This is a genomic window from Streptomyces sp. NPDC002671 (genome assembly GCF_053592475.1).
Window position 1 is genome coordinate 342,049 of record NZ_JBSFVU010000001.1, and the last position, 115,343, is coordinate 457,391.

At 70.8% G+C, this 115,343-nt stretch carries 93 protein-coding genes, 3 pseudogenes and 1 riboswitch (2 of these 97 only partly in view); of the genes and pseudogenes, 40 read left to right on the forward strand and 56 right to left on the reverse strand.

Going from position 1 to position 115,343, the window contains the following annotated elements; all coding sequences use genetic code 11:
* On the reverse strand, positions 1-319 hold the 5' end (the start) of the coding sequence (locus ACWD35_RS01450) for a galactose oxidase-like domain-containing protein (RefSeq protein WP_451349072.1). It extends 1,577 nt beyond the left edge of the window; only the first 319 of its 1,896 coding nucleotides appear in the window; it begins with the start codon at positions 317-319; the stop codon falls past the left edge of the window.
* Positions 320-569: 250 nt separating this feature from the next.
* Here ACWD35_RS01450 and ACWD35_RS01455 point away from each other — a divergent pair, with 250 nt between their 5' ends.
* The gene (locus tag ACWD35_RS01455; RefSeq protein WP_451349073.1) at positions 570-974 is read left to right on the forward strand and encodes a hypothetical protein; all 405 of its coding nucleotides are present in this window, start codon (positions 570-572) and stop codon (positions 972-974) included.
* A gap of 108 nt (positions 975-1,082) precedes the next feature.
* Here the strand turns inward: ACWD35_RS01455 and ACWD35_RS01460 are convergent, their stop codons facing one another.
* From ACWD35_RS01460 to ACWD35_RS01470, 3 genes are all read right to left on the reverse strand, one after another.
* On the reverse strand, positions 1,083-1,508 hold the full coding sequence (locus tag ACWD35_RS01460) for a DUF6299 family protein (RefSeq protein ID WP_451349074.1): 426 nt from the start codon (positions 1,506-1,508) through the stop codon (positions 1,083-1,085).
* Between the two features lie 94 nt (positions 1,509-1,602).
* A complete protein-coding gene (locus ACWD35_RS01465; protein ID WP_451349075.1) occupies positions 1,603-2,001 on the reverse strand; it encodes a RidA family protein in 399 nt (132 codons plus the stop codon).
* Positions 1,998-3,131 carry an acyl-CoA dehydrogenase family protein gene (locus ACWD35_RS01470; protein WP_451349076.1) on the reverse strand — a complete coding sequence of 378 codons (1,134 nt, stop codon included), beginning with the start codon at positions 3,129-3,131 and terminating at the stop codon, positions 1,998-2,000. Before ACWD35_RS01470 ends, ACWD35_RS01465 begins: the two co-directional genes overlap by 4 nt.
* Positions 3,132-3,344: 213 nt before the next feature.
* Between ACWD35_RS01470 and ACWD35_RS01475 the strand changes: the two genes are divergently transcribed.
* Positions 3,345-4,937 carry an AMP-binding protein gene (locus ACWD35_RS01475; protein ID WP_451349317.1) on the forward strand — a complete coding sequence of 531 codons (1,593 nt, stop codon included), beginning with the start codon at positions 3,345-3,347 and terminating at the stop codon, positions 4,935-4,937.
* Between the two features lie 15 nt (positions 4,938-4,952).
* Positions 4,953-5,765: a PaaX family transcriptional regulator gene (locus ACWD35_RS01480; RefSeq protein WP_451349077.1), complete on the forward strand. Its 813-nt coding sequence runs from the start codon at positions 4,953-4,955 to the stop codon at positions 5,763-5,765.
* A 34-nt stretch (positions 5,766-5,799) separates the two neighbouring features.
* Here the strand turns inward: ACWD35_RS01480 and ACWD35_RS01485 are convergent, their stop codons facing one another.
* Positions 5,800-8,067: a bifunctional salicylyl-CoA 5-hydroxylase/oxidoreductase gene (locus tag ACWD35_RS01485; protein WP_451349078.1), complete on the reverse strand. Its 2,268-nt coding sequence runs from the start codon at positions 8,065-8,067 to the stop codon at positions 5,800-5,802.
* Between the two features lies 1 nt (position 8,068).
* Positions 8,069-8,896, reverse strand: a complete 828-nt coding sequence (locus ACWD35_RS01490) for an enoyl-CoA hydratase family protein (RefSeq protein ID WP_451349079.1) — start codon at positions 8,894-8,896, stop codon at positions 8,069-8,071.
* A 239-nt stretch (positions 8,897-9,135) separates the two neighbouring features.
* On the opposite strand from ACWD35_RS01490, the gene ACWD35_RS01495 reads away from it, so the two are divergent.
* Positions 9,136-9,588: an ATP-binding protein gene (locus tag ACWD35_RS01495; RefSeq protein WP_451349080.1), complete on the forward strand. Its 453-nt coding sequence runs from the start codon at positions 9,136-9,138 to the stop codon at positions 9,586-9,588.
* On the opposite strand, the gene ACWD35_RS01500 is transcribed toward ACWD35_RS01495, so the two are convergent.
* The 5 genes from ACWD35_RS01500 to ACWD35_RS01520 form a co-directional block, all read right to left on the reverse strand.
* Positions 9,548-11,002, reverse strand: coding sequence for an amino acid permease (locus ACWD35_RS01500; protein ID WP_451349081.1), 1,455 nt, complete (start codon positions 11,000-11,002; stop codon positions 9,548-9,550). The genes ACWD35_RS01495 and ACWD35_RS01500 overlap by 41 nt on opposite strands.
* A gap of 109 nt (positions 11,003-11,111) precedes the next feature.
* Positions 11,112-12,140 (reverse strand): ornithine carbamoyltransferase, encoded by a 1,029-nt coding sequence (argF, locus tag ACWD35_RS01505; protein WP_451349082.1) that lies wholly within the window; start codon positions 12,138-12,140, stop codon positions 11,112-11,114.
* 118 nt (positions 12,141-12,258) lie between these two features.
* Positions 12,259-13,482: an arginine deiminase gene (locus tag ACWD35_RS01510; protein WP_451349083.1), complete on the reverse strand. Its 1,224-nt coding sequence runs from the start codon at positions 13,480-13,482 to the stop codon at positions 12,259-12,261.
* 101 nt (positions 13,483-13,583) lie between these two features.
* Complete coding sequence (locus ACWD35_RS01515) at positions 13,584-16,148, reverse strand: polynucleotide kinase-phosphatase (RefSeq protein ID WP_451349084.1); 2,565 nt, start codon at positions 16,146-16,148, stop codon at positions 13,584-13,586.
* On the reverse strand, positions 16,145-17,653 hold the full coding sequence (locus ACWD35_RS01520; RefSeq protein ID WP_451349085.1) for a 3' terminal RNA ribose 2'-O-methyltransferase Hen1: 1,509 nt from the start codon (positions 17,651-17,653) through the stop codon (positions 16,145-16,147). Before ACWD35_RS01520 ends, ACWD35_RS01515 begins: the two co-directional genes overlap by 4 nt.
* Positions 17,654-17,960: 307 nt before the next feature.
* Here ACWD35_RS01520 and ACWD35_RS01525 point away from each other — a divergent pair, with 307 nt between their 5' ends.
* Positions 17,961-18,509: a GNAT family N-acetyltransferase gene (locus tag ACWD35_RS01525; protein ID WP_451349086.1), complete on the forward strand. Its 549-nt coding sequence runs from the start codon at positions 17,961-17,963 to the stop codon at positions 18,507-18,509.
* A gap of 64 nt (positions 18,510-18,573) precedes the next feature.
* A pseudogene (locus tag ACWD35_RS01530) lies at positions 18,574-18,934 on the forward strand (IS982 family transposase); the annotation flags it as partial.
* A gap of 61 nt (positions 18,935-18,995) precedes the next feature.
* On the opposite strand, the gene ACWD35_RS01535 reads toward ACWD35_RS01530, so the two are convergent.
* The 3 genes from ACWD35_RS01535 to ACWD35_RS01545 all read right to left on the reverse strand — a co-directional run bounded on the left by ACWD35_RS01535 (position 18,996) and on the right by ACWD35_RS01545 (position 21,287).
* Positions 18,996-19,562 (reverse strand): hypothetical protein, encoded by a 567-nt coding sequence (locus ACWD35_RS01535; RefSeq protein ID WP_451349087.1) that lies wholly within the window; start codon positions 19,560-19,562, stop codon positions 18,996-18,998.
* Positions 19,563-19,664: 102 nt separating this feature from the next.
* Entirely contained in the window at positions 19,665-20,516 is an 852-nt protein-coding gene (locus ACWD35_RS01540) for a helix-turn-helix domain-containing protein (protein WP_451349088.1), read from the reverse strand.
* Positions 20,517-20,534: 18 nt separating this feature from the next.
* Positions 20,535-21,287 carry a DUF6879 family protein gene (locus ACWD35_RS01545; protein WP_451349089.1) on the reverse strand — a complete coding sequence of 251 codons (753 nt, stop codon included), beginning with the start codon at positions 21,285-21,287 and terminating at the stop codon, positions 20,535-20,537.
* Between the two features lie 177 nt (positions 21,288-21,464).
* On the opposite strand from ACWD35_RS01545, the gene ACWD35_RS01550 reads away from it, so the two are divergent.
* The 3 genes from ACWD35_RS01550 to ACWD35_RS01560 are packed head-to-tail and all read left to right on the forward strand — an operon-like array spanning position 21,465 to position 22,056.
* A complete protein-coding gene (locus ACWD35_RS01550; protein ID WP_451349090.1) occupies positions 21,465-21,668 on the forward strand; it encodes a hypothetical protein in 204 nt (67 codons plus the stop codon).
* Entirely contained in the window at positions 21,665-21,850 is a 186-nt protein-coding gene (locus ACWD35_RS01555; RefSeq protein ID WP_451349091.1) for a hypothetical protein, read from the forward strand. The genes ACWD35_RS01550 and ACWD35_RS01555 overlap by 4 nt, the downstream gene beginning before the upstream one ends.
* Positions 21,847-22,056, forward strand: coding sequence for a hypothetical protein (locus ACWD35_RS01560; protein ID WP_451349092.1), 210 nt, complete (start codon positions 21,847-21,849; stop codon positions 22,054-22,056). The genes ACWD35_RS01555 and ACWD35_RS01560 overlap by 4 nt, the downstream gene beginning before the upstream one ends.
* A gap of 53 nt (positions 22,057-22,109) precedes the next feature.
* Here the strand turns inward: ACWD35_RS01560 and ACWD35_RS01565 are convergent, their stop codons facing one another.
* The 4 genes from ACWD35_RS01565 to ACWD35_RS01580 all read right to left on the reverse strand — a co-directional run bounded on the left by ACWD35_RS01565 (position 22,110) and on the right by ACWD35_RS01580 (position 23,659).
* Positions 22,110-22,322 carry a hypothetical protein gene (locus ACWD35_RS01565; protein ID WP_451349093.1) on the reverse strand — a complete coding sequence of 71 codons (213 nt, stop codon included), beginning with the start codon at positions 22,320-22,322 and terminating at the stop codon, positions 22,110-22,112.
* Positions 22,252-22,551: a hypothetical protein gene (locus tag ACWD35_RS01570; RefSeq protein ID WP_451349327.1), complete on the reverse strand. Its 300-nt coding sequence runs from the start codon at positions 22,549-22,551 to the stop codon at positions 22,252-22,254. Before ACWD35_RS01570 ends, ACWD35_RS01565 begins: the two co-directional genes overlap by 71 nt.
* Positions 22,552-22,659: 108 nt before the next feature.
* A complete protein-coding gene (locus ACWD35_RS01575) occupies positions 22,660-23,130 on the reverse strand; it encodes a DUF6099 family protein (RefSeq protein WP_451349094.1) in 471 nt (156 codons plus the stop codon).
* 178 nt (positions 23,131-23,308) lie between these two features.
* A complete protein-coding gene (locus ACWD35_RS01580; protein WP_451349095.1) occupies positions 23,309-23,659 on the reverse strand; it encodes a nucleotide pyrophosphohydrolase in 351 nt (116 codons plus the stop codon).
* A gap of 75 nt (positions 23,660-23,734) precedes the next feature.
* On the opposite strand from ACWD35_RS01580, the gene ACWD35_RS01585 reads away from it, so the two are divergent.
* The gene (locus ACWD35_RS01585; RefSeq protein ID WP_451349096.1) at positions 23,735-24,310 is read left to right on the forward strand and encodes an IS607 family transposase; all 576 of its coding nucleotides are present in this window, start codon (positions 23,735-23,737) and stop codon (positions 24,308-24,310) included.
* A complete protein-coding gene (locus ACWD35_RS01590) occupies positions 24,303-25,931 on the forward strand; it encodes an IS200/IS605 family accessory protein TnpB-related protein (protein ID WP_451349097.1) in 1,629 nt (542 codons plus the stop codon). The genes ACWD35_RS01585 and ACWD35_RS01590 overlap by 8 nt, the downstream gene beginning before the upstream one ends.
* Here the strand turns inward: ACWD35_RS01590 and ACWD35_RS01595 are convergent.
* Together ACWD35_RS01595 and ACWD35_RS01600 are read right to left on the reverse strand one after the other, a co-directional pair.
* The gene (locus ACWD35_RS01595; protein ID WP_451349098.1) at positions 25,921-27,234 is read right to left on the reverse strand and encodes an AAA family ATPase; all 1,314 of its coding nucleotides are present in this window, start codon (positions 27,232-27,234) and stop codon (positions 25,921-25,923) included. The genes ACWD35_RS01590 and ACWD35_RS01595 overlap by 11 nt on opposite strands.
* A 122-nt stretch (positions 27,235-27,356) precedes the next feature.
* On the reverse strand, positions 27,357-27,743 hold the full coding sequence (locus ACWD35_RS01600; RefSeq protein ID WP_451349099.1) for a cell division protein SepF: 387 nt from the start codon (positions 27,741-27,743) through the stop codon (positions 27,357-27,359).
* 225 nt (positions 27,744-27,968) lie between these two features.
* On the opposite strand from ACWD35_RS01600, the gene ACWD35_RS01605 reads away from it, so the two are divergent.
* The 4 genes from ACWD35_RS01605 to meaB all read left to right on the forward strand — a co-directional run bounded on the left by ACWD35_RS01605 (position 27,969) and on the right by meaB (position 34,911).
* On the forward strand, positions 27,969-29,726 hold the full coding sequence (locus tag ACWD35_RS01605) for a hypothetical protein (protein WP_451349100.1): 1,758 nt from the start codon (positions 27,969-27,971) through the stop codon (positions 29,724-29,726).
* A gap of 196 nt (positions 29,727-29,922) precedes the next feature.
* Entirely contained in the window at positions 29,923-31,728 is a 1,806-nt protein-coding gene (locus tag ACWD35_RS01610; RefSeq protein WP_451349101.1) for a methylmalonyl-CoA mutase family protein, read from the forward strand.
* Positions 31,728-33,911, forward strand: coding sequence for a methylmalonyl-CoA mutase (scpA, locus tag ACWD35_RS01615; RefSeq protein WP_451349102.1), 2,184 nt, complete (start codon positions 31,728-31,730; stop codon positions 33,909-33,911). Before ACWD35_RS01610 ends, scpA begins: the two co-directional genes overlap by 1 nt.
* Positions 33,912-33,918: 7 nt before the next feature.
* Positions 33,919-34,911 carry a methylmalonyl Co-A mutase-associated GTPase MeaB gene (gene meaB, locus ACWD35_RS01620; protein WP_451349103.1) on the forward strand — a complete coding sequence of 331 codons (993 nt, stop codon included), beginning with the start codon at positions 33,919-33,921 and terminating at the stop codon, positions 34,909-34,911.
* 74 nt (positions 34,912-34,985) lie between these two features.
* Here the strand turns inward: meaB and ACWD35_RS01625 are convergent, their stop codons facing one another.
* The 6 genes from ACWD35_RS01625 to ACWD35_RS01650 all read right to left on the reverse strand — a co-directional run bounded on the left by ACWD35_RS01625 (position 34,986) and on the right by ACWD35_RS01650 (position 41,869).
* Positions 34,986-35,657, reverse strand: coding sequence for an FmdE family protein (locus ACWD35_RS01625; RefSeq protein WP_451349104.1), 672 nt, complete (start codon positions 35,655-35,657; stop codon positions 34,986-34,988).
* 20 nt (positions 35,658-35,677) lie between these two features.
* Positions 35,678-36,253, reverse strand: coding sequence for a hypothetical protein (locus tag ACWD35_RS01630; protein WP_451349105.1), 576 nt, complete (start codon positions 36,251-36,253; stop codon positions 35,678-35,680).
* A gap of 3 nt (positions 36,254-36,256) precedes the next feature.
* Positions 36,257-37,699, reverse strand: a complete 1,443-nt coding sequence (locus tag ACWD35_RS01635) for a class-II fumarase/aspartase family protein (protein ID WP_451349106.1) — start codon at positions 37,697-37,699, stop codon at positions 36,257-36,259.
* Positions 37,696-38,916, reverse strand: coding sequence for a Glu/Leu/Phe/Val dehydrogenase dimerization domain-containing protein (locus tag ACWD35_RS01640; RefSeq protein ID WP_451349107.1), 1,221 nt, complete (start codon positions 38,914-38,916; stop codon positions 37,696-37,698). The genes ACWD35_RS01635 and ACWD35_RS01640 overlap by 4 nt, the downstream gene beginning before the upstream one ends.
* Before the next feature lie 428 nt (positions 38,917-39,344).
* Positions 39,345-40,769, reverse strand: a complete 1,425-nt coding sequence (locus tag ACWD35_RS01645; protein ID WP_451349108.1) for an aldehyde dehydrogenase family protein — start codon at positions 40,767-40,769, stop codon at positions 39,345-39,347.
* Complete coding sequence (locus ACWD35_RS01650) at positions 40,769-41,869, reverse strand: phenazine biosynthesis protein (protein WP_451349109.1); 1,101 nt, start codon at positions 41,867-41,869, stop codon at positions 40,769-40,771. The genes ACWD35_RS01645 and ACWD35_RS01650 overlap by 1 nt, the downstream gene beginning before the upstream one ends.
* A gap of 148 nt (positions 41,870-42,017) precedes the next feature.
* Here ACWD35_RS01650 and ACWD35_RS01655 point away from each other — a divergent pair, with 148 nt between their 5' ends.
* Complete coding sequence (locus tag ACWD35_RS01655) at positions 42,018-42,494, forward strand: MarR family winged helix-turn-helix transcriptional regulator (RefSeq protein WP_451349110.1); 477 nt, start codon at positions 42,018-42,020, stop codon at positions 42,492-42,494.
* On the opposite strand, the gene ACWD35_RS01660 is transcribed toward ACWD35_RS01655, so the two are convergent.
* Genes ACWD35_RS01660 through ACWD35_RS01670 form a run of 3 tightly spaced genes read right to left on the reverse strand, consistent with a single transcriptional unit; the run spans position 42,480 to position 45,171 of the window.
* Positions 42,480-43,334, reverse strand: coding sequence for an energy-coupling factor ABC transporter ATP-binding protein (locus tag ACWD35_RS01660; protein WP_451349111.1), 855 nt, complete (start codon positions 43,332-43,334; stop codon positions 42,480-42,482). The genes ACWD35_RS01655 and ACWD35_RS01660 overlap by 15 nt on opposite strands.
* Entirely contained in the window at positions 43,322-44,083 is a 762-nt protein-coding gene (cbiQ, locus tag ACWD35_RS01665) for a cobalt ECF transporter T component CbiQ (RefSeq protein ID WP_451349112.1), read from the reverse strand. The genes ACWD35_RS01660 and cbiQ overlap by 13 nt, the downstream gene beginning before the upstream one ends.
* A 2-nt stretch (positions 44,084-44,085) precedes the next feature.
* On the reverse strand, positions 44,086-45,171 hold the full coding sequence (locus tag ACWD35_RS01670) for an energy-coupling factor ABC transporter permease (RefSeq protein ID WP_451349113.1): 1,086 nt from the start codon (positions 45,169-45,171) through the stop codon (positions 44,086-44,088).
* 451 nt (positions 45,172-45,622) lie between these two features.
* Between ACWD35_RS01670 and ACWD35_RS01675 the strand changes: the two genes are divergently transcribed.
* Entirely contained in the window at positions 45,623-46,660 is a 1,038-nt protein-coding gene (locus ACWD35_RS01675) for a 3-oxoacyl-[acyl-carrier-protein] synthase III C-terminal domain-containing protein (RefSeq protein ID WP_451349114.1), read from the forward strand.
* 123 nt (positions 46,661-46,783) lie between these two features.
* On the opposite strand, the gene ACWD35_RS01680 is transcribed toward ACWD35_RS01675, so the two are convergent.
* Positions 46,784-47,758 carry an FAD-dependent oxidoreductase gene (locus tag ACWD35_RS01680; RefSeq protein WP_451349115.1) on the reverse strand — a complete coding sequence of 325 codons (975 nt, stop codon included), beginning with the start codon at positions 47,756-47,758 and terminating at the stop codon, positions 46,784-46,786.
* Between the two features lie 173 nt (positions 47,759-47,931).
* Here ACWD35_RS01680 and tsaA point away from each other — a divergent pair, with 173 nt between their 5' ends.
* Positions 47,932-48,405: a tRNA (N6-threonylcarbamoyladenosine(37)-N6)-methyltransferase TrmO gene (tsaA, locus tag ACWD35_RS01685; protein ID WP_451349116.1), complete on the forward strand. Its 474-nt coding sequence runs from the start codon at positions 47,932-47,934 to the stop codon at positions 48,403-48,405.
* Between the two features lie 10 nt (positions 48,406-48,415).
* Here the strand turns inward: tsaA and ACWD35_RS01690 are convergent, their stop codons facing one another.
* A complete protein-coding gene (locus ACWD35_RS01690) occupies positions 48,416-48,892 on the reverse strand; it encodes a MarR family winged helix-turn-helix transcriptional regulator (RefSeq protein WP_451349117.1) in 477 nt (158 codons plus the stop codon).
* A 194-nt stretch (positions 48,893-49,086) separates the two neighbouring features.
* Between ACWD35_RS01690 and ACWD35_RS01695 the strand changes: the two genes are divergently transcribed.
* From ACWD35_RS01695 to ACWD35_RS01705, 3 genes are all read left to right on the forward strand, one after another.
* Positions 49,087-49,812 (forward strand): SDR family NAD(P)-dependent oxidoreductase, encoded by a 726-nt coding sequence (locus ACWD35_RS01695; RefSeq protein WP_451349118.1) that lies wholly within the window; start codon positions 49,087-49,089, stop codon positions 49,810-49,812.
* A gap of 143 nt (positions 49,813-49,955) precedes the next feature.
* Positions 49,956-50,747, forward strand: coding sequence for a helix-turn-helix transcriptional regulator (locus ACWD35_RS01700; protein ID WP_451349119.1), 792 nt, complete (start codon positions 49,956-49,958; stop codon positions 50,745-50,747).
* 76 nt (positions 50,748-50,823) lie between these two features.
* Entirely contained in the window at positions 50,824-51,405 is a 582-nt protein-coding gene (locus tag ACWD35_RS01705; protein WP_451349120.1) for a histidine phosphatase family protein, read from the forward strand.
* On the opposite strand, the gene ACWD35_RS01710 is transcribed toward ACWD35_RS01705, so the two are convergent.
* The 6 genes from ACWD35_RS01710 to ACWD35_RS01735 form a co-directional block, all read right to left on the reverse strand.
* On the reverse strand, positions 51,399-52,148 hold the full coding sequence (locus ACWD35_RS01710) for a CbtA family protein (protein ID WP_451349121.1): 750 nt from the start codon (positions 52,146-52,148) through the stop codon (positions 51,399-51,401). The genes ACWD35_RS01705 and ACWD35_RS01710 overlap by 7 nt on opposite strands.
* A gap of 20 nt (positions 52,149-52,168) precedes the next feature.
* The gene (locus ACWD35_RS01715; protein ID WP_451349122.1) at positions 52,169-52,390 is read right to left on the reverse strand and encodes a CbtB domain-containing protein; all 222 of its coding nucleotides are present in this window, start codon (positions 52,388-52,390) and stop codon (positions 52,169-52,171) included.
* Positions 52,391-52,426: 36 nt separating this feature from the next.
* A riboswitch (cobalamin riboswitch) is annotated at positions 52,427-52,548 on the reverse strand.
* 93 nt (positions 52,549-52,641) lie between these two features.
* Positions 52,642-53,364 carry a hypothetical protein gene (locus tag ACWD35_RS01720; RefSeq protein ID WP_451349123.1) on the reverse strand — a complete coding sequence of 241 codons (723 nt, stop codon included), beginning with the start codon at positions 53,362-53,364 and terminating at the stop codon, positions 52,642-52,644.
* Between the two features lies 1 nt (position 53,365).
* Complete coding sequence (locus tag ACWD35_RS01725) at positions 53,366-60,034, reverse strand: RHS repeat-associated core domain-containing protein (RefSeq protein ID WP_451349124.1); 6,669 nt, start codon at positions 60,032-60,034, stop codon at positions 53,366-53,368.
* A gap of 376 nt (positions 60,035-60,410) precedes the next feature.
* Complete coding sequence (locus tag ACWD35_RS01730; RefSeq protein WP_451349125.1) at positions 60,411-60,830, reverse strand: hypothetical protein; 420 nt, start codon at positions 60,828-60,830, stop codon at positions 60,411-60,413.
* Positions 60,824-67,456, reverse strand: coding sequence for an RHS repeat-associated core domain-containing protein (locus ACWD35_RS01735; RefSeq protein ID WP_451349126.1), 6,633 nt, complete (start codon positions 67,454-67,456; stop codon positions 60,824-60,826). The genes ACWD35_RS01730 and ACWD35_RS01735 overlap by 7 nt, the downstream gene beginning before the upstream one ends.
* Before the next feature lie 416 nt (positions 67,457-67,872).
* Between ACWD35_RS01735 and ACWD35_RS01740 the strand changes: the two genes are divergently transcribed.
* Entirely contained in the window at positions 67,873-74,037 is a 6,165-nt protein-coding gene (locus ACWD35_RS01740) for a LamG-like jellyroll fold domain-containing protein (RefSeq protein ID WP_451349127.1), read from the forward strand.
* Positions 74,038-74,095: 58 nt separating this feature from the next.
* Here the strand turns inward: ACWD35_RS01740 and ACWD35_RS01745 are convergent, their stop codons facing one another.
* Complete coding sequence (locus ACWD35_RS01745) at positions 74,096-74,611, reverse strand: ATP-binding protein (RefSeq protein ID WP_451349128.1); 516 nt, start codon at positions 74,609-74,611, stop codon at positions 74,096-74,098.
* Positions 74,612-74,789: 178 nt separating this feature from the next.
* Between ACWD35_RS01745 and ACWD35_RS01750 the strand changes: the two genes are divergently transcribed.
* Positions 74,790-75,635: a helix-turn-helix domain-containing protein gene (locus ACWD35_RS01750; protein ID WP_451349318.1), complete on the forward strand. Its 846-nt coding sequence runs from the start codon at positions 74,790-74,792 to the stop codon at positions 75,633-75,635.
* A complete protein-coding gene (locus ACWD35_RS01755) occupies positions 75,632-75,829 on the forward strand; it encodes a DUF397 domain-containing protein (RefSeq protein ID WP_451349129.1) in 198 nt (65 codons plus the stop codon). The genes ACWD35_RS01750 and ACWD35_RS01755 overlap by 4 nt, the downstream gene beginning before the upstream one ends.
* Positions 75,830-76,165: 336 nt before the next feature.
* Here the strand turns inward: ACWD35_RS01755 and ACWD35_RS01760 are convergent, their stop codons facing one another.
* From ACWD35_RS01760 to ACWD35_RS01775, 4 genes and pseudogenes are all read right to left on the reverse strand, one after another.
* Positions 76,166-77,011 (reverse strand): hypothetical protein, encoded by an 846-nt coding sequence (locus tag ACWD35_RS01760; protein WP_451349130.1) that lies wholly within the window; start codon positions 77,009-77,011, stop codon positions 76,166-76,168.
* Positions 77,008-77,328: a PadR family transcriptional regulator gene (locus ACWD35_RS01765; protein WP_359262929.1), complete on the reverse strand. Its 321-nt coding sequence runs from the start codon at positions 77,326-77,328 to the stop codon at positions 77,008-77,010. The genes ACWD35_RS01760 and ACWD35_RS01765 overlap by 4 nt, the downstream gene beginning before the upstream one ends.
* Before the next feature lie 60 nt (positions 77,329-77,388).
* Positions 77,389-77,586 (reverse strand): hypothetical protein, encoded by a 198-nt coding sequence (locus ACWD35_RS01770; RefSeq protein ID WP_451349328.1) that lies wholly within the window; start codon positions 77,584-77,586, stop codon positions 77,389-77,391.
* Positions 77,567-77,686 (reverse strand): annotated as a pseudogene (locus ACWD35_RS01775) (D-2-hydroxyacid dehydrogenase family protein); the annotation flags it as partial. The pseudogene ACWD35_RS01775 and the gene ACWD35_RS01770, both read right to left, overlap by 20 nt.
* Before the next feature lie 402 nt (positions 77,687-78,088).
* Between ACWD35_RS01775 and ACWD35_RS01780 the strand changes: the two are divergent.
* Positions 78,089-78,586 carry a transglycosylase SLT domain-containing protein gene (locus ACWD35_RS01780; RefSeq protein WP_451349131.1) on the forward strand — a complete coding sequence of 166 codons (498 nt, stop codon included), beginning with the start codon at positions 78,089-78,091 and terminating at the stop codon, positions 78,584-78,586.
* Positions 78,587-78,721: 135 nt separating this feature from the next.
* On the opposite strand, the gene ACWD35_RS01785 is transcribed toward ACWD35_RS01780, so the two are convergent.
* Positions 78,722-79,177 (reverse strand): tellurite resistance TerB family protein, encoded by a 456-nt coding sequence (locus ACWD35_RS01785; RefSeq protein ID WP_451349132.1) that lies wholly within the window; start codon positions 79,175-79,177, stop codon positions 78,722-78,724.
* 406 nt (positions 79,178-79,583) lie between these two features.
* Here ACWD35_RS01785 and ACWD35_RS01790 point away from each other — a divergent pair, with 406 nt between their 5' ends.
* Complete coding sequence (locus ACWD35_RS01790) at positions 79,584-80,861, forward strand: phosphatase PAP2 family protein (protein WP_451349133.1); 1,278 nt, start codon at positions 79,584-79,586, stop codon at positions 80,859-80,861.
* Positions 80,862-80,894: 33 nt separating this feature from the next.
* On the opposite strand, the gene ACWD35_RS01795 is transcribed toward ACWD35_RS01790, so the two are convergent.
* The 5 genes from ACWD35_RS01795 to ACWD35_RS01815 are packed head-to-tail and all read right to left on the reverse strand — an operon-like array spanning position 80,895 to position 86,167.
* A complete protein-coding gene (locus ACWD35_RS01795) occupies positions 80,895-81,701 on the reverse strand; it encodes an ABC transporter ATP-binding protein (RefSeq protein ID WP_451349134.1) in 807 nt (268 codons plus the stop codon).
* Positions 81,698-82,684 carry an ABC transporter ATP-binding protein gene (locus ACWD35_RS01800; protein WP_451349135.1) on the reverse strand — a complete coding sequence of 329 codons (987 nt, stop codon included), beginning with the start codon at positions 82,682-82,684 and terminating at the stop codon, positions 81,698-81,700. The genes ACWD35_RS01795 and ACWD35_RS01800 overlap by 4 nt, the downstream gene beginning before the upstream one ends.
* A gap of 5 nt (positions 82,685-82,689) precedes the next feature.
* Complete coding sequence (locus ACWD35_RS01805) at positions 82,690-83,589, reverse strand: ABC transporter permease (protein WP_451349136.1); 900 nt, start codon at positions 83,587-83,589, stop codon at positions 82,690-82,692.
* Entirely contained in the window at positions 83,586-84,539 is a 954-nt protein-coding gene (locus ACWD35_RS01810) for an ABC transporter permease (RefSeq protein WP_451349137.1), read from the reverse strand. Before ACWD35_RS01810 ends, ACWD35_RS01805 begins: the two co-directional genes overlap by 4 nt.
* Positions 84,536-86,167: an ABC transporter substrate-binding protein gene (locus ACWD35_RS01815; protein ID WP_451349138.1), complete on the reverse strand. Its 1,632-nt coding sequence runs from the start codon at positions 86,165-86,167 to the stop codon at positions 84,536-84,538. Before ACWD35_RS01815 ends, ACWD35_RS01810 begins: the two co-directional genes overlap by 4 nt.
* Positions 86,168-86,297: 130 nt before the next feature.
* Here ACWD35_RS01815 and ACWD35_RS01820 point away from each other — a divergent pair, with 130 nt between their 5' ends.
* On the forward strand, positions 86,298-87,410 hold the full coding sequence (locus ACWD35_RS01820) for a LacI family DNA-binding transcriptional regulator (protein WP_451349139.1): 1,113 nt from the start codon (positions 86,298-86,300) through the stop codon (positions 87,408-87,410).
* On the opposite strand, the gene ACWD35_RS01825 is transcribed toward ACWD35_RS01820, so the two are convergent.
* Positions 87,377-89,011, reverse strand: coding sequence for an amidohydrolase (locus ACWD35_RS01825; RefSeq protein WP_451349140.1), 1,635 nt, complete (start codon positions 89,009-89,011; stop codon positions 87,377-87,379). The genes ACWD35_RS01820 and ACWD35_RS01825 overlap by 34 nt on opposite strands.
* 94 nt (positions 89,012-89,105) lie before the next feature.
* On the opposite strand from ACWD35_RS01825, the gene ACWD35_RS01830 reads away from it, so the two are divergent.
* The gene (locus ACWD35_RS01830; RefSeq protein ID WP_451349141.1) at positions 89,106-89,816 is read left to right on the forward strand and encodes a TetR/AcrR family transcriptional regulator; all 711 of its coding nucleotides are present in this window, start codon (positions 89,106-89,108) and stop codon (positions 89,814-89,816) included.
* Positions 89,817-89,845: 29 nt separating this feature from the next.
* Here the strand turns inward: ACWD35_RS01830 and ACWD35_RS01835 are convergent, their stop codons facing one another.
* A complete protein-coding gene (locus ACWD35_RS01835; RefSeq protein ID WP_451349319.1) occupies positions 89,846-91,534 on the reverse strand; it encodes an IclR family transcriptional regulator domain-containing protein in 1,689 nt (562 codons plus the stop codon).
* 160 nt (positions 91,535-91,694) lie between these two features.
* Here ACWD35_RS01835 and ACWD35_RS01840 point away from each other — a divergent pair, with 160 nt between their 5' ends.
* From ACWD35_RS01840 to ACWD35_RS01870, 7 genes are read left to right on the forward strand one after another with little or no spacing between them, the layout of a single operon-like run.
* Positions 91,695-92,453, forward strand: coding sequence for a CoA transferase subunit A (locus ACWD35_RS01840; RefSeq protein WP_451349142.1), 759 nt, complete (start codon positions 91,695-91,697; stop codon positions 92,451-92,453).
* Positions 92,450-93,091, forward strand: coding sequence for a CoA transferase subunit B (locus ACWD35_RS01845; RefSeq protein ID WP_451349143.1), 642 nt, complete (start codon positions 92,450-92,452; stop codon positions 93,089-93,091). The genes ACWD35_RS01840 and ACWD35_RS01845 overlap by 4 nt, the downstream gene beginning before the upstream one ends.
* The gene (pcaH, locus tag ACWD35_RS01850; RefSeq protein ID WP_451349144.1) at positions 93,088-93,840 is read left to right on the forward strand and encodes a protocatechuate 3,4-dioxygenase subunit beta; all 753 of its coding nucleotides are present in this window, start codon (positions 93,088-93,090) and stop codon (positions 93,838-93,840) included. The genes ACWD35_RS01845 and pcaH overlap by 4 nt, the downstream gene beginning before the upstream one ends.
* Positions 93,837-94,454, forward strand: coding sequence for a protocatechuate 3,4-dioxygenase subunit alpha (gene pcaG / locus ACWD35_RS01855; RefSeq protein WP_451349145.1), 618 nt, complete (start codon positions 93,837-93,839; stop codon positions 94,452-94,454). Before pcaH ends, pcaG begins: the two co-directional genes overlap by 4 nt.
* Positions 94,441-95,838, forward strand: coding sequence for a 3-carboxy-cis,cis-muconate cycloisomerase (pcaB, locus tag ACWD35_RS01860; protein ID WP_451349146.1), 1,398 nt, complete (start codon positions 94,441-94,443; stop codon positions 95,836-95,838). The genes pcaG and pcaB overlap by 14 nt, the downstream gene beginning before the upstream one ends.
* Positions 95,835-97,010, forward strand: a complete 1,176-nt coding sequence (gene pcaDC / locus ACWD35_RS01865) for a bifunctional 3-oxoadipate enol-lactonase/4-carboxymuconolactone decarboxylase PcaDC (RefSeq protein WP_451349147.1) — start codon at positions 95,835-95,837, stop codon at positions 97,008-97,010. The genes pcaB and pcaDC overlap by 4 nt, the downstream gene beginning before the upstream one ends.
* A 35-nt stretch (positions 97,011-97,045) precedes the next feature.
* Complete coding sequence (locus ACWD35_RS01870; RefSeq protein WP_451349148.1) at positions 97,046-98,224, forward strand: 4-hydroxybenzoate 3-monooxygenase; 1,179 nt, start codon at positions 97,046-97,048, stop codon at positions 98,222-98,224.
* 75 nt (positions 98,225-98,299) lie between these two features.
* On the opposite strand, the gene ACWD35_RS01875 is transcribed toward ACWD35_RS01870, so the two are convergent.
* The 4 genes from ACWD35_RS01875 to ACWD35_RS01890 are packed head-to-tail and all read right to left on the reverse strand — an operon-like array spanning position 98,300 to position 102,143.
* Positions 98,300-98,755 carry a MaoC family dehydratase gene (locus ACWD35_RS01875; protein WP_451349149.1) on the reverse strand — a complete coding sequence of 152 codons (456 nt, stop codon included), beginning with the start codon at positions 98,753-98,755 and terminating at the stop codon, positions 98,300-98,302.
* A gap of 37 nt (positions 98,756-98,792) precedes the next feature.
* Positions 98,793-100,337, reverse strand: coding sequence for an acyl-CoA synthetase (locus ACWD35_RS01880; protein ID WP_451349150.1), 1,545 nt, complete (start codon positions 100,335-100,337; stop codon positions 98,793-98,795).
* A 10-nt stretch (positions 100,338-100,347) separates the two neighbouring features.
* The gene (locus tag ACWD35_RS01885) at positions 100,348-101,235 is read right to left on the reverse strand and encodes an amidohydrolase family protein (protein WP_451349151.1); all 888 of its coding nucleotides are present in this window, start codon (positions 101,233-101,235) and stop codon (positions 100,348-100,350) included.
* Entirely contained in the window at positions 101,232-102,143 is a 912-nt protein-coding gene (locus ACWD35_RS01890; RefSeq protein WP_451349152.1) for an SDR family NAD(P)-dependent oxidoreductase, read from the reverse strand. Before ACWD35_RS01890 ends, ACWD35_RS01885 begins: the two co-directional genes overlap by 4 nt.
* Positions 102,144-102,298: 155 nt before the next feature.
* Between ACWD35_RS01890 and ACWD35_RS01895 the strand changes: the two genes are divergently transcribed.
* The 3 genes from ACWD35_RS01895 to ACWD35_RS01905 all read left to right on the forward strand — a co-directional run bounded on the left by ACWD35_RS01895 (position 102,299) and on the right by ACWD35_RS01905 (position 107,877).
* A complete protein-coding gene (locus ACWD35_RS01895) occupies positions 102,299-103,156 on the forward strand; it encodes a PaaX family transcriptional regulator (RefSeq protein WP_451349153.1) in 858 nt (285 codons plus the stop codon).
* Between the two features lie 438 nt (positions 103,157-103,594).
* Complete coding sequence (locus ACWD35_RS01900; RefSeq protein WP_451349154.1) at positions 103,595-104,008, forward strand: effector-associated constant component EACC1; 414 nt, start codon at positions 103,595-103,597, stop codon at positions 104,006-104,008.
* Entirely contained in the window at positions 104,005-107,877 is a 3,873-nt protein-coding gene (locus tag ACWD35_RS01905) for a caspase, EACC1-associated type (protein ID WP_451349155.1), read from the forward strand. Before ACWD35_RS01900 ends, ACWD35_RS01905 begins: the two co-directional genes overlap by 4 nt.
* 181 nt (positions 107,878-108,058) lie before the next feature.
* On the opposite strand, the gene ACWD35_RS01910 is transcribed toward ACWD35_RS01905, so the two are convergent.
* The gene (locus ACWD35_RS01910; protein WP_451349320.1) at positions 108,059-108,442 is read right to left on the reverse strand and encodes a VOC family protein; all 384 of its coding nucleotides are present in this window, start codon (positions 108,440-108,442) and stop codon (positions 108,059-108,061) included.
* 506 nt (positions 108,443-108,948) lie between these two features.
* Here ACWD35_RS01910 and ACWD35_RS01915 point away from each other — a divergent pair.
* Positions 108,949-109,269, forward strand: coding sequence for a hypothetical protein (locus ACWD35_RS01915; RefSeq protein ID WP_451349321.1), 321 nt, complete (start codon positions 108,949-108,951; stop codon positions 109,267-109,269).
* A 5-nt stretch (positions 109,270-109,274) separates the two neighbouring features.
* A pseudogene (locus ACWD35_RS01920) lies at positions 109,275-109,682 on the forward strand (nucleotidyl transferase AbiEii/AbiGii toxin family protein); the annotation flags it as partial.
* An 876-nt stretch (positions 109,683-110,558) separates the two neighbouring features.
* Here the strand turns inward: ACWD35_RS01920 and ACWD35_RS01925 are convergent.
* Positions 110,559-115,343: the 3' portion of a hypothetical protein gene (locus ACWD35_RS01925; protein ID WP_451349156.1), read on the reverse strand. It continues 330 nt past the right edge of the window; the window shows 4,785 of its 5,115 coding nt (coding positions 331-5,115); the start codon falls outside the window, past its right edge; the stop codon is at positions 110,559-110,561.

Sequence of the window (115,343 nt, forward strand, 5' to 3'; positions counted from 1 at the left end):
TCTGCGAGTCGGTGTGCTCCTTCAGGCTGCGGTTGCGCATCGGCTGCGGGTAGCCCCGGTCGACGGCGGCTAGGCCGATGCGGTCCCGGGCCAGCTCCTCGGCACGGTGTCGACCGAGGGCCTTGACCTCCTCGGGGCGGACCTCCTTCTTGATCTGGTCCTGGGTGATCCGCACGCCGCCGCCCGGGCGGGGGTCGAACTGGTGCGGGGCGGACGGGGTCGAGCCGAGCGCCGCGGGAGCAGTGACGGACAGAACGATGGCGGCGCAGCCTGCCGCGAACGTCCACCTGCCTCTGCGGGGGATCCCTCTGCGGGACATGGGACTCCTCGTGGGATGAGCACGGGGCGCCGCAAACAACACGGAGGCGGCATGAGGCGACCACGTAGAGTGACGAGATACGCGCAGTCAATCACACACCGTAACGATTCATGGCGGTCATCTCGAAAGATTGACCGTTTTACCCCGATGAGCGGTAACGCTGCGTGTCCGGCCCGGCAGGCGGCACGACGGCGGGCTCCAATGGTGCCCGTCTCCCCCCTTCCCGATCCCGATCCCGAGGAGCCTCACCATGCCGGGAACACGCATGCCGCTCGCCGCCGCGGGCGCCCTGGCCCTGCTGTGCTTCGTCGCCGCACCGGCCGCCGCGGACCCGCCGGAACCCCCGATGGAGGTCGGCGGCACACTCATCCACGCCGGTGCCGACGGCAGCCCGCGCGAGGTGTTCTGCCCCGCGATGCAGCACGTCTTCGGCGGCGGGTTCGCACTCACCGCGTCGAACGGCAACCGGCTCTCCAAGGAGCCGGCCGACCTCATCGAGAGCCGCCCGAACGACCACGCCACCGGCTGGATCGTCGCCGTGCGCAAGACACAGCTGACGAACCAGCTCCCCGTCATCGGCCACAACGCGGGCCCGGCCGACCTGACGATCCACCTGGTGTGCTCGGACGAGTCGACGATGCTGCATGGCGCCTGACAGGTGCCGTACACGCCGGGCGGCCCGGCACCCTGAGGGTCCGGGCCGCCCGGCGGACTCCCGCCGTTTCACTTCCTGGGCATCGCTCTCGGGTGTCACCCCTGGGCATCACCCCTGAGTGAGCGCGATGTCCTGCTCCTGGACGGTGTGGAAGGCGGGCAGCGGCACGATGCCCGCGGGGCGCAGCTCCATCAGCGTGGCCTCGACATGGGCGGCACCCGCCTTGAGGCTCTGTGGCGAGACCTGGCCGGAGTTCTCCCAGCGGTGCTCGGCACCGTCGCACTGGGCGGTGGTGCCGCCGATGCCGTGCTTGAGGCGCTTGTCGCCCTGGCTGACCGAGGAGCTGACGAACACCGGTCCCGTGCCGCCGGTGCAGCGGTAGGTGCCGGAGAGGGTGACGGTGCCGTCCGGGGCGATGCGGCCGGTGGGGTCGACGGTGACGGTCTCCGACGGATCGGCGGCGACCGGGCCTGCGGCGGCGCACAGCAGGGCCGCGGTGCCGAGGGCCGCGGCGAGGACGGGACGTACGGGCATGGGGTGTCTCCCGGTTTCGTGGGGTGGGGGCCTCCACTGGTACCGGTCGGGCACACCGGGGAGCGTGATCGTCACTCCATCGGTGGCGCGTCGGTCAGGGCAGCACCGCGAACCCGTCCAGCTCCACCAGGGCCTGTTCGTCCCACAGTCGTACGACTTCCACGACCGCCATCGCCGGATAGTCCCGGCCCGCCGACTCCCGCCAGATGCGGCCCAGTTCGGGGGCGTGGTCGCGATAGGCGGCGACGTCCGTGGCGTACACGGTGACGCGGGCGAGGTCGGCGGGGGTGCCGCCGGCCTCGCGCAGGGCGGTCAGGAGGTTGCCGAGGGCCCGCTCGAACTGCTCGGGGAGCGTGTCGCCGGTGATCTTGCCGTCGGTGTCGAGGGCGGTCTGGCCGGCCAGGAACACCAGGCGGGAGCCGGCCGCGACGACGGCATGGGAGAAGCCGGTGGGCCGGGAGAGGGTGGGCGGGTTGATGCGCTCGGTGGTCACCGGGCCTCCCGGTCGGGTGTCGTGGCGTACAACTCCTTGGCAATGATGCCTCGTTGGATCTCGCTCGCGCCTTCATAGATGCGCGGGGCGCGCACCTCGCGGTAGAGGTGTTCGAGGAGGTGGCCGCGCTGCAGGGCGCGGGCGCCGTGCAGCTGGACGGCGGCATCGACCACGTACTGCGCGGTCTCGGTGGCCAGCAGCTTGGCCATCGCCGCGCGCCCGGGGACACCGGGGGCGCCCGTGTCGTAGGCGGTGGCCGCCGCGTACACCATCAGCCGGGCCGCCTCCGTGCGCAGCGCCATCTCGGCGACCTGGTGGGAGACGGCCTGGAGGTCCATCAACGGGCCGCCGAACGCCTGGCGTCGGCGGGTGTGCGCGATCGTCGCGTCCAGGGCGGCCTGGGCCATGCCGACCGCGAAGGCACCGACGCTGGGCCTGAAGAGGTTGAGGGTGCCCATGGCGACGGCGAAGCCGCGGTCGGCCTCGCCGAGCATGTCGTCGGCGGTGACCGGGACGGCGTCGAAGTCGAGGGCGCCGATGGGGTGCGGGGAGAGCATCTCCAGCGCGGTTCCGGTGAGTCCGGGCCGGTCGGCGGGGACGAGGAAGGCGGTCACGCCGCGGGCGCCGGCGCCGGGCGTGGTGCGCGCGAAGACGGTGTAGAAGTCGGCCTCGGGGGCGTTGGAGATCCACCGCTTGGCGCCGGTGAGCCGCCAGCCGGTCCCGTCCGGCTCGGCCGCTAGGGCCAGCGCCGCCGCGTCCGAGCCGGCGTCCGGTTCGCTCAGCGCGAAGGCGGCGACCGCGCTGCCGTCGGCGACCCGGGGCAGCCAGCGCTCCCGCTGGGCGGCGCTGCCGTGGGCGTGCACCGGATGGGCGCCGAGGCCCTGCAGGGCGAGGGCCGTCTCGGCCTCGGTGCAGCCCTGCGCGAGGGACTCCCGCATCAGGCACAGGTCAAGCGCGCCAGAGGTGAACAGCCGTGCCGGCAGGCCGAGTCGGCCGAGTTCGGCGAGGAGGGCGCGGTTGACGCGGCCCGGTTCGCCCTTGTCGGCGAGCGGGCGCAGCCGTTCGGCGGCCAGGGTGCGCAGCTCGGCACACCAGGCGGTCTGTTCCGGTTCGAGCGAGAATGCGGGCACGGCCGGTCCTCCCTCCGGGGCGGGTCACCGTGACTCCTCCCCGTCACCCAACGACGTTATCGCGCACAGTTGACTGCCGTCACCAACACGATACGCTCGAACGGCGAGCCTACAAGGATGCCCGAGCCCGCCAGGACTCCCGTGCTCACCAGGGCGCCCGTGCTCACCAGGACGCCCGACTCGACGCTTGTCACGGCAAGGGGGCGAACCGCCATGCACGTCTCGGCCCACGTCGACACCTTCGCGCGCGACCATCTCCCGCCGCCGGACGAGTGGCCCGAGCTGCGCTTCGACCTGCCGGAACTGCAGTACCCCGACCGGCTGAACTGTGCCGCGGAACTCCTGGGCCACGCCGATCCGGACCGCCCCGTCTTCCGCACCCCCGCCGGGCCGGTGTGGACGTACGGCGAGCTGCGCGGGCACGTCGACCGGATCGCGCACGTCCTCACCGGCGCCCTGGGCGTCGTCCCCGGCAACCGGGTCCTGCTGCGCGGCCCCACCGGCCCGTGGCTGGCCGCCTGCTGGCTGGCCGTGCTGAAGGCGGGCGCGGTCGCGGTCACCGTGCTGGCCCAGCAGCGCCCGCACGAGCTGGCGACGATCTGCGAGATGGCCCAGGTGCGGCACGCGCTGTGCGACGTCCGGGTGGTGGACGACCTGGCGAAGGCGCAGGTCCCGGGGCTGCGCATCACGACCTACGGCGGTGAGAGCCTGGACGACCTGCTGCACCGCCCGGCACCCGGCACGCCCTTCCCGGCCGTCGGCACCGCCGACGACGACGTCGCCCTGATCGCGTTCACCTCGGGCACCACGGGTCGCCCGAAAGGGTGCATGCACTTCCACCGGGATGTGCTGGCGATAGCGGACACCTTCTCCAGACATGTGCTGCGCCCCCATGTGGACGACGTCTTCGCCGGCAGTCCCCCGCTCGGCTTCACCTTCGGCCTCGGCGGGCTGGTGATCTTCCCAATGCGGGCCGGCGCCAGCGCCCTGCTCCTCGAACAGGCCGGTCCCCGGCAGCTGCTGCCTGCGATCGCCGAGCACCGCGTCTCCGTGCTGTTCACGGCGCCGACCGCCTACCGCACGATGCTGGACGAGCTGGACGCGTACGACGTCTCGTCCCTGCGGCGCTGCGTGTCGGCGGGCGAGAACCTGCCCGCGGCCACCTGGCGGGCCTGGCACGAACGCACGGGCCTGCGCATCATCAACGGCATCGGCGCGACCGAGCTGCTGCACATCTTCGTCTCCGCCGCCGACGAGCACATCAGGCCGGGCACCACGGGCGTTCCGGTGCCGGGCTGGGAGGCGCGCGTCCAGGACGTGCACGGCGCGCCGGTGCCCGACGGGGAGCCCGGGCTGCTGGCCGTATGCGGCCCGGTCGGCTGCCGCTACCTCGCCGACCCACGGCAGCGGGAGTACGTGCGGGGCGGCTGGAACGTCACCGGCGACACCTATGTCCGCGAGGCCGACGGCTACTTCCGCTATGTGGCCCGCGCCGACGACATGATCATCTCCGCCGGGTACAACATCGCCGGACCGGAGGTGGAGGAGGCGCTGCTGCGTCACCCGGACGTGGTGGAGACGGCTGTGGTCGGCCGCCCCGACGAGGCCCGCGGACAGGTGGCCGTGGCCTACACGGTGCTGCGGGACGGTGCGCCCCGCGACCCGGAGGCCCTGCGTGCCTTCCTCAAGTCCGAACTGGCGCCCTACAAATGCCCGCGCGAGTTCGTCTTCCTCGACGCGCTCCCGCGCACCGCCACCGGCAAACTCCAGCGGTTCCGCCTGCGCACCGATGGCGACCAGCAGTGATGCCGACGACCTAAAATGATCAACGTGTCCGAGCAACACGCCCCCAGGTCTCTCATCGTCACGCTCTACGGCGCGTACGGCCGCTTCGCACCCGGCCCGGTGCCCGTCGCCGAGCTGATCCGGCTCCTGGCCGCGGTCGGCGTGGACGCGCCGTCCGTACGCTCCTCCGTGTCCCGGCTCAAACGGCGCGGGCTACTGCTGCCGGCCCGCACCGGGAACGGCGCCGCCGGGTACGAACTCTCCCCGGAGGCACGCCAGTTGCTGGAGGACGGCGACCGGCGCATCTACGCCACGGCGCCGCCCGAGGACGCGGGCTGGGTGCTGGCGGTCTTCTCCGTGCCCGAGTCGGAGCGGCAGAAGCGGCACGTGCTGCGCTCCCGGCTGGCGGGCCTCGGCTTCGGCACGGCGGCGCCCGGGGTGTGGATCGCCCCGGCCCGGCTGTACGAGGAGACCCGGCACACCCTGCGCCGGCTGCACCTCGACCCGTACGTGGACTTCTTCCGCGGCGAGCACCTGGGCTTCGCGCCCACCGCCGAGGCGGTCGCCCGCTGGTGGGACCTCACCGCGATCGCCAAGGAGCACGAGCGCTTCCTGGACGCCCACGGGCCGGTGCTGCACTCCTGGCAGCACCGGGTGGACACCCCGCCCGAGGAGGCCTACCGCGACTATCTCCTCGCCCTGGACTCCTGGCGCCACCTCCCCTACACCGACCCCGGCCTGCCCACCGCCCTGCTGCCCGCCGGCTGGCCGGGCGTGCGCTCGGCGGAGGTGTTCCGGGGGCTGCACGAGCGGCTGCGGGACGCGGGGGCGGAGTTCGCGGGGGTGTGAGGGCTGTCCCTCAGACCGACGGCAGGGGGCCGGCTCAGCCGCCGAGCGACAGCCTGGGCTTAGGGGCGTCCGTGCGGCCCGTCTGCGGGCGGCGGCTGCCCGCACGGTAAGGGGCGGGCCAGACGACGCCCGGCCCCTCGTAGCCCTGCTCCGCGGCGGCGTGCAGGGTCCAGTGCGGGTCGTACAGGTGCGGGCGGGCGAGCGCGCACAGGTCCGTACGCCCCGCCAGAATCAGGGAGTTGACGTCGTCCCAGGAGGAGATCGCGCCGACCGCGATCACCGGGACGCGGACCTCGTGGCGGATGCGGTCGGCGAACGGCGTCTGGTACGAGCGCCCGAACTCCGGCTGCTCCTCGGCCACCACCTGCCCGGTGGACACGTCGATCGCGTCGGCTCCGTGCGCGGCGAAGGCCCGTGCGATGTCCACGGCGTCCGCTGCCGTCGTGCCGCCCTCGGCCCAGTCCGTGGCGGAGATGCGCACGGTCATCGGCCGCTCCTGCGGCCATACGGCACGCACCGCGTCGAAGACCTCCAGCGGGAACTTCAGCCGCTTCTCCGGCGTGCCGCCGTAGGCATCGGTGCGCCGGTTGGTCAGCGGGGACAGGAAGCCGGAGAGCAGGTAGCCGTGCGCGCAGTGGAGTTCGAGCAGATCGAAGCCGGCGCGCGCGGCCCGCCCGGCGGCGGCAGCGAACTGCTCGCGGATGTCGGTGAGTTGGGCCCGGGAGAGCTCGTGCGGGGTCTGGCTGCCCGGCTTGTACGGCAGCGGGGAGGCGGCCACCAGTGGCCAGTTGCCCTCGGGCAGCGGCTCGTCCATGCCCTCCCACATCAGCCGCGTCGAACCCTTGCGCCCGGAGTGCCCGAGCTGCACGCCGATCGCGGTGCCGGGCGCCTGGCGGTGCACGAAGTCGGCGATCCGGCGCCAGGCCTCGCCCTGCCGGCCGGTGTAGAGACCGGTGCAGCCGGGCGTGATGCGGCCCTCCTCGCTCACGCACACCATCTCGGTCATCACCAGCCCGGCCCCGCCGAGGGCGCGGGCGCCCAGGTGGACGAGGTGGAAGTCGCCCGGGACCCCGTCGGTGGCGGAGTACATGTCCATGGGCGACACGACGACCCGGTTGCGCAGGGTCAGTCCGCGCAGCCGGAACGGAGTGAACATCGGGGGCGTGCCGGGCGGGCAGCCGAACTCGCGCTCGACCGACGCGGTGAAGTGGGCGTCGCGCAGCCGCAGGTTGTCGTGGGTGACGCGGCGGCTGCGGGTGAGCAGGTTGAACGCGAACTGGCGGGGCGGCTGGCCGAGGTAGCGCTCCAGGTTCTCGAACCACTCCAGGCTGGCGCGGGCGGCCCGCTGGGTGGAGGCGACGACGGGCTTGCGCTCCTCCTCGTAGGCGGCCAACGCCCGTTCCAGGGTGGGCTGTTCGCGCAGGCAGGCGGCTAGGGCCAGCGCGTCCTCCACGGCCAGCTTGGTGCCGGAGCCGATGGAGAAGTGCGCGGTGTGGGCGGCGTCGCCGAGGAGGACGACGTTGCCGTGCGACCAGCGTTCGTTGACGACCGTGCGGAACGTGGTCCAGGCCGACTTGTTGGAGCGCAGGGGGCGTCCGCCGAGCGCGTCGGAGAAGATCTTGGCGCAGCGTTCGACGGACTCCTGCTCGTCGAGTTCCCCGAACCCGGCCGCCCGCCACACCTCCTCGCGCATCTCGACGATCACGGTGGAGGCGTCGGCCGCATATGGGTAGCCGTGGAGCTGCATCACGCCGTGCTCGGTCTCGGCGATCTCGAAGCGGAAGGCGTCGAAGGCGAAGTCGGCGGCGAGCCATATGTAGCGGCAGTGGTGTGCGGCCACATGGGGACGGAACACAGGGGCGTAGGCGTCACGCGTGGTGCTGTGCACACCGTCGGCGGCGACGACGAGGTCGTACGACGCGGCCAGCCGGTCGGGGTGCGGCGCCTCGGTGCGGAAGCGGAGCTCCACGCCGAGGTCGCGGCAGCGCTCGTGCAGGATCTCCAGGAGCCGCTTCCTGCCGAGTGCGGCGAAGCCGTGTCCTCCGGAGGTGTGGCGGGCGCCCCGGTGCACGATGTCGATGTCGTCCCAGCGGACGAAGTCGCGTTGCAGGGCCTCGTAGACCACCGGGTCGGCGTGTTCGATACCGCCCAGGGTCTCGTCGGAGAGCACCACGCCGAAGCCGAAGGTCACGTCGGGGGCGTTGCGCTCCCAGACGGTGACCTCCCGGGCCGGGTCGAGGCGCTTGAGCAGGGCGGCGGCGTAGAGACCACCGGGGCCGCCGCCGATCACAGCGACCTTCATGTCACCTCCCGCGCCACTTCGGCGGACGCTTCTCCGAGAACGCCGCGTGGAACTCCGCGTAGTCCTCGCCGTTCATGAGGAGGGCCTGCGTGGCGGCGTCCAGTTCCACCGCTGCCGCGAGCGGCATGTCCAGCTCGGCGGTGAGCAGGGCCTTCGTCTGGGCGTGGGCGAGGGCCGGGCCGTCGGCCAGGCGGCGGGCCAGGTTCTGGGCGGCCTCGTCGGCCCGGCCCTCCTCCGCCAGCTCGCTGATCAGGCCGATGCGCTCGGCCTCGGGTGCGCGGACGGGCTCGCCCAGCATCAGCAACCGGGTCGCGTGGCCGAGGCCGACGACCCGGGGCAGCAGATAGGCCGCGCCCATGTCGCCGCCGGACAGGCCGACGCGGGTGAACAGGAAGGCGAAGCGGGCCGTGGGGTCGGCCACCCGGAAGTCGGCCGCGAGGGCCAGCACGGCGCCCGCGCCCGCCGCGACCCCGTGCAGGGCCGCGATCACCGGGAACGGGCACTCCCGTACCGCCCGCACCACCTGCCCGGTCATCCGGTTGAAGTCGAGCAGCTGGGCGGTGTCCATGGACAGCGTGGCGCCGATGATCTCGTCGACGTCGCCGCCGGAGCAGAAGCCCCGCCCCTCGCCGGCCAGCACCAGGGCGCGTACCGCGCGCTCCCGGGACAGCTCGGCGAGCAGGTCGCGCAGGTCGGCGTAGGCGCCGAAGGTGAGCGCGTTGAGCTTGTCGGGGCGGGCGAGGGTGACGGTCGCGACGCCGTCGGAGAGCTTGACCCGCAGATGCTCCCAGTCGGAGGTGCGGGCGGCGGAGCCGGTGAAGGGACTCATGACGTGCGCCTCCTAGGGGGGCGGTGCCTCACGCTGCTCTACACCACAAAGTTATCACTTTTTTGTGACTGTCGTCATGAGTACGCGACAGAGGGGCCGGGTACGGCACCGATATGGCCGAGTCCCGTCACGCCCGTCACTGATCATCGACAGTGCCGTAACAGGACGCGAAGCCCGGCGACGGCCGCCGTGGCCGGGCCCGTACCATTCCTACCGTCGAAAGCAGGACAGCCTGCTGCATGAACGGACTTACCTTGCACGAACGCCCCACCGAACCGGCCTCCTGGCGCATCGCGCTGCCGCACACCGCCGCGGCGGTGCCCGTGGCGCGTGCCCTGGTGCGTACGGCCCTGGCCGAGGTGGAGCACACGGCCGACAGCGACACCGCGGAGCTGCTCACGGCGGAGCTGGTGGCCAACGCGGTGGAGCACACCGCGGGCCGGGGCCCGATAGAGCTGGTGGTGGAGCTGCTGCCGACCGGCTGCCAGGTCGAGGTGCACGACCCGGACCCGGCGCCGCCCGGCCATCTCACCCGCCCGGTGATCGAGGAGCCCGACGTCTGGCAGGAGGGAGGGCGCGGTCTGCTGCTGATCCGCGCCCTCAGCTCGTCCTGCGGTCACCGCCCTACCTCGTCGGGCAAGGCGGTGTGGTTCAGACTCCCTGTAGTTCCTGCTCAGCGGCGTCCGGCGTAACCGCGGAGGCCGTGGTGCCGGTCCCGGCCAGCGTGGAGTGCCGGCGCCCGTAGGCGACGTACACGAGCAGGCCCACCGCGAGGAACACCGCGAACTGGATCCAGGTCTGCCACCCGGTCTCGTACATCAGGTACAGGCAGAAGCCGACGCCGAGCAGCGGGCCGACCGGGTAGAGCGGCACCCGGAAGCTGCGGGTCAGACCCGGCTCCCGGCGGCGCAGCGCGATGACCGTGATGTTGACGACGGCCATGATGGCGAGCGTGCCGATGGTGCACAGGTTCATCACCGCGTCCAGCGAGGCGAAGGCCGCCGGGACCGCGAAGACGACCGCGACGATCAGGGTGCCGGCGACCGGGGTGGACGTGCGCGGCGAGACCTTCTCGAAGACGCGCGGGATCAGGCCGTCCCGGGACATCGACATCAGGATGCGGGTCTGGCCGTACATCACGGCGAGGACCACGGAGGCGATGGCGACGACCGCACCGAAGGCGATCACGCCGCCGCCGACGGCCGAGCCGGTCACCTTGTTCACGACGTACGACAGGGCCGCGGGCCGGCCGGCGACCTGGTCGCCGCCGATGGCGCCGATCGCGGCGACCGCGACCGCGCAGTACAGCACGGTGACCAGACCCATGCAGACCATGATCGCGATCGGGATGTCCCGGCGCGGGTTCTTCGCTTCCTCACCGGCCGTGGTGATCGCGTCGAAGCCGATGTAGGAGAAGAACGCGGCGGTGGTGCCCGCGCCGATGCCGCCGAGGCCGGCCGGGGAGAACGGGGTGAGGTTGCCGTCCTTGAACGCGCTGTAGCCGATCGCGCAGAACGCGAGCAGGATGACGAGCTTGACGGCGGCCATGGCGGCGGTGGCCCGCGCGCTCTCGCGCACCCCGCGCACCAGCAGCACCGAGGCCATGGCGATGACGATCACGGCGGGCAGGTTCACGATGCCGCCGTCGCCCGGACCCGCGGACAGGGCGGCCGGGAGCTGCCAGCCGGTGAGGCTGTGCAGCAGCTCGTTGACGTACTGGCTCCAGCCGACCGCGACGGCCGAGATGGAGATGCCGTACTCCAGCAGCAGGCACCAGCCGACCAGGAAGGCGGTGGACTCGCCGAGACCGGCGTACGCGAAGGAGTACGAGGAGCCGGAGACGGGGATCGCGCCGCCCAGCTCCGCGAAGGAGAAGGCGGTGAAGACGCAGGTGATCGCGGCCAGGATGAAGGAGACGACGACGGCCGGACCGGCCTGGGCGACCGAGTCGGAGAGGCCGACGAAGATGCCGGTGCCGACGATGGCGCCGACGCCGAAGCAGATGAGCTGGAAGAGGCCCATCGTGCGCTTCAGGCCGTGTCCCTCGCGGTCGGCGCCGGATTCGGCGACCAGCACGTGCGGGGACTTGATGCGTGGAGCGGGCATGCGGGTGGTGCTCGTTTCTGGTGGTGCGGGCGACCGGTCCGGTCGCGGCGACGGCCTGGGGCAGGGGTGATGCCGGGCCGCCGGTCAGGATAAGGCCTGGTGGCGTGGGTCAGGCAACGCTGTGTGACGTACCCGCCAGGGTGGCCACGAGGATCGCCTTGATCGTGTGCATCCGGTTCTCCGCCTCGTCGAAGACGACGGAGTGCGCGGACTCGAAGACCTCGTCGGTGACCTCCAGCTCGGTGAGCCCGTGCCGCGCGTGGATCTCGCGGCCGACGTCGGTGCCGAGGTCGTGGAAGGCCGGCAGACAGTGCAGGAACTTCACGTCGTCGTGGCCGGTGGCCCGGAGCACGTCCATGGTCACGGCGTACGGGCCGAGCAGCGCTATGCGCTCGTCCCAGACCTCCTTGGGCTCGCCCATGGAGACCCAGACGTCGGTGGCCACGAAGTGGGCGCCGCGCACACCCTCCTTCACGTCGTCGGTGAGCGTGATCCGGGCGCCGGAGGCGTCGGCGAGCTGCCGGGCCAGCTCGACGATCGTCTCGTCCGGCCACAGCACGCGCGGTGCGACGATACGGACGTCCATGCCGAGCAGGGCGCCGGTGACGAGGTAGGAGTTGCCCATGTTGTAGCGGGCGTCGCCCAGGTAGGCGAAGGCGATCTCGGTCAGCGGCAGCTCGCTGTGCTCGGTCATGGTGAGCACGTCGGCGAGCATCTGGGTGGGGTGCCACTCGTCGGTGAGGCCGTTGTAGACGGGGACCCCGGCGTGCGCGGCCAGCTCCTCGACAACACCCTGGCCGTGCCCGCGGTATTCAATGGCGTCGAACATGCGGCCGAGCACGCGGGCCGTGTCCTTGACCGACTCCTTGTGCCCGATCTGCGAGCCGGCCGGGTCCAGGTACGTCGTGCGGGCGCCCTGGTCGGCCGCGGCGACCTCGAACGCGCAGCGGGTGCGCGTCGAGGTCTTCTCGAAGACGAGCGCGATGTTCTTGCCGGTGAGGTACCGCGTCTCGGTCCCGGCCTTCTTGGCCGCCTTCAGCTCGGCGGCCAGCGTGACCAGCCCCCGGAACTCCTCCGCGGTGAAGTCCAGTTCCTTGAGGAAGTGGCGGCCGACGAGGGCGGTCGGGACTGTCGCCATGGGGGCGCTCCAGGGGTGACGAGAACAGCTTGCACTGGAAGTCTATACGACGCCTCACATTTATATACAGACTCTTGGGTTCTTATGCGCCCCTCGCCCCTCCCTCTCTATGCAGGGGCTATACGGCATCCCTCGCAACAGGACAGCTCATGCAGCGCGGCCCGCCGCGCCCGCGCCCCAGCTCGCTGCCCGGGATCTCGATCACCTCGATGCCCTGTTTGCGCAGATGCGTGTTGGTGGTCGAGTTCCGCTCGTAGGCGACGACGACTCCGGGCTCGACGGCGAGCACGTTGCAGCCGTCGTCCCACTGCTCGCGCTCGGCCGCGTGCACGTCCTGGGTGGCGGTCAGGACCCGGATCTCGCTGAGCCCGAGGGCGGCGGCGATGGCGCGGTGCATGTGCTCCGGCGGGTGGTCGGTGACCTTGAGCTCCTTGTCGGCGGCGCCCGGTTCGATGGTGTACGAGCGGAGCATGCCGAGGCCGGCGTACTGGGTGAAGACATCGCCGTCGACCATCGTCATCACGGTGTCGAGATGCATCAGGGCGCGCTTCTTGGGCATGTCCAGCGCCACGATCGTCTGCGCGGACCCGGCGGCGAACAGCTTGTGCGCGAGCATCTCCACGGCCTGCGGCGTGGTGCGCTCGCTCATGCCGATCAGCACGGCGCCGTTGCCGATGACCAGGACGTCCCCGCCCTCGATGGTCGACGGGTAGTCGGCCTGCCCCTCGGACCAGATGTGGAAGGCCTCGTCACGGAAGAGCGGATGGTGCCGGTAGATCGCCTCGAAGTGGACGGTCTCACGCTGCCGGGCCGGCCAGCGCATGGCGTTGATGGAGACGCCGTCGTAGATCCAGGCCGAGGTGTCGCGGGTGAAGAGGTGGTTGGGCAGCGGGTCGAGGAGGAAGTCGTCCAGGTCCATGGCGTGGAAGCGGACGGAGACCGGCTCCTCGTGCGCCTCCAGGAACTCGCGCTTGGTCATCCCGCCCACGAGGGCCTCGGTCAGTTCGCGTGCGGGCAGGGTCTCGAAGGCGGTGCGCAGATGATCGGTGGCGAGAGGGCCGTACTCCTTCTCGTCGAAGACCCGGTCCAGGACGAGCGCCCTGGCCTCGGTCAAGGCCAGGGTCTCGGTGAGCAGGTCGCCGAAGAGGTGGACGGCGACTCCGCGGTCACGCAGGACGTCGGCGAAGCCGTCGTGCTCGGCCCGCGCACGGCGGACCCAGAGCACGTCGTCGAAGAGAAGGGCGTCCTTGTTGCTGGGGGTGAGCCTTTTGAGCTCCAGGTCGGGCCGGTGCAGGATCACTCTGCGCAGCCGACCGGCCTCGGAGTCGACGTGAAATGCCATGCCTCCATCCTGGCCGCGAACGACCGTATTCACGCTCCTCTCGACTGTTTCTGTCTCTTCTAATTTTCGTCCCGTTGACGAGAAACGGGCCGGGCGGATCCTCAGAGTCTGGGGTCGACCGGCTCCGACTCCAGCGCCAGGACGCCGAACACCGCCTCGTGCACCCGCCACAGCGGCTCCCCGTCGGCGAGCCGGTCCAGGGCCTCCAGGCCGAGGGCGTACTCGCGGATCGCCAACGACCGCTTGTGGTTCAGGAACCGGTGCCGCAGCCGGGCGAGGTTGTCCGGCCGGGTGTACTCGGGACCGTAGATGATCCGCAGGTACTCGCGGCCGCGGCACTTGATGCCGGGCTGCACCAGCCGGCCCTGCTCGGTGCGGACCAGCGCGCCGAGCGGCTTGACGACCATGCCCTCGCCGCCCCGGCCGGTCAGCTCCAGCCACCAGTCGACTCCCGCCCGGACCGACTCCGGGTCACCGGTGTCGACGTACAGGCGGCGGGTGGTCTGCAGCAGTCCGGTGCCGTCGTGCTCCACCAGCCGGTCGATCAGGGCGAGTTGCTCGTCGTGCGGCAGCGCGGCGAGGCTCTGCCCGCGCGCGGCCAGGATCTGGAACGGGGCGAGGCGTACGCCGTCCAGGCCGTCCGTGGTCCAGCAGTAGCGCCGGTACGCGTCGGTGAACGCGGCGGCGTCGGCGGCGCGTTCACGCTGCCGGTCCAGCAGCCCGGCCACGTCGACACCACGGCCGGCGGCGGACTCCAGGGCGGCCAGCGCGCCCGGGAACACCGCGCCGGAGGCGGCGCCCACGGCCGCGTACTGCGACCGCAGCAGACCGGACGCCTTCAGCGACCAGGGCATCAGCTCGGCGTCCAACAGCAGCCAGTCAGTGTCGAGTTCCTCCCACAGGCCCGCGTCCGTGATCGCCGAGCGCAGGCGGGCGAGGATCTCCTCGGTCACCGTCTCGTCGTCGAAGAACGGCCGGCCGGTACGGGTGTAAAGGGACCCGGTGGGCCCGGTCACCCCGAACCGCTCCCGTGCCGCGTCCGCGTCCCGGCACACCAGGGCCACGGCCCGCGAGCCCATGTGCTTCTCCTCGCACACGACCCGCGCGACCCCGTCCTCCGCGTACTGCGCGAAGGCCTCGGCCGGGTGCTCAAGGAAGTGTCCATCAGCGGCTCCGCCGCGGGCATCAGCCTGCGAGGTCGCCGTCGGCGCCATGGTCGGCGGCAGGTACGGCAGCAGGCGCGGGTCGACCGCGAAGCGGCTCATGACCTCCAGGGCCGCCGCCGCGTTCTCCTCGCGGACCGCCACCCGGCCCGCGTGCCGGGTCTCGACACCCCTGCGGCCGTGCACGTCGGCGAGGTCCAGCGGGCGGCCGTCGTGACCGCCGGGCGCCTCGGCACGCAGCGGCTTCACCGGCTCGTACCAGACCCGCTCGGCCGGTACGTCGACCAGCTCCCGCTCCGGCCAGCGCAGAGCGGTGAGCTTGCCGCCGAAGACCGCGCCGGTGTCCAGGCAGATGGTGTTGTTCAGCCACGTGGCCTCCGGGACCGGAGTGTGGCCGTAGACCACGGCCGCGCGGCCCCGGTAGTCCTCCGCCCAGGGGTAGCGCACGGGCAGCCCGAACTCGTCGGTCTCGCCGGTGGTGTCGCCGTACAGGGCGTGCGAGCGGACCCGGCCGGAGGTCCGGCCGTGGTACTTCTCGGGCAGACCGGCGTGGCAGACGACGAGCCGTCCGCCGTCGAGGACGTAGTGGCTGACCAGCCCGTCCAGGAACTCCCGGACCTGTGCCTTGAACTCCTCGCTCTCGCCCTCCATCTGGGCGACGGTCTCGGCGAGTCCGTGGGTGTGCTGGACCTTGCGGCCCTTGAGGTAACGGCCGTACTTGTTCTCGTGGTTGCCGGGCACGCACAGGGCGTCGCCCGCCGCGACCATCGACATCACCCGGCGCAGCACGCCCGGGGTGTCCGGGCCGCGGTCGACGAGGTCGCCGACGAACACGGCCGTACGGCCCTCGGGGTGCACGCCGTCGGTGTAGCCCAACTTGGCGAGCAGCGCCTCCAGTTCGGCCGAGCAGCCGTGGATGTCGCCGATGATGTCGAAGGGGCCGGTGAGGTGGGTCAGGTCGTTGAAGCGCTTCTCGGTGACGACGGCGGCGTGCTCGACCTCCTCCACTCCGCGCAGGACGTGCACCTTGCGAAAGCCCTCGCGCTCCAAGTGCCGTAGCGAGCGGCGGAGTTCGCGCGTGTGCCGCTGGATGACCCGGCGGGGCATGTCGGCCCGGTCGATGCGGGCCGCGTTGCGCTCGGCGCACACGGCCTCGGGCACGTCCAGCACGATGGCGATCGGCAGCACGTCGTACTTCTTGGCCAGTTCGATCAACTGCCGCCGGCTGTCCTGCTGCACGCTGGTGGCGTCCACGACGGTGCGCCGGCCGGCGGCCAGCCGCTTGCCGGCGATGTAGTGCAGCACGTCGAAGGCGTCCCTGGTGGCGCTCTGGTCGTTCTCGTCGTCGGAGACGAGACCACGGCAGAAGTCCGAGGAGATCACCTCGGTCGGCGCGAAGTGCCGACGGGCGAACGTGGACTTGCCGGATCCTGAGGCGCCGACGAGGACGACGAGGGAGAGGTCGGTGACGGGGAGGACCCGTCCCGTGCGTGTCTCGGTCATGCTGCCTTCGCCTCCTTCTCGGTGCTCTCGGTGCTCTCGGTGCTCGGGGTCTTCGCGGTCTCTTCGGTCTTTTTCATGAACACGGCCATCTGGGTGGGCGGCCCCACCTCGGGGTCCTCGGGTCCGACGGGCCGGAACTTGACGTCGTAGCCGTGCCGTTCGGCGACGGTCCCCGCCCACACGCGGAACTCCTCGCGGGTCCACTCGAAGCGGTGGTCGCCGTGCCGGACGTGCCCGGCCGGGAGGCTCTCCCAGCGGACGTTGTACTCGACGTTCGGGGTCGTCACGATGACGGTCCGCGGGCGCGCGGAGCCGAACACGGCGTACTCCAGGGCGGGCAGCCGGGGCAGGTCGAGGTGCTCGATGACCTCGCTCAGCACGGCGGCGTCGTAGCCCGTGAGCCGCTTGTCGGTGTACGCGAGCGAGCCCTGGAACAGCTTCACGCGCGAGGCCTGCCGCTCCCCCATGCGGTCCAGCTTCAGCCGCCGGGAGGCGATGGTGAGCGCCCGTACGGAGACGTCGACGCCGACGATCTCGGTGAACCGGACATCCTTCAGCAGCGCCTGCACCAACTGACCCTGTCCACAGCCGAGATCGAGCACCCGGGCGGCACCGAAGTCGCGCAGCGCGGCGAGGATCGCGTCCCGGCGCTGTACCGCGAGCGGGGTCGGCTTCTCCTCCTCCTCGCTCTCCGTCTCGACGGCGTTGTCGATCTCCTCGACCTCGCTGTCGTCGGCCTCTGCCAGGCGCACCAGCTCCAGGCGCTCCATGGCCTGCCGGGTCAGGGACCAGCGGCGGGAGAGATAGCGGCTGGTGATGAGCTTCTGCTCCGGGTGTCCGGGCAGCCACCCCTCGCCCGCCCGCAGCAGCTTGTCGACCTCGTCGGTGGCGACCCAGTAGTGCTTGGCGTCGTCCAGGACGGGCAGCAGGACGTACAGGTGGCGCAGCGCCTCGGCGAGGGTGAGCTGCTCGGACTCCAGGACGAGCCGGACGTACCGCGAGTCGCCCCACTCGGGGAACTCGCTGTCGAGGGCGACCGGTTCAACGGTCACCGCCCAGCCGAGCGGCTCGAACAGCCGTCGTACGAGGTCCGGGCCGCCGCGGGCGGGCAGCGCGGGCACCTCGACACGCAGCGGCAGCGGTGCCGCGGCCCGCTCCGGGCGGGCGTTGCACACCCCGCGCATGGCGCTGGAGAACACATTGCTCAGCGCGACCGCGAGCAGTGAAGAGGCGGCATAGGGGCGGTCGTTGACGTACTGCGCGAGCGCCGCGTCGGGTGCGCCGCCACGGCCCTTGCCCTTGCCGCGCCGGACCAGCGCAACGGTGTCGACCTCCAGCAGCAGCGCGGCCGTGCAGCGTTGTTCGTCCGCCTCGGGATAGAAGACGTGCGCACCGCCGTAGGAGGTGGAGAAACGCTGTGCCTTCCCGGGATGCTTGTGCAGCAGGTACCCGAGGTCGGTGGCCGGGTGGGCGGCATCGCCGCGCGTGGAGATCGTCAGGAACACACGACCGAGTCTCCCGGCCCGGCCCGGCCGCGACCACTGGTTTTCCCTCAGGTGACGCGCGACCGCGCTGGCGAAGCGACTCGATCGCAGCAGCCCGCAGATCTACGCGGCGCTCGGTGAGCTCACCGCCCGGGGCGAGATCATCCAGGACGAGCGCGGCGGACCCTACCAGCTGTGCTCGGACAACTAGATGATCAATTCCAAGGGGTCGGTGCGACCGCTTGGCCTGATTGACGCAGACGTGTCGAGGACATCCGCGCATGGATCGCCAGCCTTGAGCGGTTCTGTGATCGATTAGGGTTGCGCAATGTTCGAAGGAAGTTTGGTAAGGCTGCGTGCGCTGCGCTCCGAAGACGCGGAGCATCATCTTCGGTGGCGCAACGACCCGGAAGTGGTGCGCTGGGCCGCGGCCGGCGATCCCTGTTTCGGCCCGGTCACGGCGGAGGCGATCGGGCTCGGCTTCGACACCATGCTGCGCCTGAGCCCGAGGGAGTCGGCCGTGTTCACGGTCGAGGATCTGGCCGGCGGAAGGGTGATAGGCATGGCCGACTACCGGGACCTGGACCCGCACGCCGGAGTGGCCACGCTGGGAGTCACCATCGGCGAGCGGGAGTTCTGGGGTTGCGGCCATGGCAGTGACGCGTTGCGGCTGCTCGTGGGCCACCTGTTCGGCGCGTACTGCCTGAGCCGGCTGGAGCTGGACACCTGGAGCGGCAACGAGCGCGCCGTGCGCGCCTTCACCAGGCTGGGCTTCCGTGAGGAAGGCCGCCGCCGGTCCGCGGTGCTGGTGAAGGGAGAGCGCTACGACCGTGTGCTCTTCGGGATGCTTCGCGAGGAGTGGGCGAACCCCGCGTGACGCCGTAGAAGATCTTCCAAGGGCTGTTTGCGGGGGCGAGAACGAGGGCGCCCAAGATCGTTGTGTGACGAACAACCTGGACACCCTCGCGACAGCTCTCCATGTGACAGCCGACGACCTACCTGAAGGAGCGTCCGGACTTGGCGCCGTGGCGGCCGACCGTGGGGATCGCGCCGACGCTCACCGACGCCGAGCTGGTCACCCTTGCAATGATGCAGGCCATGCTGGGGTTCACCTCCGAAGCCAGGTGGCTCCGGCATGCCCGGGCCCACTTGCGGCACCTCTTCCCGTACCTGCCGCAGCAACCCGGCTACAACAAGCGGCTACGGAAAGCCGCCGAGCTGCTCCGCCAGGTCACCCGGATCCTGGCCACCAGCACCTCGGTGTGGAGCGACGACGTGTGGATCGTGGACTCCACACCCGTGCCGCCGACAGCTGAGGCGCTGCGAGGCGCCAGCCTGGCAGCGCCTCAGACTCGTTGGCGGCTCAGCGGCCGTGCGTACGGTGCTCCAGAGCGTTGAGCCGCTCGAAGGCAATCTCGACGTCGGCCAGCGCCGCGTGGGCGAGGTCTGTCATCTGTTGAATCCGTGCCAGATCTTCGTTCTGACGACTGGCAATCGCCCGATTCTGGTCAGCAGGAGAGCCGTCACCTTCGTTTGCGTGAGACCGCAGCTGAGTCGGGGATGGAGGCGCGAGCGCGAAGATTTCGGTCCATGCGTCAGCCAAGCGCGTCAAGGTCGACTTGAGTGTCTCGTCGTCACGACGCCCAGCCGCGTCTCGCATATCCCGAGCGACCTGTTTCCGCTCTTCGTGCAAGAACCAATCTGAGTAGTGACTGCCGGAGGTCACCTCCTCCAAGAGCACACGGAATTGTCTGAGATGAGAGCGCAGTTCCTCGGCCTCTGGGCCGAGAGCGAGCTTGTGGCGACGATCCCGCCACTTTCGTATGCCCTGCCATGTGCCGTTTCCGAAGGCCCATAGGAAGGCCAGCCAACCGGGGGTGAACTTGAGCCAGTCGTCCCACCAGTTGGTGGGTGTGGGTGAAGCAACCATGCGCGAGATTCTGGAGGCAGTCGCGGGCCCTAGGGCGAGTCGGTGAAGGTGATGTTCACGGGGAGCACGAGGCGCCGGCTCAGGCCCTGCCGGTCGGCAGACCTAGCCGACGTTGAGTTCCTGGCGTGCACGGCTGATCAGGTTCTGGGCGTCCGTGCCGAAGACGGCCGACTCCCGCAGAGTGCGCCAGGTCCGCAGGTACAGCGCGATCGAGTCGGCGTCGTCGATCCAGAGTTCGGCGTGCCAGACCTCGACCATGGCGAGGCGCTCGTCGTGCACCCAGAAACCGCCGGTCGGCGGGATCTTCAGCGACGCCGTGAAGGGGATGACCCCCAGCCGGATGGTGTCGAGACCGACCAGTCCAGCGAGGCGGTCGAGCTGTGCGGCCAGCACCGAGGGGGGACAGATCAGCGACCTGAGTGCGGTCTCGCCAATCAGGATCTCGAAGCGCTTGCTGGCGTCGTAGAGGAGCTCCTGCCGCTTGAGGCGGGCGCGCACGGCCGCCTCAGTGTCCCGGGGCGAGCGTTGGAGCTCCGCGTACCGGTTGAACACGTGCCGGGCGTAGTCGGCGGTCTGGAGGATGCCCGGCACGGTGACGGACTCGAAGCCGTGCACGACGGCTGAGCGCTCGTACTCGGCGGCGATCGCCTGCTGGACCGGCTGATGCCCGGCGGCGAGCTGGCGCCGCCAGGATCGGATGTGAGACTCGAACCCCCGTAGCCGGGCGAGGAGTTCGCCGTACGCCTCCGGCTGGCCGGTCGCGTCGGCCCAGGCCCTCAAGTCCTCCGGCGTGGCAGTCTGCTTGCCGTTCTCCAGCTTCGAGATCTTGGGCTGTGGCCAGCCGAGAAGCTGCGCAAGGCGGGTACCGGTGAGACGCCCATCGGGCGCGGACATGCGCAGCTCCCGCAGGCGCACTCCGAGCGCCTCGCGTGCCTGCTGGTAGTCCGTCGTCACCCGGTACCCGCCCGCCGGTCAACTCGTCCCGGCCGTGGCCGCCGCCAACTGCTGGAACGGGACGGCGTGATGCCAGGCCGCGTCCCGGAGCATCGCGTACCTGATCACCTCGGCCGGTTCGGTGATCAGCTCTACGTCGGTGAGCTCGTCGGCGTCGGTGAAGTTGAGCCTGGCGACCAAGCGCGAGTCGAAGATCCAGAAATCCTCGTTGCCGAGCCGCAGCCGGTCGGCGTCGTCCCGGCGCAGGGTGCGGATGTCCTCCCCGAGCTCGGTGTTCCGCTCGGCGTTGACCAAGAGGTAGCGCTGACCGGCGGTCGCCGGGTCGTCGACCAAACGGACACGGGCGACCTTCTTCCCGGCGGCGGTCTGGCGCCTGATCGTCTCGCAGTACCAGGAGCTCATGTCCCAGTCCACACGGCCCTCGGCGAGGAACTGCGCGTAGGTCTCGGTCGACTCGTCGGAGGCGTACCGGCGGCGGGTCTCCAGCCGCCAGGCGGTGTGCTCGAAGATCTCGAACAGCCGGTTGAAGGCGTCGAGATCGATGATCCTCGCCTGCCGGGTCGCGTCCTTGGGTGCCCAGTCGGTGATCAGCTCACGCGGGACGACGACCGCGACTTCGCCGGGGCCGAGGTGCTGGAGCTGAGCGACGTCCTCGGGGTCGGTCAGCGGCGGGCCGTGGACGATCACTTGGCCGGTGTCGACGTCCTCGTGGATCGACGGGCAGCCGGTGTCCCCGCTGCCGGTGCCGTTGAAGCGAATGTTGCGCGTCATGTGCCCCTCCCTCGTCAGGTCGTGCTCCCTGTAGCTCGATCTTGTCGCCGGGGTGTCCGGCGCGGCTATGGCCTCCCTGACGCTACGTGAGAATCCGCGGGCATAAGTCGTAGCCCTCTGAGAATAACGGCGAATACCTGCTGTCGCCCAGAACTCCCGCAGGCCAAAGCTGAGTTCATGACCACTGCACAGAAGTCGGGCACGACCGAAGCCGTCGAGGCGGTCGAAGTGCTGCGCGGAGCGCTGACGGCGGCAGGGATCGTCCTGCCGCCCCTGGGGGCGGACACGGCCTCCCCTGCCCTGAACCTGATCAACCTGGGCCGGGTGCGCGCCGACGTCGCGCTGAGGCTCGCCGACGTGCTCCGGCGGGGGTGCGCATGACCGCGCCGACCACCGACGAGGTGACCCTGTCCGCCGAATGCACGCTGGCGAAGCAGCCGGACTACGAAGATCTGCACCGCGAGTGCAGGCAGATCACAGACGTCGAGCTGCCGCACTCGAACGGCCTGCTCCTGATCAAGCGATGCGGCTGCGAGTGCCACAGCCCCGGCGGTGCCTCATGAGCCGGGCCCTGCACGTCTGCCGTGCGTGCGACGGCCTGATCACCGATCCCACCAACGGCGTGATCGTCGCCCACGAGATGGGCAACTCGGGCCCCGGCTGGGACATCTGGGCGCACCGCGAGCACGCCGACGACGCCGAGCTGATCGACCCTGACCTACTCCGGATCATGACCCGCATCTGGGCGGCGCAGGCGGCAGCGCAGTAGTGCCGCCTCAACAGGACGGCCAGGACGCTGTGTTGACTCTGGCCGTCTGACGTTCACGCCCTACCGTTGTCGGCAGCGCCTGTCACAATCCCGTTCATGAGTGATGAGCTTGCCTCGCCCGACATGCCCCTCGCCCTGGACACACCACAGAACGTCGCCCTCGTACGGTCCGCGATGTCGATCAGCAGCTCAAAGTCACGTGCCTGCCGGTATAGGCGGCCGGTGTGCCAGACGAGGACGGCGTCGGCCTCGCGGGCGGACAGCATGTCGAGCAGAGCCGCGAAGACGGGACGTACGTTGGGCCCGCTGGCCGCGCTTGCCGATCGCGGTCAGATCGTCGTCGGTCTTGACAGCGACGACGCGCCAGCCGAGATCGGCAGCGAGCTTCCGGCATGCCTCTTCCTGGCGGGTGACCCCTTCGGCCTTGCCGGTGGGATCGTGACTGATGCGGGTGTAAAACACGGCCCTGAGCGGGGAGTTCGTGGTGTTGGTCACCATACCAAATAATACGCTCTGGGAGTGAAGTCGGATCTGTCCTCCCTGGACGCGGACTTGCAGCCGGCCGCGGATCCGGGGCGGACGTCGCCCGAGGACGGCACTGCCTCACCACAACTCCCGCTCCGGTAAGGCCTCTTCGCGCGCCGCCAGCTTGCGCAGCATCTCCAGGACCCGGTCCCGGGACTCGTCCGCTGCGTCGATGGCCTCCATGCACTGCCAGTACGTCGCCTGGTCGGCAGCGGCGCTGGCCATGCCGACGAGGGCCATGCCGACCTCGCCGAGCAGGCCGTCGAGGCAGAGCAGGGTCTCGCGGGCGTCGTCCAGCTCGGTGAGCTGGGCGGCGCGCAGGTCGCCCGGGTCGAGTTCCGGTGGGTCCAGGACCCCGCAGCCCCGGCCCGCCAGTTCGGTCAGCCCCAGGGCCTCGCCGCGCAGCTCCGGCGGGCCGGACACCGCGAGGCGGCTGCCGATCGCCTGGGCCAGGGCCTGCGCCTGCCACACCTCCGTCATGAGCTCGGGCGCTTCGGCGCCGCCCGCCAGAGCCCGCCTGCTCGTCCCGATGAGCCGCACCGCATCCATGTGCTACCCCCGTCCGTCCGCCGTGCTGCGTCCAGAACTCCCCTGTCCACTACCCAGCGTGAGGGTCCATGGGGCGAAAAGCTAGAGGAAGACGGAAATCTGCGGACAACAATTCGGAATCGACGTGGAATTTGACTCCGGAGAGTAATAACGGAGTGTCGTGGTCCGCCCGTTGGGCTCACTCCTCGGGAGTCCCCGGAGCCTCCGGCAGGGGAAAGCGGCGTTCGTTGCGGTCGATCTTGGCGTCCAGGGCGGCCAGCGGGTCGATGCCGAGGATCTCGCAGAGCTGGAGCAGATAGGCGAGCACGTCCGCGACCTCGTCCGTGACGCGGTGCGCGGTGGTGGGGTCGTCCATCACGCGGGCCGACTCCTCCGGGGTCAGCCACTGGAAGATCTCCACCAGCTCGGAGGCCTCCACGCTGAGCGCGGCGACCAGGTTCTTGGGGGTGTGGTAGCGCTGCCAGTGGCGCGCGGCGGCGAACTCGGCCAGCCTGCGCTGGAGTCCGGCGAGGTCAGGGTGTTCGGTCACGGGGTCTCCACCTGCTGGTCCTCGAGGTCGGGTAAGTGAGCGTAACCATGTATGAGTGAGTGTCGTTGTCAGAGCGTGAATCTGACGGAATGGGCGAAGACGCAGGGGGTACATCCGCAGACCGCGTATCGCTGGTTTCGTGAGGGGGTGTTGCCGGTACCGGCTCAGCGGGTCGGGCCACGTACGATCTTGGTGAACGTGGAGGCGAACACCACGCGCGAGGCCGCCTGCGGTCTGGGCCTGTATGCCCGCGTCTCCTCGCACGATCAGAAGACCGATCTGGAACGCCAGGTTGCTCGACTGTCGGCGTGGGCGGCGAAGGCCGGTCACCGGGTCGTTCGTGTTGAGGCGGAGATCGCTTCCGGGATGAACGGCTGCCGTTCCAGGGCCCGGCGCCTGCTGGCCGACCCGCAGGTGACCACCGTGGTGGTGGAGCACAAAGACCGGCTCGGCCGAATGAACGTCGAGCTTGTCGAGGCCGCCTTGTCCGCGGCGGGGCGTCGCCTGCTGGTGCTGGACGACGGCGAGGTCGAGGACGACCTGGTGCGCGACATGGTGGAGGTGCTGACGTCGTTCTGCGCCCGCCTGTATGGCCGCCGCTCGGCGAAGAACCGGGCGAAGGCCGCACTGGAGGCCGCCGAACGTGGCTGACCTGCGCCCGATTGCTGCGCCGTTCGTTGCTCTCGGGCCGTCCGGTGTCGCGGTCCGTACCCGGCTCAAGGCGATCACGGCCGAGGACGAGAAGGTACTCAAGCTGGTCGGTGACCACTTGGGGACGCTGGCCGGGCGTGACCTCAAAGCCCGCTGTGCGGCCGGTTGGGAGCACGACAGCGACCAATGGGCGGAGCGCAAGCGCACCCTGACGCAAGAGGCGTCGTCCCGCTGGGCCGGGAGCATCACGAAGGCCACCCACGACCAGTGGGGGCTGTCCCGCCGCGCCCAGCTCGCCCACGTCCAGAACCTTGAGGCCGGTGTCCGTACGATTGCGCACCGGCTGTCCCTGCCGGTCGGAGAGAAGAGCACAAAGCGGGCGCCGGGCGGATACCGCACGAAGCAGGAATGGTTCGCCAAGTCCCGCCGCTTGCACTTGCTCGAGGACCGGTTGATCGCTGAGCGGGCCGACCGTGAAGCCGGGCGCGTACGAGTAGCACGCGGGGGTGAACGCCTGCTCGGCACCCGGCACAATCTCACCGCCGCGAACCTGACCGAGGCCCAATGGCGTGAGCGCTGGGAGGCCGAGCGCCGGTTCCTCCAGGCGGACGGCGAGTCGGGGAAGCGGTTCGGGAACGAGACAATCCGCGTCACCCCTGACGGGGAAGTCAGCATCAAGCTGCCCGCCCCGCTGACTCATCTGGCCAACGCCCCACGCGGTCGGTACGTCCTCATCGGCACCGTGGTGTTCCACCATCGGGGCGACGAATGGGCCGACCGCGTCACCGGCAACCGGGCGGTCGCCTACCGCATCCACGAAGACGTGCAGCGCGGACGCTGGTACCTGACCGCCTCCTGGACCATCCCACCGGTCAAGACCGTTCCCCTGGCGCAGGCTCGTGCCGGAGGGCTGATCGGCGTGGACACCAACGCCGACCACCTGGCCGCCTGGCGGCTCGACCAACATGGCAACCCGTGTGGTGAGCCCCGGAGATTCTTCTTCAACTTGTCCGGCACCGCCGATCACCGTGACGCGCAGGTCCGGCACGTCCTCATCCGACTCCTGCACTGGGCAGCCCGGCGCCAACTCGCCATCGGCATCGAAGACCTGGACTTCAGCGCGGAGAAGACCAGGGAAAAACACGGCCGCCGCAAGCGGTTCCGCAAGCTGATCTCCGGCATGCCCGTGAGCAAGCTGCGCGCCCGGCTCGTCGCCATGGCCGCCGAACTCGGCCTGACGATCGTCGCCGTAGACCCCGCCTACACCTCGATGTGGGGCGCCCAACACTGGCAAAAGCCCCTCACCAGCAACACCAGGAAGACCACCCGCCACGACGCGGCAGCCGTCGCGATCGGCAGGCGCGCCCTGGGGCACCCGATCCGGCGACGGACGGCACCGCCCCCGCACGACCAGAGCGATCGTGCGGGGCATCGGACCGTCCAGGCCCGACCAGGCGTCCCGGGGCGTGAGGAAACCCGCCCCTCCGTCCCCGGACAACGGACACGACCCGTTGCGCCGGACGTGAGAGCGAAAGCGGGGGACCAGTGTGCCCAACACCGTTCGGGGCACGCGGCTGAGCACGGGTTCTGGCAACAGGACTCACTCCCGCTCAGTCTTTAGGAACGGTCAGGTGTACCACCGCAACGCCCTCCGCCCCGGCGGCCCACGACACGTCGCTCACCGCGGCCACGCAGCGGATGTGCCCGCGCTCGCCCATCCGGGCGGCCGTACCGAGCAGCCGGCGGCGCTGGGAGGCGTCGAGTGCGCGGTCGAAGCCGTCGGCGAGCACGGTGAGGGTCCGCAGGGCGTCGGGCACCTCGCCCGGCGCGTCCACCTCCAGCACGCCGGGCCCGGTCAGGAGCACGAGGGTCAGCGCGAGATAGCGCAGTTCGCCGTCGCCGAGCCGGGCCAGCTCCGTGCGGGAGCCGTCGCCCCGGTCGAGCAACGCCCGGACGGTGCCGTCCGTCAACGGCTCGGCGAGCAGGTCGGCCACCGGCCCGGCGCAGCCCGCACGCAGGGCCTCGACCAGCCGGGCGTGGCGCCGGCCGCACTCGGACCGGGTGCGCCACAGCACGTCGGCGAGGTTGTCGCAGCCGGGCAGGAGCCGTCCGGAGCCCGTGGGGACGGGGGCGCGCATGAAGTCGGGGCGCGGGTCGCAGGGGAAGACGGAGCGCAGGGCGACGACCATCTGCTCGGCGGCGGCCAGCACCTGCCGCTGCCCGTCCGTCTTGCCGGCCACGCGCAGCGGCAGCAGGGGCGTGCCTAGCCGGTCGTCGGGGAGCGGGGCGCGGGTCACCGGGGCGGAGCCCGCGGTGTGCCAGGCGGCCTGGACGGTCCGGCGGCCCGGGTCGCGCAGGGCGGTCTCCAGCAGGACGACTCCGCCGGCGGTGAGCCGCTCCCCCACGATCCGCAGCCGGGGCTCGGCCTGTACGGCGATGTCGAGCCGGACCGGCCCCTCGGCGCCGTCGGCCGTACAGCCGATCCGGAACCCGCGCCGCCCCTGGGCGTCGGCCCGCGCACCCTCCGGCACGCAGCCGACCGGGTCCGGGAACACCTCGGCGAGCGAGGCCCCGCCGCCCAGCCGGGCAAGCGCCTCGTACGCCGTGAGCGCGGTCGTCTTTCCCGAGCCGCTGGGCCCCGCGAACAGGGTCACCGGGCCCAGCGGAAACCCGGCCCGCCGGTGCCCGGCGAAGGCCGACAGCCGCAACTCGGTGATCCGCGCCCGTACGTCGAGGGGGTCGCGCGGCGACGGGGGTGCGGCGGAGCCCAGGGACCCGGAAGCCCCGGAGACCAAGGAGGTCCCGGAGGTCCCGGAGGTCCCGGAGACCCCGGAGGTCCCGGAGACCCCGGAGACCCCGGAGACCCCTGAGGTCCCGGAACCCGACGACGAGGAGCACCCCGCGGGCGCGGAAGACATGGCCATGCCCGGACGGTAGGGCTCCGCCCACCCGGCGAACCGTTTTGCCCTCGCCACCTTCCTACGATCGGGGGACCGGCCAGGGTGACGGCACGTCAGCGGGCCGGGGTGACGGGGCACGGGGCGGCTCAGCCGGAGATGCCCGCACCCTGCATCAGTCCGCTGACCTCGGTGCCCGGTGGCGTCAGCAGAAAGACGTTGCGGTCGACGCGGTGCATCCCGCTGCCCAGGCCGAAGACCACGCCCGTGCTGAAGTCGAGGACACGCTTGGCGACCTCGCCCTCCGCGCCGGAGAGGTCGAGCAGGACGGGCACCCCGGCCATCAGGGTCTCGGCGACCTCGCGGGCGTCCGCGAAGACGTTGACCCTGAGGACCACGAAACGGCGCCGCGTCTCGGTCTCGGCGTCCGGCAGCGAGCGGTGGTTCACCGCCGACGGCCAGGCGTCCCGGCCCCGCAGCGGCACGACCTGGGCGAGCCCCTCCCACTGTTCATCGGTGACGTCGTAACGGCTCACCGGCTCCCCCTGACCTGACTCGCACTCAATTCCTGCACCGGTCAATTCTTACTCCAAGTCACCCGTTCGGCCCAACAGCGACACGAAGCGCGACCGAACCGGCGGAGTCCACTCCCGCGCACGGTGAGGCACATGTACGAATACGACCGTTTCTTACCTCCCTCACACCTCACTCTTCACCCGCCGTACCGCGTCGTTCATCGGATCCCCATAGCGTCCGATCTCGTGCACTTGGCAGAAACCGAACAGGTGGCACCCGGCCGGCGGACACAGTCGGCGGTGTCCGCCGCCCCGGGCCCCCTCACAGACACCCCGGGCAGCCCCGCGCAGTGGCACCGTGTGCTGACCCTCCTCGCCGACGTGAGCCTCTTCATCGGGACCCGCTCGGTGTGGACGCAGGCGGCCACGCATCGCCTGGTCATAGCGGCGGCCATCTCCGTCTGTTACGCCTCGATCCTGGTGACCGGCGTGCTCACGCTCACAGTCCGCCGGGCGCGTTCGCTGGCGCGGCTCGACCTGGTCGTGCTGGTGACCGCGGTGACGCTCGCCCTGTGCACCTGGGCGCTGAACCACGCCGGCGGCGACGAGGCGGTGCTCTCGACGCAGGCCGCGCGGGAGTTCGTGCACGGCCACCCGATGTACGGGCAGCCCTGGTCATGGCTCTTCCAGGACAAGGCTGTTGCGCTGACGGCCACGACGGACGGGGGGTACGACTACACCTACGGCTATCCCCCGCTGACCCCGCTGCTGACCGCGCCGCTGCTGTGGCTGGGCCACGGCGGCGCCCCGGCGACGGCGGCGGCGACGCTCGCGCTCATCGTGGGCGCGGTCCTGCTGTGGCGGCTGCTGCCGACGCCCTGGCGCTCGGCGGCCACGATGGTCTGCCTCGGCTTCGGCTTCCTGCCCAACTACGCCCGCCAGGGCTACCCGGCGATCATCGCCCTGGTCCTGCTGGTGCCGGTGGTGGTGTGCTGGCCGCGGCTCGGCGCCCGCGGGCGGCTCGGTGCGGCCGGGATCGCGCGGGCCGCGTGCCTCGGGGCGGCGTGCGCGGCGCAGCAGCTGCCGTGGTTCGTCACGCCGTTCCTGCTGGCCGGGATCTACGCCGTGCGCCGCGGCGAGCTGGGCCCGCGGGCGGCCGGTGTCGTGGTGCTCAAGATCCTGGGGGTCACGGTCACGGCCTGGCTGCTGATCAACGCGTACTTCATCGCGCACGAGCCCGGCCTCTGGCTCGGCGGGATCGCCCTGCCGCTGACGCAGGGCGCGGTGGTGCACGGCCAGGGCCTGGTGGACATCTCCCTGTACTTCACGCACGGCAGCGACCGGCTCGACTGGTACGGCCACGCGAGCATGCTGCTCGCCGCCGCCCTGCTGGCGCTGTTCGTGCTGTTCATCCGGCGGCTGGGTCCGGCGGCGACGGTACTGCCCTGGTGCGCCTTCTTCCTGGCGACCCGCTCCCAGGACGGCTACTACCTGATGATGACCCCGCTGTGGCTGGCTGCGGCGGTCACCGTGCCGCTGTCGGAGTTCTCGCGCGCCTGGCAGCCCCGGCCCCGGTGGCTGACCGGCCGGCGCCGCCGTCCCGCGCTGGCCTCCGCGGTCGTGCTGCTGGTACTGCCGGCGCTTGTCAGCGCGACGCTCGCGGTGACCGGCCGGCCGCCGCTGCGGATGGACGTCACCGCGGTACGGCGGGTCTCGGCGCACTCGCTCGGCGCGCTGACCCTGCGGGTGACCAACACGGGCGACAGTGCGCTCACTCCGCACTACATGCTGACCACCGGGCAAGGCATGGGCCGGTACTGGTCGCTCACGCGGGGCTCGGCCACGATCCCGGCGCACACTACGGCGACCGTCGAACTGCGGGCGCCCTTCGGCCGCTTCGACCTCCCGCCCAAGAAGAGCACCCGCTTCAGGCTGCGCGCCTTCACGGCGACCCCGCAGACCCTCTCCACGTGGGACGTGCCCCGGAGCGAGCTCGCGGGCTGACCTGGTGCAAACTTGGATGATCTCGGACGCTGTCGGCTGCGCCGTACCGAACCGCGCGCGGCCGTGCGCGCGCCCGTACCGGGCCTCCCTGAAGGGCCGCCCGTGCCCTGAGCGGCGCGGCTCACAAGCGCAAGGAGGGAAACGTCACAGCCTCTGCGGTGCACTCAGTTGAGCACCCTGGCCTAGCATCCGAGCCATGACGGTCCTGCCTGACGACGGGCTCCCACTGGCCGCCGAGTTCCCTGACGCGACACACGAGCAGTGGCAACGCCTGGTCGAGGGTGTGCTGCGCAAGTCGGGCAAGGAAGTCTCGGGCGAAGCAGCTGAGGACGCCCTGTCCACGACGCTTGAGGACGGGCTGCGCACCCGGCCCCTGTACACCGCGCGCGACGCCGCGCCCGACCCCGGCCTGCCCGGCTTCGCCCCGTTCGTCCGCGGCAGCCGCCCCGAGGGGAACACCGCGGGCGGCTGGGACGTACGGCAGCGGCACGCGGCCCTCGCCGACAGCGCCGTGCTGGCCGACCTGGAGAACGGCGTCACCTCGCTGTGGCTGGTGCTCGGCGAGGGCGGCATCCCGGTCGAGTCGCTGGGCCGGGCCCTGGAGGGGGTCTACCTCGACCTGGCGCCGGTCGCCCTGGACGCGGGCCGCGACACCGAGGCCGCCGCCGAGGCGCTGCTCGCGCTGTACGCGGAGCGCGGCGTCGACCCGAAGGCCGCGCGCGGCACCCTGGGCGCCGACCCGCTCGGGTACGAGGCCCGCACCGGCACCCCGCTGGACTTCGCGCCCTTCGCCGCGCTGGCCGCGCGCTGCGCCGAGACCTACCCGGGCCTGCGCGCCCTGACCGTGGACGCGCTGCCGTACCACGAGGCGGGCGGCTCGGCCGCGCAGGAGCTGGGTGCCTCGCTCGCCACCGGCGTGGCCTACCTGCGCGAGCTGACCGAGGCGGGGCTCTCCGTCGAGGAGGCCGCCAGACAGCTGGAGTTCCGGTACGCGGCCACCGCCGACCAGTTCCTGACCATCGCCAAGCTGCGCGCCGCGCGCCGGCTGTGGGCGCGGGTCGCCGAGGTGTCCGGGGCGCCGGGCGCGGGCGCGCAGGTGCAGCACGCGGTGACCTCGCCGGTGATGATGAGCCGCCGTGACCCGTGGGTGAACATGCTCCGCACGACGGTCGCGACGCTCGCGGCGGGGGCCGGCGGCGCCGACGCCGTCACCGTGCTGCCGTTCGACCACGCGCTCGGCCTGCCGGACGCGTTCGCGCGGCGTATCGCGCGCAACACCTCCACGATCCTGGTCGAGGAGTCCCACCTGGGCCGGGTCATCGACCCGGCGGGCGGCTCCTGGTACGTGGAACGGCTCACCGACGAACTCGCCCAGGCAGCATGGGAGTTCTTCCGGACGATCGAGCGCGACGGCGGCCAGGCGGCCGTGCTGCGCTCCGGCCGGCTGCGCACGGACCTGGCGACGACGTGGGCGCAGCGCTCCAAGCGGCTCGCCAAGCGCAGTGAACCCGTCACCGGGGTCAGCGAGTTCCCGCTGCTGGCCGAGAAGCCGGTGGAGCGCGAGCCCGCGCCCGAGCCGCCGTCCGGCGGGCTGCCGCGGGTGCGCCGGGACGAGGCGTACGAGGGACTGCGGGCGCGTTCCGACGCGCACCTCGCGGCGACCGGCTCCCGCCCCCGGATCTTCCTTGCGGCGCTCGGCTCTGCCGCGGAGTACACCGCGCGCGCCACGTTCGCCGCCAACCTGTTCCAGGCGGGCGGCATCGAGCCGGTCACCGAGGGCGGCTTCGCGGACAGCGGCGCAACCGAGGCCGTGCTGTGCTCCAGCGACGCGCTCTACGCCGAACAGGCCGAGCAGGCCGCCGAGTCGCTGCGCGCCGCCGGCGCCCGGCACGTGTTCCTCGCGGGCCGCGGCGACTACGCCGGCATCGACTCGTACGTCTTCGCGGGCTGCGACGCCGTAGACGTCCTGTCCGCGACTCTCGACCGCATGGGAGTGTCCTGATGGGAATCCCCGACTTCTCCGGCATCGAGCTGGAGACCGCCGAGGGAACCGCCACCGGCGGCAGTGACGCGCAGTGGCGTGACGCCGTCAAGCAGGCGACCGGCGCCGAGGAGCCGCTGTGGGAGACCCCGGAGGGCATCGGGGTCAAGTCGCTGTACACCGGCCGGGACCTGGAGGGCCTGGACTTCCTGGGCACCTACCCGGGCATCGCGCCGTATCTGCGCGGCCCGTACCCGACGATGTACGTCAACCAGCCCTGGACGATCCGCCAGTACGCGGGCTTCTCCACCGCCGAGGAGTCCAACGCGTTCTACCGGCGCAACCTGGCGGCGGGCCAGAAGGGCCTGTCGGTCGCCTTCGACCTGCCCACGCACCGGGGTTACGACAGCGACCACCCGCGCGTGACCGGCGACGTCGGCATGGCGGGCGTGGCGATCGACTCGATCTACGACATGCGGCAGCTGTTCGACGGGATCCCGCTGGACAAGATGACCGTGTCGATGACGATGAACGGCGCCGTGCTGCCGGTGCTCGCGCTCTACATCGTGGCGGCGGAGGAACAGGGCGTACCGCCCGAGAAGCTGGCCGGAACCATTCAGAACGACATTCTGAAGGAGTTCATGGTCCGCAACACCTACATCTATCCGCCGAAGCCGTCGATGCGGATCATCTCCGACATCTTCGCGTACACCTCGCAGCGGATGCCCCGCTACAACTCCATCTCGATCTCGGGCTACCACATCCAGGAGGCCGGTGCCACGGCCGACCTGGAGCTGGCGTACACGCTCGCGGACGGTGTGGAGTACCTGCGGGCGGGCCAGGAGGCGGGCCTGGACGTGGACGCGTTCGCGCCCCGGCTGTCGTTCTTCTGGGCGATCGGCATGAACTTCTTCATGGAGGTCGCCAAGCTGCGGGCCGCCAGGCTCCTGTGGGCCAAGCTGGTGTCGCAGTTCGAACCGAAGAACACCAAGTCGCTGTCCCTGCGCACCCATTCGCAGACCTCCGGCTGGTCGCTGACCGCGCAGGACGTGTTCAACAACGTCACACGCACGTGCGTGGAGGCGATGGCGGCGACCCAGGGCCACACGCAGTCGCTGCACACCAACGCCCTCGACGAGGCCCTCGCCCTGCCGACGGACTTCTCGGCGCGCATCGCCCGCAACACCCAGCTGCTCATCCAGCAGGAGTCGGGCACCACCCGGGTCATCGACCCGTGGGGTGGCAGCGCATACGTGGAGAAGCTGACGTACGACCTCGCCCGCAAGGCCTGGGCGCACATCCAGGAGGTCGAGCAGGCCGGCGGCATGGCGCAGGCCATCGACGCGGGCATCCCGAAGCTGCGCGTGGAGGAGGCGGCGGCCCGCACCCAGGCCCGCATCGACTCCGGGCGGCAGCCGGTGATCGGCGTCAACAAGTACCGCGTCGAGAACGACGAGGCGATCGAGGTCCTCAAGGTCGACAACTCCTCGGTGCGCGCCCAGCAGATCGAGAAGCTGCGCCGGCTGCGGGAGGAGCGGGACGAGCGGGCCTGCCAGGACGCGCTGGACGCGCTCACCCGGGCCGCCGACGGCAAGGAGAACCTGCTGGAGCTGGCCGTCATCGCGGCCCGTGCCAAGGCCACGGTCGGCGAGATCTCCGACGCCCTGGAGAAGGTGTACGGCCGGCACGCGAGCCAGATCCGTACGATCTCCGGCGTGTACCGCAACGAAGCAGGCCAGTCCCCGTCCGTGGACCGCACCCGTGCCCTGGTGGACAAGTTCGAGGAGGCGGAGGGCCGCCGGCCGCGCATCCTGGTCGCCAAGATGGGCCAGGACGGCCACGACCGCGGCCAGAAGGTGATCGCCACCGGCTTCGCCGACCTCGGCTTCGACGTCGACGTCGGCCCGCTGTTCCAGACCCCGGAGGAGGTCGCCCGCCAGGCCGTCGAGGCGGACGTCCACGTGGTCGGCGTGTCCTCGCTGGCCGCCGGTCACCTCACCCTCGTCCCGGCGCTGCGCGAGAAGCTCGCCGAGGAGGGCCGGGAGGACATCATGGTCGTGGTCGGCGGCGTGATCCCGCCGCAGGACGTGCCGACGCTGCTGGAGATGGGCGCGGTGGAGGTGTTCCTGCCCGGGACGGTGATCCCGGACGCGGCGTACGACCTGGTGCAGCGGCTGTCGGCCGACCTCGGCCACGAGCTGTAGCGGCGCGATGGCACCGATCGATCTCGACACCTATGTGAAGGGTGTGCTCGACGGAAAGCGGGCCCTGGTGGCCCGCGCCATCACGCTCGTCGAGTCCACCCGTCCTGGGCACCGGTCGCTGGCACAGCAGTTGCTCACGGAGCTGCTCCCGCACAGCGGCCGGGCGCGACGGATCGGCATCAGCGGGGTGCCGGGCGTCGGCAAGTCGACGTTCATCGACGCGTTCGGCACCATGCTGACCTCGCTGGGGCACCGGGTCGCCGTGCTCGCCGTGGACCCGTCCTCGACGCGCACCGGCGGCTCCATCCTGGGCGACAAGACCCGGATGGAGCGGCTGGCGGTCGACCCGGCGGCCTTCGTCCGCCCCTCCCCCAGCGCGGGCACGCTGGGCGGGGTCGCGAAGGCCACCCGGGAGTCGATGGTGGTGATGGAGGCGGCGGGCTACGACGTGATCCTGGTCGAGACCGTCGGTGTCGGCCAGTCGGAGACGGCGGTGGCCGACATGGTCGACTCCTTCCTGCTGCTGACCCTGGCCCGCACGGGCGACCAGTTGCAGGGCATCAAGAAGGGTGTCCTGGAGCTGGCCGACGTGATCGCCGTCAACAAGGCGGACGGCCCGCACGAGCGGGACGCGAAGGCCGCCGCCCGTGAACTGGCGGGCGCGCTGCGGCTGATGCACGGCAAGGACGCGTTCTGGACTCCGCCGGTGCTGAGTTGCAGTGCGCGGGAATCGGCCGGCCTCGACGTGCTGTGGGACCGGCTGGAGCAGCACCGTACGCTGCTCGGCTCCACCGGGCGGCTGGCCGCCAAACGGCGCGACCAGCAGGTCGACTGGACCTGGGCGATGGTCCGCGACGAACTCCTGGGCCGCCTGCACACCCACCCGGCGGTGCGCGAGGCTGCGCCCCTGCTCGAACAGCAGGTCAGGGACGGCTCGTTGACGGCGACGCTGGCGGCGGAACGCATCCTGGAGGCGTTCGGCGGCCTCGGCGACCGATAGCGGACCACCCCTGGGTGAGCTCACACGGATGCCGCCGCACCCCTGGCTGACGGGTGCGGCGGCATGCGCGGGGCTCAGTGCTTGTGCTGGTGGTGCTTGTGGGCGTGGCTGTGCGGGTGGTGGCCGTGGTCGCCGTGGTTCGCGGGGAGGGTGCCGCCGTGCGCGTCGAGGTGGCAGACCGGGCAGAGCATGCGGCCCCGGTGCTCGTGGATGGTCTCCACGCTGGTGGGCTCGCCGCACTCCTCGCAGATGTCGACCCGGGCGACCTTCTTGGTGGCCGGGACCTCGGCCTCGATCTCGTCGACGGAGAGGAACTCCTCCTCGGGCAGTTCGAGCAGCTTGCCGACCCGCTCGGCCTGCAGCGCGGCGAACCGCTCCTGCTCGGCCGCGTCGGCGGTGCCGTCCTCGACCTTCTCCGCCAGCGCCCAGATCTCCTCGCTGCGGTAGACGACGCTGTCCGCCGTGGCGCGTATGCGCACGCCCTTTCCGGCGGTCTTGTCCCAGAAGGTGTAGACGTTACGGCCGTTGTCCTGGTGGATCAGGGTCCGCTTGCCGAAGGTGCAGTCGGTCAGGACCTGGATGGCGTCGAGCGCGCAGGTGTCGTTCTCGGCCACGGCCACCAGGCCCTCGGCGGGGGTGCCCAGGCGGGCGATGGCCACCTCGGCGACCCGGACGCCGAAGGCGGCGCCGGGACACTCGTGCCCGTGGAAGGCGACGACGTCGTCGTAGGACTGCTTGCGGTTCATGTCCGAACTCCTTACTGGGGTCACGGTGTGGTGGTCGCGGGGGCCGCGGGCAGCAGACGGATGACCGCCTCGCGGGAGTTGTCGCCCTCGAAGAAGGCACGCAGCCTGGGCCGGTGCAGGTCCACGGCCGAGAGGATGAAGGTCCACTGGCTGGACTCGCGGGCCAGGACGCGGTCCAGTTCGGTGCAGGTGTCGCGCAGCGGGTCGTGGTCCCACGGCACGCGGTGGGTGTGGTAGTTGCCGAAGACCACCCAGTCGGTGTCGTCGCACGCGCGCTCTATGTCGAGTAGCTCGCGCGGGTCGGCCACCCAGCCGCGCTGCGCGTTCGGGGTCTCGGACGGGATCGCGTGGGCGCCGACGACCTCGTCCATCTCGTGCTGTGTGCCGCCCTCGTGGCGCAGGTTGGTGATCAGCGGGTACACCGCGCGGACGGCGATGCTCCGGCCCCTGCAGCTGCCAGCGAGCATGCCGAACGCCTTGTGCTCCTGTGTCTCACCGTCCAGGTAGTGGTCGGTGAACTTGCGCACCGCGTGGGCGATCACGCTCGCGTACAGCGTCCGGGGAAAGACGATCTCCCTGGCCTCTGCGAGGTCCACGGCTCACTCCTCCCCGGCGGCCGGGAGCCAGGCGCGGGCCCGCTGCACGGCCAACGCGACCAGGGCCTGGGACTGGCCCAGGTAGTGGGAGGGGTCGAAGATCCGGTCCAGCTCGGCCTCGTCCAGGGAGGCGCCCGCGCAGCCGTCCCGGGACACCAGCTCGCGCAGCGACTGGCCGGAGTCCCGTGCGCTCTGTGCCATTTCGTAGACGTACTCGTGGGCGCTCTGCTTGCCGAGGTGGGCGCCGATGGCGAGCATCAGCTTCTCGGTGGCGATCTGGTCGGCGACCACGCGCGTGTTGTTCCGCACGCGCTCCGGGTCGACCTTCAGGCCCTCGACCAGGTGCAGGATGATCTCGCAGGACGACAGGGAGTAGTGGGAGACGTCGGGGACGCAGGCCCATTCGATGCGCAGGGTCCGGGAGTCCCGCTCGTGGTCGCCGCCCATGCAGGCCATGGCGTTGACCACCTGGGCCGCGGCCAGCCGGGCCATGACGACGGCCTGCTCGCAGGCCTCCGGGTTGCGCTTGTGGGGCATGGTGCTGGAACCGACCTGCCCGTGCTTCCAGCCGATGGCCAGCTCGCCGAACTCGGGCCGGGACAGGATGCGCACCTCGTCGCCGATGCGGCCCATGGTCCCGGCGACCATCGCCAGGCACGAGACGAACTCGGCGATCCGGTCCCGGGAGGTGTGCCAGGAGACCGCCGGTGCGCTGAGTCCGAGCCGGTCCGCGAACGCCTCCAGCAGGTCCAGGGCCTTGTCGCCGAAGCCCGCCATGGTGCCGACGCCGCCGAACAGCTGGACGGCGAGGACGCGCGGGCGCATGGCCTCGATCCGCTCCAGGTGCCGCTGCACCTCGTCGATCCAGCCGGCGATCTTCAGCCCGAAGCCCATCGGCAGGGCCGGCTGGGCGTGGGTGCGGCCGAGCGCCACGGTGCCGGACTGTTCCTCGGCCAGGACGACGAGCCGGCCGAGGAGCAGCCGCAGCAGCCGGTCGGCCTCGTCCAGGACGTCCCGCATCTCCAGGGACTGCGCGGTGTCCTGGATGTCCTGGGTGGTGGTGCCGTAGTGCACGAACTCGCCGGCACCGCCCGGCACGGCGGCCTGGAAGACCCGCAGGAAGCCGACCAGGGAGTGGCTGGTGCGGCGGATCTCGGCGCGGATCGCGTTCAGGTCGAGCCGCTCGACGCGTCCGGCCTCCGCGATCGCCTCGGCGGCCGGCCGGGGGATGATCCCGAGGTCAGCCTGGCTCAGCGCCAGCGCCGCCTCGACGTCGAGCCAGCGCTGGTAGCGGCACTGGTCGCAGAAAATTCGGTGCGTGGCGGTGGTGCTGTAGCGGTGGCCGTAGAAGGCGGAGTCGCTGATGTGGCTCCGCTCGTGCGAGCAGTCCTTGACGGCCTTGGCGGCCAGCCGGGTCGACTCGGTGGAATCGGCCTGTGCGTTCATCGGTTCCCCTTGTACGTACGGGCGGCGGTACGCAGCGCGACACGGTTGCCGCGCGCCGGACTGGACGTGCGATACGGGCTGTGGCCGTACGGCCGCTCCCCTGGGGACACGGGCGCCGACCGCGCGATGGAGAGGGCGACCTCGCGCGGCATCAGGCCGCGGTCGCGGGCGCCCACCAGGATGTCGCCGACGAGTTCGCGCATCATGACGACGACGGTGTCGAGCACCTCCTCGGGCTCCGGGTTCCGGTCGGGGCCGAACAGCGCCTCCATCGACGCCGATCCGCCGATCCCGCCGATGAAGTCCGGCACCACGACCACGCCGCGTTCGACGAGCAGCCGCTCGGACTCGGCGCTCAGGCCGCAGTTGGCGCCGACCGCGACCACCGGGACGGGCAGCAGCCCGGTCTGCTCGGCGGAGATCACGTCGGACCCGCCGGCCAGGATCAGCACGTCGGCCGGGACGTCGAACAGTGCCTCGCTCGGCAGGCGCAGCGCGCTGTCGAGCAGTCCCGGTACGGGGCTGCGCAGGTCGGACCCCAGCATCTTGTCGAGGTTGAGGCCGCGCGGGTCGACGATGCAGCCGTACTCGTCGGCGACGGCGGTGACCCGCACCCCCTGTTCGGCCAGGGCGAGGGCGGCGGCCCGGCCCAGGTTGCCGAAGCCCTGGAGGTTGCAGGTCAGGCCGGCGATGCTGTGGCCGGCGTGCTCGGTCGCGGCCAGGGCGGCGTGCGCGAGGGCGTGTCCGGCGCGTCGCTGACCGACCGTCAGCAGACCCACCCGGGCGTCGAGGAGAGCCATCCTCGCGTAGAACTCCGGCTCCGCGAGCTGCTGGGCAACGCTGACCGCGAACTTCACGGAGCCGATGCCCGTCAGGGAGGCGAGCCGGTTCAGCTCCTCGAAGCGGGTGCCGATGTCGGCCCCCATGCTGTAGCGGGACGTCAGCTCGTCCCGCAGGAACTCCAGGAAGCGGCCCAGCACGGCCTCGCGTTCGGGGCCGGCGGGGTCGTAGTCGATGCCGCACTTGGCGCCGTCGACGTTGATGCCGAGCACGCGCTGCTTCAGCGTCATGCGGGCCGAGAGGGTGCGCAGGGTGTCGGCGGTGAGGCCGGCCTGCATCCGGCAGCCGCCGGCGGCCAGCTTGCAGGAGGTGTCGTCGTAGACGAGGAAGCCGGGACAGTGTTCGACAGGATCGCGGTACTCGATGACTCGGACCATGAGTGCCCCCGTTGGCATGAATCGGCAGTGGCGCCTAGCCCACCCATTTAGACAGTGGAACTGACCATCGGCACTACTGATTTCTACGGCCGAGCATCCCGTGCGGCGAGATGCACCGTCAAGACCCGGCCGATTGGCTCGACTTACACCTAACCGCCGACCTGGGCGAATCTCAACGCCGGGGCGAGAGAGAGCAAGATGGGATACCCCGGGCGCGGCGCGGGCCGGGCCTCACGCGTCCCCCGATCACGCCTGCTATTCACGGCTCAATAATCATCACTAGAACTGACGATTACTGGCAATTGCTAGCGCTGCGCAAGAAGCCGTCGGCGCGGCGGCCCGGCCACCGGAAAGGCGGGAGCCGCGACTGCGGCTCCCGCCCCGCAGTCGCGGCTCAACACTCAGCACTCGGCGCCCGGCGCCCGGTGTCAGGCCGTGACGGCCGTCTCCCGTCGCCACGGCGGGACGGCACCCGGGGCGCCGTAGCCGCGCGCCTCCATCAGCTCGTGGCTCAGATAGCCGTCGTGCGGGCTGACGTCACCCGCCGACCAGGTCGGGAACGCCCCGAAGAGGACCTTGCGGATGGTGGGCTCGCGCAGCGCCTGGCGGGCCAGTTCGGGATCGTCGCCCAGCACGGTCAGGGACAGCGTGTCCCGCAGTGGGGCGAGCCCCAGCTCGCGCTTCCACGGCACGATCCACACGCAGGGGAAGGAGAGTTCGATGCGCGCGCCCGGGTGGTCGGGCCGGTCGCACAGCAGCACCGCGGGCCGCAGCGCCGCCGAGCCGTCGCCGAGATCGGCCACCGGGCCGTCCGGGTAACGGCCCTCCGCCACGTCCACGGCACCGTCGAGCCGGCTCACCAGCAGCTCCCGCACGGCGCGGGCCTCCGCGAGCGGCAGCACCGGCAGGCCCGCCTCGTCCCGTTCGGGCGCGGCCGGCGTCAGCCGGGCCAGCCGCTCCGCCACGGCCTCGGCGAACTCCCGGGGATCGGCGTCGGTGAACACCGCGGTGGCGCAGGTGCACCGCATGCCCCCGTCGTACCCGACCGACTCGCACACCACGTCGAGCACCTCCTCGGTGATCGGCCCGCTGTGCAGCAGCTTGGAGCGGCCCGGCCCGCGCAGGATGACCCGGCGGTCGTTGCCGTACTTGCGCACCGCCGCGTCGCCGCCGAAGACCAGGCTGAAGTCGGCCGCCTCCACCAGCGCGTCGCCGGTGGCGTGGTCGCCGGGCAGCAGGGAGAGCAGGGAGGGCTCCACCCCGGCCACCAGCAGGGCCTCGATCATCCGGGCCGGGGTGAACGGGTCGCGGCTGCCCGGGCGCACCACGAGCGCGTACCCGCAGGCCAGCGCGGTGAGCCACTGGGTGTGGGTGCCCGGGTTGTTGCTGGGCGCGATGACCGCGAGCACATCGCCGCGGCGGACCCACACCCCGGAGATCTCGCCGGGAGCGAGCGTGTGGCCCGCCCCGGCGGGACGCTCGGCCGCGACGCGGGCGCCGACGCCTGCGAAGGTCCGCGCCATGTCCTCCAGGGAGTGCCGGGCCACGGTGATCGGCACTCCGGCGGCCCGCGCCTGGATCCGGCAGTACTGGTCCGGGTCGAGTCCGCCGAGGGTCGCGGTGGCGAAGAGCTTTCCGGCCTCCTGCAGCAGCTCGGGGGCGGGGGCGTCGCTCGGGCCGCGGTCCGCGGCGCGCCGGCGCGCCTCCTGCACTGCGAGCCGGGCCAGCAGCGGCGGCGCCTGGTGCACCGTGGCCAGCGGGGTGCCGTCGACGCCGTCGAGGGTGAGCGACTGCGCGGAGCGCACGGGCACACCGGCCCGGATCAGCGGCAGTTCGTACAGCGCCTCGGTCATCAGTAGACCCCCTCGACGACCTTGGTCCCGAGCGATTCGTAGGGGCGCACGTCCGACACCTCGATGCCGGGGTAGCCGTCGGCCGAGGCCCGCCGCACCGCGGTGTCGCGCTCCAGCGTCGGCGGCGTGAAGTAGTCCCGGGTCAGTACGGTGATCCGCACGCGGCCCTGCTCGTTGACGTCCACGAGCCGCTCGGGCTGCTCGGGGTCGACCAACTCGACCACCGAGTAGGGGAAGTAGGGCCGGAACGTGCAGAGCGCGGCGTCGCCGGGGCGCCGGGTGCGCTGCGGCGCGACACCCATCATGGTGTTGCCGTACGCACCGGCCAGCTTGGCGTCCGGGAACACCTCCTCGTCCAGCAGCCGCAGGGTCTCGCCGTCGATGCTGGTGCCGCCCCACACCATGCCGCGGAGCTTCTCCCGCATCAGCGCGTACACGTCCTCGCGCCCGACGACCTTCTCCAGGATGCGCGGGGTCGTGGAGATCGCCCGGATGTCCTGGGTGAGCAGCACGTCCTTGACCTGGTCCAGGATGTGGTCGATGTAGCGCTGGGCGTCCTCGAACCGGCCCTCGGTGTTGCAACGCCGCACCCAGCGCGGGTCCAGGTCCACGAAGTACGTGAGGAACCCACGCAGATGCGACAGGACACTGATGTTCCGCGCCATGACATGTGGCCCGGTCGGGCCGATGTGCAGCCAGTGGCCGTCGCCGGAAGGGAAGCCCTGCTCGTCCAGCATCATGCTCTGCCAGGCGACGTTCCGCGCACGGGAGGTCGCGTCGACGATGCGCTTGGGAGCGCCGGTGGCGCCGCCCGACTCGAAGACGCCGTAGCGGTCCGGGCGCCCGGTGCAGCCGCGCGGCACCAGCGTGTGGGCCGGTATCTGGCTCCAGTCCACCGCGACATCGGCGAAGAGGCGCAGATCGTCAAGGGTTTGTACGTCCTTGAGCGGGTCGAAGCGTAAGCCTTTCGCACGCTCCACCCAATACGGACTACCGGTGAGCGGTGAGAAGTGCCACTCCATCGCCGCCCTGACCAGTTCGTCCGGGTGGGGCGGTTCGTCGATGGGCGGCTCGAACACGGAGCTGAAGTCGTCGGCCATCTCGGATCGGCCCGTCCTTCTCCTCGGGACACCCCGTGCCGCGCGGAGCGCACGACATAGGCTGTCATCCTGATCGTCAGCATTACTGACGTAATCGGGAGTATGTAGGATTGCGCTCAAGAGCGTCAAGGTCCAGGGAATGCACGACATGACTACGAAGCGCGAGGCCGCGAAGGGCTCGACACCGGCCGCGGACGGCCCGCCCCCGGCGGACCTCCCCGAGGCGATGCGGACGTCCTTCCCCTTCCTGCTCGACAAGGGGGCGCAGCGCATCTCGGACCTGGCGCACGAATCGCTGGGCGCGTTCAACCTCACCCTGCGCCACTTCGGGGTGCTCAACCTGGTCGGCCTGGAGGAAGGGCAGATCCAGCGCGCCGTCGGGGCGCGGCTCGGGATCGACCGGACCTCGGTCGTGGCGCTCGCCGACGACCTGGAGAAGGCGGGGCTGCTGGAGCGCCGCCGGGGCGCGGACCGGCGCGCCTACGAGCTGTACCTCACCCCCGCGGGGGCGGCCCAACTGCGCCAGCTGCGCCGGCTGGTCGAGCTGGCGCAGGAGGACTTCCTCGCCCCGCTCGACGAGCGGGAGCGGGCGGCGCTGCGGTCACTCCTGCTACGGCTGCTGTGACCGTCCCCCGGTGACGGATCCGGTGGTGACGGATCCCGTGGTGACGGGTTCCTGGGCGACGGCGTCCGGGGCCGGGACGAAGCCGTAGGGCAGCTCCAGGCGGTGGGCGGCCATCAGGTCCGCGTCGCAGAGCAGCTCACGGGTCCTGCCGTCCACGGCGATGGCACCCTCGGTGAGGATCACCGACCGGGGGCACAGCTCCAGCGCGTACGGCAGGTCGTGCGTGACCATGAACAGGGTCACGTCCAACGAGCGCAGGATGTCGGCGAGTTCGCGGCGCGAGGCCGGGTCGAGGTTGGACGAGGGCTCGTCGAGCACCAGGATCTCCGGCTCCATCGCGAGTACCGTCGCGACGGCGACCCGGCGCCGCTGGCCGAACGACAGGTGGTGCGGCGGCCGGTCGGCGAACTCCTCCATGCCGACCAGCGCCAGCGCCTTGTTCACCCGCGCGTCCAGTTCCGGCCCCCGCAGTCCGGCGGCGGCCGGGCCGAAGGCCACGTCGTCGCGGACGGTCGGCATGAACAGCTGGTCGTCGGGGTCCTGGAAGACGATGCCGACCCGGCGCCGGACCTCCGCCATGTTCTTCTGGTCGACGGGCATTCCGGCAACGGTCACGGTGCCCGCGCCGCCGGTCAGGATGCCGTTCAGGTGCAGCACGAGCGTGGTCTTGCCGGCGCCGTTCGGGCCCAGCAGCGCCACCCGCTCGCCGCGCTGGATGGTCAGGTCGACCCCGAACAGCGCCTGGTGACCGTCCGGATAGGCGAAGGCGAGGCCGTCGACCTCCAGCGAGGGCGGCGTGGGCGACGTCGGCAGTACGAGCGAATCGGTCACAGCGTCCATCCCGTCAGACATATGGCAAGGGCGGCGAAAGGCAGGGCGAGGGCGTAGCTCCACTGCGCCCGGGAGGCGACGGCCTCGTCGATGACCGGGATCGTCCCGGCGTACCCGCGGCTGACCATCGCCAGGTGCACCCGCTCCCCCCTCTCGTAGGAACGGATGAAGAGCGCGCCCGCGGACCTGGCGAGGACGCCCCAGTGCTGCACGCCGCTCGCCTCGAAGCCGCGCGACTCCCGGGCGACCTTCATCCGCCGCATCTCGTCGGTGATCACGTCCGAGTAGCGGATCATGAACGAGGCGATCTGGACGAGCATCGAGGGCAGCCTGAGCCGCTGGAGCCCCAGCAGCAGTTCACGCAGTTCGGTGGTGGAGGCGAGCAGGACCGACGCGGCGACGCCGAGCGTCCCCTTGGCCAGCACGTTCCACGCGCCCCACAGTCCGCTCTCGCTCAGCGACAGGCCGAGCACGTGCACGCGGTGGCCCTCCGAGACGAAGGGCATCAGCACGGCGAACGCCACGAACGGGATCTCGATCAGCAGGCGTTTGAGCAGGAAGCCGGCCGGGATCCGGGCCCGGTTCGCCACCACGGCGAGCAGCAGCGCGTACAGGCCGAACGCCCACATCGCCTCCCGGGGCGTCGCCACCACCACGACCACGAAGCAGAAGACGGCGGTCAGCTTCGCGTGCGGCGGCAGGGCGTGCACCGGGGAATGGGCGTGCCGGTAGAGCCGGTGTGCGTGTCCCGCACCCATGGTCAGGACCTCTCTTTCGCGGCGGTCACGGCGGTCGCCTCGACCGCGGCCTCGATGTTCGCCGGGCCCGCGCCGGCCCTGCGGCGGCGGCGCACGGCCCAGAAGACGGTGCTGCCGGCGACCAGGGTCACGCCGACGCCGATCACGCCCGCGAGGCCCTTGGAGACGCGGCCGTCGGTCACGTCCTTGACGCCGTAGCCCGCGAGCGGCGAGTCCGCCGCGGCGTGTTTCCTGGTCTTCTTGTCGATGCCGTTGTCCTGGGCGACCTTGATCAGGCCGTCGGGGTTGGTGGAGGCGTAGTAGCTGACGAAGCCCGCGAGGACGAGTGCCGCCGCGAGCCCGGCGCCCCACACGGCACGGCGCGAGCGCGACGTCGCGCCGGCCGCGGCCGTCGGGGCCGCGTCGACCAGCCGGCCGCCCACGCGCAGCTTCAGCGGCTGGTTCAGGCCGCGGGCCCCGTACACCAGGTCGGGCCGTACGGCGATGACGGCGGACACCGTGAGGGCGGTGATCACGGCCTCGCCGATGCCGATCAGGACGTGGACGCCGATCATCGCCACGGCGACCTTGCCGATCGACACGTCCGTCGTGCCGCCCACCGCGTAGAAGAGGGTGAAGACGACCGCCGCGGCCGGCACCGAGAGCAGCGCCCCGATGAAGGTCGACACCACGATGGAACGGCGCGAGCGCGGCAGCACCTGCACCAGGGCGCGGAAGACGAAGTACGCCACCACGGTCGTCGTCAGCGCCATGTCCGAGATGTTCACGCCGAGGGCGGTCAGGCCGCCGTCCGCGAAGAGCACGCCCTGCATGAGCAGCACGACACAGACGCAGAGGACGCCCGTATAGGGGCCGACGAGTATCGCGGCCAGTGCCCCGCCCAGCAGGTGACCGCTGGTGCCGGCCGCCACCGGGAAGTTCAGCATCTGCACGGCGAAGATGAACGCCGCCACGAGCCCGGCCAACGGGGCGGTCCGCTCGTCCAGTTCGCGCCGTGCGCCGCGCAGCGAGACCGCGATGGCGGTGGCCGCGACCAATCCGGCAGCCGCCGAGACGGGGGGATCGATAAATCCGTCGGGAACATGCATGGGAGCGCTCCGTTTCCTGTGGCTCATCCGTTCCTGCGACTCGACCGCTGCCTTGTCCGCCGGCTTGTCCGCCGGCTTGTCCGCCGGCTTGTCCGCCGGCTTGTCCGCTGGCTTGTCCGCATCGTCTGGCGTCCGATGGTGCACCTGATTGCGAATTGGTCGCAAGAGCTGACCTTTTACAGATAAGTTAAAGATGCAGGCGATTCACGGACGCAGCTGCCAGGCCGACGCGGCAAAGGATCACGGATTTCGCAGGTCGTCGCGAGAATTACCGGACTGCGCCAACGCCCCTTGTTTGCACGAGAGTTTCTCTCTCGTTCATTGAGGCTCACACCGGCACGCGGGGCGCTCGGGCGGCCCGTGCCGCGCTCCCTTGACGCGCGCTTCGCGCCTGGAACAGACTGTTGCTGATTATCTGCATCACTGATGATGCTTCATCCATGGAGGACCTGTGCGCTCGTCACCTCCCTTAGCGGAACCCCTGCGGATCGCGGCTGCGAGCCTCTGGCTGCCGGACGGTCGCGACACCACCGAGGCCGCCCTGGCGGCCGGGCGCGTCGACGAGGAGACGGCCACCCGCCTCGGGTATCGAGAGCTCACGGAGAGCCTCGACCTCGCCGCGCCCGAGATGGCGGTCCGCGCCGCCCGGGACGCGCTCGAGGCGGCCGGCTGGGACGGCGCGAGCGTCGGCCTGGTCGCCCACGCCTGGATCTGCCACCAGGGACACGACTTCTGGTCGCCGGCCAGTTACGTCGCCCACCACATGGGTGCGTCCAGAGCGCTCGCCCTCGGTATGCAGCAGATGTGCAACGGCGGCGCGGCGGCGCTGGAGACCGCGGTGGCGCGGATGATCGCCGATCCGCGCGTCGAACGCTGCGCGGTCACCACCGCCGACCGCTTCCTCGCCCCCGACTTCGACCGCTGGCAGGGCGACTACGAGACGGCCTACGGCGACTCCGGCACCGCCCTGCTGATCGACCGCCACGAGGGCCCCTACGAACTGCTCTCGGTGGCGACCGTCGCGCGCTCGGAGTACGAGATCATGCACCGGGACGAGGCCGCGTTCAGCCCGGCACCGCGCGCCCTGCCGCTGAACATACGGCGCACCAAGCGCGCCTTCGTGGCCTCCGGCGGCAAGGAACCCTTCGCCGCGACGATGATCGAGGCGGTGGACGAGGTCGTACGGGCGGCGATAGCCGACGCGGGCCTGACGCCCGAGGACCCGCGGCTACGCTTCCTGACCCTGCCCCGGCTCGGCAGCACCACCCTGGAGGAGTTCTTCGAACCGGCGATGCGGCGACTCGGACTGGGCCACACCGAGATCCTCGGCCTGGGCGGCGGCACCGGGCACCTGGGTGCCGGGGACTCGGCGGCCAACCTCGCCGACCTGCACACCGACAAGCGGCTCGACGAGGGGGACATCGCCCTCCTGCTGAGCCTGGGCGGCGGCTTCAGCTGGTCGTGCATCGCGGTGCGGGCGGTCGCCTGATGAATCGTCAGTTCACTGACGGATGAGCTGATTCTCAGGACAGCCACGAACCGGAAAAGGGAAAAGCAAATCGGAACCGGAATAACAGAATTCCGGTTCCGACTTTCGTTCGGCTCAGGAATTTCAGCCCGCCGCCAGCTCCAGGACGACGCGTGCACAGCCCCAGGACAGGCCGACGGCGATGCCACCGTGGCCGTAGTTGTGGATGATCCGGGAGTTACCGACCGTCTCCGCCTCCAGCCGGGGCTGCTTCCGCGAGGCGCGCAGGCCGACCTCGACGCCCGTGACCCGGGCCCCCTCGATCCGCGGCTCGACGGCGATGCAGCGGCTGAGGATCTCCTCCGTCTGGGCCGGGTCGGGCTCCAGGCTCCAGTCCTCGCGCCCGGCGGTGCCGCCGAGCACCAGGCGGGAGCCGTGCGGGAAGAAGCTCGTCGCCTTCGGGCCGGCGTTCTGTTCGTAGAAGAACTCCTCCACGCCGGGGTTCTCCACGATGACGTGCTGGCCGCGCACCGGGAACACCATGGGGTCGTCGGCGAGGGCGCGGGCGCCGACACCGGCACAGTTGACGACGAGCGGCGCCTGGGCGGCGGCCTCGGCCAGCGACTGGACGGTGCCGGTCTCGACGCTGCCGCCGGTCGCGCGGACGCGCTCGGCCATGTAGTCGAGGTAGACCGGCATGTCGATGATCGGCATCGTGGCCCAGAACGCCACGGGGAAGCCGGCACTCTCCTTCTCGTCGCAGGCCTGGAAGTCGGGCAGGCTCTCGGCCAGCTGCCGACCGCCGGCCTTCTGGTTGACCAGCCGCCCGCGGGCGGTGTGGACGCCGGTGCCGGGCCGGTTGGCCAGGGCGGTGAACTCGGTCAGGCTCGCCTGCTGCCAGGCCCCGGTGACGTCGACCGGCGCGAACTTGGCCGCCGCCTCCGTCTCGTCGGAGATCAGGGGGCCGCCGATGATGGCGCCGGCCACCGCCGAGGTGGTCTCGCGAGGCGGCCGTTCGGCCAGGACCCGTACCGCACAGCCCTGTTCCGCCAGGCACACCGCGGTGGTCAGCCCGGCCACTCCGGCGCCGATGACCAGCGCTTCGGTTCGCTCTGTCACGCGACTACACCTCTCGTGATGATGGCGACGTACCGCTCAGACGTAGCGCATAAGACGTACGTCTGGGACGTACTCCTAACAGGTCAGCATTCTTGATTGTCAGCCGTCTGTCAATTAGATTCCAAGGCACCTACGCCGGTCGGCAGGGGCCGGACGTACCGCAGGGAGGCCCGGTGAAGAACGCACCCGTACACCCCGACGCCGACATGACGATGTCCGTGTCACCGATCGGCTATGTCACGACGGACTTCCAACGTCCGCAGGACGCACCGCCGCAGGCCACCATGGCCTACGCCAGCCAGGGCCGGGTCGTCGTCTTCGACCGGTTCGCCGGGGGTCTTGAGGGGCTGTTCAGCGGGCAACACGTCTGGCTGCTCAGCTGGCTGCACAGCCAGACGGACGAGGAGGCGGCCCCGCTGAGGCTGACACCACGGGGCTGGGCGGGCACCGGGCGCACCACGGGGGTCTACTCCACGCGCACCCCGAACCGGCACAACCGCATCGGCCTGAGCCTGGTACGGGTCCGCGAAGTCCACGCCGACGCACTGGACTTCGAGGGGGTCGACCTGGTCGACGGCACCCCGGTGCTCGACATCAAGCCGTACTCGCACGGCTCCGACACACCGCCCTCCGCGGAACAGGGCTGACCTGGCAGAACTAGAGAACGCGCAACAACAGCTCGCGCAGTTCCTCGCGTTCGTCCCCCGACAGCGGAGCGAGGAACTCCTCCTGGACCAGATCGATCAGGCGCCTCAGCTGCCACAGCTGGGCCGCCCCGCGTTCGGTCAGATAGAGCGCGAAGGAGCGCCGGTCGGGGCCACGGCGGCGCTCCAGCAGGCCCGCGTCCTCGAGGTCGTCGGCGAGCCCCACGACCGTCGTACGGTCGATGCCCAGCCGGGCGCCCACGACCCGCTGGATCTGCCCCTCCTCCAGGCCCACGAGGTTCAGCACGCCGTAGTGGCGCAGCGTCAGGCCGAAGGGGATGAGCGCCTCATGGGCCCGCTCGGTGATCCGCTGGGACGCCTTGCGCAGCAGGAAGGGATAGGACTCCTTCACGGACTCGGGCAGCGTCACCAGGAAGGGCGGGTCCTGGCTCGGGGCCGGGCCGGCCGTGGCGTCACTCTGCGTCGCCATTCTTCACACCATCCCTTGACGTCGCCACCGAGCGGCCGACATACTCCAACTCGTCAGCATCATTGACAATCAGTGTATCAACTGAGCGCGCTCGGGCCAAGAGCGCGTACGGTCTGACGGCACGGTCTGACGGCCCCCGTACGCCTCGTGGAGCGCGGCACCTGCCCATACCGACCCCCCTGAGGAGTGCGGAGATGACCCGGATCGTTCTGGTGACCGGTGGCGGAACAGGCATTGGCAAGGCGACGGCGGCGGCCTTCGCGGCCTCCGGCGACCGGGTGTTCATCACCGGCCGGCGCGCGGAGGTCCTTGAGCGGACGGCCAAGGAGCTGGGCTCCCAGGTGACCGCCCTGGCCTGTGACGCCACCGAGCTGGAGCAACTGCAGGCGCTCACCGGTCAGTTGCCGGACGAGCTGAACGTGCTGGTCAACAACGCGGGCGGGAACCGGGACCTGGGCGCCGCGCCGGCCCGCGGCCTGCAGGCGCTCGCCGACAGCTGGCGCGCCAACCTGGAGTCCAACCTGATGGGTGCCGTGCTCACCACGGCGGCCGTCGACGGGCTGCTCGTCCGGGGCAGCACGATCGTGAACATCGGCTCTTTCGCCGCCGACCGCGGCGCGGGCTCGTACGGTGCGGCCAAGGCGGCCATGGGCAGCTGGAACATCGCCCTCGCCCGGCAGCTGGGCCCGCGCGGCATCACCTGCAACGTGGTCGCCCCCGGCTACATCGAGGACACCGAGTTCTTCGGCGGGACGCGCACCGACGGATTCCGGAAAGTGCGCCTGGAGGAAACCCTGGTGGGCCGCGTCGGAAACTCCGAGGACATCGCGCAGACCGTCCACTTCCTCGCCTCCCCGGAAGCCCGCTACATCACCGGGCAGGTGCTCCGCGTGGACGGCGGCGTCATTCCCACCCGCTGACAAGGGGCCCTTCCGGGCCATTGCCAGGAGCGTTCTGCCCACGAGACTTTCATGGCGGGGCGGGGGCGGGGGCGGGGGCGGGGGAGCCCCCTTCGGCTCTTTTCCATATGGGGGGATATATGGAATATCTGGTTCAGCGATCCGTGACGACCATTCGCGAGCGCTTCCACGAACCACTGTGCCTGGACGATCTCGCCCGCTCGGCCATGATGAGCAAGTACTACTTCCTGCGCCTTTTCAGTCGCGTCACCGGCGTGACCCCGGGACGTTTCCTGAGTGCCGTGAGGCTGTACGAAGCGCAGCGACTGCTGCTCACCACCTCGCTCAACGTGGCGGAGATATCCGTCCGCGTCGGCTACCGCAGCACCGGAACGTTCTCCCGGCGCTTCAGTGAATCGGTGGGGGTCTCCCCCACCCAGTACCGCCAGCACAACTGCGCGGAGGCCGTGTGCGATCCGCAGGCCCGCGCCTGGGCGGACCAGCCACCGGTGACGGCCGCGGCCGTCGGAACCGCCTCGCTCACCGGCACCGTCCGCGCGCAGGAACGGCCGCTGTCCGCCGCGTACCTGGGGCTGTTCGGCAGCCCGATCATGCAGGGCCGGCCCGTCACCGCCGCGTTCGCCACGGACGACTTCCGGATGTGCGACGTGCCGCCCGGTACGTGGTATCTGCATGCCGTGGCCCACTCGGCGGCGGTGTGGCCGGGCGAACCGTACGCCGAGCCGCCGCTGCTGGTCGACATGGCCGGCCCGCTGCGGATCGCGCCCGGGGCCCGGGTCACCGTCGACCTGTCCCTCCGGCCCTCCGACTGGACCCGGCCGCCGATACTCTCGGCCGTCCCCGGGGTCAGAGGCGCGCTCCTGCCCGTGTTCCACCCCGCGGGCAGGGCCGAGCCCGCCGCAGCCCTTCCCATGGCGCACCTCACGTCCGACTGACCGAGGTGCTGCACCCCGTACGGTACGAGCCCGAGTTGTACCGTGACGGGACACGGAAGACAGGAGGACCGCCCGCGTGACCAGCCGTGTCACCCTCATCTCCCCCGCGACCACCCCGTCCCTGCGGCGGGCCCGGTTCGACGACGGCGACTCGCTCGACGACGGCGGAGCGGCACAGGCCGAAGCGGCGGCAGGGCGGCTGCCCGCCGCCGGGCGTGTCCTCGTCTCCCCCACCGTGCGCTGCCGCGAGACGGCTGCCGCGCTCGGCCTCGGCGCCTCGGCGGAGCCGGCACCGGCCGGCCTGGACGTGGGCCGGTGGCGGGGCCGGACCCTCGAAGAGGTCGGCACCGCCGAACCCGAAGCGGTGGCCCACTGGCTGTCCGACCCGGGCGCCGCGCCGCACGGCGGGGAGTCGGTACGGGACCTGTGCGAGCGGGTCGCGCAGTGGCTGGAGGCGTGCGGCCGGGCCGACGGGCGCATGGTGGCCGTGGTCGAGCCGGAGGTGATCCGGGCGGTGACGGTGAACGTCCTGGACGCGCCCGGACCGGCGTTCTGGCGGATCGACGTCCCGCCGCTCACGGCGACGGAGATCACCGGCCGGTCCGGCCGCTGGAACCTGCGACTGGGGCACGCCCTGGGGGCCGTACCGGGTCAGTGAAGCGAGAGCGCCTGCCCCGCGGGGGAGGCCGCGGGCCTCGGCGACAGCAGCCGCTCGGCCAGTTCACCGAAGAGCAGACCGAAGCCGGACCACAGGGTGACCTGGATGGCCAGGGCGGAGAGCCGGAACCGCCACAGCAGGGTGGCCGAGAAGTCCTTCGGCACCTCGTTGATGACCGGCAGGAAGGCGAAGGCCAGCCCGATCAGGAGGACGTAGCCGGCCACCGACGCGACGGTGGCGTACCAGTTGCCCAGCGAGGGCGCTAGCCGCTTGCCGACGATCACGGCGGCGATCGCGAGGAGCACGCTGAGCAGCATCATCAGGAAGTACAGGGTGGTCCGCTTGCCGATCGTGTCCGGGTCGCCGACCGACGGCGGGCTCGCCGGGTACTTCAGGAACGGCACGACGTACACCGCGAGCAGCGCGCAGCCGCACAGCAGCAGCGCGGTCGCTCGCGGGGAGAAGCGGCCGACCCGGCCGAGGGCGAAGCAGAAGGCGAGCGCGGCGATGCCGCCGAAGGACACCCCGTAGACCAGGACACCGGTGGCGAGGCCCGCGGTGGACTGCAGGGAGCGGGAGACGACTTCCATCTCGTGCCCGTGGGAGTGGGCGTCTTCGTAGCTGATCGCGCTGTCGATGTTCGGCTCGCCGAGGAAGTAGGCGATGACGAGGGCGAGCCCGCCGGCCGCAAGGCCGGCGAGCATGCCCCGCACGAGGAGCTTTCTTACTGTTGCGGAGTTCATGTGAGTGCGGTGCCCCGGCCTCAGTGGCAGGGGAAACCGAGCAGGTGGCGGGCGTCGTGCACCCACTCGTGGACGTCCGTGCCGTTGAACACGGAGGAGGCGCCCTGTTCGGCACCGACGAAGTACAGCAGGACGAGCATCAGGATGCCGAAGAAGACCGCCCAGGGAGCGATGGCCTTCAGCGGCAGCGTGGCGGGTACGGCGGGGGTGGTGGCGGTCGGCTGGGCGACGGTCTGCGCCATGGCAGAACCTCCTCTGGGAGTTCGCGTCCCATCTCGGTGGTGCACAGGACGACAGCCACGGGTCTGACTAACGAGCCGCCAGGGGCGCCTCGCTCACAGTGGCGCGACCGTGCCGGATTCCCACCGGCTTCCGTCGTACCGTCGTCGATTCGGACAGACCGTACCGCGTGTCGCGTGCATGGCCAAGACCGCACCGGCGGACGTGATCTTCTTCTCTCGCCAGAATCCGTCCGCGCTCGAGTGATACGGAGTCAGAAGCGCCCGGCCGCGAAGAGGACGGCGGCTCCGAGCACGGCCATCCCCGCACCGGTGGCCAGCGCGGCCAGCCACGCACGCCACCAGCGCGGAGTCGCGGTCACGGCCGCCAACTCCCTGGGCCCGGACCCGGATTCGGCCCACAGATAAGCCAGAAAACCCGCCCCCGTGATGAGCCCGGCCAGGGCCCAGGCGGGGCCACTGGCCAGGCGGTGCCGCCGAGCGGTGAGCATCCGGGCCAGGACGACCACCCCCGTGAGGATCGCCAGGTACCTGAGCCACGTCCACGGCGTGAGCAGGACGTAGGCGACGGGCACCAGCAGGGTCAGGCCCCCGGCGCCGTACGTGGCGTCGAAGTCGCGGAACCGGATCCGCTCCGCGGAGGCGCCCGCCGCCCGGGTCACGGTCGCCCTGAAGTCGCGGGCGGCCTCGTCGGTGCCCGCGACGAAGCCGGCCGGACGGTAGACGTAACTGTGCTCGTCGAGCGGACCGGTGCTCCAGCGCACCGTGACATCCGTGCCCTCGGCGTCCATCTGCACCGAGTGCGTCCGGCCGGCCTTGATGTCCGCCACCAGCTCGCGCGTCGACCCGGAGGCCGGTACGACGCGCAGCAGCGTGGTGGCGAACGACAGCACGAGCACCAGGAGCAGCGCCCAGCGGGCCGGACGCCAGAGGCTGTCGGGCCGGGCGTCCGACAGTCCGCCAGGGCGCTGCGTCATCTCAGTGCACCTCCATGGTCCAGTAGTAGGTCTGGTACACACTGGCACCGCCGTAGCCCTGCTTCACGTCCGGCATCCCGAAGTGGATCAGTGAAGCGGTCCCCGTGTCGTTGAAGGCCGCGAACGCCACCGTGAAGCTGCGACTGCTGCGGTTCTCGTTGACCACCTGGTAGACCACGTCGTAGCCGCCGGTGAAGGCGTCGGGAGTCTCCGTACCGTGGTGGCCGTTGGTCGCCATTCCGAGCATGTCCTTCGGGAAGTTGCCCAGCTTCTCCCCCAGGTTCTTGCCGTCGACGTAGTCGTCCTGTCCGCCGAGGGCGTTGATGTCCGCGCTGAAGTCGTCGGCCTCAAGCTTCTCCTTCAGTCGCCGGATGATGCCCATGTTGTGCTTGTCCGTCGCCAGTTGCTGGGTGAGCGGGCTGCCGGCGTCGAACGGGACGTTCGCGCCCTTGCCACCCGCCCAGAGCTTGAGCAGATCCTGCCAGCTCAGCTGCGGTGAGTTGCCACCCAGGTAGTTGCAGGCCGCCATGGTGCCGGACGCGACGCTCGCACCTGCCTGGCAGGGGTGCCTGTTGCCGGCGATGGTCATGACGTACGCCTTGAGCTGGGCCGCGAGCGCCGAGTGCACCAGCTTCTCGTTCGAGTCGTCCTTCCAGACGTGGTGCTGGAGCGCTTCCAGGGCTGCCAGGCAGGCGGAGTCGCAGCCGCCGCCACCGCCGTGGTGGCCACCGTTACCACCGTCGCCGCTCGGGGGCGGCGGGATCGGGGGCAGGTCGCCGTACGTACCGTGGTCCCCGCTGCAGTACACCGGGTAGCAGCTTTCCAGACCGCTGGGGTCGCTGTTGTTGATCGGGTTGTCCGCGGCGTAGGTGTACCCGCCCAGTTCCTGCGGCTTGGTCGCCTCGAAGACGGGGTCGACGCTGATGAAGCTGCCCAGGGAGGGGTCGTACTTACGGGCGCCGACGTCGGTGTAACCGGTGCTCGTGTCCTGGGGTTTGCCGAGATAGGAGTGGGTCGGATCGGCCCAGGCCGTGGTGTTGGCGCTGGAGCGTGGCTGCCCGTAGGGCGTGTACTGCTTGCGGGCGACCTGCTGGGTGGTGGCGTCCATGGACAGGTTGGCCGTGCCGTGCGGGTCACCGAAGAGGTACTTCAGCCCGCCGCCGGACAGGCTGGAGCGGACCGCCATCGGCACACCGGCGCCGCCACCGTGCACGTAGGTGCGCACGGCACCGAGCAGCACGTTGGGGGTGACGCTGGTGTTGACGACGATCTCGGTGTCACCGGCGAACAGCGTGGTCTGACCGGGGTCGCGGCGGATCAGCTGGTTGCCGTCCGCGTCGTAGAGGTACTTGGTGGTCGACGGGCTGGTGCCGTCGATGTCCACCTGAGCCAGGTGGCCCTCGTCGTCCCAGGTCAGGGTCTGGCCCGGGCCGCTGGTGGGGGTCCGGGTGCGCAGGTTGCCGTCTTCGTCGTAGCCGAACTTCGTCGGGTTCGTGCCACCGGTGGTGGCGGTCAGGGTGTGCGGCTGCGCACCGGTGGAGTTGCAGCCCGTGGTGCAGCCGTCGGTGTAGCCGGTGGTGGATGTCGTGCCGGAGCTGCCGATGGCGTGGTCGACGCTCTGCTTGCGGTTGCCGATGGCGTCGTAGCCGAAGGACTGCCAGTACGAGCCAGGCGTTGTGGTAAGAGTGCTGGTCGTGGGCGGGTTGGCGGCGCAGTTGTCGTTGGCCGTCCAGGCGTCGGTGAGCCGGTTCAGCGTGTCGTAGCTGTAGCACTGCTGGTCGGTGACGGTGTTACCGGTCTCCGACTGCTGGTCGGTCGTGGACGTCGGGTTGCCCGAGGCGTCGTAGGTGTACTTGGTGTCGTCGACCGTCGGCCCGGGCGCCTGAGTACGGGTGATCAGACGGTCGGTCAGCCGACGCGTCTGGTCGTCGTAGCTGTAGGTGATCCAGGCCGGGTTGGTCGAGGCCCCCATGGTGATCTGCGAGGGCTCACCGTAGTTGGTGAGGACCGTGGCCGCCACGTAGGTGTTGATGCTGCTGCCCGTGGTGGTCGGGTTGCCGAGCGCGTCGTGGCCGTAGGTAATGACCTCGTTCAGCAGGCCCTGGGTGCGCGGGTCGCTCTGCGTGGCCAGCGTCTGGGTGTGCGTCGTGTACGTGAAGGTGGTCGTGTACGTCGACGGCAGCGGGGCCTCCGACGTGGGCAGGGTGATCTTGGTGCCGGTGGGCTTGCCGAGGCTGGTGTAGCCGGTGGTGGCGGTCGTGTACCCGCCGGTCACACCCTGGACGTAGCGCGTGGACGAGGTCGGCAGACCGATCCGGATGGTGTCGTAGGCCCAGGAGGCGAACTGGAAACCGGCCTTGGCCTTGTCCGTGCCCGTCAGCTTGCGGCCCAGCAGGTCGTAGGTGTAGTCGAGCTCGACCTGCTTGGCGTCCTTGGTGGACACCATGTTGCCGGCATCGTCGTAGCCGTAGTTGCTGCCGCCCGCGTCGGGGTCGGTCTGCGAGGTCTTACGGCCGAGCAGGTCGTAGCCGAACGACCACTCGGTCTTGTCGGCGCCGGTCACCCGCGTCCGCTGACCTGCGGAGTTGTAGCCGTAGGTGGTGGCCGAGGTGGTGCCGCCGGTGGCGGTGAAACCGGCCGACGCGGATCCGCTCAGGGTGGGGAGCGCGGTGTACTGGTCGAGTTCGGTGGTCTGGCCGCGGGCGTTGGTCACCGTGGTGGTGGCCACCCCGCCCTTGGCCGGCAGGACGGTGGTCCTGTCACCGGTGTAAGCGGTGGTCGTGGCCCAGGTCTTGGTCCCGGCGTGCTCCTCGGTGAGCAGGTCCGCCCGCCCGAGGCCGTCGTGGTCGGTGACGGTGGTGTCCGGGATGGACACCTGGGAGACCGAGATCAGCTTGCTGCCGGGGTTGCCGCCGACGTTGTAGGCGTTGTTGGTGCCTACCGTCCAGCCGTGCGAGTCGTACTGCGTGTCCGAGACGGTGGTCGTGCTGTTCTCGGCGGTGGTCTGCGTCTGGAGGGAGCGCAGCATCGCGTCGTACAGGGTCTCGCTGGTCTTGTAACTGCCGTTGTCCACCAGTGTGTTGGTGGCCACGACCGAGGGCGCCGTCTGGGACAGGCTGTAGGTGTAGGTCGTGTTCGCCGGTGCGCTGTTGGCCTTGATCTCGTTGGGCAGCCACACCGCCGTCAGGCGGCCGAGGGCGTCATAGGTCAGCGAGGTGAGCAGGCTTGCCGCATCGGTCTTGGCGGTGGGCAGGGCCCGGGCCGGGTCCTGGGTCGCGGTGGTCAGCTGGCAGTCCTTGGACGACACGGTGACCGCGGAGCAGTCCGTACCCGGGGTGACCTGGGTGACGGTCGTGGTGCTGGTGGGCAGCTCGCCGCTGACCGGGCTGTAGGAGGTGAAGACGGACTGGCTCAAGCTCTTGCCGTCGGGCGAGGCGGAGTTGGGGGTGCGGGTGGCCTTCGTGGTGCGGCCGTAGGTGTCGTAGCTGGAGGCGGCCTGGTCGATGAACGAGGTCGCGGTCGCGCCGCTCGCCGCCGACGCGGCCTGCACCAGGGTGGCGTCGCCGTGCGTCGGAAGGGCGGGGTTCGTCCGGCCGTCGCCGTCGTAGCCGAAGGCGTGACCGTCGTAGGAGGTGCGGTTGTCCGAGAGCAGCGTCCCGCTCGGGGTCGCTCCGGCGGTGGAGCAGTCCTGGGCGGTGGTGATGGTCTCGGAGGGCAGCGTCAGCGACAGGTCGGGGTTCGACAGGTAGCGGGTGTAGGTGCACTTTTCGACATTGTCGGTGTCCGCGGTCTCACCGCGGTCGTCGACCTGCACCGGCATACCGGTGGTGGGCTTGTCCAGCGTCGTGTTGTAGAAGGTGTCGGTCTCGGTCTTGCGCCAGCCGTACGACACGGACTGACGGCTCAGCGTCTTGGCGCTGCGGACCATCTGTGCCGTCAGGTCCGACAGGCCACTGCGGTTACGGGTGGCCGTGGGACCGATGATCGTCGGCACGGTGACGACGGCCTTGGTCAGGCTGCCGCCGGAGGCGGTGTAAGTGTCCGACTCGAAGACCTGGCCGCCCAGCGCGTTGTCGTCGGTGACCGAGGTCGCGCCGTCCTGGCTGCTCAGCGACGGCACCGAGCGGGTCTTGCCGCCGGGCAGGGTGTCGCCGTTCATGCCCAGGAAGTAGTAGCTCTTCGACAGCGTCTTCTGGTCGTAGACCTTGGCGCCGTTCGTGTAGTGGAAGACGTTCGGGTCACCGGTGGTGACGTCCACCTCCGGGTAGCCACGGAACTGACCCCAGGTACGGTTCTTCGCCTTGACGACCTCGTTGTCGTCGTAGTGCCAGCCCGGGTTGCCCTTGTAGGCGTAGTCCGTCTCCAGCTCGGGCTGGGTGCCGTCCTGGTAGGAGTTGTGCGGGTCCGTGGTGACGACCGAGCTGACCTTGTACTTGTAGAACCAGTCCATCCACGGCGACGGCTGCCCGTAGGGCGTCCAGTACACCGGGAAACACGAGAGCGTGTTGGTGGAGGCGAAGTTCTTGGCCGCCGCGTCCGTCGGGTCGTTCGGGTCGCTGGCCGGGGCGGTGGAACAGTCCGGCCGGTCGTAGACAACCGTCGTCTCCGCGCCCGTCTCGCTGGTGACCGTCTGGATCCGGTCGTGGTACATCAGCGGCATCTGCGGGATCGTGCCGACCCGGTTGGGCAGTTGGAGCGGCGGGTCAAAGCTCACCGACGGCGTCGAGGTGCTGCCCGACGCACCACCCAGCGTGTCCAGGCCGGTGCGCTGCACCGAGTCCAGCCACAGCGTCGGGGCATGGTCACCGCCGTCCGGGAAGGACTGGGTGAAGCTGTACTTGTCGACCTGCTTCGTCGCCCCACCGCTCTGGATCTGCGTCGTGATCGACGTCAGGCGCTTACGCGACCAGAAACTCGGCCCGTGATTCGTGCAGTTCGTCGACCCCGACGTGCAGTTCAGGTCGATCGGCACGTCCGGCCAGTACGCCGCGTTCGCCGCGGTGAACTGACTGTCCGCACAGGTGTTGCCCGCCGGAGTCCCCGCGATGCACCGCTCGGCCGTGTCGAACAGGATCTGCTCCGGCGCGGTCCCCGAGTAGACCGTCGAGGACGTCATGCCGTAGTCGATACGCGCCAGCGTGCCGCCGCGGGTGTAGGCGACAGCGGTGTCCTTCATGTCCGCGCCGTAGTAACCAGTCTCCGGGGTGTAGTACCAGGCGGTGGCGTTGCCGTGCAGGTCCACCGCATAGTCCAGGTTGAACCGATACCCCAGCGTGCACGACGTCGCGGCGAAGTCCGTGCTGTCCGGGCACGCCGAGAACCCGCCGTGTGCCTGGTAGACCGGCATGGTCCACACCGACTTCGTCTCGTCCTTGCCACTGGCCCAGCCCGGCAGCCGGTTGAGGCCGAAGAAGTACTGCACGCCACCCTGGGTGACCTTGAAGTACTCCTTGTTGTCCGTGCCGTTGGTCGCCGACCCGGTCAAGTCCTCGATCTTCGTGGTGCCGTCGTCCTGAGCCGGGTGGAAGGTCTTGGAGGCGTCGTCGTAGACGATCTGCGTGGACTTGCCGTTCAGCGACAGGGTCAGGATCTGCCCCGCCCAGCAGCTGTCGCCGTCATTCTTCGGCGCACCCGAGGACGAGTCGTCGCTGCACGGCTTGTACGTACGCTCGACGAAGCTCTCCGTCGAGGACCAGCCGTCACCGAGCCAGGAGGACTGGTTGTTCGTCCCCTCCGTCCGCGCGTCCTGGCTGGAGGAGTCGTACGACAGGTCCACCTTCGGCGCCGCGCCGCCGATCGCCGCGGGGACCGCGATCGGGTACGCGTACGTGAACGCCCCGGTGTTGCCGGAGGTCGCCCAGGAGCCGCCCGGGGACAGGCTCGTCGCCGCGTAGTCACCGGACGAGCCGGAGGTCCCGGATGTGGCAGCCATGACAAGCATGGAGCCGGAGGCGGCTGCCGCCGAGCGAGGAGAGGCCGCGCCGGCCGGGGCCGCGGGTATCCCCGGCACGGAGACCTGGGCGGACAGCTTCCCGGGCGCGGTGCGCACCGGCGTCTGCACCTGGCACTTCGTCAATTTCGGGTTGTGCAGGGCACATTGCGGCAGCTGGACCAGGTGCAGACGCGCGGCGAAGTCTCCACCGAAGGCGTAGCGGAACGACGAGTCGTCCACCCGCACGGCGACCTTGCCGCTTCCTGCACTGGTGCGCTGGAGCGTGAAGAGCACACCGTGGACACCGGCGGCACGCGCGGCCTTCTGGTCCAGCACCGTCACCCGCACGCGCTGTGATCCGGTGACGGCGCTCGCCTGGGGCCGTGCGACAGCGGCGGCGCCGAGCAGGACGGGGGTGTTGCCGGCCCGCACCTGAGTCGCCTTGGCGGACAGCCGCGTGGAGGAGGCGGCGACGGGCAGGGTGACCTCGGCGCTGCCCGGCGCGGGCAGCTTCACGTGCGCCGTGGGGTCGTAGTGCTTGAACCCCTTGTGCACGGCGCCCCTGTGGGGCGTGGCGCGGGTGAACGGGATGTGCTTGTCATGCGGAACGGCCGGCGCCGACACGTGGCGCTTCGGCGAGGAGGCCGCCGCGGCCAGCTGGGCGGGAAGCAGACCCGTGAGCACCAGGGCCCCGACCGTCGCGAGCGCCGTACGACGACGTAGGTATCGGGAGTGCAAAACCCCCGGTCTGCGTCTCCACCCCGTTCTTCGCACCATGTGCGCGACCCCCTCCACAAATCAAGAAGCACCCAAGTCGCCCAAGGCCTGGGGACTTTGAGTGCACGTCAAGAAGAGGGAGCACGAGTCGATCTAGCCCCCCGCGGGGATCACCGTAGGGCTTCGGTTTGAGGGCCTTGGCAAAGTCTTCCCAGAAGAATCACAAAGAACTCACCTAGTTCACAGGGCAAGTTGACGCGCATCGATCAAAAACGGTCCTCCGCCGGTCAGTTGGTGATCACGAGACGATGGAAGGCTGTTCGTTCGCCGCACACGGCCGATGCCCCGGCGGATTTCTCCACCGGGGCATCGGCCGTCAGTCCTCAGACCGACCAGGCTATTGCGGTTGCGCCGTCCAGTTCTCCGGAACGAGTGGTGCGGGCATCAGGTACGCGGCGAACGCGATCTGAGACAGGAGCTGGAGCAGCAGCGGCTCCGCCGTACTCGCCCCCACGAGAGGCAGCGCGAAAAGCGCCATCGGGAAGGCGAGCGCGATCCGGAACCTGGTGACGTCCATCTGCGTGTGAGCCAGGCCCGCGAGGAGAGCGAGGAGCAGCGTCGGTGTGCCGATGATGGCCAGCATGCCGAAGCCGAGCCGCATGACCTGGGCGAACGAGTCCTCCCAGGGCACGACGAGGGCAATGACCACCCACGTCGCGGCATACAGGGCCACATACGTCAGGACGCAACGCCCGATCCGCTCCAGCACCCGGCGCACGCCGGGGCCGGCCGAGGATTCCGTCTCTTGCGTCAGCATCCCATCACGCATTTCCCGTCCGTCCAGGTCTTGTTGATCTTCGTGCCCCACCAGGGAGCCGAGTCCATGCCGCTGTCGCTCGCCATGCGATCCGTAGCGATCACGCGCGGCGCCTGGTTGGTCCGGTACTGGACCACTTCCATATCAGGATAGGCGTCCCCCTGCCGGCTCACGGAGACGGAGGTTCGCGTCGCCTTGATCTTGATCGAGTTGTCGACCGCGAAGAAGTTCATCAGGCTGTTGACGCCGTGCACGCCGATGTCGAGCTGGTCGGGGGTCGACTTGTGCCCGAGGGTATCGACGTCCACGACGTTGTCGCCGCCCCAGGTGTCACCCGGCCACCCCTCGAGCTTCAGCGGGTTGGCATGGATCGTCTTGCTCGGATCGTCGACCATTTTGGTGCGGGCGAGGAGGCCGACCCCATCTGCCACGAGATGCTTCGAAGGAGTGGTGTGGGACGCGGTGATCGTAAAGGTGCACTCGCCCAATTCGGTGTTCCACACAAGCGACATCCGGTACGGCAGGTCCGGGTCTATGGATGCCTCACGCTTGTCGCCGAGCAGCATGCCGAGCGCCGCCAGCTTCGTGTGGATGAAGAAGGTCATGCGGATGATGCCTCGGTTCGGGCCCCTCCCGACATTGAACCTCCCGCGGACCGACCCATCGGGCGTCGCCCCGAAGCCGGCGTTCATGACTTCGTCCATCATGTCGTCCACGGTCGGCTGCGCGTCGCTGTCACCGCCGCCGCCACCGCCAACGCTGCCGTGCGTGGGGCAGGCAGGTGCATCACGGCCGTATTCGGGACCGCAGGCCAGTCGGAGACCCGTGGGGTCGCTGTTGGTGAGGGGGTTGTCCCCGGCGTAGGTGTAGCCGCCGAGCTCCTGCGGGTTGGCGGCCTCGAAGACGGGGTCGGCGCTGATGAAGCTGCCCAGGGTCGGGTCGTACTTACGGGCGCCGACGTCGGTGTAGCCGGTGCTCGTGTCCTGGGGTTTGCCGAGGTAGGAGTGGGTGGGGTCGGGCCAGGCGGTGGTGTTGGCGCTGGAGCGTGGCTGCCCGTAGGGCGTGTACTGCTTGCGGGCGACCTGCTGGGTGGTGGCGTCCATGGACAGGTTGGCCGTGCCGTGCGGGTCGCCGAAGAGGTACTTCAGTCCGCCGCCGGACAGGCTGGAGCGGACGGCCATGGGCACACCGGCGCCGCCGCCGTGGACGTAGGTGCGCATGGCACCGAGCAGCACGTTGGGGGTGACGCTGGTGTTGACGACGATCTCGGTGTCGCCGGCGAACAGCGTGGTCTGCCCGGGGTCGCGGCGGATGAGCTGGTTGCCGTCCGCGTCGTAGAGGTACTTGGTGGTCGACGGGCTGGTGCCGTCGATGTCCACCTGGGCCAGGTGGCCCTCGTCGTCCCAGGTCAGGGTCTGGCCCGGCCCGCTGGTGGGGGTCCGGGTGTGCAGGTTGCCGTCCTCGTCGTAGCCGAACTTCGTCGGGTTCGTGCCACCGGTGGTGGCGGTCAGGGTGTGCGGCTGTGTGCCGGTGGTGTTGCAGCCCGTGGTGCAGCCGTCGGTGTAGCCGGTGGTGGACGTGGTACCGGAGCTGCCGATGGCGTGGTCGACGCTCTGCTTGCGGTTGCCGATGGCGTCGTAGCCGAAGGACTGCCAGTACGAGCCAGGCGTTGTGGTAAGAGTGCTGGTCGTGGGCGGGTTGGCGGCGCAGTTGTCGTTGGCCGTCCAGGCGTCGGTGAGCCGGTTCAGGGTGTCGTAGCTGTAGCACTGCTGGTCGGTGACGGTGTTACCGGTCTCCGACTGCTGGTCGGTCGTGGACGTCGGGTTGCCCGCGGCGTCGTAGGTGTACTTGGTGTCGTCGACCGTCGGCCCGGGCGCCTGAGTACGGGTGATCAGACGGTCGGTCAGCCGGCGCGTCTGGTCGTCGTAGCTGTAGGTAACCCAGGCCGGGTTCGTCGACGCCCCCATCGTGACCTGAGACGGCTCACCGTAGTTGGTGAGGACGGTGTCCCCGACGTAGGTGTTGATGCTGCTGCTCGTCTTCAGCGGGGCGCCCAGGGCGTCGTGGCTGTAGGTGATGACCTCGTTCAGCAGGCCCTGGGTGCGCGGGTCGCTCTGCGTGGCCAGCGTCTGGGTGTGCGTCGTGTACGTGAAGGTGGTCGTGTACGTCGACGGCAGCGGGGCCTCCGACGTGGGCAGGGTGATCTTGGTGCCGGTGGGCTTGCCAAGGCTTGTGTAGCCGGTGGTGGCGGTCGTGTACCCGCCGGTCACACCCTGGACGTAACGGGTGGACGAGGTCGGCAGACCGATCCGGATGGTGTCGTAGGCCCAGGAGGCGAACTGGAAGCCGTCCTTGGCCTTGTCCGTGCCCGTCAGCTTGCGGCCCAGCAGGTCGTAGGTGTAATCGAGTTCGACCTGCTTGGCGTCCTTGGTGGACACCATGTTGCCGGCATCGTCGTAGCCGTAGTTACTGCCGCCCGCGTCGGGGTCGGTCTGGGAGGTCTTACGGCCGAGCAGGTCGTAGCCGAACGACCAAACCACCTTGTCCGGGCCGGTGACCTGGCGCTGCTTCCCGTTGGGGAAGTAGGTGTAGGTGGTTGCCGAGGTGGTGCCGCCGGTGGCGGTGAAACCGGCCGACGCGGACCCGCTCAGGGTGGGCAGCCCGGTGTACTGGTCGAATTCCGTGGTCTGGCCGCGAGCGTTGGTCACCGTGGTGCTGGCCACCCCGCCCTTGGGCGGCAGGACGGTGGTCCTGTCACCGGCGTAGGCGGTGGTCGTGGCCCAGGTCTTGGACCCGGCGTGCTCCTCGGTGACCAGACTCGCCCGCCCGAGGCCGTCGTGGTCGGTGACGGTGGTGTCCGGGATGGACACCTGGGAGACCGAGACCAGCTTGGCGCCGGGGTTGCCCCCGATGTTGTAGGCGTTGTTGGTGCCTACCGTCCAGCCGTGCGAGTCATACTGCGTGTCCGAGACCGTGGTCGTGCCGTTCTCGGCGGTGGTCTGCGTCTGCAGCGTACGCAGCATGGCGTCTTGCAGCGTCTCGCTGACCTTGTAACTGCCGTTGTCCAGCAGCGTGCTGGCGGTCACGACCGACGGCGCCGTCTGGGACAGGCTGTAGGTGTAGGTCATGTTCGCCGGAGCGCCGGTGGCCTTGTTCTCGTTCGGCAGCCAGGCGGCGGTGAGGCGGCCGAGGGCGTCATAGGTCAGCGAGGTGATCAGGCCTGCCGCATCGGTCTTGGCGGTGGGCTGGACGCGGGCCGGGTCCTGGGCCGTGGTGGTCAGCTGGCAGTCCTTGGACGACACGGTGACCGCGGAGCAGTCCGTACCCGGGGTGACCTGGGTGACGGTCGTGGTGCTGGTGGGCAGCTCGCCACTGGTCGGGCTGTAGGAGGTGAAGACGGACTGGGACAGGCTCTTGCCGTCAGGGGAGACGGAGTTGGGGGTACGGGTCGTTTTGGTGACGCGCCCGTAGCTGTCGTAGTTGCTGGCGGTCTGGTCGACGAACGCGGTCGCGGTCGCGCCGGAAGCCGCCGCCGCGGCCTGCACCAGGGTGGCCTCGCCGCGCGTCGGAAGGGCGGGGTTCGTCCGGCCGTCGCCGTCGTAGCCGAAGGCGTGACCGTCGTATGAGGTGCGGTTGTCCGAGAGCAGCGTCCCGCTCGGGGCCGCTCCGGCGGTGGAGCAGTCCTGGGCCGTGGTGATGGTCTCGGAGGGCAGGGTCAACAGCGGGCTGGTGTTGGACAGGTAGCGGGTGTAGGTGCACTTGGCGACGTTGTTGCTGTCGGCGGTCTCACCGCGGTCGTCGACCTGCACGGGCTCACCGGTGGTGGGCTTGCCGAGCGTCGTCTCGTAGAAGGTGTCGCTCTCGGTCTTGCGCCAGCCGTACGACACGGCCTCGCGGGTCAGCGTCTTGGCGCCGCGGACCATCTGCGCCGTCAGGTCCTGCATACCGCTGCGGTTGCGGGTGGCGGTGGGGCCGATGACCGTGGGGACGTTGACCACAGCCTTGTTCAGGCTGCCGCCGGAGGCGGTGTAGGTGTCGGACTCGAAGACCTGGCCGCCCAGCGCGTTGTCGTCGGTGACCGAGGTCGCGCCGTCCTGGCTGGTCAGCGACGGCACCGAGCGGGTCTTGCCGCCGGGCAGGGTGTCGCCGTTCATGCCCAGGAAGTAGTAGCTCTTCGACAGCGTCTTCTGGTCGTAGACCTTCGCGCCGTTCGTGTAGTGGAAGACGTTCGGGTCACCGGTGGTGACGTCCACCTCCGGGTAGCCACGGAACTGACCCCACGTGCGGTTCTTCGCCTTGACGACCTCGTTGTCGTCGTAGTGCCAGCCCGGGTTGCCCTTGTACGTGTAGTCCGTCTCCAGCTCGGGCTGGGTGCCGTCCTGGTAGGAGTTGTGCGGGTCCGTGGCGACGACCGAGCTGACCTTGTACTTGTAGAACCAGTCCATCCACGGCGACGGCTGCCCCGTCGGTGTCCAGTACACGGGGAAGCAGGACAGGGTGTTGGTGGAGGCGAAGTTCTTGGCCGCCGCGTCGGTCGGGTCGTTGGGGTCGCTCGCCGGAGCCGTGGAGCAGTCGGGCCGGTCGTAGGTGACCGTCGTCTCCGCGCCGGTCTCGCTGGTGACCGTCTGGATCCGGTCGTGGTACATCAGCGGCATCTGCGGAATCGTGCCCACCCGGTTCGGCAGCTGCAACGGCGGGTCAAAACTCACCGACGGCGTCGACGTACTGCCCGACGCACCACCCAGCGTGTCCAGACCAGTGCGCTGCACCGAGTCCAGCCACAGCGTCGGGGCATGGTCACCGCCGTCCGGGAAGGACTGGGTGAAGCTGTACTTGTCGACCTGCTTGGTGACCCCGCCGGTCTGGATCTGCGTCGTGATGGAGGTCAGCCGCTTACGGGACCAGAAACTCGGCCCGTGATTGGTGCAGTTCGTCGACCCCGACGTGCAGTTTAGGTCGATCGGCACATCCGGCCAGTACGCCGCATTGGCGACCGTGAACTGGCTGTCCGCACAGGTGTTGCCCGCCGGAGTACCCGCGATGCACCGCTCGGCCGTGTCGAAGAGGATCTGCTCCGGCGCGGTCCCCGAGTAGACCGTCGAGGACGTCATGCCGTAGTCGATGCGCGAGAGCGTGCCGCCACGGGTGTAGGAGACCGCGGTGTCCTTCATGTCCGCGCCGTAGTAGCCCGTCTCCGGCGAGTAGTACCAGGCCGTGGCATTGCCGTGCAGGTCCACCGCATAGTCCAGGTTGAACCGATACCCCAGCGTGCACGACGTCGCGGCGAAGTCCGTGCTGTCCGGGCACGCCGAGAACCCGCCGTGTGCCTGGTAGACCGGCATGGTCCACACCGACTTCGTCTCGTCCTTGCCGCTGGCCCAGCCCGGCAGCCGGTTGAGGCCGAAGAAGTACTGCACGCCACCCTGGGTGACCTTGAAGTACTCCTTGTTGTCCGTGCCGTTGGTCGCCGACCCGGTCAAGTCCTCGATCTTCGTGGTGCCGTCGTCCGTGGCCGGGTGGAAGGTCTTGGAGGCGTCGTCGTAGACGATCTGCGTGGACTTGCCGTTCAGCGACAGGGTCAGGATCTGCCCCGCCCAGCAGCTGTCGCCGTCATTCTTCGGCGCACCCGAGGACGAGTCGTCGCTGCACGGCTTGTAGGTGCGCTCGACGAAGTTCTCCGTCGTGGACCAGCCGTCGCCGAGCCAGGAGGACTGGTTGTTCGTCCCCTCCGTCCGCGCGTCCTGGCTGGAGGAGTCGTACGACAGGTCCACCTTCGGGGGCGCGCCGCCGATCGCCGCCGGAACCGTGATCGGGTAACTGTAGGTGAATGCACCGGTGTTGCCGGAGACCGACCACGTACCCGCCGGCGACAGGTTCGTCGCCGAGTAGTCGCCGGACGAACCGCCCGCCCCGGCTGTTGCAGCCATGACAAGCATCGGGCTGGATGCGGCCTTCGCCGAGTGAGAAGAGACCGCGCCGGTCACAGCCGCGGGCATCCCCGGCACGGAGACCTGGGCGGACAGCTTCCCGGGCGCGGTGCGCACCGGCGTCTGCACCTGGCACTTCGTCAATTTCGGGTTTTGCAGGGCACATTGCGGCAGCTGGACCAGGTGCAGACGCGCGGCGAAGTCACCGCCGAAGGCGTAGCGGAACGACGAGTCGTCCACCCGCACGGCGACCTTGCCGCTTCCTGCACTGGTGCGCTGGAGCGTGAAGAGCACACCGTGGACACCGGCGGCACGCGCGGCCTTCTGGTCCAGCACCGTCACCCGCACCCGCTGCGACCCGGCGACGGCACCCGCCTGGGGCCATACGGTCGGAGCGGCACCGAGGAGGACGGGCGTGTCGCCGGCCCGCACCTGGCTCGCCTTGGCGGACAGCCGCGTCGAGGCCGCAGCGACAGGCAGAGTGATCTCGGCGCTGCCCGGCGCGGGCAGCTTCACGCGCACCGTGGGGTCGTAGTGCTTGAACCCCTTGTGCGCGGCGCCCCTGTGGGGCGTGGCGCGGGTGAACGGGATGTGCTTGTCATGCGGAACGGCCGGCGCCGACACGTGGCGCTTCGGCGAGGAGGCTGCCTCGGCCAGTTGGGCGGGAAGCAGACCCGACAGCACCAGGGCACCGGTCACCGCGAGCGCTGTACGACGACGTATCTGTGGGGGGCGCCAAGCCCCCGGACCGCGTCTCCACCCCGTTCTTCGCACCATGTGCGTGACCCCCTTCGCCGTCAATGAAGCACCCAAGTCGCCCTGGAATGGTCGACTTTGAGTGCACGTCAAAAAGCGGGAAGCACAAGTTGATCTAGCTCCCCGCTTGGTCAAGGTAGGGCTTCGGTTTGACGGCCTTGGCAAAATCTTTCCAGGGGAACCACAAAGAACTCACATTGTTCACAGGGCAAGTTGGCGCGCAACGATCAAAAACGGTCCACCATCGGCCAGTTGGCGATCACATCGCGATGGACCTGATCGTTACCGCGCCCCAGAATGCACAGCGCTGCGGGCCCACGGGGGGACCGCCTTAGACCCGCGAAGGAATCCCATTCTCGATGTCCGCATCTCGCACACCCCTGCGTGCGTCCAGACGCCCCGCGTCCAGACCCATCGCCGTCGCCGTGGTCGCGGCCCTGGCTGCTGGGTCACTGACCGCGACGGTGACGGCCCACGCGGCGGACGCCGCCCCCGCCCGGTCGCCTGAGGCGAAGTCGCACAGTAAGCGTTCCGAGTCCGAGGCCAGTCGTCTCAACCCGACGGAGTCGGCCTCCGCCCGCGCGAAGGCGACCGGCAAGCCGGTGACCATCGACCAGCTCACCGACACGGGAACGGTGGTGGTGGCCAACCCGGACGGCACCTTCACCCGCACCGACTCCTCGATGCCGCAGCGCACGCGGCAGCACGGCAAGTGGGTGCCGATCGACACCACACTGGCTCGGAAGGCGGACGGGACCTGGGCGCCCAAGGCCGCCGTCACGGACGTGGCCTTCTCCGGCGGCGGCTCCGGCTCGCTGGTCACGATGCGCAGCGGTAAGCACAAGCTGGGCTTCTCCTGGCCGGACGCACTGCCGAAGCCCATCGTAACCGGTGACACCGCCACCTACCCCGAGGTACTGCCGCACGTAGACCTCCAGTTGACCGCGGACGCCTCCGGTTACTCCTCGATCCTGGTGGTCAAGTCCCCCAAGGCGGCGGCCGATCCCCGACTCCAGCGCCTCGCGTTCAACACCACGTCCGCCCACCTGAAGCTGAGCCCCACCCGCAACGGCGGTGCGCAGGCCACGGACAAGGGCACGGGCGAGACGGTGTTCCACAGCGACACCGCGGTGATGTGGGACAGCGCCGGCCACAAGGCCGCCGGTGCGCCCCTGGGGCACACCGCGTCCGTCTCGGCCGCCCGGGCCGAGCACAAGGCTGCGGTCAAGGTGGGCGGGCACCGTGCCCAGGTCCGGGTGAGCCTCAAGAGCGGCAAACAACTGCTCGGCCTGGACAAGGAGTTGCTCACTTCCAAGAGCACCGCCTACCCGGTCTACGTGGACCCGGAGTGGAGCGGCAGGCCGTCCCAGCTGGACTGGGCACGGATCTCCGACAACGGCTGGAACGTCTACAACTCGACGTCCACCACGGGTGAGACCAACGCGCGCGCGGGGTGGGACAACAACAACCCCGGCAACGGTGAACGGGCGCGCACCTACTACCAGATGAACACCAGCGGCATCAGGGGCGCTGTGGTCATCCACGCCTCGTTCTACGTGAAGCAGCTCTCCGCCGCTTCCTGCGCGGACACCCCGGCAGCCGTCTACGGCACCGACCGGCCCGCGGGCTGGGGCTCCTCCTCGCTGTACTGGGGCCACGAGCCCGGGGGGCGCACCGGCTCCCTCGGTTCCAATCCCGTGAGCCACGAGGCCGGCACCTGCCCGGTCACCGACGGCGCCCACTCCTGGGTCAGCCCGCCGTCCCTGGAGTTCGACGTGACCTCCCGGGCGAAGAGCGCGGCATCCGGCGGCTGGAAGAGCATGACGCTGATGGTCCAGTCGCCCGACATGAACGACGCGACGCAGTGGAAGCAGCTCGCGTTCGGCGGCGGCGCCACCATGTCGGTCACCTACAGCTACCGGCCCAAGCTCAAGAACGGCACCGGCACTCCCGCCATCAAGCCGTCCACGGTGAGCATGGGCAAGACGATGACCACCACCCACACCCCGACGCTCTCCGCGCGCGCGGTCGACCCCGACCTGGCCGGCGGCAGTGAGCTGGTGCGCATCGACTACAACGTCTTCAACTCCTCGGGAACCCTGGTCGGTCAGGGCTTCGGCCCGGGCCTCGACTCCAAGAAACGCGCCCGGTACAACACCAACGGCAGTGACTGGACCACCCCGAGCCTGCCGGACGGCACCTACACCTGGAAGGCCACCGCACAGAACGCGGCCGGCTACTGGGTGGGCACCGGCTCCGGCATCTGGACGAAGACCCAGTCCTTCACGGTGGACACCACTGCGCCACCCGCGCCCACGGTGACGTCCAGTCAGTTCCCGTCGAAGCAGATCGGTGCCGCGTACGGCGACAAGGGCACCTTCACGATCAGCAACAACCACACCAACAACATCACCGGGTACCTGTTCTCGCTGGACGGCACACTCGGCAACACGGTGTACAGCACCAGCGTCGCCAAGTGGACGACGACCACGACGATCGTCCCGGGCAAGCCGTACTACGTCAGCTCGGACAACGCCGCCGGCACCGGCACCTCGGTCCTCAACGGCAGTGCCTCCCCCGCCTTCGCACCGGCCAAGGCAGGACCGCACACCCTGTACGCCAAGGCCGTGGACCAGGCCGGCTCGACGTCCATCACGCAGACGCCGTACTCCTTCTTCGCCGGCACCAGCACGCCGACGTACGCCTACGGCGACAAGATGATCAATGGCTGGACGGCGACCAACGCGGACAACACCACGACCGTGGTGCCCAAGGCGACCACGACCTCCAGCGGCGGTCAGCTGATCAGCCAGGCCGCGGGCAGCGGCTACGAGTTCGCCGACGGCTACCAGGCCATGCTCGCCAACAAGAGCAGCACCACGAAGGTCGCCGCAGGTGACAGCGCAACGTTCAGCTTCGACATCCCGAAGGACGGCCCCTGGAGCTTCGGGGTCAACCTGACCAAGGCCAAGGACTACGGCATGTACCGCCTGGTCCTGGATGCGGGCAAGCCCACCGAGTCCACGCTGCTCAGCAGCTTCGACGCGTACAACTCCTACGTCACCACCCGCTTCGTGAACCTGGGCATGGCCAAGGACGCGAACGGCCAACTGCTCACGCTGAAGCAGGGCGTGCACACCCTGACCCTCAGCCTGACCGGCAAGAACACCGCTTCCACCGGCTTCCAGGCGGGCATCGACGTACTGCGGCTCGCGCCGGCGCTGACCTGCGCGATCAACAGCACCAGCAGCTGCCTCAACAACACCGCCACCAGCACCTTCACCACCACGACCGGCCCGGCCGACGCCGACGGCTCCGGCAACAGCATCAACTCCGCCGACCTGACGGGCACGTCGGGCTGGCAGAGCGGCAAGAAGGTGACCGTCAACGGCGCCGCCGTCACACTGCCGAACTTCGGCACCGGCACCTACGACAACATGCTGGCCTCCGGGCAGACCGTCACCGTGCCGGGCACCGGCGTGGTGAACACCGGTGACGCCGTGGTCTTCGTCGGCTTCGCCACCGGCGGCGCGGCCAAGGGCGCGACCGGCACGATCACCTACGCCAAGAACAACTGCCTGGACCCGAACGGCGCCCCCGCCGACCAGTCGTACCAGCTGGACACCGTGCCCGACTGGATCACCGGCCCGGCCTCCGCGGCCACGCTGACCCTGGTGCACCAGAACCACAGCAACAACACCCAGACCAGCCCCAGCAGCGGCCCGAAGCTCTTCGCGGTCAGCGTCCCGCTGGTCTGCCCCGGCTCGGTCGTCAGCAGCATCTCCCTGCCGCTGTTCACCAACGGCGTCCAGTCCGGCCAGCCCGCCCTGCACATCCTCGGCATGGGCGTGCGCCCGCTGACCCTCACCGGCAGCGGAACGAGCACCCAGCACTGGGTCGGCACCTGGTCCTCCGTCCAGGACACCGCCAAGGTGCAGCTGTCCGGCGGCAGCACCGCCACCGTCAGCGGTGGGCAGACGCTGCGCATCCCGGCGCACGTCAGCATCGGCACCGACGACGGCAACGGGGTCCGCATCCACCTGTCCAACGCCATGGGCACCGCGCCCGTGACCTTCGACGCGGCCTCCGTCGCCCTCCAGGACGGCACCGCGGGCGGTGCGACGACCGGCGCGGCACCGGTACCGCTGGCCTTCGGCGGCCTCACCTCGGTCACCGTCCCGGCGGGCGGCGACGTGACCAGCGACCCGGTGACCCTGGCCGTCGCACAGCAGGCGACCGTGCTGGTCAGCCTCCAGGTGCACGGCTCGGTGTCCGCCATGCCCGGCCATGCCTCGGCGCAGACCCCCGTGTGGGTGAGCGGCGCGGCCAACCACACCGGTGACACCTCGGCCACCGCGTTCACGCAGACGACGTACACCGGTCTGCCGTACCTCGCGGGCATCGACGTCACCACGCCCACCTCCGCCCCGACCGGTTCGCTGGTCCTCTACGGCGACCAGAACGTCAACGGGGACAACGCGAGCGGCGACGGCAAGCACCACCTCAGCGACGCCATCGCCGGCGCCATCGTCGACGACCCCAACGGGGACGGGACCGTGGACTACGGCGTACTCAACGCCGGTACCAACGGCTGGAGCCTGAGCAACAACCTGCTCCCGCAGATCACCAACAACGACAACCCGACCAACGCGCTCAACCCGCTGGACCGCAACGTGCTGGCCCAGGGCAACGTGCGCACCGTGCTCGTCTCCACCGGCGCCACCGACCTGCTCAACTGCACCGGTGACGCCACCACCTGCGCCACGAAGGTCGAGAGCGGACTGGCCTCGCTCAACAGCCAGCTCAGCTCGTACTACACCGACGACGGGCAGACGTACATCAACGGGCAGGCGGTGACGCAGGACGCCAACATCACCGTCTACCTCACCACCATCCCGCCGTTCACCGCCGCCCACCCGGGCACGGCGACGCAGGAGGCCGCACGCGAGCAGGTGAACAACGACCTGCTCCTCAACTACCCGACCCAGGTGATCGACTTCGCCGCGGCGGTCTCCACCGACGGCACGGCCACCGGGTCGACCGTGAAGACGGCCGACCTCTACAACGGCAACCCGTCCGACGCGTACTACTCCGACCTCGCCGCCCGGTACCTGAACGACACCAACACCGACGTCGTCAGCATCGCGCCGAACCTGATCGTGCCGCTCGCCACCGGCAGCGACACCTCCGACAACGAGTGGGACCTGTCCACCGACGGCTCCGACGCCCGTGGGAACAACCCGTTCACCGCGGTCGGCGGGGCGACCTTCAACGCGCCCGGACCGGACGCGCTCAACGCCCCCGCCGGCGCCACGTCCTTCGACGGCAGCACCGGATTCCTGGAGAGCGACCACACCGCGGTCAACACCCTCGGTGACTACACCGTCTCCGCCTGGGTGAAGCTCGACTCGCCGACCAGCGGCGCCACCGCCGTCTGCCAGGGCACCAGCCAGCACCAGGCGTTCTCCCTCGGCTACGACAGCGGCAACAAGGGCTGGATGTTCCAGACCACCACCACCAACGACGCGAACGCCCAATGGCCCACCGCGGAAGGGGACTACGGCACCGGCGTAGTCGGCACCTGGACCCATCTGTTGGTCACCTACACCGCACCGGTCGACGGTGACTCCAGCACGGGCGCGATGTCGATCTACCAGAACGGCACCCTGATGGGGACCGCCACCAACCTCACCCCGCAGTACGACTCCTCCCTGCCCCTGACCGTCGGCGGCTGCGTCAACAGCCCCGACGCGACCACGCCGTACGGCCAGTTCCCCGGCTCCGTCTCGGACGTGCAGGTCTACCCGTACGCGATGACGGCGAGCCAGGCGGGCGCGAGCAGCGTGATCGTGCCGGCCGGCTGGGACAACGGCATGCCCGAGGACGACTGGAAGCTCGGGTCGGACGGCACCGACACCGCCTCCCTCAACCCGCTCACCCCGTCCGGTGGCGTCACGTTCGGTCCGGACGCGCCGAGCGGGCTGTCCGGCAGCGCCGCCTTCGACGGCAGCACCGGTTTCCTCAAGAGCAAGCAGAGCGCGGTCAACACTCTCGGCGACTACTCGATCTCCGCCTGGGTGGAGATCAACTCAGCGCTGGGCACCGCGGCCATCTGCCAGGGAACGACAACCCACCAGGCGTTCTACATCGCCTACGACAGCGGCAACAAGGGCTGGATGTTCCAGACCACGACCGCCAACGGCGACAATTCCTCCTTCCCCACCGCGGAAGGGGACTACGGCACCGGAACCGTCGGCACCTGGACCCACCTGGTCGCCACCTACCGGGCCCCGGTCGCCGGTGACTCCAGCACCGGCACGATGTCCCTCTACCAGGACGGCGTCCAGATGGGCGCGGCCAGCAACCTCAGCCCGCAGTACGACTCCTCCCTGCCCCTGACCATCGGCGGCTGCGTGAACAGCGCGTCGGCCACGACGCCGTACATGGCGTTCCCCGGCTCCGTGGCCGACGTCCACGTGTACCCGCGGACGCTGTCGGGGACGGAGGTGAGCGCCCTCCGCTGATCCGTACCAACGCAACGGGCCCCTGTCGCTCCTTCCGGGAGCGGCGGGGGCCCGTTCGCTACCGCAGGAGTCGCCGACTGAGCTGTTCCTCAAAGAGCGTGAACTCACACTCCGCCCAGACCGTCTTGCCCGGACCGTCGGACCGGAGGTGCCAGCCCCAGCGGGAGGCCAGCCCCGCGACGAGGAGCAGCCCCCGTCCGCCGGTGTCCTCGGCTCCGGGGGCACGCAGAGCCTCCGGGCGAGGTGGCGTCCGTTCGGTGCGGGTGTCGGTGACCTCGATCCTGACCGTACGGGCGGGTGCGCTCACGTGCAGGCACAGGTGGAAGTCCCGGCCGGGTACGTGGCCGTGCCGTACGGCGTTGGCGGTCAGCTCGCCGAGCACCAGCACGATCGCCTCGTGCGGACAGGTGTCGTACCGGATCCCCCAGGCGTTCAGCCGGTGCGCGGCCAGCCTCCGGGCGAGGCGGGCGCCGCGCGGGGTGGAGGTGAAACGCATCTCGAAGGTGCGGCTCAAGTCATCAGCGGTACAGGTGTGTTGGGAGATGCCGACGGGGCTGCCGGGTTTGCTCGTCATACCGACAACGGTGTCGTCGGTCGCATAGCGTGACCAGTGGTGACGCACCGACGCGGCCGGTTGTACGCGCGGCGACGGTACGAGTACGAGACGCGCGGCGTGACGACGCCTCGGGGACGGGCGTTGGGCCAGGGAGGCGGTAGCAGTGACCGAGGGTACGGGCGCGGGGGCGGAGACCATGGTGGCAGGCGACGAAAGCACCGAAGGACAAGCGGCGGCGGACACATCCGGCCAGGCCGTGGTCACCGCATTCGGGCAGACCATGAAGACGTTGCGGGTGCGGGCGGGGCTGGACCGTGAGGAGTTCGGACGGCGGATCGGATATTCGGCGTCCACGGTCGCGTCGTACGAGCAGGGGCGGCGGATTCCGTCGCCCAGGACCATCGAGCGGGCGGATGAGGTGCTGGGGGCGGATGGACTGCTGACGGTGTGGAAGGAGCAGGTGCAGCGGGCTCAGTATCCGGTCTTCTTCCAGGGGATGGCGAAGCTGGAGAAGGAGGCCCTTGAGCTGCTCATGTACGACACACACGTCGTCAACGGCCTGCTACAGACCGAGGATTACATGAGGGCTCTGCTCGCCATGCGGCGCCCTCCCCTGGATCAGGAGACGATCGAGCAACGGGTGGCCGCACGACTGACCCGGCAGGACATCTTCGACCAGCGCCCTGCACCATTGCTGGGTTTCGTGATGGACGAGGCGGTGCTGCGACACCGGTACGGCGGCAACGACGTACTACGGGGGCAGTTGGAGCATCTCCTCCTGATCGGCGACAAGCGGAACGTGGAGATCCAAGTCATGCCGGTCGACTGCGAGGACAACGCGGGCGTGAACGGACCGTTCACGGTCGTCACGCGGAAGGACAGCAAGAAGTTCGTGTACTCCGAGTCACACGCGACCAGCGCTCTGGAGACCGACCCGGAACAGACGGTTCTCGCCGCCGCCCGCTATGGGATCATCCGATCACAGGCTCTCACTCCGCGAAAGTCGCTGGAATTCATCGAAGGGTTGTTGGGATCGCTATGAACAACGCCGAGTCCTCAGCCGTCGCATCTGACCTCGCTTGGTTCAGGAGCAGCTACAGCGGAACCGAGGGTGGTCAGTGCGTCGAGGTAGCGGCCGGCAAGGAAACTGTGCACATCCGGGACTCCAAAGCCGTGGCCGGACCCGTCATCCGTGTGTCGCGTGAGGCGTGGGCGGGGTTCGTCGGGGAGGCCTGACGAGAGCTCAGCCGCCCGTCAGCAGCTTCCGGCTCGCCGAGCAGGCCGCGGGTGCGGTCGGACAGGGCGAGGTGGATGGACACGAAGTCGCTCTGGCTGAGGATGTCGAGGGGCTGGTGGGGGGCGTGACGGGGCAGGGCTCCTGGTCGCCCGGTTGGTGATCTCACTCATCAACGCCCGGACGCAAGAGCCCTGTTGGTCCCGTAGCGGTCAGACACTTGTCCGGAAAGCGCCAGGCCCCTGACGATCCCGTGATCGATAGGCGGATGGCGTCTCAGGCCAGCCACGTGAACAGGACTCGTAGCACGCCCTGGAACGGGAGCATCGCAGCGTCACTCACACGTCACCACCAAGATCCACCGGGTGCTCCCTACGGAGTGCGGCCTTGGCTCCGCGACCGGAGCTGACCAGGGCTGCTGTGGAAGCGGCAACGGTGACGGCCAGTATGGGCATCATGACCAGCTGGGCCGCGTCATCGGTATTCATGGCCAACGCCGCGACGCAGGCGATGCCTGTAGTCGTCACGGCGAACGCCACCGCAACCCCGGACAGGGCAAGCAGCCGCAAGACCTTGGCAGATGGTCGGCACCGGGTGACGACGACGGCCGGTGCCACCGCCATGGTGATGAGGAACACTGCCGGCCCAAGCACCGCCAAGGCTCCGACCCAATAGGAGATCGGGTCGATGGAGGCGTACGCCAGGAGGAACGGCGCGATCAGCCACGTGGGCAGCGCCGGGACAACAGCCGCCATCGGGCGCCACGCGGCCCGGTTGTCGGTTGGGGAGGTTTCCGCGAGGAGGGCGAGGGCGCCGGCCAGCAGGATGAGCCCAGCGCCGTACATGGCGTACTGCGCAACGTCGAGCAGTCGGCGCACCAGGTCCGGAGTCAGGCCGGATTCCTCGGACAGGATGAAGTCCAGCATCGGCAGGGCATACAGTGCGGCGCACCAGGTGACCCAGGTGGTGGCGACGCTTGCCTGCATGCGGCGCCGGCGCCGTTCGGTGGACTCTTCGGGCATCACCGGGTGAAGCCATGCCCGCAGCGCGCCGACAAGAAGGTCCGCGACGATGCTCGGGCCGGCGCCGGTGTCCTCGACCAGTGCTTCAAGTTCGCAACCGTAGCGCTCCCGGAACGAGGGAGGGTATGCCCGCAAGGCCACCCGGGCCGCCATGTTGATCACGCGTTTGCCACCCCCAGTCGGGTCAACCCGGTGCGTGCGAAGCGAGCCATCGCCCGGAGCCTCTCGTCGAGCACGGTCTGGCCTTCCGCGGTGATGCGGTAGGGCCGCCGACGCTCGTCCTCGTCCAGCGGCGCGACCAGGCCGCTTTCCTCCAGCCGCGCGATGGCGGCATACAGCGTGCCTGGTCCCAGCCTGATGGACGTCTGCTCCTCGACATCCTTGGTGATCGCGTAGCCATGCTTGGGGCCGTCGGCCAGGCTGGCCAGGATCAGCAACGCGGGTTCGGCCCATCCGACGCGGTCCCGTTGACGCGGCATCAGGTACCTCCCTCATCCCTCGCGACTATTACGTTATACGATACTGCGTCGTACGTAGTACTAGGCGAGTCCGGCAGGACCCGGGCACGATGACTCTCGCAGCGCCCCGCCCACCGCCGAGGCCACGCTGACCAGCGGCAGATCCACCTGCCCCCCGGCATGCCGCCTCAGCGAAACCCTTCTCGTCCGGGTGCCGATCTTGCCGAGCCCGAGCAGGCCCAGGGTCCGGCCGTGCAGGTCGGTCGCCGATGTGTTCACGGAGCGTGCGCACCTCGACGCCGTCGGCGAGAGGGCTCCAGTCCGCAAGGGCGAGAGCGGCGCCCTGGTAGTCGTCCAGCACAGCGCATCGGAGGGTCATGCGGGCATTCTGCCGATCATCCGTCGGCACGCACCGGGTGCGGGTGCCCCCCCCTCCCGACCCCCGGATATCGGGCCCGGAGAGGCCCTGGAGGCGTGAGGCCGCGCACAGGACGCAGATCACATCCTGCCCAGGATCGTAGAACCGCACCCGCCCCGAACAGCAAAGAAACCCTCCAAAACACCCAATACCGGACATTCCTCCGAAGTTGGGTAGTACGTCACACCATTGCATCAAACGCCATGCGCCGCTCAGGATGGCTATCGCCGCCAGGAGCCACCAGACGGACAGGGCCAAAACCACCAGCCCCACCCGCTCCGGTCTCCAGCGCGGGCCACCGCCCCCACGCCGCGCCCCTCGCGGCCGGCGCCGACGACGACCCCACTGGAGAGTTCCTTCCTCATGGCCACCATCACCCGCACCCGCATCGCCCGCCTCCGCAACATCACCCTCACCGGCATCGCCACCACCGGCGCCGCAGCCGCCGCCCTCACCCTGATGCCCACCGCCGCCCAGGCTGCCGAGGCCCCCCAGGTCAAGACCTCCGCCGCGGCCACCATCGCCACCAACGACGGCCACGGCAACAACCTCGACGGCTGGATCAAGCAGTCCCTGCGGATCATGAAGGCCAAGGGCATTCCGGGCAGCTACGAAGGCCTCAAGCGCAACATCATGCGCGAGTCCAGCGGCAACCCCACCGCCCAGAACAACTGGGACGTCAACGCCCAGAAGGGCATCCCCTCCAAGGGTCTCCTTCAGGTCATCGACCCCACCTTCAACGCCTACCACGTCGCCGGCACGGCCAACAACATCACCGACCCGGTGGCCAACATCACCGCTGCCGCCAACTACGCCGCCCACCGCTACGGCTCGATCGACAACGTCAACTCCGCGTACTGAGCCTTTTCAGAGTGACCTCTGATCAGGTACCGGTAGCAGGGCGCGCAACGCACAAGGCTCCCGTGCCGTTGAGTGAGGTGTTCGACACCTCAACTCTTCGGTACGGGAGCCTCGTTGGTTTCCTGGTCAGAGGTATCAGAGGTCGAACTCCTGGGGTGGCAGCCCCAGCGCGAAGCAGGCGTCCCGGACCACGGCGCGTTCGGTGGCGTCGAAGTCGCCGTCGGCACCGCCGATGACGATGCCGATCTGAATCACGGCACGAGCCTCGGCCGGCTTCTTCTTCGCCTTGGCGACCTCCTGGAGCACGCTCACCTTGCCGAAGTCGAAGTCGGCGGTCAGCTTGTTGAGGTTGTCCTCGAAGCGGCGCTGGAGGTCGTCGGCGGGGAAGTTCTGCAACACCTCGTTGCTGAAGATCAGCTGCGCGACACGCTGCCGCTCGGAAGGGTCGACCTTCCCGTCGGCAGCGGCGACCAACGCGCACATCGCCATGCTCGCGTCGCGGAACGCACCGCTCTTGAGGTCGTTCTTCTTAGCCACCAACTGGGTCTGCATCTGCGACGCCGACTCCTTGATGCGGTCCCACAGGGCCATGTCGACTCCCCTTGCTCAGGGGCCGCCGTGGTGAGCCCGCATGGAGGCGACCCGCCGGCAGCCGGATTCACTTCTACAGTGCTGCAGAAGCTAGCAGGGTGAAGAGGTCATCCCCCGCTCCAGCAAGGCCAGTTCCCACGTCTGTCGCGCCCGGTTCACCTCCGCGTCCACGTCGACCGCGCCATCTCCGCGCCCTCCCGGCCGGCCTGGAGGCCGAACTCGCCGCTGCTAGCGGCGCCAGGCCGATAATATGTTCGATCTAACGACGATCACCCCTCCATCCATCACCGGAAAACCATGCCATCCAGCACGAAAGTGGCTTGGTTAACTTAATGACAAATCGGCTGAACAGTTGATATCTATCTCATCACGGATATTTTCGCGAATAAACGCCGGAATTGCGGGCGTGGCCGCACTCGGCCTCCTCATCACGCTGGAGATCGCCGCGCGTCGCTGCGGCGGCGTACCGGGGCCGATGACCAATCAGGCGAAAGAGGTCATATTCGCCCCCAAGCCGGGGCCGTTGTACGCCGGTATGGCGTTGATGATGGTGGTGCTCACCTGGCGGCAACGGTTCATCGCGGCTGGTGTCGCGATCGGCATCGACGTCGTCTTCGTACTGGTGCGGTGGGCGGTCGACGCCAAGACGACCGCCGACCATTTCTTCGGCAACGGCGCGTTGTGGGTGATGTTGGGCTACGGAATCATCGCTGTCACGCGCCGCACCGGCCAGGAACGTGTCCTGCTGCTGAAGGGCGTCGGGCTGGGCCTGCTGTTGGTGGCCGGCCGCAAGACCGGCGACACCTGGCTACTCATCACGTCGAAGACCCGCCCGGCGGTGCTCGACCAGTACGTGGCAACCGCCGATCGCGCACTGGGCAACCCGTCGTGGCTGGCAGGCCGGGTTGTCGAGGTCACCGGCCCGATCGGCACCCATCTTCTCGGCTGGGTCTACGCTCAGCTTGCGGTGGGCGCGATCGTCGTCGCGCTGTACCAGCTGCGCAACGTGGCGGTCGAGCGCCGATTCCCGCGCCATCATCTGGTGCGCACCTTTCTGGTGATCGGCCTCCTCGGACCGGGCATCTACATGCTCTTCCCGGTGGTCGGACCGGTCTTCGCCTACGGCCCGGGCGCCTCCGGCACCGGCGGCGTGCACTGGGCGGTGGCCAACCTGTGGCCGGACACGCCACCGCCGATCAATACCCCGCACCCGATGCCGTACGACGAGATCACCCCGCGCAACTGCATGCCCAGCCTGCACACAGCATGGGCTACCGCGATCTTCATTCATTCCCGCAAGGGCCCACGGATTCTGCGATTCGCAGGCACGTTCTGGCTGATCGCCACGCTCGGCGCAACGCTGGGCTTCGGCTACCACTACGGCACGGACCTCGTTGCCGGCGTGGTCTTCGCCCTCACGATCGAGGCAGCGCTGCGCTCGCTCGAACGCGGCTGGGATCGGCCGGGAATCCAGCTGGTCGCCTACGGCGCAACGGTCTTCGCCGCGCTCCTGGTGTCCTATCGCTATCTGCCGATGGAGATGGCCGAACATCCGTGGGTGTTCGGACCCCTTCTCATTCTGGCGATGACCTCAGTGGTTTACGGCTACGTACAGACCACCAGACTGTGGGAACCGAAGGCCGCACCAGCGCGGCAACCGGAACCGCAACCCGAGCTGGTTTGAGTCAGGGGGAACCTCCCCGCATCGGCTCGCCGGCTACGTGGCCTCCGTCAAAGCCCTGTGGCCCGGGTCCCAGCCGCGGCGCGGCACGGAGGCGAGGAGCAGCCGGGTGTACGGGTGCTCCGGGGCGTCCAGGACGCGGGCGGTGGGGCCGGTCTCGATCACCTGCCCCGTCTTGAGCACCAGCACCGTATCGGCGATGTGCCGGACCACCGCCAGGTCATGGGTGACGAACAGGTAGCCGATACCCGCCTCGCGGCGGATCGTCGCGAGCAGGTCGAGGATCTGCGCCTGGATGGACACATCGAGTGCCGCGACCGCCTCGTCCAGCACGAGGACCCTCGGCTCCACCGCCAACGCCCGTGCGATGGCCACGCGTTGGCGCTGGCCGCCGGAGAGCCGACGTGGCAGGGCCGTGGCCTCGCGGGCGCCGAGGCCGACCTGGTCGAGCAGTTCGGCGACCCTGGCCCGGCGGGCGGCGGCGTCGAGTGCCGTGTGCAGCCGGAGCACCTCGTCGAGGCAGCCGGACACGGTCACCCGCGGATCGAGCGAGAGGTACGGGTCCTGGAAGACCATCTGGATCTCCCGGGCACGGGCCAGCCGTTCGGCCCGGTTCCGGGGCCTCGCCGACCGGTCCCGGCCGTCCATTCGCACCGTGCCGCCGTCCGGCCGCTCCAGTCCGACGAGCATGCGCACCGTCGTGGTCTTGCCGCTGCCGGACTCCCCGACGATCGCGAGTGAGGCGCCGGGCGCCAGCGTGAACGACACGTCGTCGACGGCCGTGTGGTCCCCGTACCGCTTGCGCAGCCCCTCGACGACCAGTCCCTTCGATGGCGCGGTCACGGCGTGATCCCTTCGTCGGCGCGGTGGCAGGCGGCGAGACCGTCGCCGTACGGAGCCAGTGCGGGCGTCTCCTCGCGGCAGCGCGGCAGCGCGTGGGCGCAGCGCGCGGCGAAGGCGCACCCGGGCGGCGCCTCGGCCAGCGAGACCGGGCGGCCCGGGATCGGCCGGGGGGCCGGTGCGCCCGCCTCGATGCGCGGGGTGCAGGCGAACAGGCCCGCCGTGTACGGATGGCGCGGCCGGTCGAACAGCGCGTCCGTGCCCTGCGTCTCGACGATCCGGCCCGCGTACATCACGTACACCCGGTCGCAGACGGCCGCGGCCAGTTCCAGGTCGTGGGTGACGAAGAGCAGGCCGGTGCCGCGCTCCACCCGCAGCCTGGTCAGGATCGCGATGATCTCCGCCTGGGTGGTGACGTCGAGGGCGGTGGTCGGTTCGTCGGCGACGAGCAGCGCCGGTTCGGCGGCGAGCGCCGCGGCGATGACGACCCGCTGGAGCATGCCGCCGGAGAACTCGTGCGGATGCCGGCGCAGCGCGCCGCGCGGGTCGCGGATGCCGACCGCGGCGAGGAGTTCCCCGGCCCGGGCGGTCGCCGCGGCGGCAGGGGTCCCGGCCGCGCGCAGCCCCTCGGTGAGGAAGTCGCCGATCCGGCGCAGCGGGTTCACGGAGGCCCGCGGGTCCTGGAAGACCATCGCGACCTGCCGGGCTCGCAGGGCGGTCAGCTGTGTGCGGTCCATGCTCAGCACGTCGTGTCCGCCGACCCTGACCTGCCCGCTGACGCGCGCGCCGTCGGGCAGCAGCCCGAGGACGCTGCGGCAGGCCACCGACTTGCCGGAGCCGGACTCGCCGACCAGGCCGACGGTCTCCCCGGGCCGTACGTGCAGGCTGACGCCGTCCAGGATGGGCCGGGCCGCGTGGCCGGCCGCGAGGCGGACCCCGAGCCCGTCGATCTCCAGGACGGGTGCCGGTTCCGTACGCTGCGTCATGCCGTTCACCGCTCCCGCCGGGAGATCCGGTCGGCGAGTCCCTCGCCGACGATGCCGAACGCCACCACGGCGAGCACGATGCACGCGGACGGCGCGAGGGCGGGCAGCATCGCCCCCTGCTGGATGGCCGACTGGCCTTCGTTGATCATGGCGCCCCAGTCGGCGGTCGGCGGCTGCACGCCGAAGCCCAGGAAGGAGAGCGCCGCCAGGTCCATCAACGCGTAGCCGAAGTTCATCGCGGACTGCGCAAAGATCGTCGGGGCGATGTTGGGCAGCAGATGGCGCACGCAGACCGTCCAGCCGGACCAGCCCTGCACCCGGTACGCCTCGATGTACGGGCGCGTCTTCTCCTGCCGGGCGATTCCGCGCACCAGCCGCCCCGCGTACGGGGTGTAGGCCACGGCCATGGCGATGACCGGCGCGGTCATGCCCGAGCCGACGACCGCCACCAGCAGGATCGCGAGGAGCAGACCGGGGATCGCGAAGGCCATGTCCATGGCGCGGGACAGCAGCGCGTCCGCCCAGCCGCCGCGCCAGGCCGCGACCAGGCCGAGCAGCGTGCCGAGGAGCGTGGACACCCCGACGACCAGCAGCGGCCCGAGCAGTCCGGTGCGGGCCCCGTGGATCAGCCGGGAGAGGATGTCCCGGCCGGACTGGTCGGTGCCGAGCAGGTGCCCGCCGCTGGTGCCGGTCAGGCTCGCCGAGAGATCGACGGTGTCGGCGTCGTACGGGGCGAGGACGGGGGCGAGCAGTGCGACCAGGACGAGTACGGCGAGCACCACGACCGAGGCGGTGAACAGCGGGCCCTGGCCGAGCATGCGCAGCCTGCCGAGGCCCGGTCGGCGGCGCAGCGCGTCGGCCGCGTCGTCGGCCGCCGGGGCGGCGGAGGGTGTGGTGGTGGTCATGAGGAGCCCTCCCCGTGGAGCGAGAGGCGGGGGTCGACGAGCGGAGCGAGCAGGTCGACGGCGAAGTTGACGAGGACGAAGGCCGCCACACTGAGCAGGGTGATCGCCTGCACGACGGGGAAGTCCTTCGCGGTCACCGACTGCACGAGCAGGGAGCCGAGGCCTGGCACGTCGAAGGCGGTCTCCACGATCGAGGTGCTGATCAAGAGTCCGGCGAGCATCGTGCCGCCGACGGTGACGACCGGGCCGAGCGCATTGCGCAGCACGTGCCGGCGCACCACGGTCCGCTCCGCGACACCGCGGGCGCGCGCCACCTCCACGTGCTCGCGGCCCAGTTCGTCGAGCATCGCCGAACGGGTCACCCGGGCGAGCAGGCCCGCGAAGGTCAGCGCCAGCGCGAAGGCGGGCAGCGTCAGGTGGTAGAGACGGTCCCCGAGGCCCGACGTGGTGCCGCCCGGTCCCGGGAACCAGCCCAGCTGGACGGAGAAGAGCGACACCAGCGCGATGGCGGTGACGAACGACGGGGTCGCCGTGGCCACTCCGGTGCCGATGAGCACCGCCCGGTCCAGCGGGCCCGGCCGCAGCGCGGCCAGGATCCCGCCCGCCACGCCGAGTACGGCGACCAGTACGGCCGCGTACCCGACGAGCAGGGCGGTGCCCGGCAGCCGGGAGCCGATGAGGCCTGCGACGTCCTGGTGGAACTGGGCGGAGCGGCCGAAGTCGCCGTGCAGGACGCCGCCTAGCCACTTGACGTACTGCACGGGCAGCGGGTCGTCGAGGTGGTACTGGGCGCGCAGGGAGGCCACGGCCTCAGGGGTGGCAGGGCGGCCGTGGAGCAGGAACGACACCGGGTCGCCGGGGGCCAGGTACAAGGCGCCGAAGACCACGACGGAGGTCACGAGCAGCACGGTCACCAGGCCGAGGAGGCGTCCGACGAGGTAGCGGGTCATGGCTTCGCGGCCCCGATCGTCGCGGCCCACGGGTAGTACAGCTGGGCGATGCCGGTGGGCGGGCCGGTGATCCGCTTGCCGAGGAAGACCGAGTAGGGCGCCTCGTACACCGGGATGATCGGCAGCTCGCGCATCGCGATCTTCTGCAGTCGGGCGGTGAGGTCGGTGCGGACCGCGGCGTCCGGCTCGGCGTTCGCGCGGTCGAAGGCGGCGTCGAACTCGGCGTTCGACCAGTTGCCGTAGTTCCCGAAGTCGCCGGTGTGCAGATACTGGTAGAACTCCAGCGGGTCCGGGGTGTTGTCGTAGCCGTTGGTGACGACCAGGTCGAGGCCGGCTCGGGCCTTCGGGTCGACGAAGATGCTGCTGTACGCCTCGGGGGCGACCGGCTTCAGCTCGACCTTCAGGCCGATCTCCTTCGCGGCGGCCTGCACCGCGATGGCGACGATGCTGATCTCGGGGGCCAGCGAGCTGGTGACCATGACGATCTTGCGGCCCTTGGCGCCGGCCTCCTCGACGAGTTTGCGGGCGGCCTTCACGTCGTAGTTCGGCTCGGGCAGCGAGTCGAAGACCGCGGCGGTCTTCTTCGGGTCCAGTGCCCAGGCCCCGCGGGCCGCGGGGGCCTTGGCGGGGACGCCGACGCCGCCGGCCGCGGCCTTGATGATGTTCTTCCGGTCGAGCGCCATGGACAGCGCCCGGCGGACCCGGACGTCCTTGAGGCCGCCCTTGAAGTTCAGCACCGCGAGGTCCGCGGCGGCGGTGTTGGGGCCGAAGAGCAACCTGCCCTTGGCGCCGGCACGCAGCTGCGCGATGGAGGAGGAGGGCACCAGGTACCCGCCGTCGGCCGTACCGGACCGGAAGGCGTTGGTGCGGGCGGCCGGGTCCTCGATGAAGGTGAACGTGACCCGGCCGGTCTTCGGGGCGAGCCCCCGGTCCCAGTACCCGTCGTACTTCTTCAACGTGATGCTCTCGCCCTGCGTCCAGCGGTCCAGCGCGTACGGGCCGGTGCAGTTCACCTCGCCCTTCGGGGTTCCGTAGGTCTTGCCGGCCTTGGCGAGCGTCGCGGCGCTCTCCACGGTGCCGGGGGAGGCGGCCATCAGCTCGGGCAGCAGGACGTCGGGCTTGGACAGCCGGATCGTCACCTGCAGCGGGCCGGTCTTCTCGATGCTGGAGACGTTCTTGAACGCCGAGGCCCAGGGGGAGCCGGTGGCCGGGTCGGTGTGCCGCTTCAGGGAGGCGACCACGTCGTCCGCGGTCATGACTGTCCCGTCGTGGAACTTCACCCCGGGGCGCAGCGTGTAGACGAGGGTGCGCGGGTCGGGCCGGTCGAACTTCTCGGCGAGGCCGGGCTCGATCTTCATGTCCGGGGTGACGCGCATGAGTTGCTCGCAGACATTGGCGAGCACGGTGTTCGGCGGGTAGTCGTACGCGAGGGCGTAGTCGAGCGTGTACGGCTCGGCGTACAGCGACCAGGTGATCGAGGGCAGCGGGCCGCTCGCGGCCGGCGAGGTCGGCTCGACCCGGTATCCGGTGGAGCCGTCGGCGTTCCGTGTGGCGCCGGAGCAGGCGGTGGCGGTGGCCGCGAGTGCGGCCGTACACGCGACGAACGCGATGGTTCTGGGCATGCGCATGCAGACCCACCCCTTTACGGGTGTAGTGAAGGGCGCTGGGGGATGGAGCGAGTATTGATGCGGGAACGTTCCCGCACAAGGCCCTGCGGGAACGGTTTTCCAGAGGTCACGAGGGTGGCAGCATCGACCCATGACCGATGTTTCACGGCAGGCCGGACAGTCAGCGCAGCCCTCACGGCCCACCCCGCGCGTCCGGCTCGTCGACGTGGCCCGCGAGGCGGGCCTGTCCAAGACGACCGTCTCGGCGGCGCTCAACGGCACCGGACGGCTCTCCGCGGAAGTGCGGGAGAGGGCCCGCGAGACCGCGCGCAGAATGGGCTATAGGCCCCATCCCACCGCGCGTCAACTGCGCTCGGGGCGGGCCAGGTTGATCGGTTACGTGGTGGGGGAGCTCGCCGACGCGCCGTGGACGTTCCTGGAGTCGCCCTACTTCGCCCGGCTGACCGGCGCCACCGCCGCGACCGCGCTGGAGCGCGGCTACGCCGTGGTGCTGCTCCCCGCCGGCTCCCTGCACAGCGAGTGGGCCGAACTGCCGCTCGACGCGGTGGTCGTCGCCGACCCCGTCGCCGAGGACCCGATCGTCGAGGACCTGCTGGCCGCCCGGATCCCGGTGTTCAGCGACCGCTCCGTGGAGGGGCGGCCCGGCGCGCACTGGGTCGACGTGGACGCCGGCGCGGCCGTCCGCGCGAGCATGGACCACCTGCGCGAGCAGGGCGCCCGGCGACCCGCGCTCGTCGCGCCCGACAGCACCACCCGGTTCCACGCGGCCGTGTTCGCCGCCTACCACGTGTGGTGCGCCGAGCACGGCGTGCCCGAACGGGTCGTGCGCGCCGAGGCGCCCGGCAACGGCCCGGTCATCCGCGCCGTCGAGACCGCCCTGGCGGGGGACCCGGCCCGCGGGGACGAGCGGCCGGACGCGCTGTTCGTCGTGGCCGAGGCGAGCCCGCCGCTCGTCCTGGACGCGGCCCGCCGGCACGGCTACCGGGTCCCCGACGACCTGCTCCTCGTCTGCGTGAGCGAGGACGCGACCGCCCTGTACACCGAGCCTCCGGTGACGACGGTGAGCCTGCGGCCCCACGAGGTCGCGCAGGCCGGGCTCGAACTCCTCGTCGCCGTCCTGGAGCACGGCCGCCAGGAGCCGTGCGGGACGCTCGTGCCGACCACCCTCGACGTTCGGGCCTCTTCGGTCCGGCACGGTCAGACGCACGGTCAGACCGCGTGGACGAGCCGGCCGCCGACGTAGGTCCGTTCGACCTTGGCCTCGGCGATCTCCTCCGGCGGCGCGGTGAGGATGTCGCGGTCGAGGACGACGAGGTCGGCGAGGTGGCCGGGGGCCAGGCTGCCGGTGTCGTCGAGACCGTTCACATGAGCGGAGCCGGCCGTGTACGCGGCCAGCGCGCCGGGCAGGTCGATGCGCTGCTCGGGGAAAAAGACCCGGTCGTCCCCGGCCTCCGGGGCGCGGCGGTTCACCGCGACGTGGATGCCCTCCAGCGGCGCGGGGCTGCTGACCGGCCAGTCGCTGCCCGCCGCCAGGGTCGCCCCGGCGCGCAGCAGATCGCCGAACGGGTACTGCCAGGCGGCCCGTTCGGGCCCGAGGAAGGGGATGGTGAGCTCGTCCATCTGCGGTTCGTGGGCGGCCCACAACGGCTGGATGTTGGCGATCGCCCCGAGCCCGGCGAACCGCGCGATGTCGTCCGGGCGGACGACCTGGAGATGTGCCAGGTGGTGGCGGTTGCCACGCCGGCCGTTCGCGGCCACCGCGGCCTCGACGGCATCCAGGGCCTCGCGCACGGCACGGTCGCCCAGCGCATGGAAGTGCACCTGGAAGTCGAGGGCGTCCAGCTCGGTCACGTACCCGCACAGCGCCTCGGGGTCGACGAAGCTGATGCCGGTATTGGTGGTGGCGCAACCGCAGCCGTCCAGATACGGGGAGGACAGCGCGGCGGTGAAGTTCTCCGCGATGCCGTCCTGCATGATCTTCACCGAGCCGGCGCGGAACCGGCCGTGCCGCAACTCCGCGCGCTTCGCCACCAGTTCGTCGATCTGCTCGGAGCCCCGCTCCCGGTCCCACCACAGCGCACCGGTGACCCGGGCGGTGAGCGAACCGTCGCGGGCGGCGGTCAGGTAGGCGTCCGACGGGTCGGGCATGCCGCCGAAGGAGCCCAGCAGCGCGTCCTGCCAGGCTGTGATGCCGAGCGAGTGGAGCAGCTTCTGGGCCCGCAGCAGACCGGCCAGCCGGTCCTCAGGCGTGGCGGCCGGCACCAGCCGGGCGACCAGCCCGATCGCGCCCTCCTGGAGCATGCCGCTGGGGGAGCCGTCCGCCTCCCGCTCGATCCGGCCGTCGGCCGGATCAGGGGTGTCGGCGGTGATCCCGGCCAGTTCGAGCGCCCGGGTGTTGGCCCACGCGCCGTGGTGGTCCCGGTTCGAGAGCAGCACCGGGCGGTCCGGCACGACGGTGTCGATCAGCTGCCGGGTGGGCAGGCCGCCGTCGAAGCTCTCCATCGACCAGCCGCCGCCGGTGATCCAGGCATGGTCCGGGTGAGCGTCCGCGTAGCCGCGGATCCGGTCCAGGTACTCCGTGACGCCGACCGTGCCGGTCAGGTCGCACTCGGCCAGCTCCCGGCCGCCGGCGACGGCGTGGACGTGGGCGTCCTGGAACCCTGGGAGCAGCAGCTTCCCCGTCAGGTCGACGACCTCGGTGCCGGGCCCCACGAGGTCCAGCACCTCGTCGTGGCCGACAGCCGCGATCCGGTCGCCGACGACAGCGAGCGAGGTCGCCCGGGTGCGGGCCGGAGCGACCGTGAAGACGGGACCGCGGGTGAAGACCAGATCGGCTGTGGCCATAGGTGGCTCCCATGCATGAGACGGCGGACTTGGTGGGCGTCATGGAAGCGGGACGGCCGTTTACACGTCAATGGTGTTGACGTAAGGTCCCGGCATGGCCGAGCGGGTGGTTCCCGAAGGCAGGCGGCAGCGCCGCCGCCCCACCAAGCAGGGCGCCGTCCTCTCGGAGGAGCTGATCGTCGAGACCGCGTTGCGCCTCGTCGCACAGCACGGAGCGGAGGCCATGTCGGTACGGCGGCTGGGCGCCGCGCTGGGCGCCGATCCCAGCGCGCTCTACCGCTACTTCCGCAACACCGACGACCTGCTGCTCGCCCTCGCGGACGAGCTGATCGGCCGCGCCCAGGACGGCTGGACGAGCACCGGCGACTGGCGCGCCGACCTGCGCGCGATCGGGCTGCGGATCCACGCCGTGTACCAGTCGAACCCGCAGGCCGCGCTGCTCGCGGCGCATCGCACGACCGGGCGGCCGAACGAGACGGGGGCGGTCGAGACGATCCTCGGCGTCCTGCGTTCCGGCGGCTTCCCGGACCCGCTCGCGGTGCGGATCTACCACGCCTTCGTCGACCAGGCGCTCGCCTTCGCCGCCCAGGACGCCGCCGCGCTCGCGCTGCCGAAGGCGGCGCGGCACGCGGACGCGGAGGTCTGGCAGGAGGTCTATGGCCGGCTGCCGGCCGACACCCACCCGAACATCGCCGCGACCTTGCCGCTGCTCGCCGCCGACATGCGCAACAGCGGTTACCCGTACGCCCTGGAGCTGATGCTCGACGCGGTCGCGGCGCTCCGCCCGGCGGCGGACGGCGGCTGACCGGCCGTCACCCGGGGCGGCCGGCGGACTCAGCCGGTGGCCACGGGCGAGAAGCGGCTCACCGCCGCCACGTCGGCGCCGATCCGCGCGGCCGTCTCCCGCAGGTGCGGCAGCAGCACGGCCAGGCTCTCCTCCGGGGTGGCCCGGCCGGCGTGCAGGGCCACGTTCACCGCGGCGACCACCCGGCCCGTGCCGTCCACGACCGGGGCCGCCAGTGAGCGCAGCCCCTCCTCCAGCTCCTGCTCCACGCACGCGTAGCCGCGCTCCGCGGTCGCCACGACGACCTCGCGCAGCCCCTCCCTGCTGGTCACCGTGTGCGGGGTCAGCGCCTCGGGGGTGATCCGGGCGAGTTGTGCCGCCAGGTCCGGCTCGGGCAGGGCCGCCAGCAGGACACGGCCCATCGAGGTCGCATACGCGGGGAGGCGGGTGCCGACGTCGATGTCGATGTGCATGATGCGGGCGCTCGCGACCCTGGCGACGTAGCGGATGTCGTCGCCGTCGAGGACGGCCACGGAGGCGGACTCGTGGACCCGTCGCACCAGCGCGGCGAGGTGCGGGGTCGCGATCGCGTCCAGGTCCAGGCCGCAGAGACGGGCGTGGCCGAGTTCCAGGACCCGGGGCAGGACCTGGAAGCCGGCCGCGTTCTCGTGCACATACCCCAGGTGCCGCAGGGTGATCAGCGAGCGGCGGACGGTCGCGCGAGGGAGCCCGGTCAGCCGGGCCAGCTCGGCGAGCCGCACCGGTCCGCGCACGGCGCCGAAGGCGCGCAGCACATCCAGGCCCCTGGCGAGCGACTGCAGGAAGCCCGAGCCCAGCTCCTCCTTGAACTCGCCGCTGCCGGACTGCGCCGGCCCCTGGACCGGTGGCGCGGCGGCGGCCACGGTCGCCGCCGTGGCCAGGGCCGCCTCCATGGCGGCGACCGCCCGGCGCAGCGGTGGCAACGCCCGCTCGGCGAGCGACTTCGCGCAGTGCCGGCTGCTGTGACTGACCACGCTGACCGCGCACACCAGCGCGCCCGCCGGGTCCCGTACGGGCACGGCGACGGCGACGAGGCCCGGCTCGATGAGCTGGTCGTCCACGGCGAAGCCGTCCGCGCGGGCCTGACGCATCCGTACGCGGAAGGCCGCCTCGACCTCCTCGGTGACCGGTGACCGGGTGCCCGTCGGCCGCGGCGGGACCGGGGGGAAGCCGGCGTCCGCCGGGTCCCGTTCGCGCCGTGCCCGCCACGCAGCCCACCGCTTCTCGTCCCAGTCGGCGGCGAACAGCGCGCCGGGCGCGCAGCGTTCGGCCGGCAGCAGGTCGCCGACCCGGAAGGAGATCGCCATGGCGCGGCGGCGGGCGGCCTGGGCGACGAAGCGCGCCCCGTCGCCGTCCGGGACCGCGACCGACACCGACTCGTCCAGTGCGTCGGCGAGGGCGAGCGCGTGCGGGCCGAGGGCGTCGGGGAGGCCGGAGGCTGCCAGGTAGGCGTTGCCGAGTTCGGCGGCCTGCGGGGCGAGCAGCAGGTCGCGGCCCTCGGCACGCAGGATGCCGAGGGCGACGAGCGTGGTGGCGACCCGGTCGACCGTCGAGCGGGCCAGACCGGTCGTACGGGCCAGGTCCCCCGGGCGGTGCCGGGCTTCGGGTCCGGCGGCCACTGCGCGGAGCACGGCGAGTCCCCGCTCCAGCGGCCCGACCAGTTCGTCGGGCGTCCCCGGGGCCTCGGCGGACTGCGACATGGTCTGGCCTCTCACTGCTCGTTCGGTACGCGGGAAACCGTACCCGCGGCGTTGACACGACCCGAAGCGCGGATGGACACTGCGCCCCGCGTCAAGAATGAACAATAGTTCACCAGGCGAACACCCCACAGGACAGTACCTCGACGAAATGGGTTGCTCCATGGACAAAGTGGTCGCGTCCGCTGCCGAAGCGGTGGCGGACATCGGCGACGGCGCGTCGCTCGCCGTCGGGGGCTTCGGGCTGTGCGGCGTGCCGGACGTACTGATCGGCGCCCTGCACGCCCGCGGCTCCGAGCGCCTCTCGGTGGTCTCCAACAACTGCGGTGCCGACGGCGCAGGGCTCGGCATGCTGCTCGCCGCCGGCCGCATCAGCCGCGTCACCGGCTCCTACATCGGCGACAACTTGGAGTTCGCCCGCCGCTACCTCGGCGGCGAACTGGAGCTGGAGCTCACCCCCCAGGGCACCCTGGCCGAGCGGCTGCGCGCCGGCGGCTGCGGCATCCCCGCCTTCTTCACCCCCGCCGGGGTCGGCACCCAGGCCGCCGACGGCGGGCTGCCCTGGCGGTACGCGCCCGAGGGTGCCGTCGTCGTCGCCTCCCCGCCGAAGGAGGTCCGCGAGTACGACGGCCGCGCGTACGTTCTCGAACGCGGCATCACCACCGACTTCGCGCTGGTCCGCGCCGCCCGCGGAGACCGCCACGGCAACCTCGTCTTCGCCCGCGCCGCCCGCAACTTCAACCCGCTCGCCGCGATGGCCGGCCGCGTGACGATCGCCGAGGTGGAGGAGCTGGTCGAGCCCGGCGAGCTGGACCCCGACCAGGTCCATCTGCCGAGCGTGTTCGTCCAGCGGGTTCTCGCGCTCACCCCGGAACAGGCCGCCGCCAAGGGCGTCGAACGAAGGACGGTGCGCAGCCGATGAGCTGGACCAGGGACGAGATGGCGGCCCGCGCCGCCCGCGAGCTGACGGACGGCTCGTACGTGAACCTCGGGATCGGACTGCCCACCAGGGTGCCGAACTTCCTCCCCGACGGCGTCGACGTCGTCCTCCACTCGGAGAACGGGCTGCTCGGCGTCGGCCCGTACCCGTACGAGGACGAGGTCGACCCCGACCTCGTCAACGCGGGCAAGGAGACGGTCACCGTCCTGCCCGGCGCGGCCTTCTTCGACTCCGCGCTCTCCTTCGGCATGATCCGCGGCGGCCACATCGACACCGCGATCCTCGGCGCGATGCAGGTCTCCGCCCGCGGCGACCTGGCCAACTGGATGATCCCCGGCCGCATGGTCAAGGGGATGGGCGGCGCGATGGACCTCGTGCACGGGGTCCGCCGGGTCGTCGTCCTCATGGAGCACACCGCCAAGGACGGCACCCCCAAGATCGTCGAGGAGTGCGGCCTGCCGCTCACCGGCCGGGCCTGCGTCGCCCGGATCATCACCGACCTCGGCGTCCTGGACGTCACCGCCGACGGCCTCCGCCTCGTCGAGACGGCCCCCGGCGTCACAACCGATGAGGTGGCGCGCCGGACGGCGGCGCCCGTGAAGACGGAGGCGACGGCATGATCCCGGCCCAGCAGGACATCGCGCGGGAGATGGCCGCGCACCGCGAGGCGTACCTCCGCGACGGCGACGTGCGCCATCACCCCGCACGCGACTACCCGCCCTACCGCAGCAGCGCGTTGCGCCATCCGCACCAGCCCCTGGTGGCCGTGCGCGACCCCGACGCCGTCGAGCTCTCCGGCCCGGTCTTCGGTGTCACCGACGTCACCGCGCTGGACGCCGACCTCACCCGACGACACGCCGGCGAACCCCTCGGCGAGCGGATCACCGTCAGCGGCCGGGTCCTCGACCGGGCCGGCCGCCCGGTGCGCGGCCAGCTCGTCGAGATCTGGCAGGCAGGCGCTTCGGGCCGGTACGCGCATCAGCTCGACCAGCACCCGGCCCCGCTGGACCCGCATTTCACCGGCGCGGGCCGCTGCCTGACGGACGATCATGGCGGCTACCGCTTCACCACGATCCGGCCCGGTGCCTACCCGTGGCGCAACCACACCAACGCCTGGCGGCCCGCGCACATCCACTTCTCCCTCTACGGGAGCGCGTTCACCCAGCGGCTCGTCACCCAGATGTACTTCCCGGGCGACCCGCTCCTCCCCCACGACCCGATCCTGCAGTCCGTCACCGACGACGCCGCCCGCGCCCGGCTCGTCGCCGCCTACGACCACGACCTGTCCACACCCGAACGGTCGCTCGGCTACCGCTGGGACATCGTCCTCGACGGGCCCGCCGCGACCTGGATCGAGGAAGGCCGATGACCGAGACCCCGGCTCCGGCACCGCGAACCTCACCGGCCTTGCGGAGACCGGCCGACGCCGTACCGCCCACCCCCGCGCAGACCGTCGGCCCCTTCTACGGGTACGCCCTGCCCTTCCCCGGCGGCGGCGACCTCGCCCCGGCCGGACACCCCGACGCCCTCACCGTGCACGGCCGCGTGCTCGACGGCGGCGGCGCCCCCGTCCCCGACGCGCTCCTGGAGTTCTGGCAGCCCGGCCCGGACGGCGACAGGCAGGGCGCGCCCGGGTCGATGCGCCGGGACCCGGTCACCGGTGGCCACGCCGGCCGGGACGGGGTGACCTTCACCGGCTTCGGCCGGGTCGCCACGGACGCCGACGGCCGGTGGGCGATGCGCACGCTGCCGCCCGACGGCGTCCCGTACCTCTCCGTCTGCGTGTTCGCGCGCGGACTGCTGCACCACCTGTTCACCCGGATCTACCTGCCCGGCCCGGCCGCCGACGCGGACCCGCTGCTCGCCTCGCTGGCGCCGGACCGGCGCGGCACCCTGCTCGCGACCGAGGAGGGGCCGCGCACCCTGCGGTTCGACATCCGGCTCCAGGGCCCCGAGGAGACGGTGTTCCTTGACTTCCGCTGAGCACCCCGCCCCCGAAGACCCGTACGACGTGGGGCTGTTGTCCCCGGTCCGCGCGGGCACGGACGTCGAGGCGGCGACAGGCGACCGCGCCTTCCTCCAGGCCATGCTCGACGCCGAGGCCGCCCTCGTCCGGGCCCAGGCCCGGCTCGGACAGGCGCCCGCGGAGGCCGCCGCGGCCATCTGTGCGGCAGCGGTCCGCGCCGACCGGTACGACCCGCGCGCGCTCGCCCTGCGGGCTCGGGACGGCGGCAACCCCGTCATCCCTCTCGTCGCCGAACTGACCGCCGCCGTACCGGAGTCCGCTGCGCCCTACGTGCACCGGGGTGCGACCAGCCAGGACATCCTGGACAGCGCCGCGATGCTCGTCGCGGCCCGCGCTCTGCCGCTGATCGCCGCCCCGCTGCGGCGCGCCGCGACGGCGTTCGGCCGGCTCGCCGCCGACCACCGCGCCACCCCCATGGTGGGCCGCACCCTCGGCCGGCACGCCGTCCCCACCACGTTCGGGCTCAAGGCGGCCGGCTGGCGCGCCCTCGTCCTGGACGCCGCCGACCGCCTCGGCGCCGTCCGCCTCCCGGCCCAACTCGGGGGCGCGGCCGGGACATTGGCGGCCTTCGAACAGTTGGCCGGAGTGCCGGGCAGCGGCCCGGACCTGGCCGAGGCGTACGCGGCCGAGCTGGGCCTGGCCGCTCCGGTGCTGCCCTGGCACGCCCTGCGCACGCCGGTCGCCGACCTCGGCACGGCGCTCGCCTTCGCCGCAGCCGCGCTCGGCAAACCGGCCGCCGACGTGCTGCTGCTCGGCCGCACCGAGACCGGCGAGCTCGACGAGGGCGAGGGCGGCGGCTCGTCCGCGATGCCGCACAAGCAGAACCCCGTCCGCGCGACGCTGATCGCCGCGGCGGCCCGGCAGGCCCCCGCGCTCGCCGCGGTCCTCCTCGGCGCGCTCACCGCCGAGGACGAACGCCCGGCCGGGGCCTGGCACGCCGAATGGCAGACCCTGCGCGAACTGCTCCGGCTCGGCGGGGGCGCCGCCCACCACACGGCGGCGCTCGCCGAGGGCCTGCGCGTGCACCCCGACCGGATGCGCGACAACCTGCGCCGGGCGAGGGGGCTGCCCGCGAGCGAGCTGCTGGCGGCCGAGCTCGCCGCCCTCCTCGGCCGCGCACCCGCCCGAGCCCTGCTCGACCGCGCCGCCCGCCGGGCCGTCGCCGAGGGCCTGGACCTGGTCGACGTCCTGCTCGCGGACCCGGAGGCGAAAGGGCGCTGCGACGAGACACGGCTGCGCGCCCTCACCGACCCAGCCGCCGCCACCGGCTGCGCACACCTCCTGGTCGACCGCGCCCTCACGGCCCCACATACCGCCGCCGTGACGGAAGGACCCCCATGACCCCCGCGACTCCCCTGCTCCACCACCGCGTCGACGGACCCGCCGGCGCCCCCGTCCTGATCCTCGGGCCCTCCCTGGGGACTTCGCTCGCCGTCTGGGACGCGCAGACCCCCGCGCTCGCCCGCCGGCACCGGGTGATCCGCTGGGACCTGCCCGGGCACGGCGGCACCCCGACCGCCGTCCTGCGCACCCCCGCGCCGGGCGCGACCACCGTCGCCGGCCTCGCCGCGCTCGTGCTCGGCCTCGCCGACCGACTCGGCGTCGAACGCTTCGGGTACGCGGGGATCTCGCTCGGCGGGGCCGTCGGCGCGCACCTCGCCGTGCACCACCCCGAGCGTCTCACCGGGCTCGCCCTGGTCTGCTCCTCGGCCCGGTTCGGTGAGCCGGCCGGCTGGCGCGAACGCGCCGCGTCCGTCCGGGCGTACGGCACCGGGCCGCTCACCGACACCACGGCCGGCCGCTGGTTCACCCCGGGCTTCGCCGACACCCAGACCGCGCACCGGCTGCTCGCCGACCTGCGCGCCGCCGACCCGGCCGGATACGCGGCCTGCTGCGACGCCCTCGCCACGTACGACCTGTGCGCCGAGCTGTCCCGGATCACCGCCCCGACGCTCGTCCTGGCCGGGCGCGACGACCCGGCCACCCCGCCCGCACACGCCCGTGAGCTGGCCGACGGCATCCGCGACGCCCACCTGCTCGAACTCGCAGGCGCCGCGCATCTCGCGCCCGCCGAACACCCCCGGGCCGTCGCCACGGCGCTGCTCGGCCACTTCGACGACCCCACCGACGACGGCAGCCGGCACGCCGAGGGCATGGCGGTCCGCCGCGCGGTCCTCGGCGACGCCCACGTGGAGCGGGCGGTCGCCCGCACGAACGCCTTCACCGCCGACTTCCAGGACTACATCACCCGCTGCGCCTGGGGCGAGATCTGGACCCGGCCCGGTCTCGACCGCCGCACCCGCAGCTGCATCACCCTGACCGCCCTGGTCGCCCACGGCCACCAGGAGGAGCTGGCGATGCACGTCCGCGCGGCGCTGCGGGGCGGGCTCACTCCCGAGGACATCAAGGAAGTCCTGCTGCACTCCGCCGTCTACTGCGGGGTCCCCGCGGCCAACGCCGCCTTCGCCACCGCCCAGCGGGTCCTGGAGGACGACGCACCGGCCGCCCCCTGACCCTCAGACCGTCCCGCCACTCTCACGGAGGTCCCATGCCCCGCACCACCGTCGGCATCATCGGAGCCGGACCCGCCGGACTCCTTCTCTCCCACCTGCTGCACCGGCAGGGCATCGACAGCGTGGTTCTCGAACTGCGCGACCGCGGCTACGTCGAGCGCCGCCAGCGCGCCGGCATTCTCGAACAGGACACCGTCGATGTCCTGCGCTCCTCCGGTGCCGGCGCGCGCATGGACCGGCAGGGCCTGGAGCACCACGGCATCGAGCTCCGCTTCGACCGGCGCTCGCACCGCATCGACTTCCCCTCCCTCACCGGCGGCCGGTCGGTCATGGTCTACGCGCAGACCGAGGTGGTGAAAGACCTGATCGAACTGCGCCTGCGCGACGGCGGCACCGTGCTCTTCGAGGCCGAGGCTCTGTCCGTGGACGGGGTCGAGTCCGACGGGCCCACCATCCGCTACCGCCATGAGGGCGCCGAGCGCACCCTGGAGTGCACGTACGTCGTCGCCTGCGACGGCTTCCACGGCATCGGCCGCCGGTCACTGCCCGAAGGCCTGCTCACCGTGACCGAACGCAGTTACCCCTTCTCCTGGCTCGGCATCCTCGCCGACGTCCCGCCCTCGTGCGACGAACTCGTCTACGCCCACCACGAGCGCGGCTTCGCCCTGCACAGCATGCGTTCCCCGCACGTCAGCCGGCTCTATCTCCAGGTCGCCCCGGACGACAGCACCGACGACTGGCCCGACGAGCGGATCTGGGACGAGCTGGAGACCCGCCTCGCCGTCGACGCCGACTGGACCCTGCGGCGGGGCCCGATCACCGAGAAGAGCATCACCCCGATGCGCAGCTTCGTCGCCGAACCCATGCGCCACGGACGGCTCTTCCTCGCCGGCGACGCCGCTCATATCGTCCCGCCGACCGGCGCGAAGGGCCTCAACCTCGCCGTCGCCGACGTCACCCTGCTCGCCCGGGCCCTCACCCGCCACCATGTGGACAAGGACGAGGCGCTGCTCGACGGCTACTCGGAGGCCGCGCTGCGCCGCGTCTGGCGGGCCGAACACTTCTCGTACACGATGACCACGCTGCTCCACGCCGACCCGGACGACTCCGGCTTCGACCGTGCGCTGCGGCTCTCGCATCTGCGCTACCTGGCCGAATCCGAGGCGGCTTCGACCTCGCTCGCCGAGAACTACGTGGGCTTCAGGACGAGTTGACGCTTCGTCCGCCACGCGCTGAGAAGGGGGCGGCTGCTTCGCGCAGCCGCCCCCTTCCACCGTTCCCGCGAGGTGTCAGGCGTAGAAGCGGTACACCGCCTGGGCGACGCAGGCCGGCTTGTCGACGCCGTCGATCTCCACGGTCAGGTCGACGACGACCTCCACACCACCCCTGACGTCCTCGACGGACACCACACGGCCGTGCGTGCGGATCTTCGCGCCCACCCGGACAGGAGAGGGCAAACGCACCTTGTTCAGGCCGTAGTTGACGGCCATCGACACTCCCTCCACCTGGAGCAGCTCGGTCCACATCGGGATGAGCAGGGAGAGCGTGAGGTAGCCGTGCGCGATCGTGCCGCCGAACGGACCGGCGGCAGCACGCTCCGGGTCGACGTGGATCCACTGGTGGTCGCCGGTGGCGTCGGCAAAGGTGTCGACGCGCGGCTGGGCGATCTCGACCCAAGAGCTGTGGCCGAGGTCGGCCCCGGCCTGGCCGCGGATCTCGTCGATGCCGTGGACGGTGAGAGGCATGGGGGTACTCCTTGAAAGGCTTCGCAGGGAAACGGGGTCACAAATGCGCGGGGGAACCGGGTCGGGAATCGGCGCCGTAGCGCGCCCGGATCAGTTGCTTGATCAGCTTTCCGGCGGCGTTGCGGGGCAGTTCGGGAGCGAGGACGACGCTCCGCGGGATCTTGTAGCGGGCGAGCCGGTCCTCCAGGTGGGCGATCAGCTCCTCGGCGGTGGGCGCGGCCCCGGCGCGCGGCACCACGACGGCCCGGCCGACCTCGCCCCACTTGGGATCGGGCACACCGATCACGGCGGCCTCGGCCACGTCCGGGTGCGCGAGCAGCGCGTCCTCGACCTCGGCCGGGTAGATGTTCTCCCCGCCGGAGATGATCACGTCCTTCAGGCGGTCGACAAGCCGTACGTAGCCGTCGGCGTCGACGGTGGCCACGTCGCCGGACCGGAAACACCTCCCGTCGCGGAAGGCCGCGGCGGTCGCTTCCGGCAGGTTCCAGTAGCCAGGGGTGACGTTCGGCCCCGCCACCACGATCTCGCCCTCCTCGCCGGGCGCGGCCTCCTCGCCCGAGGGCAGCAGCACCCGCACGTCGGTGAAGAAGTGCGGCACGCCCGCCGAACCGGCGTGGCTCAGCGAGTCGTTCCGGTCGAGGACCAGCGCCCCGGGCGCGGTCTCCGTCATCCCGTACCCCTGGACGAAGGCCAGGCCCCGGTCCAGATAGGCGCGGGCGGTGCGGGCCGGCACCGGGGCGCCGCCGCACAGCAGGGTGCGCAGACTGGTCAGGTCGGCGTCCGCCCAGCCGGGCGCGGCGGCCATCGCGTCGTACATCGTCGGCACGCCGAACATGCCGGTGACGCGGTGCCTTTCGACCAGCTCCAACGTGCGGGACGGATCGAAGGAGGACTCCAGGAGGACCGTGCCGCCCTTGAGCAGGGTGGGCAGGCAGCTCATGTTGAGCGCGGCGGTGTGGAACAGCGGCGCGGCGACCAGGGCGACCTCGTCGCTCGCGAGGTCGGCGTCCACCAGTACGTTGAGGCTGTTCCAGACGATGTTGCCGTGGGTGAGCACGGCACCCTTGGAACGGCCCGTGGTGCCCGAGGTGTACATGATGAGGCAGACGTCGTCGTGCCCCACCTCCTCGTCGAGCGGCACCGTCGCCGCGTCGGCGAGCAGCTCCTCGTACGACGTCCCCGGCCCGCCTTCCACGGCGAGGAGGGCGTCGAGGCCGACGGCGTCGGCCAGATCGGACAGCCGGTCGGCGCTCTGCCGGGCGTGCACCAGTACGCGGCTGCCCGAGTCGGTGAGCTGGTGCATCAACTCCGGTGCGGCGAGGCGGGTGTTGAGCGGCACGAAGACCGCGCCGAGCAGTCCGGCCGCGAACAGGGTCTCCAGGTACGCGGGATGGTTCGGCCCGAGGAAGGCGACCCGGTCCCCGCGGCCGACGCCCGCGGTGCGCAGGGCGTGGGCCAACCGGGTGCAGCGGTCGTGCAGTTCGGCGTAGCCGACGGCGCGGCCCTCGTGCAGCAGGGCGGTGCGCCGAGGCGTCCTGCGGTTCCGGCGGGCGGGCCAGGAGCCGATGCCCTGGTTACGCATGGATCCTCCCTCAGCTCGTGGTGAGGCCGAGCAGCCTGGCCGCGTTCTCCTTGAGGATCTTCGGACGGACCTCGTCCTTGATCGGGAGCTCGGCGAAGTCGGCCAGCCAGCGGTCCGGCGAGAGCAGCGGATAATCGGAGCCGAACAGCACCTTGTCCTTCAGCAGGCCGCCTGCATACCGGACCAGCTGTGGCGGGAAGTACTTGGGCGACCAGCCGGACAGGTCGATGTACACCTGCGGCTTGTGCGTGGCCACCGCGAGCGCCTCGTCCTGCCAGGGAAAGGAGGGGTGGGCGAGGATGATCCGCATGCCGGGGAAGTCCGCGGCGACGTCGTCCACGTCCATGGGGTCGGAGTACTTCAGCCGGATGCCCCCGCCGCCGGGCACGCCCGCGCCGATGCCGGTCTGCCCGGTGTGGAAGACCGCGATCGCGCCGGCCTCCTCGATCGCCTCGTACAGCGGGTACGCCATACGGTCGTTGGGATGGAAGGCCTGGATGTTCGGGTGGAACTTGAAGCCCTTGACCCCGAACTCCTCGACGAGGCGCCTGATCTGACGAACCGCCGCTCTTCCCTTGTACGGGTCGACCCCGGCGAACGGGATGATGACGTCGGGGTTCTCGACGGCCGCCTCGGCGATCTCCTCGTTCGGCACCGGCGGTGTGCCGGTGGCCGACTCCGCGTCCACCGTGAACACCACGCAGGCCATCCGGCGTTCGCGGTAGTACGCGGCGATCTCCGGCAGGGTCGGGTGGCGGTGCTCCGCCTTGAAGTACGCGCCGGCGGCCCGGTCCAGCTCGGCGGAGAGCGAGGCACCGCCCTTCGCGGACACCTCCGCGTGGGTGTGCACGTCGATGGCGACGAGCTCGTCCGGGTGCGGGAGGGTACGGCCGCTCACAGCTGCGGCGCCGGGATGCCGAAGGTCTCCGGGGTCCGACCGACCGTCACCGGCCAGGCGGCGGCGATCGCCTCGGCGCTCCAGCCGCCGTCGGCGTACGCCACCGACACCTCCCGCGGGTGCGACCACAGGGCGAGCTTGTCGCCGCCGATGCCGATGCACTGGCCGGTGACCCCGGCGGAGGCGTCCGAGGCGAGGAACGTCACCAGGCCGGCGACGTCCTCAGGCGTGCCGAAGCCCTCGCCCTTGCGCAGGGTGTCGGGGAAGGCCGTTCCCTCCTTCTCCAGCGCCTCGACGTGCGGGGCGAAGACGGGGATCGTCCTGGTCATCGCGGTCGCGGCGACCGGGATCACGGCGTTCGCGGTGATCCCGGCCTTGGCCAGCTCCATGGCCCAGGTGCGCACCATGGCGGCGATTCCGGCCTTGGCAGCCGCGTAGTTGGTCTGGCCGAAGTTGCCGCGCTGCCCGGCGGGGGAGCCGGCCACCACGATCCGGCCGCCCTCGCCCTGGGCGCGCATCCGCTCGACGGCGGCGCGCACGCAGGTGAATGTGGCGCGCAGGTGCACCTCGACGACCGTGTCGAAGTCGTCGTCCGTCATCTTCCAGAGCACCCGGTCGCGCAGCACCCCGGCGTTGGTGACCATCGCGTCGATGCGGCCGTAGCTGTCCACGGCGCGGGCGACGAGCGCCTCGGCGGCCTCGGCGGAGCCGACCGGCACCACCTCGGCGACGGCCCGGCCGCCGTCCTCGACGATGCGCCGCACCGCCGCGCCGGCCGCCTCGTCGTCGACGTCGTTGACCACCACCGCCGCACCGGCGGCGGCGAGGGAGCGGGCGTAGGCGAGGCCGAGGCCGCGTCCGCTGCCGGTGACGACGGCGACCTTGCCGGAGAGATCCACATGAGCCATGAACGGGGGTCCTTTCCCGTGAACACGGTGCGGGGCGCGGGGAATCGCGGCCGGACGCGCACCGTCGAGCGAACAAGTTAGGCACTCTCATGTCGACCGTCAATGAATTGCCGAATATTAAGTCGCGTCCCCCGCGGCCGCCCTACCCTGTCCCCGTGACGCACCCCGCCCCGGCCTCCCGGACCGGTTCCGCCGCCGAGCCCGGTCCCCCGCCCCGCCCCCAGTCCCTGATGCTGAGCTTCTTCGGCATCCACGTCCTCGGCACCGGCACCGCCCTGTCCTCGGCGAGCGTGATCGACGCCTTCGCCCGGGTCGGCATCGGCGAGGACGCCGTCCGCTCGACCCTCACCCGCATGGTCGGCCGCGGGCTGCTCGATCGGCACCGGCGCGGCCGCCGGATGTACTTCTCGCTCACGCCCCGCGCGGCCGAGGTGCTCGCCGACGGCAAGGAGCGGATCCACCGCACCGGCGCGGTGAACCGTGCGTGGGACGGCACCTGGACCCTGGTGGGCTTCTCCCTGCCCGAGTCCTGGCGCAGCGAACGCCACGCCCTGCGCTCCCGCCTCGTCTGGGCCGGCTTCGGGCCACTGCAGAGCGGCCTGTGGGTCGCGCCCGGGCGCGTCGACGTCGCGCCGATCGCGGCGGACCTCGGGCTCGGGGGCCGTATCAGGGCCTTCCACGGCGAGGCCGCCGCACCCACCGAGGCCGGCCCCCTGCTGCGTGCCGCCTTCGATGTCGACGCCATCGCCGAGGGCTACCGGTCCTTCCTGGCCCGCTGGGACCGCGACGCCGGCCCCGCCGAGGCGCGCGACGACCTGGGACGCCAGCTCCTGCTGCACACCGACTGGCTCGACCTGGTGCGCCGCGACCCGCACCTCCCGGCCGAGCACCTGCCCGCAAAATGGCCCGCCGCGCGCGCCGAGGCGCTGTTCCGCGACCTGGCGGCCCGGTACGAGCCCGGGGCGCTGCAGACCGCCGCGGAGATCCTCGACCGCTGGGAGCCGACGGCGTAGCCCGAGACTGCCGAACGCAACGGCGGGGGCGGGAGCGACGCCCGGGTCCGCCCCGGGGCTAGCGCCGGTGCCCCGGTCGAGATGCCCTGGCGGCACAAACCTTCCAGATCTGGGAGCAGACCCACGGCACCTGGACCACCGCACCCGGCCGCTACCGGCTGCACGCCTCCCGAAGCAGCACGCACGACGACCTGTCCGCACTGCTCGCCGTCCCGGCAGACCCGTCGCGGCAGGCGAACTCACCGCGCGGGGGCGCACGGTGACCCTCAGGATCGCATCGCCACTCGTCCGCGTGACAGGTACGTCCCAGTGGGCAGACCAGTGCGTTTCACGCCATTGACCAGCAGGTTTCGGATACGGGGGACCCGCTGTCAGCGGCGGGCGATACCGTCGTCGGTCCGTGGGCATCACACGATGGATCCAAGGGGGACAGCTCACGTGAGTACCACCCACACCCAAGCAGCCGCCGGATATCGCATCAGCCTCGTGGACGAGGATCCGCTACGGGCCCGGCGGGAAGCCCGCGAACTCCTCGCAACGCTCACCGACGCCGATCCACGGGCCGCGCTCGACATCCCGCGTCAGCACACCGCTGCCGACACCGACAAGGGCGGGCCGGTCACGGACCTGATCGGCCTGGTGTTCAGCGGCGGCTCCCTCGTCGCCGCCGGCATCCAGATCTGGTTGGCCCGCGTGCCGCAGCGGACCGTCATCGTCACCCGGCCCGACGGCACGACGCTCCGTGTCTCCGGCAGGGAGGCCCGCGCCGACGACCAGCTGATCGAGCGCTTCCTCGGCGGCGGCAACAGTGGCGAGGTGCACGCTGACGAGGACGGACCGGGCGCGGAGTGAGCGAGAACGACCGGTACGCCATGCTGATCGGCGTATCCACGTACGACAGCGACAGCTACCGCGATCTCCCTGCCGTCCAAGCCGACCTGCATTACATGCAGGCAGTGTTGGAAAGCACCGAGATCGGCATGTTCAACGACTGCGCCATGGTCCCCGACCCGACCCGCGCAGAAATGTTGCACGCCATCGAGGAGTTCCTGGAGGCCCGGCAGCCCAGCGAGACGGCCTTGCTCTACTTCAGCGGCCACGGGGAGTTCTGCGAATCCGACGGGCAGTTGTACTTCCTCACGCGGGACGCCGACCCGCACGATCTGCCCGGTACGGCCGTCCCCGCGGAGTTCCTGGAGCGGATGCTCCAGTCCTGCCGGGCCCCCTCGAAAGTCGTGCTGCTGGACTGCTGCTCCAGTGGATCGGTCGTCCAGGGATGGACGGCCAAGGGTTCGGCGGACACCGGCGACCGCCCCTCGCCCAGCACCCTGCTGCGGCCGACCGGCGTCTACTTCATCACCGCCTCCGACGCCCTCCAGGCCGCCTCGGCGATGGCCCCCGAAGGCTCCTCGCTCGGCACCTCGCGGTTCACCGGTGAGATCGTGGAGGGGCTGCGCAGCGGTCGGATCAAGGACAGCGGCTGGATCACTCCGGACGACCTGTTCGAGTACCTGACTACGCAGATGGTACGAAAAGGCGTACCCGAGGAGCAGCGCCCGACCAAGTCCACCATCCGCGCGACGCACTCCCTGCCCTTGGCGCTCTCGGTGGCCCGGTCCGTGAACCTTCCCTCACCGTCCGGCGAAAGCTCCGCCGGGGCGGCGCCGATCTCCCGCGCCCTGCTGAAGGCACGACAGCTCGCCGACCAGGACGCCCGAGACGGCATCGACTGGCAGCGGCTCCTGCGCTACTACGCGCACTGCCTCGGTGCGCAGGCGGCATCGGGCATGTTGCCCGACCGGGACGGCGGCCGGGGCTCCGCGTACTTCCTGCTGGGCCAGGGCTCGGAGACGATCCAGTCCGGTCTCGGCTCCGGAATTCGCGCCCCCGCACAGCTGCCCAGGCCGAAGAACTGGAGCGCTCAGGCAGAGGGGGCCGGAACGCAGGAGTATTGGTACGGATTCCCTGCGGTCACGCTCCCCGAACGCGGCGGCGACGGCCGGCGGCGGGCCGCGGTGCGGATCGCGCCTCTGCTGATCCAGCCGATGGAACTCGCGCCCGACGAGAACGGCCGGGACCTGCTTCGTCCGAGCGGAGTGCCGTCGCTCCACACCGGTGTGGTCACGGAGTTACTCGCCGACGACGACGCCGCGGAACTCATCGCGCGCTGGCAACCGACCTGGCAGGAGGGCAATGGTGCCCAGATGGTCAAGGCCGTACGGGAACTCCTGACGGAGCTCGGTATTCCCGAGCTGGAGCCCCTCGATCTCTCCGCGCTCAGCGACCGCTCCGTCATGGACTCGCTGCGGCCCGGTGCGCACAACGCCGCCGTTCTCCTCGCGCCCACGGGCGTGGAGCGCCTCGCGACCGAAGCCCTGGTGGACAACCTGCTCCAGATCTCCGCCCGGACCGGGCAGATCCCCGGCACGGCACTGGACGCGCTCCTCACGGGCGGGAGCGACGATGGCGATGCCCCTCGTACCGCGTCGCCGGTCGTGGTGACGCCGGGGCCGTGCAACGAGAGCCAGGAGCAGGTGGTCGTCTCGGCGATGACACGTCCGCTGACCGTCTCGACCGGGCCTCCAGGGACCGGGAAGAGCGAGGTCGTGACGGCGGTGGTCACCACGGCGGTCGCCGCCGGGCAGTCCGTGCTCGTCGCATCCACGAACAACGAGGCCGTGAACGTGGTGGCCGAGCGCTGTGACGCGATCTCACCCGGGCTGCTCATGCGAACCGGGAACGCCGAAGCCCTGGAGCGCGAGGCCGCGAAACTGGAGTCGCTGCTCGCCCGGCCCGTCGAGGCCCCGGCCCGCGGCGCGGCAACTGTGGCTGGTGACCTGCGCAACCGCCATGCCCGAGCCGCCGCACACCGGGCGGAGGCCGCCCGGCTGGTGGGTGAGGAGGCACAACTCCTTGAGCTGCTGCGGGACCGGGCTCGTCGGGCGGAGGAGCTCGGGCTGCCCGTGAAGGTACTCGAAGGGGCGTGGGCCGGGAGCGAGGCCGCGCTCGCCCGTTGGGAGGAGCGGGCACGGAAGGCAGCCGCCGCCGGCTGGCTCGCTTTCGGCAGGTGGCGCAGAGGGCGGGCACTGTCCGCTTTCGTTGCCTCGTCCGGGGAATCGAAGGCGAACGCCTGGCCGTCTTGGGCCACGGAGCGGCCCGTACCGCCCGAACTCCTGCTCGCCTTGGCGGAGGCCACGGTAGCGGAAGGGCAGCTCCGGGACCTCGTGCCGCAATACCTCGGTCGGGACGAGGACGCGCTGAAGCGGGCGCGGCTGGAGAGCAGTGCGAGTCTGTCGGAGGCCTCTGGTGAATTGGCCGTGGCCATGGCCGCTGAGGCCATGGCCCGCGGGCGTTCGCTGATGAGCCAGCGGCTCCAGGCGCTGCGCCGGCGGTCCGGTTTCCAGAAGAGCCAGCGGAACTTGATGGCACACCTGAAGGGCTGGGCCATCAGCACGCACTCGGTGCGGCAGCTCGAACTCACCCCAAAACTCTTCGACCTCGTGGTGATCGACGAGGCGAGCCAGTGCTCGATCCCTTCGGTGCTGCCTCTGCTCTTCCGGGCCAAGCGAGCGCTGATCATCGGCGATCCCATGCAGCTCGGACACATCCCGGGAATCACTGCCGAGCAGGAGCGTCAGGCACGGGTACGGGCCGGACTGAGCGCGGCACAGTTGGAAGACCACCGCCTCACGTACCACGTGTACGCGTCGTACCACGCGGCTGCCCAGCACGGCGAGGCGGCTCTGCTGCTCGACGAGCACTACCGGTGCCATCCGCAGATCGCGGATGTCGTCAACGGCTATTGCTATGCGGGGCAGTTGCAGGTGCTCACCGACGTCCGGACCCAGGTCCCGGCGCTCGACCCCGTGAGGGCGGCCGACCCGGCTCCGGTGCTGGGGTGGGTGAACGTGCCACACGGCGAGTCGGCGCGGGGCGGTGGCGGTCAGTCCTGGCGCAACCCAGCGGAGGCCCAGCTGGTACGGGAGACGGTGGACGAGCTGCTCGCCCGGCTGCCCGAGGACGCGTCGGTCGGGGTGGTGACACCCTTCAAGGCCCAGAAGGAGTCACTGGCGCGGGTATGGGCGGATGACGATCGAGTACGAGTCGGCACCGTGCACGCCTTCCAGGGCGGGCAGCGTGACGTCATGGTTCTGAGTCCGGTCGCCACCGGCAACACCCCGCCGCGCACGACGCACTGGGTGGCGAGCCAGGTCAACCTATGGAACGTCGCGGTCACACGGGCGAAGTCGCAGTTGATCACGGTGGGCAGCCACGCCTTCTGGCAAGGCCAGGCGGGGCTCCCGGCGCTGCTCGCGGAACGATCGGAGGTCCTGGGCGCCGGGTCCTCCGTGGTCCCCCACTCGGTTTCGGAGGCGGAACCGCCGAGCGGCTTCCGCGAAGAGCTCGCGGACCGGCTCCAGGAGTACCTCGGCGAGCACGGATTCACCGATCTCGAACGTGCGGCTGTGGTCGGCGGGCACAGCGTGGACCTGCTGTTCACGACGGACGAGGGAAACATCGCGGTGCTCATCGACACCGGCCCGGACCACGACATTCATCCGGCCCGTCATCTGCGGCTGATGCACGCGCGCGGTGACCTGCTGACGGGGCTGCCGTCCGGCGGCTCCGGGGCGAAACCGGGTGCAGTGACGCGGACAGTCCGTGTGCCGGCCTGGCGGATCATGGCCGGGAACGCGATGGTGGAACCGTTTCTCTCCTGAAAGGTGCTCGAGCGGGGTGGTCCGAAAACGCCTCCTTCCACCGAGCACGGTGGCGGCGGTCACCTTGGCCTGCTCCGTTCACCACATCCAGGGCGGCGAGGGCGGCGCCACTGGCAGTGTCCAGGACATCAGCCACGAACTCTATCGCGGGGCTGACGCTGGACTTGAGCAAGGGCTGAGGTCACGAGGACAATGCTGCCCGCTCGGATTCGGCCAGCAATACGCAGAACTCGTTGCCCTCCGGGTCGGCGAGAACGACCCAGCCCCAGCCGTCGGGCTTGCGGCGATCAGCGACCAGGGAGGCGCCCAGCTTCAGCAGCCGCTCAACCTCTGCGTCCCGCGAGGTGTCCGGGCGCAGGCATAGATGAAGCCAGTTCTTGGCCGACTTGGGCTCAGAAACCTCGTTGAAGTGCAAAGCCGGGCCGCCGGGCAGCATGATCTCGGTCTCGTCGTCACCCGGTTCGTCCTCAGGATCCAGCGGGTGTCCGGTCACATCGCTCCAGAACCGCGCCAGTTGGTAGGCGTTCGCACAGTCGATCGCTATGTTCGTCACCGTTGAGGCCATGCACGCGATCATGTCCGAGTGACGCCCCGCCTGCACCCCAGATATCACCTGACGCCCCATCAGAACGAGCGTCATTTCAGCGTCAAGATATCGCCCGTAACGCCCACACCGCACATAATGCGCGCACGCAAAACCGCAGATCAGGAGCCCTTCCCGACCGGTTCAAGGATCGCCACGCACTCCACGTGATGCGTCATCGGAAAGGGGTCGGCCTGAGCGAGTCACGGAAAAGACCAGGTCAGCACCTGTTTCTCGGCTCGCTGCCCCGCGTGCGGGCGCCCAGAGCGTCAAACGAGCGTCACGGCCAACAGCCCATCCCTCCTCTTTGGGCGGAAAAGGCTGCCACGACCAGCTCCCCTCCACGAGCCCGCTCCCACTCACTCCGGACGCAGGCTCGCACATCATGACCCTCACCGCTTCTCCGGCCGCCACGGACTCATGCCCTCCAGCCCACAGCACCCCGCACCCCGAGGGACGTCTCGGGCGCGGTCGCCGAGGACCTCGCGCTGTACCGGGAAAAGTTCCGGCGCCGTCTGCCGGAGTCGCTGGACGAGCTGCACGGCCCGGCCCAGGGTGTCGTGGAGCTGCCACTGCACATGGCCTGGTCGGGGATGACCTCGTACGACCTGGGCAAGCCTCGGCAGCGCATGGGCCTGTACCGCACCGTCCTGCACGAGGGCCTGCACGACGACCTGCCCCGCTACCTCAACCAGGACCTGCTCCTCCAGCTGTGGCCGGTGCTGCGCACCCTCGTCGGCCGCACCGTGCGCGCCGTATGGGAGGACGCCTTCCCCCAGCTCGCCTCCCGCACCCGGGCAGCTGCGTGACGGACATGCCGGAGCTGCACACGCGGCTCCTGTCAGATGTGATCGCGCTCGGTTCCCCGTATCCACTGGTTCTCACCGGTGGATAAGCCGTGCGGGCACACCGCCTCGTGAACCGCCCCAGCCAGGATCTCGACGTCGCCACCGAGAACCCGGAGCCCATGGCCGACATCGCCGCCACGCTCCGCGCCGGCCTGGAAGCCCGCGGCTGGAAGGTGCACGCGCTGGAGACCGCCCCGCTGTCCGCCCGCTTCACCGTGACCGACCCGGCCACCGGGCAGGAATGCGAAGTCGACATCCTCAAGGAGATCTTCTGGCGGCCGGTCGCCCAGGGCCCGTACGGGCCCGTCCTCGCGGAGGAGGACGTGAGCCGCTGGTCCAATGCCGAACTCGAGGAGTTCGGCCGCCGCCACGCCGGCCGTGGAGTGGGCCGACGACCTCGCGGCCCGTCTCATCGAAGAGGCCGACCATCCGGACATCGACTGATCACGCCCGACCCCACCCAGACGGGCTACGAACCCCGGCAGCACCCTGGCCCCGCGGCCTATCGTGACGCTCCTCCCTGCACTGAGCCGAGCGGAGTCCTGGGCCGTGAAGTACGCGTGTCCGAGAAGCAAGCCGCGATGCTGCGAGAGATCGCGGCTGCTTCTGAGGCCGTGGTGCTCCCGCCAAAAGCCATCCATACGGCTGCGGCGCTCGAGAAGCGCGGATTGATCAAGAGAACGAGGCGCAGCAGCGGGCCACCCGTCGCGGTCGTCACGACGGACGACCGCTATTACGTCAAGCACGGAAAGCACCCTCGCGAGGTAAAGGCAGCAAAGGAACGGCTGGACGAAGACGCCGACGAACCTGACCGTGCCCCTGCCGACGGAGTCGAGCTGATCTCCCGGCTGCTCTCCGCCTCAGAAAAAATCACAGTCCCGCAGCACCCACTCGCGCAACGTCGCCCGAACGTTGCCTCACGCCCGCCGTCCTTGCCATCCCCGAAGGCGGAGACGCCCGACCCGAGGATCTCCTGAGCCAGGGCCTGCGACACGTGCTCGAACTCCCGGGTACTCAGCCCCCCGAGGAACCGGGTCGGCACGGCCGTGTGCCGAGTGGCGCCGGACAGACGCAGCTCGGCGCGTCCGTCTTACTTGCGGCGCCGTTCGCCTGCACGGTCGTCGAGGGGTGCGGGTGATGGCCCGCATCTCCCAGCCGGCCCAGTAGGGCAGAACATGGTTTCTGATGGAAGAGGCGTCGCCTCGCAGCGTGTGGGGTTCGACGATGCGGGCGGGGCGAGGGCACGGGCGCTATGCGGGCGGCGGTGCCACCGTCGGGCGGAGGCCCAAGTGGTTGTCGTCATCGCGGAGTTGGTTGCCCTGGGTGGTGAGCATCTGATGCGCTATGGGTTCCGGCATGCGGATCGCGACCGGGCGGGAGAGGGTCGTCTCGCGGGTCGCCGTGGATGTGCTGCCGGTGCGGACCCGGTTGGTGACGTGGGCGACCGCCCTGATGTCAAGGGTGAACTGAACCAGGACCGACTTCATCTTCGGCTTGTGGACCGGCATCGAGCCGGACGCGTTGGCCGTGGCATCGGTCGTCCCGCCCGAGCCGCCCGTGTTGCCCATCAGCTGGTTGAGGCGGAACTGGTCGGCGTTGAGGACCCCCGCGCCGGCCATGCCACGGGCCGCCCTGCTGTGGTCGGCCGAGCTCTGGCCGTCCCGCTGGGTGGGGCGCAGACCCTCCAGATGGCTCTGGCCGATCGTCTCGAAGGCCATCTTGTCGCCCACGCCCAGGACCCGGCCGTTGCGCAGGCGCGCGTGCAGGGAGGCCCGGAGGTTCTGGCCCTCCGCACCGGAGGCATGCACTGGCGGCAGGTCGACGCCGGCGGAGGCGAGAAGCGGCAGGGCGGCGATCATCCACTCGGTGGAGACCGCCTCGTTCAGTGCGTAGGCGGCGGCCTGGCCCTTGTCGCGGAACCGCGCGCCGCCGCCCGCCTGCCGGACCACGGACGTCAGCAACTGCCGTACCTGTGTGACCCCTTGGAAGCCGTTGACCTGGGCCTCCATCGGCAGCCGGGCACCGCCCGCGCGCCAGGCGCCCAGGTCGGCCGGGGCTGCCGGGTCGGGAGCGCGCGAGCCCTGGGCGACCAACGGCACGTCCTGCGCCGGGAGTTCGGCGCGGGAGAGCGCGTCCAGGTCGGTGCGCAGGACGCGATGGGTCAGCGCCAGGTTGTCCAGCAGGGCGAGCGCCACCTGGGTGTTGCCCCGGTACAGTTCGAGGCTCGCCCGGACCGGCACACGCAACTTCGCCACCGCCGCCGAACTGGCGTCCGCGACCGTCTTCATGCCGAGCTGGCCCCGGCTCACGGCACCGCCGCGTCGCGACGCGCCGGACGAGAGGCCGAGGCCCGCCGCACCGCCGGTGCTCTTCAACTGGCCCGAGCTACCGTCGGGTTTACCGGATCCCGCGAGGATGCCCTCGACGCCGGTGGTCGTGCCCTCGTCGTGGGAGGTCGCCTGCTGGGCTACGGCCGAGGTGATGTACTCCATGTCCCGCCGGTCCGTCGCGTCGCCCTGGTACTCGCCGTCCCCCACCCGGTCGACCTTGAACACCGCCCAGTACGGGGTGTTGCGGCCGTCGAACAGCTCGACGGTGACCCCGCCGTCCATGGCACCGGACAGCAGTCCGGCGGAGCCGTCCCGGTCCAGGACGCGGAGCAGGCGCTGCACGTTGTCGTTGCGGTCGTCGAGCTGTCGCCGGGGCAGCAGCGTGTCGGCGAGGTCCTGCTGCTGGTTGAAGGCGAGACGCGAACGCAGTTGCCCGAGCAGCGGTACGAAGTTCGGGAGGTCCTCGATCATGCCGAACCCGAGGGGGAGTTCGCGGCGGAACCCCGGTCCCGTAGGGGCCGTCCAGAAACTCTCGTCGTCACTCTCGTCCTGGACGGCCAGTTCGGCGGCCGTATGGAAACTCTCCGCGTCGCTCTCGTCTCCTGCGGCCGTGTCCGGTTCGGCGGCGTCCAGCCCCGCCTCCCGCCGCAGTTCCTGCGGAAGCTGCGCCTCCGTCAGCCACACCCCCGCCGCGGCCGGCAGGGTCTGGGCGCCCTTCGCCACGTAGGGGCCGCCGCCGGTCACCTTGACCTCCGCCACCATGGTGACCAGCACGTCGCACTGGACCAGATACAGCGGGGCCTTCTTCGGGGTATGGGCGTTGCGCTCGACCGTGCCGGACAGGGCGTACGACTGGGAGTCGCCCTCGCTCGTGGTGCGGAACGTCGACAGGCCCTGCCCGGCACGCCACATGGTGCCGCTCTCCGAGCCAGTGACGCCGAACTGCACGGTGCTGCTGGTGCCTTGGCCCGACTGTCCGGCGGACTGGTGGCCGCCGAGCACGAAGGTCTCGGTGCCCGGGCCCTCGCCGGTGTGCACGAACCTGGGGTTGGCCAGGGCCAGCCGGGTGCCGACCGCGCCGTTGAGGGCGGCGAGGCGACGCGGGTAGCGGAGGTTCTTGACGACCCAGCCGGAGGACGAGGCCTGCCGCAGCGCCGCCTGGACGGCTCGTTCGCCGAACCGTTCCTCGATCGCCAGCCGTGGCGCGAGGCCCTCCGTCGCCAGCGCCGGGTCCTCGCGCAGGCGCCTGTTGCGGGCGGCGGCCTTGGACAGCAGCGCGAAGGCGAGGTCGCGGACGGGCTGCCCGTCGACGGTCTCCACCAACTGCCAGTCCCGCAGCAGGGATCCGGTGGCCGGCTCGGGGGCGAGCGTGGCCAGGTCGCCGATGCCCTCGGCTGCCACGTCGGTGGCGGGCGCCGGTTCCGCACGGTCCCCGAGCGCCGCGTCGGCCCGGTCCTTGCCCTCCTGGTCCAGGGTGAACTCGGTCGGCGTGAGCAGCCGCACGTCCTGGCTGCCCAGGTTCATATACGTCAGCGTCTCGGCCTCCGGCACGTCCCGGCCCGGGCTGCCGACGGTGAGGCCGCGGGCGAACTTGCGGGGCCGGGAGGTCATGGTGGCCTCCACGTCGAGGTGCAGGGCCGCCCGGAAGGCGCTGGCGGTGTCGGAGCCGTTGGCGACGACGTCCGTACGACCGGTCGTGCCGGCCTGGTTGCGATGCGAGCCGGAGCTGTGCTTCTCGTAGCGGGCCCCGGCGGTCAGGATGCCGGGGACCAGCCGGGCCTGGCCGAGGACCAGACCGCCGATCGAGCGCGAACTGCTGTGCCCGCTCTGCGCGCCCGCGCCGACAGTCGTGTGGCTGCGCACCGACCAGTCCTTGATGTCGCCCTCGTAGGCGGTGTCGCTCAGCGTGCCCCGGACGAGGATCTGCACGTCGTGGGCGTGCATGGTGGTCTTGCGGCGCAGCCGTACCCGGATGCCGGTGGACAGCAACTGGTCCTTGTTCACCCGGAGGTTGGTCTCCGAGAGTGCGGTCATCAGCTCGCGGTGGTTGCGCCGCTGGGTCTCGGCCTCCTCGTCGCTGGTGCCGAGGGCGGGCGCGGTGGTTCCGAACGCGGGGAGGTAGCCCGCCAGTCGGGGGTCGGTGGCGAACATCTGCTGGACGGCCCGCACCATCGGGCCGGTGTCGACCTGGCTGAGTGCGACGCTGGATCCCTTGCCGTCGTAAGGGAGATGGCGCTCGACGTTCTGTTCGTTGCCGTTCTCATCGGTCTGCGTCGGCTTCTTGATGAACTCCTCGGCTGTCATGCCCAGCGGCAGCGGCAGCCCGAAGGACTGGGCCTCGTCGGCGCGGAGGCTGATCCACACGTTCATCGTGTGGACGGCGACCCGGGTCTGCGGGTGCAGGATCGCCTGGACCGAGCGCGGGCCCGTGCCCTCCGCGGTGAACGTCACGGTTCCGAAGTAGAGCGCCTTCTCGCCCCGGACCTCCGCGCCCTGGCGGCCGGCGACGCTCTGTTCGGCCACGGTGAAGCGCGCCTTACGGGCCGCCGCGACAGGCATGGCGGTGGCTCGTACGACGGCCGCGTTGGAGGCCGCGCCGACGCCGATCGCCGGGCCCAGTCCCGCCTGGACGGCCCGCCCCTTGCCCGCGCTCTCGGTGACCGCCGTCTGGCCGTGCTGGTGCGTGCGCAGCTGGGTCTTGCCGGTGCCCCAGGCCGGGGAGAGACCGGTGACCGCGGCGCGCAGCCGGTAACTGCCCGCCGTCTTGCCGTCCTTGGAGTACAGGTCCTCGCCGACCACGCCGTCGCGCAGCAGCCGGGGCAGGTCCTCCAGGACGGTAGCCGTGGAGGTCACGTCGTACAGCCGCCCGCGCCCCGGTGCGCCGGGGGCGGTGAGCGAGGGGTGCAGCACGGAGGCGACGGCGTCGAACAGCCCGCGGCCGGTCTCGTGCGGGGCCGCGTCGTCGGCGACCGCGACCGGTGCCAGGGAGTCGGCGAGGGAGACGCGCCGGACGGTGTCCGCGGACACCGGCGTGGGCGGGGCGGGCGCCTCGGTGCCGACCGGGACCAGGTGTTCGGTCGGCACGCGCTGGGTGAGCGTTCCGGAGTCACCGAAGGTCTGCGCGTCGTCGGTGCCGTGCCGCTGGACACGGACCTCGTAGCGGACCCTGCGGTGCACCTCGACCGAGCCCTTGTCGCTGCGCAGCACACGCGGTTCGGCCACGTTCGTCTGCCGACGGGACTCGCGGGAGGACTGCCAGGGCTGGGCGTTGCCGGTGGCGGCACCGCCGAGCCACAGGCCCGGGACGACGGGCGCGAGCCCGAAGGCGAGGCCGCCGACGCCCTTGCTGGAGGACCCACCGCCCGAACTGCTCACGGTGGCTGACGAGTTGTGGTGGACGTCGAGCTTGGTGTCCTTGCCCTGGGGGTCCTCGAGCAGGGCCTGCGGCACACCGTCGGTCCCCTGCGAGGCGGCGGCCAGCAGGTCCCCCGGCTGGAAGACGGGCGGCTTGTCGTCGGGGGCCCGGGAGATCGTGACGGTGACGTCGTACCACTCCCTGCCCGTCCGGCCCTCGACGGCGAAGGCGCGGCCCTGCCCGAAGAAGCTCTCCGGCCGTCCGGCCAGTTCGTCCGAGATGTCGGCGACCGTGCCGTCGGCGTGCCCGACGACCGCGGACACCGCGTGCCGGACGAACTCGTGGCCGGT

Excerpts from the sequence above, each read along its gene's own strand:
- ACWD35_RS01455 (WP_451349073.1), top strand. The coding sequence starts at position 570 with ATGCCGGGAACACGCATGCCGCTCGCCGCCGCGGGCGCCCTGGCCCTG.
- ACWD35_RS01460 (WP_451349074.1), bottom strand. The coding sequence starts at position 1,508 with ATGCCCGTACGTCCCGTCCTCGCCGCGGCCCTCGGCACCGCGGCCCTG.
- ACWD35_RS01475 (WP_451349317.1), top strand. The coding sequence starts at position 3,345 with ATGCACGTCTCGGCCCACGTCGACACCTTCGCGCGCGACCATCTCCCG.
- ACWD35_RS01480 (WP_451349077.1), top strand. The coding sequence starts at position 4,953 with ATGATCAACGTGTCCGAGCAACACGCCCCCAGGTCTCTCATCGTCACG.
- ACWD35_RS01485 (WP_451349078.1), bottom strand. The coding sequence starts at position 8,067 with ATGAAGGTCGCTGTGATCGGCGGCGGCCCCGGTGGTCTCTACGCCGCC.
- ACWD35_RS01490 (WP_451349079.1), bottom strand. The coding sequence starts at position 8,896 with ATGAGTCCCTTCACCGGCTCCGCCGCCCGCACCTCCGACTGGGAGCAT.
- ACWD35_RS01495 (WP_451349080.1), top strand. The coding sequence starts at position 9,136 with ATGAACGGACTTACCTTGCACGAACGCCCCACCGAACCGGCCTCCTGG.
- ACWD35_RS01500 (WP_451349081.1), bottom strand. The coding sequence starts at position 11,002 with ATGCCCGCTCCACGCATCAAGTCCCCGCACGTGCTGGTCGCCGAATCC.
- argF (WP_451349082.1), bottom strand. The coding sequence starts at position 12,140 with ATGGCGACAGTCCCGACCGCCCTCGTCGGCCGCCACTTCCTCAAGGAA.
- ACWD35_RS01510 (WP_451349083.1), bottom strand. The coding sequence starts at position 13,482 with ATGGCATTTCACGTCGACTCCGAGGCCGGTCGGCTGCGCAGAGTGATC.
- ACWD35_RS01515 (WP_451349084.1), bottom strand. The coding sequence starts at position 16,148 with ATGACCGAGACACGCACGGGACGGGTCCTCCCCGTCACCGACCTCTCC.
- ACWD35_RS01525 (WP_451349086.1), top strand. The coding sequence starts at position 17,961 with ATGTTCGAAGGAAGTTTGGTAAGGCTGCGTGCGCTGCGCTCCGAAGAC.
- ACWD35_RS01535 (WP_451349087.1), bottom strand. The coding sequence starts at position 19,562 with ATGGTTGCTTCACCCACACCCACCAACTGGTGGGACGACTGGCTCAAG.
- ACWD35_RS01545 (WP_451349089.1), bottom strand. The coding sequence starts at position 21,287 with ATGACGCGCAACATTCGCTTCAACGGCACCGGCAGCGGGGACACCGGC.
- ACWD35_RS01550 (WP_451349090.1), top strand. The coding sequence starts at position 21,465 with ATGACCACTGCACAGAAGTCGGGCACGACCGAAGCCGTCGAGGCGGTC.
- ACWD35_RS01555 (WP_451349091.1), top strand. The coding sequence starts at position 21,665 with ATGACCGCGCCGACCACCGACGAGGTGACCCTGTCCGCCGAATGCACG.
- ACWD35_RS01560 (WP_451349092.1), top strand. The coding sequence starts at position 21,847 with ATGAGCCGGGCCCTGCACGTCTGCCGTGCGTGCGACGGCCTGATCACC.
- ACWD35_RS01565 (WP_451349093.1), bottom strand. The coding sequence starts at position 22,322 with ATGCTGTCCGCCCGCGAGGCCGACGCCGTCCTCGTCTGGCACACCGGC.
- ACWD35_RS01575 (WP_451349094.1), bottom strand. The coding sequence starts at position 23,130 with ATGGATGCGGTGCGGCTCATCGGGACGAGCAGGCGGGCTCTGGCGGGC.
- ACWD35_RS01595 (WP_451349098.1), bottom strand. The coding sequence starts at position 27,234 with ATGGCCATGTCTTCCGCGCCCGCGGGGTGCTCCTCGTCGTCGGGTTCC.
- ACWD35_RS01610 (WP_451349101.1), top strand. The coding sequence starts at position 29,923 with ATGACGGTCCTGCCTGACGACGGGCTCCCACTGGCCGCCGAGTTCCCT.
- scpA (WP_451349102.1), top strand. The coding sequence starts at position 31,728 with ATGGGAATCCCCGACTTCTCCGGCATCGAGCTGGAGACCGCCGAGGGA.
- meaB (WP_451349103.1), top strand. The coding sequence starts at position 33,919 with ATGGCACCGATCGATCTCGACACCTATGTGAAGGGTGTGCTCGACGGA.
- ACWD35_RS01625 (WP_451349104.1), bottom strand. The coding sequence starts at position 35,657 with ATGAACCGCAAGCAGTCCTACGACGACGTCGTCGCCTTCCACGGGCAC.
- ACWD35_RS01635 (WP_451349106.1), bottom strand. The coding sequence starts at position 37,699 with ATGAACGCACAGGCCGATTCCACCGAGTCGACCCGGCTGGCCGCCAAG.
- ACWD35_RS01640 (WP_451349107.1), bottom strand. The coding sequence starts at position 38,916 with ATGGTCCGAGTCATCGAGTACCGCGATCCTGTCGAACACTGTCCCGGC.
- ACWD35_RS01645 (WP_451349108.1), bottom strand. The coding sequence starts at position 40,769 with ATGACCGAGGCGCTGTACGAACTGCCGCTGATCCGGGCCGGTGTGCCC.
- ACWD35_RS01650 (WP_451349109.1), bottom strand. The coding sequence starts at position 41,869 with ATGGCCGACGACTTCAGCTCCGTGTTCGAGCCGCCCATCGACGAACCG.
- ACWD35_RS01655 (WP_451349110.1), top strand. The coding sequence starts at position 42,018 with ATGACTACGAAGCGCGAGGCCGCGAAGGGCTCGACACCGGCCGCGGAC.
- ACWD35_RS01660 (WP_451349111.1), bottom strand. The coding sequence starts at position 43,334 with ATGGACGCTGTGACCGATTCGCTCGTACTGCCGACGTCGCCCACGCCG.
- cbiQ (WP_451349112.1), bottom strand. The coding sequence starts at position 44,083 with ATGGGTGCGGGACACGCACACCGGCTCTACCGGCACGCCCATTCCCCG.
- ACWD35_RS01670 (WP_451349113.1), bottom strand. The coding sequence starts at position 45,171 with ATGCATGTTCCCGACGGATTTATCGATCCCCCCGTCTCGGCGGCTGCC.
- ACWD35_RS01690 (WP_451349117.1), bottom strand. The coding sequence starts at position 48,892 with ATGGCGACGCAGAGTGACGCCACGGCCGGCCCGGCCCCGAGCCAGGAC.
- ACWD35_RS01695 (WP_451349118.1), top strand. The coding sequence starts at position 49,087 with ATGACCCGGATCGTTCTGGTGACCGGTGGCGGAACAGGCATTGGCAAG.
- ACWD35_RS01710 (WP_451349121.1), bottom strand. The coding sequence starts at position 52,148 with ATGAACTCCGCAACAGTAAGAAAGCTCCTCGTGCGGGGCATGCTCGCC.
- ACWD35_RS01715 (WP_451349122.1), bottom strand. The coding sequence starts at position 52,390 with ATGGCGCAGACCGTCGCCCAGCCGACCGCCACCACCCCCGCCGTACCC.
- ACWD35_RS01720 (WP_451349123.1), bottom strand. The coding sequence starts at position 53,364 with ATGACGCAGCGCCCTGGCGGACTGTCGGACGCCCGGCCCGACAGCCTC.
- ACWD35_RS01730 (WP_451349125.1), bottom strand. The coding sequence starts at position 60,830 with ATGCTGACGCAAGAGACGGAATCCTCGGCCGGCCCCGGCGTGCGCCGG.
- ACWD35_RS01740 (WP_451349127.1), top strand. The coding sequence starts at position 67,873 with ATGTCCGCATCTCGCACACCCCTGCGTGCGTCCAGACGCCCCGCGTCC.
- ACWD35_RS01745 (WP_451349128.1), bottom strand. The coding sequence starts at position 74,611 with ATGACGAGCAAACCCGGCAGCCCCGTCGGCATCTCCCAACACACCTGT.
- ACWD35_RS01750 (WP_451349318.1), top strand. The coding sequence starts at position 74,790 with ATGGTGGCAGGCGACGAAAGCACCGAAGGACAAGCGGCGGCGGACACA.
- ACWD35_RS01755 (WP_451349129.1), top strand. The coding sequence starts at position 75,632 with ATGAACAACGCCGAGTCCTCAGCCGTCGCATCTGACCTCGCTTGGTTC.
- ACWD35_RS01765 (WP_359262929.1), bottom strand. The coding sequence starts at position 77,328 with ATGCCGCGTCAACGGGACCGCGTCGGATGGGCCGAACCCGCGTTGCTG.
- ACWD35_RS01780 (WP_451349131.1), top strand. The coding sequence starts at position 78,089 with ATGGCCACCATCACCCGCACCCGCATCGCCCGCCTCCGCAACATCACC.
- ACWD35_RS01785 (WP_451349132.1), bottom strand. The coding sequence starts at position 79,177 with ATGGCCCTGTGGGACCGCATCAAGGAGTCGGCGTCGCAGATGCAGACC.
- ACWD35_RS01800 (WP_451349135.1), bottom strand. The coding sequence starts at position 82,684 with ATGACGCAGCGTACGGAACCGGCACCCGTCCTGGAGATCGACGGGCTC.
- ACWD35_RS01805 (WP_451349136.1), bottom strand. The coding sequence starts at position 83,589 with ATGACCACCACCACACCCTCCGCCGCCCCGGCGGCCGACGACGCGGCC.
- ACWD35_RS01810 (WP_451349137.1), bottom strand. The coding sequence starts at position 84,539 with ATGACCCGCTACCTCGTCGGACGCCTCCTCGGCCTGGTGACCGTGCTG.
- ACWD35_RS01815 (WP_451349138.1), bottom strand. The coding sequence starts at position 86,167 with ATGCGCATGCCCAGAACCATCGCGTTCGTCGCGTGTACGGCCGCACTC.
- ACWD35_RS01820 (WP_451349139.1), top strand. The coding sequence starts at position 86,298 with ATGACCGATGTTTCACGGCAGGCCGGACAGTCAGCGCAGCCCTCACGG.
- ACWD35_RS01825 (WP_451349140.1), bottom strand. The coding sequence starts at position 89,011 with ATGGCCACAGCCGATCTGGTCTTCACCCGCGGTCCCGTCTTCACGGTC.
- ACWD35_RS01830 (WP_451349141.1), top strand. The coding sequence starts at position 89,106 with ATGGCCGAGCGGGTGGTTCCCGAAGGCAGGCGGCAGCGCCGCCGCCCC.
- ACWD35_RS01835 (WP_451349319.1), bottom strand. The coding sequence starts at position 91,534 with ATGTCGCAGTCCGCCGAGGCCCCGGGGACGCCCGACGAACTGGTCGGG.
- ACWD35_RS01840 (WP_451349142.1), top strand. The coding sequence starts at position 91,695 with ATGGACAAAGTGGTCGCGTCCGCTGCCGAAGCGGTGGCGGACATCGGC.
- ACWD35_RS01845 (WP_451349143.1), top strand. The coding sequence starts at position 92,450 with ATGAGCTGGACCAGGGACGAGATGGCGGCCCGCGCCGCCCGCGAGCTG.
- pcaH (WP_451349144.1), top strand. The coding sequence starts at position 93,088 with ATGATCCCGGCCCAGCAGGACATCGCGCGGGAGATGGCCGCGCACCGC.
- pcaG (WP_451349145.1), top strand. The coding sequence starts at position 93,837 with ATGACCGAGACCCCGGCTCCGGCACCGCGAACCTCACCGGCCTTGCGG.
- pcaDC (WP_451349147.1), top strand. The coding sequence starts at position 95,835 with ATGACCCCCGCGACTCCCCTGCTCCACCACCGCGTCGACGGACCCGCC.
- ACWD35_RS01870 (WP_451349148.1), top strand. The coding sequence starts at position 97,046 with ATGCCCCGCACCACCGTCGGCATCATCGGAGCCGGACCCGCCGGACTC.
- ACWD35_RS01875 (WP_451349149.1), bottom strand. The coding sequence starts at position 98,755 with ATGCCTCTCACCGTCCACGGCATCGACGAGATCCGCGGCCAGGCCGGG.
- ACWD35_RS01880 (WP_451349150.1), bottom strand. The coding sequence starts at position 100,337 with ATGCGTAACCAGGGCATCGGCTCCTGGCCCGCCCGCCGGAACCGCAGG.
- ACWD35_RS01890 (WP_451349152.1), bottom strand. The coding sequence starts at position 102,143 with ATGGCTCATGTGGATCTCTCCGGCAAGGTCGCCGTCGTCACCGGCAGC.
- ACWD35_RS01910 (WP_451349320.1), bottom strand. The coding sequence starts at position 108,442 with ATGGCCTCAACGGTGACGAACATAGCGATCGACTGTGCGAACGCCTAC.